We start from the raw sequence: 115343 nt of genomic DNA, 5'->3' as shown, positions 1-115343 counted from the left end.
GCCCACCGCCGAACGCCCCGACAGCCACTCGGTGTAGACGACCTCGCCACCGTCCCGGACCGCCAACTGCACGTTCTCGTGCGTCGCTTCGTACAGGTCCTCCAGATACGGCAGCGCGACCTGCCGCAGCGCGAGCCCGCGCGGGGCGAGCGCGGAGATCTCCCACAGCCGCAGTCCGACGTGGTAGACGCCCGCCTCGTCCCGCTCCAGCGCGCCCCACTCCGTCAGCGCGGCCACCAGCCGGTGCGCGGTGGTGAGGGTGAGACCGGCCCGGCGGCTGATGTCGGTCAGGCACAGTCCTGGGTGCTCGTGGTCGAAGGCCGCGAGCACGGCGAGCAGCCGGTCGGGCGCGGAGCGGGCGTCGCTCATGGCGAGCCGAAGCCCTCCTCGGTCAGCCGCAGCAGCAGCGCGTGCAGCGTCTCGCGCTCGGCCGGAGCGAGCGGGCCGAGCAGCTCGTTCGTCACCCGCAGCCCGGCCTCGTCCGTGTCCCGCAGGAAGGCGCGGCCGTCCTCGGTCAGGACCACGATCCGGCTGCGGCGGTCGTCGGGGGAGGGCCGGCGTTCGGCGAAGCCCTGCTTCTCCAGGTCGTCGACCAGGCCGACGATCGCGCTCGGGTCGTAGCCGAGCCGGGAGCTCAGCTCGCGCTGCAGGGCGCCCTCGGAGGTGGCGAGGAAGCGCAGCACCGCGTAGTGGCGCAGGCGCAGCCCCGACGCCTGGAGGAAGGTGTTGAACAACTGACCGGAGCGCAGGCCCAGGCGGTACAGCAGGTAGCCCGTGTCCGCGTGCAGCCCGCGCATCCACGGCTCGTCCGCGTCGATGGGGTTCGGGGTGACGTGCTGGCGTGCGATGGCGGGCTCCTGGTGCGGCTCGATACGTGCGGGGAGGTCCATCATCTCGCGCTCTTCAGCAATCAACAACTATTGACGTCGACAATTATTGCTCTTAGCTTCGATCTCGAAGCCGCACCACCCGCATCAGCTCGTGAAGGGACCCACCCGTGCCCAGCATCGATCTCACCGGCAAGGTCGCCGTCGTCACCGGAAGCGGCCGGGGCCTCGGCCTCGCCTATGCCCACGCCCTGGCCGCCCACGGCGCCTCCGTGGTGGTCAACGACGTCGACGAGGCGGTCGCCGAGCAGGCCGTGAAGTCCATCACCGAGGCCGGCGGCACGGCGGTCGCCGAGGTCGTACCGGTCGGCACCGCCGAGGCCGCGGACCGGCTGGTCGACCGGGCGGTGACGGAGTTCGGGCGGCTGGACGTGCTGGTCACCAACGCGGGCATCCTGCGCGACAAGGTGCTGTGGAAGATGACCGACGAGGACTTCGACGCGGTCCTCACCACCCACCTCAAGGGCACTTTCACCTGCGCCCGCGCCGCCGCGGTACGGATGCGCGAGCAGGGCGAGGGCGGCAGCCTGATCCTGGTCGGCTCGCCCGCTGGCCAGCGCGGCAACTTCGGCCAGACGAACTACTCGGCCGCCAAGGCGGGCATCGCCGCCTTCGCCCGTACGTGGTCGATGGAGCTGGGCCGCGCGGGCATCACGGTCAACGCGATCGTGCCGGTCGCCGCGACCGCGATGACCGAGACGATCCCCGCCTTCGCCCCCTACGTCGAGGCCATGAGGAACGGCGAGCCGCTGCCCGACTTCCTGCGCAAGGGCGAGGGCTTCGGCACCCCCGAGGACTGCGCGGCCCTTGTCCCCTACCTCGCCTCCGACCAGGCACGCGGGGTGACCGGTCAGGCCATCGGCATCGGCGGCGACAAGGTGGCACTCTGGTCCCATCCGCAGGAGATCAGGACGGCGTACGCCGACGGCGGCTGGACCCCGGGCACCCTCGCCGACGCCTTCCCCACCTCGGTCGGCGCCGAGCTCCAGTCGGTCGGCATCCCGGCGCCCAAGCTCCCGGAGGCGTGATGTCCACCTCGGCCACCTCGGCCTCCTCGGCCCCCTCGATGAACGTCGACGACCTGGTCGCGATCGACGTGCACACCCACGCGGAGGTCTCCTCCAAGGGGCACTCCTCCCTCGACGACGACCTGCACGACGCCTCCTCCGCCTACTTCAAGATCGAGGGAAACCGGAAGCCGACGATCGAGGAGACCGCCGTCCACTACCGCGAGCGCGGGATGGCCGCCGTGATCTTCACGGTCGACGCCGAGTCCGCGACCGGCACCGCGCCCGTCCCGAACGAGGAGGTCGCCGAGGCCGCCGCCGCCAACGCGGACGTCCTGATCCCCTTCGCGTCCATCGACCCGTTCCGGGGCAGGGCGGGCGTCAAGCAGGCCCGGCGGCTGGTCGAGGAGTACGGGGTCAAGGGCTTCAAGTTCCACCCCAGCATCCAGGGCTTCTTCCCCAACGACCGCGCGGTGGCGTACGAGTTGTACGAGGTGATCGAGGAGACGGGCACGATCGCCCTCTTCCACACCGGACAGACGGGCATCGGCGCGGGCGTGCCGGGAGGCGGCGGGATCCGTCTCAAGTACTCCAACCCCCTGCACGTCGACGATGTCGCCGCCGACTTCCCGCACCTCAAGATCATCCTGGCGCACCCGTCCTTCCCCTGGCAGGACGAGGCCCTCGCCGTCGCCACGCACAAGCCGGGCGTGCACATCGATCTGTCCGGCTGGTCGCCGAAGTACTTCCCGCCGCAGCTCGTGCAGTACGCGAACACGCTGCTCAAGGACAAGGTCCTCTTCGGCTCCGACTTCCCCGTCCTCACCCCGGACCGCTGGCTCGCCGACTTCGAGAAGCTGCCGATCAAGGACGAGGTCAGGCCGAAGATCCTCAAGGAGAACGCCGCCCGACTGCTCGGGCTGACCACACCGTAAGGGGCCGGACATGCGCAACGAGGGACTGGGGTCGTGGCCCGCACGCCGGGCCCGCAAGACCCCGCACCGCACCGCCCTGATCCACGGCGCCACCACGCTCACGTACGCGGAGCTGTACGACCGCACCACCCGCCTCGCCCACGCCCTGCGCGCCCGCGGCATCCGGCGCGGCGACCGCGTCGCCTACCTCGGCCCCAACCACCCCTCCTACCTGGAGACGCTGTTCGCTGCCGGCACGCTCGGCGCGGTCTTCGTCCCCCTCAACACCCGCCTGACCGGCCCCGAGATCGCCTACCAACTCGCCGACTCCGGCGCCAAGGCCCTCGTGCACAGTCCCTCGCACACCGGGCTCGTCGCCGGCCTGCCGGGCAGCACCGACGTGCGGATCTACGTCGAAGTCGGCGCCGAATACGAGGAGTTGCTGACGTCGGCCGCGGTCGAGCCGATCGACGAACCGGTCATCCCCGACGACACCTGCGTCATCATGTACACCTCGGGCACGACCGGCCGTCCCAAGGGCGCGATGCTCACCCACGGCAATCTCACCTGGAACGCGGTCAACGTCCTCGTCGACACCGACCTGATCGCCGACGAACGGGCCCTGGTCTCCGCTCCGTTGTTCCACACGGCGGGCCTGAACATGCTGACGCTCCCGGTCCTGCTCAAGGGCGGCACGTGCGTCCTGGTCGAGTCCTTCGATCCCGGACAGACACTCGAACTGATCCAACGGCACCGGATCACCTTCATGTTCGGGGTGCCGACGATGTTCGACCAGGTGGCCAGACACCCGCACTGGCCGGCCGCCGACCTGTCCTCCCTGCGCATCCTGACCTGCGGCGGCTCCCCCGTGTCGACCCAGCTGATCACCGCCTACCAGGAGCGCGGACTGACTTTCCTCCAGGGCTACGGCATGACGGAGGCGTCCCCCGGCACGCTGTTCCTGGACGCCGAACACGCGGTGAGCAAGGCGGGTTCGGCCGGGGTGCCGCACTTCTTCAGCGATGTGCGGGTGGTCCGGCCTGACCTGGTCCCCGTCGACATCGGCGAGACCGGGGAGGTGGTGGTCCGCGGGCCGCACGTCATGCCCGGCTACTGGGGACTGCCCGAGGAGACGGCCGCCTCCTTCACGGACGGCTGGTTCCGCAGCGGCGACGCGGCCCGGGTCGACGAGGACGGATACGTCCATGTCGTCGACCGCATCAAGGACATGATCATCTCCGGCGGAGAGAACATCTACCCGGCCGAGATCGAGGACCTGCTCCTCGGCCACCCCGACATCGTCGAGTGCGCCGTCATCGGCGTGCCGGACGAGAAGTGGGGCGAGGTGCCGCGGGCGGTCGTCGTGCCCAGGGCAGGCGCCTCGCCGGACCCCGACGAGGTCCTCGCCTCCTTGGCCGGGCGCCTGGCCAAGTACAAGATCCCGAAGTCGGTCGTGCTCGCGGACGAACTCCCGCGCACCGCCTCCGGCAAGCTCCTCAAGTCCCGGGTGCGCAAGCGCTTCGGCGACCGGTAACTCCCTCTAAGGAACAGGCTACTCATGAGCATCACCGTCAACGGCCTTGACGAACTCAAGAAGCTCGCCGGCAGCGACCTGGGCACCAGCGAGTGGATCGAGGTCACGCAGGAGCGGATCGACACCTTCGCCGACGCCACGGGCGACCACCAGTGGATCCACGTGGACCCGGAGCGGGCCGCCGAGGGCCCCTTCGGAGCGCCCATCGCGCACGGCTACCTGACCCTCTCCCTCTTCATCCCGCTGTTCACCGAGCTGTTGGACGTCCAGGGCGTCACCACGAAGGTCAACTACGGCCTGAACAAGGTGCGTTTCCCCTCACCGGTGAAGGTCGGCTCCCGCATCCGCCTGGTCGGGAGGCTGGCGTCGGTCGAGGACGTGCCGGGCGGGGTGCAGATCGCGGTCGACGGCACCATGGAGATCGACGGCGGCGGGAAGCCCGCCGCCGTCCTGCAGAGCCTGTCGAGGTTCTACGCCTGATCCCAGCTGTCCTCTACTTGCTCACGTCCTTTACCTGCTCACGTCCACAAAAATCGGGTTGGAGTAGAACCACGTGTCCGCCCACGGGTCGCCGTTGCCGGGCTCGTGCGGGATCGGCCCGTGGGGGTCGACGGAGGCGCCGAGGTAACCGGCCCCGTGCCGGTTGCCGTCGCTCCCGCGCAGTCGGACGTAGAAGGACTCGTCCCCGGCGGTCAGCGGGATGCGAAGGGTGTACGTCCCCTTGCGGCCCGACACGTCCTTCGAGTGCACGACCCTGGTGTCCGGCGCCTTCCAGGTGTCCCGGTCGCTCACCTTGCCGCGCACCGCGCCCCGGATCACGTCGACGTGCGCCAACTCGGGCAGGATTCCCTGCGGGTTGGTCCGGGAGGCGCTCGTCACCGTCACGTACAGCGTGATCCTCTCGCCCCTGCGCACGCGCAGCCGGCCGCCGAGGGTGACACCGCGGCCGGCGTCGCAGTCCCGCTTGACCCGCACCTCGAGCCCGTCGAGAAGATGCCCGTGGTCGAGCCAGACGCGGCCCGCGCGCAGGCCCGCCATCACGGCGGTGTAGCCGTAGCGGGTCACGCCCACGTGGGTGCGGCTGAACTCGCCGGGCCAGAAGTCGCTGCCGGGCTGCGGGGTGTCGGTGTTCACCGGGTCGGGCAGCTTGCCGGTGTTGTCGAAGTTCTGCCCGGCGGGCCAGTCGCCGTTCTTCCAGGTGTCGAAGACCGTGCGGTGGTTGTCGGAGTTGGTGCTGATCGAGAACAGCTCGCCCTCGGCCAGCATCGAGTCCCACAGCCCGCCGACGGTCGCGGTCGCCCAGTCGAAGCCGCCGTAGGTCAGGAAGGCGTCGGCCGGGTAGCCCGCCCAGGACTGCGCGGAGGGCTTGTTCTCGTACTCGCCGCGGATCGAGGTGGCACCGCGCCAGCCGGGGATCGCCGCGCCCTGGGCGCCGGGCGCGCCCTCCATGCCGATCATGATCTCGGGGGCCGCGTCCCGCCAGTTGCGGATCTCGTGCGGGGAGTCGATGCCCAGGCGCAGCGGGTGGTTGGCGAGGACCAGGACGTCGTCGACGTAACCCGAACGGCGTTGCTCGGCCAGCCACTTGACGGCCTTGACGGCGTGCGCCTCGTTGCGGGCGGTGTCGGTCGCGCCGGCCGCGCCCTCGGTGTAGCCCAGCAGCTTGCCGTCGTAGGCCAGCTCGAACTGCGTGAGCAGGTCGACCTCGTGCCGGCCCGGTGCGGCGAACACCGTGCAGTGCTCGGCGGCGGGGATGTACCACTCCAGCCCCTGGAAGATCAGCTGGCGCGGGTTCTGCGCGCGGGCCTTGAGGATCTCCTTGTGCTCCAGCGCGGCGCCGTAGTCGGCGTGCCCGAAGTTGGAGTGCTCGTTGAACACCATCCAGTCCAGGCCGTACTTGGCGGCGGCCTGGGCCTGCTGGGAGAACGTGTACTTCGCGTCGTGGCTGTAGACGGAGTGCACGTGGTGGTCGCCGACCAGGTAGGCCAGGCGCGGGTCGTCGCCGCCGAAGCCCTTCCGGTCGGCGGCGAGGGCGGGCGTCGCGGCCGAGCCGAGGGTGAAAGCGGCGCCGAACAGGCCCGCGCGGCGCAGGAGTTGGCGCCGCGAGACGCCCTGGGCGTCGAGGGCGGCGGGGGAGACGGACGGGTCGGCCCAGGCGGGCAGCTGCTGCTCGGTCATGATCGTGGAAGGTCCTCTTCGAGGGCGTCAGTGGGTCATGAAGGACGTGACGGGCAGCGCCCGCGAGACGATCCGCACATCGCCGAGGCGGCCGTGCAGGATCTGGTCGATCTTGTCGGCGTACGTGTAGCCGCCGAGCAGCCACGGCAGTCCGACGGAGGTGATGCCGACGGCGGCCGTCTTCGGATTGCGGACGACCGGGCAGCCCTCGACGTACAGGGTCGTGTGCCTGCCGTCGTTGACGACGGCGAGGTGCCACCAGGTCTCCAGCGGGGTCTCCTGACCCCAGTTGGTGGCGATGCCCTGCTGGTTGAGCGGGCGCATCGCCCACTGCGGCTCGCGGTCGTTGGACAGCGACAGCGTGGCGAGGGGCTCGTCGGGGTCGTCCGCGGTCTTGCCCGCCGCGCCGCCCGTGCCGGTCCGGCTGACCAGCCCGGACCAGGCGTTGTGGTCGGGGTCCCAGTCGGCCGGCAGCCGGTAGAACGCCTCGATGGTGTAACCGTCCTTGAAGGACGCCGAGTTGAGCGGCGCTTCGGCGACCGTCTTGAGGTACGCCCCCTTCAGCGGGGACTTGAAACCGGTGAACTCCAGGCTGCCGTGGCCGGGTTGGTCGGGGTGGTGCGTCGCCGACCAGCCGAGCGTGCCGCCGCCCACCGAGACCGTGGTGAGGTCGTTGCCGCGACCGGTCAGGTCACGGACCGTGCCGGAGACCGGTCCGTCGAAGCGCCAGTACGCCACCGTGCCCGGGATCAGCATCCGGGAGGCGGCCCGGGCCGGGCGCACCGGCACCGGGTCGAAGCCGGCGAAGCGCTCGGTGAAGTCGATGTCCACGGAGAAACGGTCGCCGTCACCGCTCAGCTCGATCTCCTGCCGCTCCAGCTCGTTGAGGCCCTTCGCGGCCCGGCCGAGGATCCACGGGGAGACCGTCTCGACGTCGATGACGTCGCGGTCCAGGTCGAAGTGGTAGAGGCGGATCATCGCCGCGCCGCCGAAGTAGCGGTTCTGATAGTTCGTCAGGTGCAGGTGGACGTCGTGGCCCGCCGCGTTCTTTCGGACCGCCCGCCCGGCCGGCCAGTAGTGGCCGTTGAGCGTCAGGAAGATCTGGTCGTGGTCCTTGATCAGCTGGTCCCACAGCTGCTGCCCGTACGAGGACAGGGTGTCCTCCTCGACGACCAGCTCGTGTGTGGTGAGCACAACCGGTGTCTTCGGGTGCCGGGCCAGGACGTCCTTCGCCCAGGCGTATCCCTTCGCCGACAGCCGCCAGTCCAGCGCGAGCACCATCCACTCGCGCCCGCCGGCCGTGAAGAGGTGGTACGTGTTGTAGCCGTCGTCGGACGCGCCGCCGAAGGTCTTCTTGTTCTTGAACCGCTTGGGTCCGAAGGTGTTCAGATACGGTGTCGAGCCGCGCTGGTCGTCCGTCGAGGAGTTCACGTCGTGGTTGCCGGCCAGGACGCTGTAGCCCACGCCCCGCCGGTCCAGGATCCCGAACGTCTCGCCGATGGCGTCGAATTCGGCCTCGGCGCCGTTCTGGGTGAGGTCGCCGAGGTGGCTCAGGAAGACGATGTTGTCGTCCTTGCCGTGCTCCAGCAGATAGCGCAGTGAGGCTTCCAGCGGCGCCGGGTGGATGCTCGGTCCGTCGAAGAGGTACTGGGTGTCGGGCATCACGGCGAGGGTGAAGCGCCGGCTGTCCGGGTCGGGCCGCCAACCGCTCTTCCTCTCCGACGCCTCGGCGACGGTCGGCAGCGCGGCCCCGGCCGTGGCGGCGGCGCCGAGCAGCGCGGTGGCGCGCAGGAAGCCGCGTCTGCCGGCTCCGGACGGGAGGGCCTCGCACGGGGTGGCCTCGTCCTGGCTGTGGTCATGCGAAGTACACACGGGTGCTCCGTAAGTGACGTGGGAAAGCCTGGGGTTACAGCACGCGCAGAGTCCAGCTCCAGCGGTGGAGGCCCGGTGCGATGCGGTAGGAGGGGAAGGTGTCCGGGCCGCAGGAGGCGGTGCCCAGACCGCGGTGCGCCGCGTCGATGTGCACCACGCACCCGGCGCGCGGCGCCAGTTGGTCGTGGTGGCCGACGGCGGTCAGGTCGTCGGCGTGGAAGCGGGTGACGGAGACCTGGCGGGGCTCGTCCAGCACGACCGCGAGTCCGGTGGCGTCCGCGCGTCCCATGACGTGCGCGGCCGAGAGCGTGAAGCGGCGCACCCCGTGCCGGCCGCCGCTCTCCTGCGGTCGCAGGTAAGGGGTGAACAACTCGTCGACGGGCACGGAGTGATGGCCGACCGGCGCGCCCGCGCTGCGGTCGGGGTATGACTCCCAGGGCCCCTGCCCGAACCACTCCAGCAGGTCGAGTCCCGCCACCGTCTCGAAGACCGACCCGACCCGGGCCACGTCGTCGAACTCCTCGGGCAGCTCGGCCTCCTCGTCGATCCGGATGCCACCCTCGACCGGGGTGAGCTCCTGCCGGTGCCGAACGACACCGCCCGTGCCGGCGTACTCGGCGAGCACGGTGACGCTCGCGCCGGTCTGCCGTACGGACACCACCTTGCGGACCAGCGAGTCGAGCCCCCAGGTCCGCCAGCGCAGCGCCATCCCGCCCAGCTCGTCGTTGTCGGTGGGCGCCCGCCACAGGGACAGCGTCGGCGCGGCCGTCAGCAGGGGGTGCATCAGCAGGCCTTCACCGTCGACCTCGACGGGCCGGTCCACCATCACGCCCTCGGGCACGACGGGCCCGCGCAGCCGGACCTGCGGTGCGCACACCTCGGTGCCGACCGGCGCCCACGGCAGCTCCTCGGCCGTGGTCACCCGCAGGGTCAGCCAGGCCTCGCCCCCGTCCCGCGGCACCTCGAAGGGCAGCGGCACCACGACCGTCTCGCCGGGCACCAGATCGGGCAGCACGGCGGGCGCGGTGAGCGTAGGCCCGTCGGCCAGGACGAGCTCCCACGTGCCCGCCAGCCAGTCCAGGCCGCGGAAGTGCTGGTGGTTGCCCAGCACGATGCCCTCGTGCCGGTAGCACTCGATCCGCAGCGGGGCCGCGATCTCCCGGTGCTCGAACAGCACGGGCTTGGGGGTGCGGTCGGGGAAGACCACCCCGTCGGCGATGAACGCGCCGTCGTGGATGGTCTCGCCGAAGTCGCCGCCGTACGCCCAGCGGTGACCGGGCGCGGCGACACCGTTGTCGTACAGCCCGGCGCCCGCGCGCCCGGTGGGTCTTCCGTCGCTCACGCGTTGCAGAATTCCGTGGTCCCAGAACTCCCAGATGAACCCGCCCTGAAGACCGGGCGTGGACTCGATGGCGGCCCAATGGTCGGCGAGTGTGCCGTTGCTGTTGCCCATGGCGTGCGAGTACTCGCACTGGATGAGCGGCCGGGTCTGCAGGCCCGACAGCGCGTGCGCGACGCAGTCCTCCAGCGGCGCGTACATGGGACAGGCGATGTCGGAGGCGTCGTCGGTGGCCGCCCAGTCGAGCTTGGCGGCCCCCTCGTACTGCAGGGGCCGCGTCGGGTCGTGCCGGCGCAGCCAGCCCGCCGCCGCGTCGTGGTTCGCGCCGTAGTCCGACTCGTTGCCCAGCGACCAGAGGATGATCGACGGATGGTTCTTGTCGCGCAGCGCCATCCGGGCGACACGGTCCACGAAGGCGTTCAGATAGCGCGGGTCGTCCGCGATCTCGTGCGCGTGGTCGTGCGACTCGATGTCCGCCTCGTCGACGACGTAGAAACCCAGCTCGTCGGCGAGGTCGTAGAGGGACGGGTCGTTCGGGTAGTGCGAGGTGCGGATCGCGTTGAAGCCGAACCGTTTCAGCAGGACGAGGTCCGCGCGCATGTCGTCGTACGACACCGTGCGGCCGGTCAGCGGATGGAAGTCGTGCCGGTTCACGCCCCGGATGTAGACGCGCTCGCCGTTGACCAGCAGGTCCCGCCCGTCGATCGTGACGTCACGGAAACCGATGCGGTGCTGCGAGGTGTCGGCGACCGTTCCGTCGGCGCGGTGCAGCCGGACGGTGAGGCCGTACAGTTCGGGCGTCTCGGCGTTCCAGGTGCGCACCTCGGGCACGACGGCGTCGAGGCGGGCCTCGCCGAGGAAGTCGGAGACGCGGTCGTCCTCGGCGTTGGCGCGGTCGAACTCCACGTTCTGCGCGAGGAGTCGGCCCTCCAGGTCGCCGCTGATCCACCAGCCCTCGGGCAGCGCCCCGGCCGCGTCCCGCACCAGGCAGTCCACCCGCAACTCGCCCTCGAAGGACGCGCGCACGGTCACGTCGGCCAGGTACAGCGGGTCCGTCGCGTACAGCAGCACCGAGCGGGTGATCCCGGCGTGCCACCACTGGTCCTGGTCCTCCAGGTGCGAGGCGTCGGACCACTTCACGACGGTCAGCCGTACGGTGGCCCGCTCGCCGGCGCGCACGACCTCGCTCAGGTCGAACTCGGCGGCCAGGTGGGAGTCCTTGGACACGCCGACGGGCTGCCCGTCCACGTGCACGAGCAGCACGCTCTCGGCGGCGCCGACCTGGAGCACGATCCGGCGTCCGGCCCAGCGGGCGGGCACCTCCACCTCACGCTCGTACACACCCGTCGGGTTGGCCGCGGGAGAGTCCGGCGGGAACGCGGCGAACGGCATCCGGACGTTGGTGTACTGGGGGAGGTCGTCCGTGTCCTGCATGGTCCAGGGGCCCGGCACCCGCGTCGAAGACCAGGTCTCGGTGAGCGAGGCGTCCGGGCTCGGCAGCAGTTGGAAGCGCCAGTCGCCGTCGAGGGAGACCGCCTCGCGGCGGCGGTCGACGGCGTTCATGGGCAACCGCCCCCAGGAGGTCACCTCAGGTGCCTCCCAGGGGCGGAGCGCCAACAGGGGGTCCCTCTCCCTCACTTGATGGCTCCCTTGGCGAGGTCCCCGATGATCTGCCGGGCACCGATCGCGAAGACGATCAGGAGCGGGACGAGTGCGAGCAGGGCTCCGGTCATGACCATTCCGTAGTCCGTGGTGCCGTGGGTGCCGTTGAGCTGGGACAGCGCCACCTGGAGGGTCACGTTGTCCGGGTTGGTGAGGGCGATCAGAGGCCAGGCGTAGTCGTTCCACTGGCCCATGAAGGTGAAGATGCCGAGGAAGGCCAGGCCCGGGCGGACCACGGGGAGGGCCACGTGCCAGTACTGGCGCAGGAAGTTGGCGCCGTCGATGCGCGAGGCGTCGAGGAGTTCGTCGTGGATCGCGGTCTTCATGTACTGGCGCATCCAGAAGATGCCGAACGCGTTGGCGGCGGCCGGCACGATCAGCGCGGTCATCGAGCCGATCCAGCCGAGCTTCGCCATGATCACGAACTGTGGGATCGCGGACAGCTGCGCCGGCACCATGAAGATGACCATCAGCAGCGCGAACAGCACGTTCTTGCCCGGGAAGCGGAACTTGGCGAAGACGAACGCGGCCAGCGAGTCGAAGAACAGGACCAGGAAGGTCACCGACCCCGCCACCAGCAGCGAGTTGAACATCGAGCCGAAGAAGTCGATGTTGTCGAAGAGACTGCGCGCGTTCTGCAGGAAGTGCGAACTCGGCAGCAGCTTGGGCGGGTAGGAGAAGATCTCGGACGTCGTGTGGGTCGACATGATGACGGCCCAGTAGAACGGGAAGGCCGAGAGCAGCAGCCCGACGACCAGGACGGCGTGCAGCGCGATTCCGCGGCTGCGGGTTCCCTTGATGGATGCCATGGCCCGGCCTCCCTAGTCCTCGCCCCGGCGCTGCACAAGGCGCCAGTTGACGATCGAGAAGATGATGACGACGAGGAAGATGCCCCACGCCACGGCGGCGCCGTAGCCGAAGTCGTTGTTGTCGAAGGTCTGCTGGAAGAAGTAGAGGACCATCGTCTGGCCCGAGTGACCCGGACCGCCCGCGAACGTCGAGTCGTTGGACGTGGTCTGCAGCAACACCTGCGGTTCGGAGAAGCTCTGCAGGCCGGTGACCGTCGAGATGATGAGCACGAACAGCAGCACCGGCCGCATCATCGGCAGTGTGATCCGGAAGAAGGTCTGCACGGGTCCCGCGCCGTCCATGCGCGCCGCCTCGTACAGCTCGCTCGGGATGGTCTGCAGGCCGGCGAGGAAGATGATCGCGTTGTAGCCGGTCCACTGCCAGGTCATCAGTGTGGCGATGGCGATCTTGATGCCCCACGGGGTGTTCAGCCAGGCCACCTGGTCAAGGCCGACCGCCTGCAGAAAGGCGTTCACCAGACCGAAGTTGGTGGAGAACACCGAGCCGAAGATGATCGCGATGGCGACCACCGAGGTCACGTTCGGCAGGAAGTACGCGAAGCGGTAGACGTTCTTGAAGCGGACCGCCGAGTTGAGCATCACGGCCGTCACCATCGCCAGGAAGATCATGGGGAAGGTGGCCAGCGCCCAGATGATGATCGTGTTCCCGACCGCGTTCCAGAAGTCGGTGTCGCCCAGCAGGTACTGGTACTGCGAAAGGCCCGCCCACTCCATCGAGCCCAGGCCGTCCCAGCGGTGCAGGGAGACGTAGAGCGAGAAGCCGACCGGGATCAGGCCGAAGCAGAGGAAGAGAAGGTAGAAGGGGGAGATCGCCGCGTACAGGTGCCAGTACTTGCGGAATCCCGTACGGGGGCGGGTCGTTGTCACCGTCTCGACGGTGACCGGGGGCTTGTCCAGGGCGGTGGCCATCAGTAGCTCACCCCCAGGTGCTTCGCGATCCGCCGGCACTTGCTCATGGCGTCACTCCAGGCCTTCTTGGGGTCCTTGCCGAGGACACCGACGTTCTTGATCTCGTCCTTGAGGGGCTGCCCCAGCGCCACGTCGAAGGGGCTGTTGTAGGCGACCGTGATCTTCTGCGCGGCGGGCCCGAAGACGTCCATCGTGACCTGGCCGCCGAAGAACGGGTCCGGCTGACGGAGCGTCTTGAGGTCGTAGGAGGCGGGGGTGGAGGGGAAGAGTCCCGCGTCGGCGAAGCCCTGCGCCTGGTTGGCCGCGTTCAGGATCCACGTGATGATCTGGAACGCCTGCTCGGGCTCGCGGCACTCCTTGGTGATCGACAGGAACGAGCCGCCGTTGTTCGAGGGCCGCACCGGCATCTGGGCCACTCGCCAGCGGCCCTTGGTCTTCGGCACCCCGGTCTTGAGGTCGCTGGTCGCCCAGGACGCGCCCAGCTGACTGGGCAGCTTGCCGTCCTGGACCGCCGACAGCTGGTCCGGCGTACCGCTCACCAGGTCCGAGACGATCTTGCGTTGCTTGGCCTGCACGGCCAGCGCCCAGGCGTCGCGCACGTGTTGCTGGTCGCCGATGAAGTGGCGGTCCTTGTCGACGTACCGCTTGCTGCCCTGCTGCACCACGTTCTCGAAGATCGAGTTGACGTCGGTGACCAGGGACGTGCCCGGGATCCGCTTCCGCAGCTGCTCGCCGGCCGCGAAGAACTTCTCCCAGGTGTTCAACTCCCGCGAGACGTCGTCCGGTTCGTACGGCAGTCCGGCCTTGTCGAAGACGGCGGACTGGTAGTAGTGCGCGACCGGACCGCAGTCGATCGGGAAGCCGACCATCGTGCCGTCGTCGGCGATGCCCTGGTCCCACTTCCAGGCCAGGTACTGGCTCTTGTACTTGTCCGCGCCGAGGGTGCGCAGGTCCACGAACTGGTTCGCGTTGGGCAGGTAGGACGCCATGTCCTCGCCCTTGAGGCCCGCGATGTCGGGGACGTGGGCGTTCCCCGCCATCGTCGTGATGAGCTTGGACCGGTAGTACCCGCCGATCTTGATGGCCTGGAGGTCGACATTGGCGTCGTAGCGGGCCTTGGCGTTCTTCAGGACCGTGTCGCCGAGGCCGCCGTCCCAGTACCACAGGACCATGTTCCGGCCGGTGGAACCGGTCGGAACGGCACAGCCGGACGTCAGGCCGCCGAGCGCCGTGGCGGCCGTACCGGCCAGGCCCGCGCGGAGCAGGCCTCTTCGTGAGAGCCGCACAGCTCCCACCGCCTTTCGGATCTTTTCTTGACGTGCGAACGAGGGGCTTGGGGGGGCGTTGGGGATCAGTGCTGCCGTGCGGTGTCGCGTGGGGGAAAGGGGTCGTGCGGGGCGGGCGGGGTGACGGGGGCGTGGCGCACCGGCGGGCCGACGTCCGCCGGGAGCCGGTCCGTCAGGAAGCCGTAGGCCCGCTTGAGGTCCGGGTCGGTGAGCGAGCGCCACCAGTGGTCGACGCCGTACCAGCCGGGTGCCGCGAGCGCCCCGCCGTGGTGCTGGACGGACAGTCCGGCCGACAGCACGGCGAACCGCAGCCGCTCCGCCAGCGGCCACCCTGCCAGCGAGGCGGTCACGAAGCTCGCACCGAAGACGTCACCGGCGCCCGTCGCGTCGAGGACGTCGACGTCCAGGGCCGGGACCTCCGCGTACTCGCCGGTGTTCTGGTCGACGGCCACCGCTCCGTCGCCGCCCCGTGTGACCACGGCCACCGGGACCAGCTCGGAGAGCGTGCCGAGGGCCGCCACCGCGCTGTCGGTGCGGGTGTAGGCCATCGCCTCGGTCTCGTTGGGGAGGAAGGCGTGGCACAGGGAGAGCTGGTCCAGGAGGTCGGAGGACCACTGCTGGGTGGGGTCCCAGCCGACGTCGGCGTAGATCTGCGTGCCGTTCGCCGCGGCCTTCGCGAGCCAGGCCCGGGGCTCCGCCTCGATGTGCACGAGGGCGGTGCGCGCCTCGGGCGGGTCGCCCATCAGCGCGTCCTGCGAGTACGGCGGTTCCTGGCCGTGGGTGACCAGGGCCCGGTCGTGTCCGTGCGCGAGGGAGACGGTGACGGGGGTGGGCCAGCCGTCCGCGACGCGGGAGAGCGAGAGGTCGATTCCTTCCTGACCTGCGAGGACCTCGTGGCAGTAGGCGCCGTAGAAGTCGTCACCGAAGACCGTGGCCAGCGAGGTGCGCAGGCCGAACCGGGACGCGGCGACCGCGAGATTGGCGATCCCGCCGGGGCCGCAGCCCATGCCGGCCGTCCAGATCTCCTCACCGGGCGTCGGGGGCTTGCCGAGACCGGTCAGGACCAGGTCGTAGAAGAGCAGCCCTGTCAGCAGCACGTCGGGCCGATCGTGGTCCTCGGACACGAAGGCGGTCCTCTCGTCAGAACTCTTCAAATTCGATGCAGGGAATCGTGCGCCCCGCTGCGAGATTGGTCAATAGTCGAGCAGAACTGAGCATAGAAATGATTGAAGATGACGAGTACTGTTCAGCGCGTGCTGGCGGAACGACGACATCAACTCATCCTGCGGGCCCTTCGCTCAGGTGGCCCCGCGGCCGTGACCGACCTCTCCGAGCAGCTGGGCGTGAGCCCGGCCACGATCAGGCGAGACCTGCTCAAGCTGGAGGAGGACGGTCTGCTCACCCGCGTCCACGGCGGCGCCGTGGCCGAGGAGGGCGACCAGCCCTTCGCGGAGGTCGCCGAGGTGCGGGTGGCAGAGAAGGACGCGATAGCGGCGCGCGGCGCGGCCATGGTCAAGGACGGTCAGTCGGTGCTGCTAGACATCGGCACCACCGCCTACCGCCTGGCCCGGCAGCTGCACGGCCGCCGCCTCACCGTGATCACCAGCAACCTGGTGGTCTACGAGGAACTCGCCGACGACGAGGGCATCGAGCTGGTGCTGCTCGGCGGCATGGTCCGCCGCGAGTACCGCTCCCTGGTCGGTTTCCTCACCGAGGACAACCTGCGCCAGCTCCATGCCGACTGGCTCTTCCTCGGCACCAGTGGAGTGCGCCCCGGTGGGCAGGTGATGGACACGACGGTCGTCGAGGTGCCGGTCAAGCGAGCCATGATCCAGGCGAGCGACCGGGTCGTCCTCCTCGCCGACCAGGCGAAGTTCCCGGGCACGGGCATGGCGAAGGTCTGCGGTCCCGAGGACCTGGACGTGGTGGTGACGAACGCGCCGGTCGACACGGCGACCCGCTCCTCCTTCGAGGAGGCGGGCGTCGAGATCGTGCTGGCAGGAAAGGTGCAGGCGTGAAGCTGACGATTCTGGGCGGCGGCGGATTCCGGGTCCCGCTCGTGTACGGGGCGCTGCTGACGGACCATGCCGAGGGCCGGGTCACCCAGGTGGTGCTGCACGACCTGGACGCGGGGCGCCTCTCGGCGGTGACCCGGGTCCTGGCCGAACAGGCCGCGGCCGTGCCGGACGCCCCGGAGGTGACCGCGACGACCGACCTGGACGAGGCGCTGCGCGGCGCCGACTTCGTCTTCTCCGCGATCCGCGTGGGCGGCCTCGAAGGCAGGGCGAACGACGAGCGCGTGGCGCTCGCCGAGGGCGTGCTCGGCCAGGAGACGGTGGGCGCGGGCGGTATCGCCTACGGACTGCGCACCGTCCCGGTCGCCGAGGACATCGCCCGCCGTGTGGCCCGCCTCGCGCCCGACGCCTGGGTCATCAACTTCACCAACCCCGCGGGCCTGGTCACCGAGGCCATGTCCCGCCACCTCGGCGACCGCGTCATCGGCATCTGCGACTCCCCGGTCGGCCTCGGCCGCCGTATCGCCCGCGTCCTCGGCGGCAACCCGAAGGAGGCGTGGATCGACTACGTCGGACTCAACCACCTCGGCTGGGTCCGCGGCCTGAAGATCGCCGGACGCGACGAACTGCCGCGCCTGCTCGCCGACCCCGACCTGCTCGGCTCCTTCGAGGAGGGCAAGCTCTTCGGCGTCGACTGGCTCCAGTCGCTCGGCGCGATCCCGAACGAGTACCTGCACTACTACTACTTCAACCGCGAGGCCGTCCGCTCCTACCAGCAGGTGGAGAAGACCCGCGGCGCCTTCCTGCGCGACCAGCAGGCGAGCTTCTACGACGGGATGCGCGACCCCGGTGCCCGCGCGCTGGCCGCCTGGGAGTCCACGCGCGCCGAGCGCGAGGCGACCTACATGGCCGAGAACCGGGAGACCGCGGGCGCCGGCGAGCGCGATGCCGACGACCTGTCCGGCGGCTACGAGAAAGTCGCCCTGGCGCTGATGCGGGCCATCGCCCGCGACGAGCGCACCACCCTGATCCTCAACGTCCGCAACGCCGGCACCCTCTCCGCCCTGGACGGGGAAGCCGTCATCGAGGTCCCCTGCCTGGTCGACGCCAACGGCGCCCACCCGGTCGCGGTGGACCCGCTGCCCGACCACGCCACCGGCCTGGTCTGCGCGGTGAAGGCGGTCGAGCGCGAGGTGCTCGCCGCCGCCGAGTCCGGGTCCCGCGCCACCGCCGTGAAGGCGTTCGCGCTGCACCCGCTCGTCGACTCGGTCAACGTGGCCCGTCGGCTCGTCGAGGGCTACACCGGGGTCCACCCGGGCCTGGCGTATCTTAAGTAGCCGACCGCCGGAAAGCGCTTTCCGTCCTTCTCCTGGAGACTTCCATGCACGACGAACGCCGCCGGATCGAGGAGCGCGTCGAGCGCCTCCACAACCAGCGCATCAAGCCGGCGATCCACGCCGCCTCCGTCCCCTTCGAGGTCGAGGCCTGGCAGGCGCCGGGCGAGCCGGTGCCCTTCGAGGAGGCGTCGGCCGCCCCGTACGAGCCCTTCGCGATGGACACCCCCTGGGGCCCGCCCTGGGGGACGACCTGGTTCCGGATGCGCGGGCAGGTGCCCGAGGAGTGGGCCGGGAAGCGCGTCGAGTCGGTCATCGACCTCGGCTTCGTCGGCGACTGGCCCGGCAACCAGGCCGAGGCGCTGGTCCATCTGACCGACGGGACACCGCTGAAGGCGGTCAACCCGCTCAACCAGTACGTGGCGATCGCCAACCCGGCGGTCGGCGGCGAGCGGATCGACTATCTCGTCGAGGCCGCCTCCAACCCGGACATCCTCGCCAACGACTTCAGGGAGCCCACCCCGCTCGGCGACGTCCTCACCGCGGGCGACAAGCCGCTCTACACCTTCAAGCGCGCCGACATCGCCGTCCTCGACGAGAACGTCTTCCACCTCGACCTCGACATCCAGGTACTGCGCGAGCTGATGCTGGAGCTGGGCGAGCACGACCCGCGCCGGCACGAGATCATGCACGCCCTGGACCGGGCGATGGACCTGCTCGACCTGGACGACATCGCAGGCTCGGCGGCCGACGTGCGCGAGGCGCTCAAGCCCGTCCTCGCCAAGCCCGCCAACGCCAGCGCGCACATCGTCTCCGGCGTCGGCCACGCGCACATCGACTCGGCCTGGCTGTGGCCGATCCGCGAGACCAAGCGCAAGACCTCCCGCACCTTCTCCAACGTCACCTCGCTGGCCGACGAGTACGAGGACTTCATCTTCGCCTGCTCGCAGGCCCAGCAGTACGAGTGGGTCCGCGACAACTACCCGCAGGTGTGGGCCCGCATCCAGGAGTCCGTCAAGAAGGGCCAGTGGGCGCCGGTCGGCGGCATGTGGGTCGAGGCCGACGGCAACCTGCCGGGCGGCGAGGCGGTGGCCCGCCAACTCATCCACGGCAAGCGGTTCTTCATCGAGCACTTCGGCGTCGAGACCAAGGGCGTCTGGCTGCCCGACTCCTTCGGCTACAACGCGGCCTACCCGCAGCTCGCCAAGCTCGCGGGCAACGACTGGTTCCTCACCCAGAAGATCTCCTGGAACCAGACCAACAAGTTCCCCCACCACACCTTCTGGTGGGAGGGCATCGACGGCACCCGCATCTTCACCCACTTCCCGCCGGTCGACACCTACAACGCCCGCTTCAGCGGCGAGGAGATGTCCCGCGCGGTCCGCAACTACCAGGAGAAGGGCAACGCCACCCGCTCCCTCGCCCCCTTCGGCTGGGGCGACGGCGGTGGCGGCCCGACCCGCGAGATCATGGAGCGCGCCCGCCGGCTGAAGAACCTGGAGGGCTCCGCGAAGGTCGAGATCGAGCACCCCGACGCCTTCTTCGCCAAGGCCCGCGAGGAGTACCCGGACGCGCCCGTCTGGGTCGGCGAGCTCTACCTGGAACTGCACCGCGCCACCTACACCTCGCAGGCCCGCACCAAGCAGGGCAACCGGCGCAGCGAACACAAGCTGCGCGAGGCCGAGTTGTGGGCCACCACGGCCGCCCTGCACGCGCCGGACTACGCCTACCCGTACGAGAAGCTCGACCGTCTGTGGAAGACGGTCCTGCTGCACCAGTTCCACGACATCCTGCCGGGCTCCTCGATCGCGTGGGTGCACCGCGAGGCCGAGGCCGAATACGCGCGTGTCGCCCAGGAGTTGGAGGCGCTGACCGCCGAGGCGGTGGCCGCGCTGGGTGCCGACGGGACCCGGGTGTTCAACGCGGGCCCCTTCGACCGCGCCGAGGTCGTGCGGACGGCCGCGGGTGTCGCCGCGTACGTCGAGGTGCCCGGCAGCGGCAGCGCGCCCCTGACCGACGCCGAGCCCCCGCAGCCGGTGACCGTCACGGGCCGCGTCCTCGACAACGGCCTGATCCGGGTCGAGGTCGCCGAGGACGGCACGCTGTCCTCCGTGCGCGACCTGCGCGCGGGCGGCCGTGAAGTCCTCGCCGAGCAGGGCAACCTGCTGCGTCTGCACACCGACCTCCCGAACTACTGGGACGCCTGGGACGTCGACAAGCACTATAAGAACCGCTACACGGACCTGCTGGACGCCGACTCCGTGGAGATCGCCGACGAGGACCCGCTGCTCGGCTCGATCCGCGTCACGCGCTCCTTCGGCAAGGGCTCGAAGATCACCCAGACGATCACGGTCCGCGCGGGCAGCCCCCGGATCGACTTCGAGACGGACATCGACTGGCACGAGGCCGAGAAGTTCCTCAAGGCCGGCTTCCCCGTCGACATCCGCGCCCCGCACTCCTCCGCGGAGATCGCCTTCGGCCACGTCCAGCGGCCCACGCACACCAACACCAGCTGGGAGGCGGCCCGTTTCGAGGTCTCCGGCCACCGCTGGGTGCACATCGGCGAGCCCGGCTACGGTGTCGCCGTCATCAACGACTCGACCTACGGCCACGACGTCTCCCGTACGGTCCGCGAGGACGGCGGCACGACCACCACGGTCCGCCTCTCCCTGGTTCGTGCCCCGCGCGTCCCCGACCCCGGGGCCGACCAGGGCCGCCACCGCTTCACCTACGCGCTGCTGCCCGGCGCCAGCATCGAGGACGCGGTCGCCGAGGGCTACGCCCTCAACCTCCCGCTGCGCATCGCCGATTCGGCGGGCGCACCGGAACCGGTCGTCTCGGTGACCGGCGAAGGCGTCACCGTCGAGGCGGTCAAGCTCGCCGACGACGAGTCCGGCGATGTCGTGGTACGGCTCTACGAGTCGCGCGGCGGCCGTGCCCAGGGCGTCCTGCGCACCGGCTTCCCGCTCGCGGGCGCCGAGGTGACCGACCTCCTGGAGCGCCCCCTGGAGACCGCGTCCGTCGACGACGGCGGAGTCCTGGTCGGGCTGCGGCCCTTCCAGATCCTCACGCTGCGCCTGAAGCGGGCCGGGGTGAACTGACCTTGGCCATGCAACCCTGGTTCACCGACGCCAAGTTGGGGATCTTCGTGCACTGGGGCATCTATGCCGTCGACGGCGTCCAGGAGTCCTGGTCGTTCTACGACGACATCGTGCCGCACGACCGGTACATGTCCCAGCTGGAGCGCTTCACCGGCGCGAAGTACGACCCGCGCGCCTGGGCGGACCTGTTCGCCCGGGCGGGCGCGAAGTACGCGGTCCTGACGACCCGTCACCATGACGGAGTCGCCCTGTGGGACACGGAGTTCGGCGACCTCAACCTCGGCCGGGACTACCTGACCGGCTACGCCGAGGCCCTGCGCGAGAAGGACCTCAAGGTCGGCTTCTACTACTCCCACTCCGACTGGAACCACCCCGACTACGCCTCCACGCGCAAGCCGGGCCGCCCGCCGGAGCAGGAGGACAACCGCTACTCCGAGGTCGCCGCCGAGGACGAGGACCTGGCGGCCTGGGAACGGTTCCTCGCCTACCGGGACGGCCAGATCCGCGAGTTGGCCTCCCGCTACCGCCCCGACCTGATGTGGTTCGACGGCGAGTGGGACCGCAGCGAGGAGCAGTGGCGGATCCCCGAACTGGCCGCGCTCATACGGTCGTACGCCCCGCACGTCGTCTTCAACGCGCGCATGCTCAGCGAGGGCGACTACGCCACCCCCGAGCAGGGCGCCCCCATCGTGCCGCCGGACGGCCCATGGGAGCTGTGCCTGACGATCAACGACTCGTGGGGGTACCAGCACCACGATCACCACCACAAGTCGCTCGCGCAGCTCGTCCGCTACTTCACCGAGACCATCGGGGGCGGCGGCAACCTGCTGCTCGACGTCGGCCCGATGGAGGACGGCACCATCCCGCAGCCGCAGGTCGAGCGCCTGGAAGGGCTGGGGGAGTGGATCCGCAAACACTCCGAGGCCGTGTACGGGACCGTGCGCGGGCTGCCGGCCGGGCACCACTACGGACCCAGCACGCTGTCCGCCGACGGCCTGACCCTCTACCTCACGCTGTTCGACGCCCCGCGCGCCGAGATCGGGGTACGGGGACTGGCCACGAAGGTCCGCCGGGTGAGCGTGCTCGGCAGCGGCACGGAACTAGCCCATCGGGTGGTCGGCGGCCTGCACGAGGCCGTCGGCGTGCTGTGGATCGACCCGCCCGGCGCGGCGGACCTCGACCCGTACGCCACCGTGCTCGCGGTCGAGCTGGACGGGGAGCTGGAGCTGTACCGGGGAGCCGGGAGGTTCTGACGCTGTACCGGGACGCCGGGCGGGTTCTGATTCTCGCGGCGGTCTGATTCCCATGGAGAATTAAGAGAACGGTAAGTCCCCTGGTCAAGGGCCGCGTTTAGGCTCCGCTGACCAGGGGTGTTCCTTTTCCGGACACCTGGAGTTCGCCTGCCGCGCCTGAGATGCGCCGGTAAGGCGAGAGAAAGGTGTCAGCGTGCGTGAGCCGCGAATGTCCGCGATAGGCAAGGGCCTCAGGCGCCGGGGACGGCTCATGGCCGAGGCGGTGAGCCCGCCGCGCAGAAGCCTGGACGCCATGCCCGCACCTCGCTTGGCCCCGAAGAACCCGGCGGCCGCGAAGAGTTCGGCCACACCGTCGTACACCGCCCCCTGCGCACCGCGCCTGGTCGAGTCACCGGTCTTCGTGCTCTCCTCGGTGCGCTCAGGATCGACGCTGCTACGGGTCCTGCTCAACAGCCACAGCCGGATCCGCGCCCCGCACGAGATGCATCTGCGCACCCTCCACGTCGACTTGAGCCGGACCTTCAGCGCGGACGCGATGCAGGCCCTCCAGCTCGACAAGGACGAGCTGGAGCACATGCTGTGGGACCGGGTGCTGCACCTGGAACTCGCCCGCAGCGGCAAGGACGTCATCGTCGACAAGACCCCGCCCAACACCCTCATCTGGCCGCGCCTGCAGCGATGTTGGCCAAGCGCCCGCTACATCCTGCTGCTGCGGCACCCCGGCGCGGTCGTCGCCTCCCTGACCGACCGCCGCAAGGACCCGGACCACGAGGACATCCGCGCCGAAGTCCTGCGCTACGCCGAGAAGCTGGAGGAGGCCCGGCTGGGCCTCGACGCCGCCCACGTCATCACGTACGAGGAACTCACCGCCGACCCGGAAAAGGTCACGCGCGGGCTGTGCGACCACCTCGGCGTCACGTGGGAACCCGCCATGCTCGACTACGGCAGCAAGGACCACGGGACCTTCCGCCCCCAGCTCGGCGACTGGTCGAGCACCATCAGGTCGGGCCGCATCCAGCCCGCCCGAGCCGCGGACACCACGGCCGAACTGCCGCCCAGGCTCGTGGAGTTGGCGAAGGCGTGGGGGTACCCGGGCTAGCGGGCACCCCCACGCGTCCGATCTTTTTCAAGGACTAGCCGGTGAAGCCGGCCGTGATCGAGGTGAACTGCCAGTTGTTCTGGCTGATGCCGGAGCAGTTGCTCACCACGCCGCCGCCCGGGCACGGCCGGTCGCGGTTGACCGCCCAGAACGCGAGGCGGGCGATGTGGTGACTGTTGGACCAGTCCTTGATCTGGGTCCAGATCGCGGGCGTGGTGTTCTCCTGCTGGTCGGACAGGCCGTTCATGCCGGAGATGCCGATGTGGGAGTACGCGGTGGCGTCGTCCCAGCCGAACGTCGACTTCAGCTTGGTCTTCAGGCCCTCCGCCGCGTTGACGGTGTTGCCGTACATGTCCGAGCCGCCGCCGAAGTCGAACGGCATGATGGTGAAGACGTCGATGTTCGCGCCGAGCGACTGCGCCTGCTCGATGAGCCGGTTGCCGTAGTAGGTCGGCCCTGTCGTCGACGTCCCGAAGGTGACGATGGTCTTCAGGCCGGGGTTGTTGGCCTTGACCGTCTTCAGGGCGGTGAGGATCTTCGCCTGCGTGGCCTCGTTCTCGAACTCGTCGGTGTTCTCGATGTCCATGTCGACGGCCTTGAGCCCGTAGGCGTCGATCACCTTCTGGATCGCTCCCGCCAGCGCGCTCGCGGAGGAGCAGTTGGCGCCGAGCTTGCTGCCCGACCAGCCGCCGAACGACGGGACGATGTCACCGCCCGCCGAGCGGATCTGGTTGATCGCCGTCTGGTCGACGCCGCCGGTCAGCGCCCGTTGGCCGTCCCAGGCGGGGTTGCAGCCGCCGGAGTCGAGGACGAAGGCCATCGTGAACCACTTGACGCCGGTCGCGGCCATCACCGTGGTCGGGCTCGGCGGGTCGCCCCAGCCCTCGAAGAGGTAGGGCGCGGCCTGCTTGAACCCGGTGGGGGTGCCGGTCCCCGCGTCCGTCGTGACGCTCACGGAGTTGGAGGCCGCCGAGGAGTTGCCGGCCGCGTCGCGCGCCCTGACCGTGAACGTGTAGGCGGTGCTGGGCGAGAGCCCGCTGACCGTCGCCGTCGTCCCCGAGACGCTGAGCACCTGGCCGGAGCCGGCGTAGATGTCGTACGCGGTGACACCCACGTTGTCCGTCGAGGCGTTCCACTTCAGCGACACGCTCGACGACGTCTTGCCGGTGGAGCTGAGCGCGCCGGGAGTCGTGGGCGCCTGGGTGTCGTTGCTGCCGCCGGGCCCGTCCAGGCTGATGTCGTCGGCGTAGTAGGTGCCCTGTGCGTACCAGCCGTGCGTGTAGATCGTCGCGCTGGTCTGCGAGGCACCGGTGGTGAAGGAGACGCTCAACTGGCTGTACGCGGACGGGGAGGTGGTCCACGTCGAGGCGCCGCCGTTCACGCCGAGGTAGACGTAGGAGCCGCGGACCCAGCCGGTGAGCGCGTACGTCGTGTTCGGCTGGACCGCGACGGTCTGGCTGCACTGCGCGATGTCGCTCGAACTCACCGCGCCCTGAAGGGCCTTGGTGCCCCCGTGGACGGGGGAGGAGACGACCGAGCCCAGGTTGCCGGTGCAGGTCCAGGGTGAGAGGGCGCCCGACTCGAAGCCGGGGTTGGGGAGGATGTTGGCCGCTTCGGCCGTGGTCGGCAGGGCGACGGCTCCGGCGAGCGCGAGAGCGGCGGTGCCGAGGAGTGCGAGGAGTCGACGTCCGGGACGTCTGAGTGGGTTACGCACGCGATCTCCCTGAAGTAAGGGGGATGTTCGGGAGTGCAGACTCGGGAGTACCGAGCAGAGCGGGGTGCGTCACCCAAGTTGGTATGGACCAATCGCGGTGTCAAGGTACTGCGATGCGATTGGTCCAGACCGGTATGAAGTTGTTCGTCCGGGCCATGATCGGCCGGGCGTGCGGAGCGTGATCTACCGGGCAGGCCCTACGCGGTCGCGCCCGCGTGGCTGCCTGCCGACCGCGGGGCGACCTCGACGGCTTCGGTCGACTCGGCCGGCTGCGCGGGCATCGCCGGCAGGGGCGCCTGCTCGTCCTCGTCCGGCCGCTGGTGCGACACCGACAGCGGGCGCAGCTGGCGCGGTCCGGACACCACCGTGTAGTCCTGGCCGAGGAACGGCGGCACGACCTCGCCCGGGTCCTCGCCGAGCGCCAACTGCACCGCGGCCCAAGGGGCGTTGACCCCGCACAGCGACAGCTGGTGCAGCCCGCCGGCGGGCCGCGTGTTGACGTCCATCAGCACCGGGCGGTCACCGAACATGCGGAACTGGATGTTGGACAGATAGTGCAGCCCGAAGCCCTCCGCGATCCGTCGCGCCGGCTCCAGCCACTGCTCGTGCAGCGTGAACCCGCGCCGCCGACCGTTCTTCGTCCGGCCGATCGCCAGCCGCACCCGGTTGTCGGGACCGGTGAGGCAGTCCACCGACACCTCCGGCTCCTCCAGACGCGGCATCACCAGCCAGTCGACCGGCTCGTCGGTCTCCTTCAGCGCGCCGAGCACCAGATCCAGCGGCACGTACGAGCTCGGGAACCCGGTCAGATGCATCATCGAGAACGGCGTACGCGTGATGACCCGGAAGCCCACCCCGCCCGCACCGGACGCCGGCTTGAAGCAGGCCTTGTGTCCGTCGGCCTCCAACTCCTCGACGGCGGCGAGGAGTTCATCCGCGTTGCGGACGCGGAACCACGACGGCACGGGCACGCCGATCGCCTGCACGGCCTCGTAGGCGATCACCTTGTCGTGGAAGACGGCGACGGCCTCGGGCGGCGGCGCCAGCAGCGCGGTGCCGACCGACTCGAAGTCGGCGCGGTGCGCCACGATCGCCGACTGGTGCAGCCGGGGCACGAAGACATCGATGCCACGACGCTGGCACTGGTCGAGCGCGTACTCGACGTAGGCGGCCGGGGACAGGCCCGCGGGCTCCAGCTCGGCGGTGTCGGCGGCGGCCAGCACGGGAGAGTCCGCGTCCCCGTGCGTCGCATGGATCTCGACGGCGCGATCGCTGGGATTTCGCCGCAGCTGATCCATGAAGAACACGTTCTCCGCGTACGTGCGGTTGAGCCAGACGCGTACGCGAGAGACCATGCAGGCCGCCTTTCGTGGTTCGCGGGCAGGGCAAAGCAGGCCCGTGCCCGGGCAGGGTGGAGGGAGGGTCGCCAAACAACCCCTGCTTGAAGGGAAGTTCCTGGCGGTGGTGTTGGGGCGATCATACGGCTTCGCGGAGGCCGGGCGTGCAACGTACGTGTTACGGATTTTCCGATCATGCCCACCCGGATCAGGAGTGCCGCGCCGGCGACGCGGTCCGCGCCGGACCGCCTTGTCGCGGCGCCGCGAATATGTTGTCGTGGTCCCGACCGGTGTGCGTGGGACGCGCCGGTCGTGCGGAGGGGGCGCGAGGTGACGTCGACGGCCGGTGGTGCCGGACAGCTGCTGGCCATCAGTGACCTGCACATCGGGTACGCCGAGAACCGCGCCCTCGTCGAGGAGATGCGCCCGGACACGGACGACGACTGGCTGCTCGTGGCCGGTGACGTCTCCGAGACCGTGGCCGACATCCGCTGGGCGCTGAAGACCCTGGCGAGCCGCTTTCGCAAGGTGATCTGGGCGCCCGGCAACCACGAGCTGTGGACCCACCCCAAGGACCCCGTCACCCTGCGCGGCACCGCCCGCTACGAGCACCTGGTCACCCTGTGCCGGGAACTGGGCGTGACGACCCCGGAGGACCCGTACCCCGTCTGGGAAGGACCCGGCGGCCCGGTCGTCGTGGCCCCGCTCTTCCTGCTGTACGACTACTCGTTCCTCCCGGCCGGCTGTGTCACCAAGGAGCAGGGGCTCGAGTACGCGTACAAGACGGGCATCGTCTGCAACGACGAGTACCTCCTGCACCCCGACCCGTTCCCGAGCCGCGAGGCCTGGTGCCGGGCGCGGGTCGCCGAGACCGAACGGCGCCTCGCCGAGATCCCGGGCGACCTGCCCACGGTCCTCGTCAACCACTACCCGCTGGACCGGCACCCCACCGACGTCCTGTGGCACCCCGAGTTCGCCATGTGGTGCGGCACCGACCTCACCGCCGACTGGCACCGCCGCTTCCGGGTCACGACGATGGTCTACGGACACCTGCACATCCCGCGCACCACCTGGCACGAGGGCATCCGTTTCGAGGAGGTGTCGGTCGGCTATCCGCGGGAGTGGCGCAAGCGGTCGCAGCCGCCGGGCAGGCTGCGGCGGATTCTGCCGTACGACCCGGGCGCGTCGGACCTGTCGAAGGAGGCCGGGACCCGGTGATCGAGGAACTGCTGCCGCCCGAGGTGGTCGCCGTGGAGGTGTTCGGCGACGACGGGAGCGAGCCCGCCCCGCTGTACCCGGAGGAGGCGGCGGTGGTGGAGCGGGCCGTCGCCAAGCGCCGTCGCGAGTTCGCCCTGGTCCGCGCCTGCGCCCGCCGCGCCATGGAGAAGCTCGGCGTGCCCCCGGCGCCCCTGGTGCCCGGCGAGCGCGGCGCCCCGGGCTGGCCCGCGGGACTGGTCGGCAGCATGACCCACTGCGACGGCTACTGCGCCGCCGCCCTCGTCCGCGCCGGCGACCTCGCCTCCCTCGGCATCGACGCCGAACCCCACGGACCGCTCCCCGAGGGCGTCCTGGACGCCGTGTCCCTGCCCGCGGAGGCGGTCCGGCTGCGCGCGCTGGCCCAGGAGCGCCCCGGCGTCCACTGGGACCGGCTCCTGTTCAGCGCCAAGGAGTCCGTCTACAAGGCGTGGTTCCCCCTCACCGGGCAGTGGCTGGAGTTCACCGAGGCCGACATCGACGTCTTCCTCGACCCCGGCGAACGCCTGCACGGCGGTTTCCGCGCCGAACTGCTCGTCCCGGGGCCGCTCGTCGGCCGACGGCGCGTCAGCCACTTCGAGGGCCGCTGGACCGTCCAGCGGGGCCTGGTGGCGACGGCGATCAGCGTGCCGCACGCCGCGGCCTGACGCGCCGTCGCCCGACGGGGCACCAGTCCCTAGCCGCCCGGGCACCAGCTCTGCAGCAGTCGGAAGAACTCCTCCTCGTTGCCCTGCAATCCGGCGTCCGCCAGCGCCCGTTCCGCCTCCGCGAGGACGGCGGGCGGGACGACGGGTGGTCGGCGGGTCTCGGGCGGGCCGTCGGCGTCGAAGGCGGCTCGCACGGTGTGCAGCAGTCGCATGTAGGCCTGCACGGCGGTGCGCTCGCGGTCGGTCAGAACGGCGGTGGGCATCATCGGGCGGCTCCTTCTGGATCGGCGTCGTCGGTCGCTCGTCCCAAGCTTGCCGTCCACCACTGACAATCGGGTTTCGCCGCCTTCCGGTTCGCCCGCTTAGCCGAGGCGAAACCTCCCCGAAATCCCTTGTGGGAAAGGGGTCCTACGCTGGGAGAAAGAGCTTTCGGCCGTGTTCCGCGCGGCCCCGGAACGGGAGGCGAACACGTGGTCGACGTCCCGCGTCGGCGCCCGGTGCGCGCCGTACGGCTGCGTTCGGTGGGCGACGACGAACTCGAACTGCGCTACCGCGTCGTGCACGGCTACCGGCGCGCCTTCCGCATGGCGGGCGAGGGCCCCGTACTGGTCCTCATCCACGGCATCGGCGACTCCTCGGCGACCTGGACCGAGCTGATCCCCGACCTCGCCCGCACCCACACCGTCATCGCCCCCGACCTGCTCGGCCACGGAGCCTCCGACAAGCCGCGCGCCGACTACTCGGTGGCCGCGTACGCCAACGGGGTGCGGGACCTGCTGACCGCCCTCGGCATCGAGTCGGCGACCCTGGTCGGGCACTCGCTGGGCGGGGGAGTGGCCATGCAGTTCGCCTATCAGTTCCCCGAGCGCACCGAGCGGCTGATCCTGGTCAGCGCCGGAGGCGTGGGGCGCGAGGTCAATCCCCTGCTGCGGCTGGTCTCCCTGCCGGGCGCGCATCTGATGCTGTCGTCCCTGCGGCTGCCGGGGATGCGGCTCCAAGTCGGCCTGACGATACGGCTGATGAAGCTGCTCAATACCGACCTGGGACAGGACGCGGGCGAGTGGCTGACCCTGGTCGACGCGCTGCCGGACGAGACCGCGCGCAACGCCTTCGTACGGACCCTGCGCGCGGTCGTCGACTGGCGCGGGCAGGTCGTCACCATGCTCGACCGGTGCTATCTGACCGAGGGCATGCCGACCATGCTGCTGTGGGGCGACCGGGACAGCGTGGTGCCCGTGCGGCACGCGTACGGGGCGCACGAGGCGATGCCGGGCAGCCGCCTGGAGATCTTCGAGGGCGCCGGGCACTTCCCCTTCCACAGCGATCCCGGGCGATTCGTGTCGCTGGTCGAGGAGTTCACCCGGGCCACGGCTCCGGCCGACTGGAGCCGCGAGCACTGGCGGGAGCTGCTCTGCGACGGACAGCCGGACACGGCGTACGGCCGGGCGGCGGAGGCGGAGCTGCGGGAGGCGAGCGAGCGCAGTGCGACGTGACGGTGAGCGGGGTGCAGCCAGGGTGCGGGGCGCGCGGGTCATGCGCCGCTCGGTAACGCGTCTGGCCGGCAAGGCAGTTGCTCGCGCGGCGCACTGTCACCGCGCGTAGCGTCTCAGCCCTGCGGCCCCAGATACCCCAGCGACGCCCCGATCCGGCCCGCGAGGTGGTTGCGCTGCACCGGGCCGCGCAGCCCCGAACCGGCGAGCCACGTACGGCACTTGCTGGCCAGCAGCAGCCCGAAGGCCTCGGCCTCCTGCTCCTCTGCCTGATCGAAGTGGCTGCGGGCGGCGACCGCGCGCACGGTGGTCAGCAGGTCGGCCCCGTCGTCCAGGAGCCGGGCCGCGACCTTGGCGCCCTCGACGTGGTGGCCGTGGTGGCCCGCCTGCATGTGCCACAGCTCGTGGCCCAGGATCACCAACTGGTGGTCGGGCGCGGTGCGTTCCTCGATGACGACGAGATCCTGGTCGGTCATGTCGAGCCACAGGCCGCTGGCCGTCGCCGTGGGGAAGACGGCCGTACGGTAGTGCACCGGGCGGCCGCGTCGGCGGCTCATCGCGGAGCACAGGGCGCTGTACAGGTCCGCCGGCGGCGCGGGCGCGGGCAGCGTGAGTTCCGCGACCAACTCGCCGCACAGGCGGCGCATCTGCTTGCCGATGCCCACAGTTCTCCCCCGGCTCACGACTCGGGCCGCTTGACGCTCTCCAGGAGCATGTCCAGCCACTCCGCGACCTTGTCACGGTGCTGGTCGGTGGGCAGTTGGGCGGCCCGCCAGGCGATCCCGCGCACCCCGTGGTCCTGCAGCAGCCGCTCCAGCGGGTCCTCGCCGGCGCCGTCCGCCTCCCGCTCGGCGAGCTTCTGCAACAGCTCCTGCTCGGTGCTCTGCAGGGCGCCCGTGAGGGCCTCGGGGTCCTCGGCGGTGAGGAAGCCCGCGTGCACCCGGAAGAAGCGCTGGATGGCGTCGCAGTGCTCCATGGTGGGGCGCCGGTCGCCGTTGATGAGCGCGCCGGCCTGCTGGCGGGACATGCCCGCGCCGTCGGCGATCTCCTGCTGGGTGTACTTGCGGCCGTTGGGCTTCAGGCGGGTGCGGCGCAGCAGGCCCAGGCGCTGGAGGAAGCGGGCCTGGACGTCGGGTTCGCCCGCCGGGCGACCGTTGAGCAGGTCTCTGACCACCGGCTGCGGCACTCCGGACGCGGCGGAGAGGCGGCCGACGTCGAAGACCTCCGTGTGCGCGACGCCGAGGCGGTCGGCGAGCGCGGCGACGCGAGCGACGACGGCCGGCAGCGCAGCGGTCGCCGTGGTGCCCGGACCCTCGAAGCCATCCGTCACCGACAGATCTCCTACGTTTCTCACCGGCTTTTCACAAGCCGTTGCCGTGAACCCGACGGACATTACCCGTAGGTTCGAACTCACATCCAGGTCTCGCCACAACTGTGGCCAATTTAAGCCGTCAACAGGCACGGAATGCCACGATAGTTGACACGGCTCGCGTCGGGACCGCAGGATCAAGGCGCCGCGTGAAGGCCGCATAGGCAAGAGGGGTGACCTCCCGATGGCGTATCAGGCAGGAGGGCAGCGGCCGGCACCGCGGCTCCTCCCCGAGAGTCCCGAGGCCCAGGCGTATCTGCAGGACTACGCCACCCTCGTGGAGGCTGTCCCCTTTCCGTCGGTCGTCGTCGACCACCGCTGGGACGTGGTGGTCTCCAACAGTGCATTCGCGTCACTTTTCCGCGAGATGAGCCCGCATCCGACCGCGATGCCGTGGGACAACCTGCTGCGTTTCGTGCTCTTCCACCCGGACGCGGGCACGGTCCTCGGCGATCACGAGTCCTTGTGGTGCCTGCCGATGCTGGCGCACTTCTCGTCCGTCGTGGAGCGGTGCGCGCACGACCACGGACTTCAGGCCATTCGCCGCGAGATCGCCCAGGACCCGATCATGGAGGCCGCCTTTCGGCAGGGCCTGCCGCACTGGATCCGGGTGGCCGGTGAGGCAGCGCTCGAACAGGACGGTGTCGTGCGGCCCGTGCACCATCCCGATCCGCGCTGGGGCACCACCGAGTGCCGGGTGGTGGACGAGACGCCGCGGACGCTGCGCGAGCTGGGGTACCGGCGGCTGACACTGGTCCTGCGCGAGACCCGCCGTGAGCGGTCCCGGCCGCGCGGCGCCAGGTCCACGGCCGCGCATCTCAGGGTGGTCCCCACCCCCGAGGTCTGACCGGGCACCGTCGGCGTTCAGGTCGCCGACGGCGCCTAGTCGGTGCTCCGGCGCTCAGCGAGCGGTCGTCGTCACCAGGACCAGCGGGATGCCGTGGCACGGAAACAGCCGCACTCCGTCGAGGTCCGCGGGCAGCGACCGCTCCAACACCCCCGCGAAATCAGGGCCCTTGGTCAGTGAGCCGGCGAGATGGGCGGGGTCCGCGGAGGCCGCCACCCGGCCGCGCGCGTTCACCAGGTACGCCGGTCCCGGCAGCCCTCGCAGCAGCGGCAGGGCGGCCGCCTCGAAGTGGCGCAGGTACACGTCCGCCGCGGCCACTCCGACGAACCGGCCCGCCACCTCGACGGGTGCGGAGAGCGTGAGGCTGTACTCGTCCGAGCAGAGGTAGTCGACGTACGGGCCGGCCACCGCCCGCCGGCCGGTGTCGCGGGGCAGCGCGAACCAGTCCCAGTGCGTGTAGTCCGAGTACGCGGAGTGCTGCGGGTCGAGGTCCAACAGAAGGGGTTTCACGTCCCCTTGGGCGCCGGTCTGCCACCACTCCAGCCAGGCCGGCACATCGGTCAGCAGACCCGGGGCGGCGACGAAGCCCACGCCGGAGACCAACTCCTGGCGGGTCAGGCGCAGATGGAGCCCGGGCCGGAGCGCGGCCAGGTCGGCGGTCGCGGGACCGCGGTGCAGAGCGGCCACCCGGTTCAGCAACTCGGCTGCGTCCACGCGGGTTTCGGCCACCGCGTCGAACACCGCCTCCAGCGCGTCGCCCACCCGCGCGGCCACCTGTTCCTCGGCCTGTTCCCCGGCGGACGTGACGAGTGTCGGGGTCGCCGCGCCGACGAGGCCGGGGCTGCTGCTCATGGGGCCCTCCAGCGGACGGGGACCGGCGCGGCGCGGCTACAGGGCGAGGCGTACGGCGATGAGCCGCGCCGTCGACTCCTGCACGCACCGCTCGGCCAGTTCCCTGGCCGAATCGTGGGCCCCATCTTGCACGGCCGAGATTACGGAGCGGTGACGGTCCGCCACCTCTTCACGATATTCGTCGTCGCCGAGCACAAGGCACAGCAGCGCCCCGACCTCCGTCTGCAGCGCGACCTGCTCGCGGGTGAGCCGGGCGGACTGGGCGGCGGCGGCCAGCTCCACATGGAAGCGCCCGTACATCCGGGAACAGGCGGCAGGGTCCGGCGCCTGGCTCAACTCGGTTGCCGTGCGGTGCAGTTGGACGAGGTCGTCGGGTTCCGTGCGGTCCGCGGCGAGGCGGGCCGAGGCGCCCGACAGGGCCGCCCAGTGGTCGCCCAGATCGCGCAGCTCCTCCGGGCTCCAGCCGCGCAGCCGGACCCTGAGGCGCTCCTCGCCCGGGTCCTCGGGCAGCGAGACGAAGGAGCCGCCGCCGCGGCCCCTGCGGGTGGTGACCAGGCCCTGCTGGCGCAGGGCCATGAGGGCCTCGCGCAGGGTCACGGTGGACACGCCGAGCTGCCCGGCCAGCTCGCTCTCGCCGGGCAGCTGCTCCCCGTCGGCGAGCAGGCCGAGCTCGATGGCGTCGCCGAGCCGGCGTACCACCGCGTCCACGCGCGCCCGGTTGTCCACGGGCGCGAAGACGGCTCTGCGGGCGCCGCCGTCGGTCGATTGCTTCACGGCCACCACCTTGTGCGTTGACTCAAGCTTTACCCTAAGGGGGCCTTGAGATTTGAACTATGACTTCATATGTTTCCGTGCAACGTACGAGAGCGCCAGAAAGGTTCCCGCCCATGGAGGGAAGCGCGATCCGGCTGCACGAACTGCGGAAGTCGTTCGGTGAGACGACCGCCGTGGCCGGCATCGACCTGGAGATCCGGGACGGGGAGTTCTTCTCGCTGCTCGGTCCCTCCGGCTCCGGCAAGACCACCGTCCTGCGCATGATCGCCGGGTTCGAGACACCGACCGGCGGCCGGATCGAGCTGGCCGGCCAGGACGTCACCGGGCTCGCGCCCTTCGAGCGGGACGTCCACACCGTCTTCCAGGACTACGCGCTCTTCCCGCACATGACCGTCGAGCAGAACGTCGCCTACGCCCTCAAGGTCCGCGGGGTGCCCAAGGCCGAACGGCTCGTGCGGGCCCGCAAGGCGCTCGCCGAGGTACGCCTCGACGGGTACGGGAAGCGCCGGCCGGGCCAGCTCTCCGGCGGCCAGCGCCAACGCGTCGCCCTCGCCCGCGCGTTGGTCGGCCGGCCCCGCGTACTGCTCCTGGACGAACCGCTCGGCGCCCTCGACCTCAAGCTGCGCGAGCAGATGCAGGTCGAACTCAAAGCGCTGCAGCGCGAGGTCGGCATCACCTTCGTCTTCGTCACCCACGACCAGGAGGAGGCCCTGACGATGAGCGACCGCATCGCCGTCTTCGACCAGGGCCGGCTCGAACAGGTCGGCACCCCCGCCGAGATCTACGAGCGCCCCCTCACCTCGTTCGTCGCGTCCTTCGTCGGCACCTCGAACCTCCTGGTGGGCGAGGCGGCCCAGCGCGTCGTCGGCAAGGCCGGCACCTTCAGCGTCCGGCCCGAGAAGATCCGGATCGTCGAGGAGACCGCCGAGGAGTTCACGGAGGCCGACTCGCCCGAGCACACCACCGCCGTCGGCACCGTCGCCGAGGTCGTCTACCTCGGGGACTCCACCCGCTTCCTGGTCGACCTCGACGCGGGCGGTCGCCTCACCGCCCTCCAGCAGAACCTGGAGACCTCCGCCGAGGACGTCGCCGCCTACCGCGGCACCCGGGTCCGCCTGCGCTGGCAGCGCCGCCACACCGTCCACGTCCCCGACTGATCCTCCGCCCCTCACGTATGGAGAACGTCGTGCGCCACATCCGTACCCTCCACACCGCGGCCGCCGCCGCGCTGCTCCTGGTCGCCGCCACGGCCTGCGGATCCTCCGACTCGGGCACCGGCTCGGCCGGCGGCCTCAACCCCCCTGATGTCAAAGAGCAGTCGAAGCTCGGCAAGACCGAGGGACAGGTCAACCTGATCGCCTGGGCCGGCTATGTCGAGGACGGCTCCAACGATCCCAAGGTCGACTGGGTCAGCGACTTCGAGAAGCAGACCGGCTGCCAGGTCAACTCCAAGGTCGCCGCCAGCTCCGACGAGATGGTCAAGCTCATGAAGACCGGTGAGTACGACGCCGTCTCGGCCTCCGGCGACGCCTCCCTGCGCCTCATAGCCTCCGGCGACGCGGCGCCCGTCAACACCAAGCTCGTGCCCAACTACGCGGACGTCTTCGCCGGGTTGAAGGACGGGAACTGGAACTCCGTCGACGGGCAGATGTACGGCATCCCGCACGGCCGCGGGGCCAACCTGCTGATGTACAACACCGAGAAGGTGACGCCCGCGCCGACGTCCTGGGCGGCCGTCTTCGACGACGCGTCCACGTACAAGGGCCATGTCACCGCGTACGACTCGCCGATCTACATCGCCGACGCGGCCCTGTATCTCAAGGCCACCCAGCCGGAGTTGAAGATCAAGGACCCCTACGCGCTCGACCAGAAGCAGTTCGACGCCGCGGTGGCGCTGCTCAAGACGCAGAACTCCAGCATCGGCGAGTACTGGGCCGACTACCTGAAGGAGATCTCCGCCTTCAAGAGCGGTGACTCCGTCGTCGGCACCACCTGGCAGGTCATCGCCAACCTGGCGTCCGACGAAGGCGCCAAGGTCAAGGCCTTCGTGCCGAAGGAGGGTTCGACCGGCTGGTCCGACACCTGGATGGTCTCGGCGAAGGCCAAGCACCCCAACTGCGCCTACAAGTGGCTGGACTGGATCATCTCGCCGAAGGTCAACGCGCAGGTCGCCGAGTACTTCGGCGAGGCCCCCGCCAACTCCAAGGCCTGCGACCTGACCAGCGACAAGAACTTCTGCACGACCTACCACGCGGCCGACGAGACCTACTGGAAGAACATCGCGTTCTGGAACACGCCCATCGAGCAGTGCCTGGACGGCCGCACGGACGTCAAGTGCGTGCCGTACGCCAAGTGGGTCCAGGCCTGGACCGAGATCAAGGGCTGACCCATGACCGTAGAGGCGCAGACCGCCGGGCGGGGGACCGTCCGGCGGCTCGCCGGGGCGCTGCACCGGCGCCCCCGGCTCCGGCTGGGGTTGCTGCTGAGCGCCCCGCTGCTGTGGCTGGCCGTGCTCTATCTCGGCTCGCTCGCCGTGCTGTTCGTCTCCGCGTTCTGGACGACGAACTCCTTCACCTCCGAGGTGGTGAAGGTCTGGTCGACCGACAACTTCCACGCGCTGTTCACGACGCCGGTGTACCGCCAGGTGATCCTGCGCAGCGTCGGCGTCGCGCTCGCGGTGACCGTGCTGTGCGCGGTGATCGCCTTCCCGCTCGCCTTCTACACCGCGCGGGTGGCACGGCCGAAGTGGCGGCCACTGCTCGTGGTCGCCATCCTCACACCGCTGTGGGCGAGTTACCTGGTGAAGGTGTACGCGTGGCGGCTGATCCTGTCCGAGGGCGGGCTCGCCGACTGGATGCTGAAACCGTTCGGGCTGAGCGGTCCCGGGTACGGCCTGCCGGCCACCGTGCTGACCCTGACCTACCTCTGGCTGCCGTACATGGTGCTGCCGATCCACACCGCGCTGGTCCAGCTGCCCGCCAACCTCCTCGACGCGTCCGCCGACCTGGGCGCCCGGGCCGGGCGGACCTTCCGGTCGGTCGTGCTGCCGATGGTGCTGCCGTCCGTGGCCGCCGGGTCGATCTTCACGTTCTCGCTCAGCCTTGGCGACTACATCACCGTGCAGATCGTCGGCGGCAAGACCCAGCTGATCGGCAACCTCGTCTACTCCAACATCGAACTCAACCTGCCCATGGCCGCCACCCTCGCCACGGTCCCCGTCGCCGTCATCGTGCTGTACCTGCTCGCGATGCGCCGCACGGGCGCGCTGAGCAGCCTGTAGAGGAGCCCGTCGTGCAACTCTCCCGTTCCGCGCGGATCGCGCTGCGCGTCGCCGCCGGGCTGGGCTTCGCGGTGATCTACGTGCCGCTGCTGCTCGTCCTCGTCAACTCCCTGAATCCGGACCGCAGCGCGAGCTGGCCGCCGCCCGGGCTCACCCTGCACTGGTGGTCGGTGGCCAAGGACAACTCCGGTGCGCGGGAGGCCCTTTGGGTCTCGGTGAAGGCGGGCCTGGGCGCCACCGCGATCGCGCTCGTCCTCGGCACGCTGATCGCCTTCGCCGTCTGTCGGTACCGCTTCTTCGGCCGGGGCGCCCTGTCCTTCGTGGTCGTCCTGCCGATCGCGCTGCCCGGCATCGTCACGGGCATCGCCCTCAACTCGGCTTTCAGTACGGTACTTGAGCCGCTGGGCGTCGGCCTCGGCCTGTTCACAGTGGTCGTCGGGCACGCCACCTTCTGCATCGTCGTCGTCTTCAACAACGTCGTCGCCCGGCTGCGCCGCACCTCAGGGACGTACGAGGAGGCCGCGATGGATCTGGGCGCCGACACCTTCCGCGCCTTCGTCGACGTCACCTTCCCGCTAGTGCGCTCGGCGCTGTTCGCGGGCGGACTGCTCGCCTTCGCGCTCTCCTTCGACGAGATCGTGGTGACCACCTTCACGGCGGGACCGGGCGTCCAGACCCTGCCGCTCTGGATCTTCGACAACATGACCCGGCCCCAGCAGGCACCGGTCGTGAACGTCGTGGCGGCCGTCCTAGTACTGTTCTCGGTGATCCCGATCTACGTCGCCCAGCGGATGTCCGCGGACACGGCGACGAGCAGCCGGGTCTGAGAATCCGAGCTCTACGCAAGCCGTTTGCGCTTCTTGCGCTATTCTTGCGTGCATGACGCGACGACTTGCCGAGGTAGCGAAGAAGGTCGGGGTCTCCGAGGCCACGGTCAGCCGGGTGCTCAACGGCAAGCCGGGGGTCTCCGAGCCGACACGGCAGGCGGTGCTCAGCGCCCTGGACGTACTGGGCTACGAGCGGCCCACCCAACTGCGCGGCGAGCGCGCGCGGCTGGTCGGTCTGGTCCTGCCCGAGCTGCAGAACCCGATCTTCCCCGCCTTCGCGGAAGTGATCGGCGGAGCGCTGGCCCAGGCCGGGCTGACCCCGGTGCTGTGCACCCAGACCAAGGGCGGCGTCTCCGAGGCCGACTACGTGGACCTGCTCCTTCAGCAGCAGGTCTCCGGCGTCGTCTTCGCCGGCGGGCTGTACGCCCAGGCGGACGCGCCGCACCATCATTACCGCCGCCTTGCCGAGCGCAACATTCCGGTTGTGCTGGTCAACGCGTCCATCGACGACCTCGGGTTCCCGGGTGTCTCCTGTGACGACGCGGTGGCCGTGGAGCAGGCGTGGCGCCACCTCGCCTCGCTCGGGCACGAGCGGATCGGCCTGGTCCTGGGGCCGGACGACCACATGCCGTCGGCGCGCAAGCTGACCGCGGCGCGGGCCCTGGGCGAGCTGCCCGACGAGCACATCGCCCGCGCCATGTTCTCCATCGAGGGCGGCCACGCGGCGGCCACCCGGCTCATCGACCGCGGCGTCACCGGTTTCATCTGTGCCAGCGACCCGCTTGCGCTCGGCGTCATCCGGGCCGCCCGCCGCAAGGGCCTCGACGTGCCGGGGCGGATCTCCGTCGTCGGCTACGACGACTCCGCGCTGATGAACTGCACCGAGCCGCCCCTCACCACCGTGCGCCAGCCCATCGAGGCGATGGGGCGAGCGGCGGTCGAGCTGCTGAACGCGCAGGTCGGTGGCAGCGCCGTACCGGCCGACGAACTGCTCTTCGAGCCGGAGCTGGTGGTCCGGGGCTCGACCGCGCAAGCGCCGCGGGACTGATTTCCGCCGGAGCTGTCGGTCAGTGACGATGCACAGTCAATCGGAGATCCATCACATCCAATCCTCTGTCAAATAATTACGGATTCTGCGCGACATCTTGCGGACAGCTGTCGGCGGTGCTTGAGTGTGCGGCGCCCACCGCTCCTGCCACGAGGGGTCCACCGATGAGAATCACCGGGTTCCGCCGTACCTTCGCCGCACTCAGTGTCTGTTCGCTTGCCCTGGCCGCCTCCGCCTGCGGGTCGGGCGACGACGACTCGGCGAGCGGCAAGACCCGCATCACGGTCAACTGCATGCCGCCCAAGAGCGCCAAGGTCGACCGCTCGTTCTTCCAGCAGGACATCGCGTCCTTCGAGAAGAAGAACCCCACCATCGACGTCGTCGCGCACGACGCCTTCCCCTGCCAGGACCCCAAGACGTTCGACGCCAAGCTCGCCGGCGGGCAGATGGAGGACGTCTTCTACACGTACTTCACCGACGCCAAGCACGTGGTCGACGTCCGCCAGGCCGCCGATCTCACGCCGTACGTCAAGGAGTTGAAGAGCTACGACACCATCCAGAAGCAGCTGCGCGACATCTACACCGTGGACGGCAAGATCTACGGCATCCCGCGCACCGGCTACTCGATGGGTCTGATCTACAACCGCGCGCTCTTCGAGAAGGCCGGCCTCGACCCCGACACGCCCCCGACCACCTGGGAAGAGGTGCGCGCCGACGCGAAGAAGATCGCCGCGCTCGGCAACGGCACCGTCGGCTACGCCGACTACAGCGCCCAGAACCAAGGCGGTTGGCACTTCACCGCCGAGATGTACTCCCAGGGCGGCGACGTCGTCACCGCCGACGGCAAGAAGGCCAGCATCGACACCCCGCAGGGTCACGCGGTCCTGCAGAACCTGCACGACATGCGGTGGACCGACAACTCGATGGGCAGCAAGCAGCTCCTGGTCATCAACGACGTCCAGCAGATGATGGGTTCGGGCAAGCTCGGCATGTACCTCTCCGCCCCGGACAACATCCCGATCCTGGTCAAGGAGAAGGGCGGGAACTACAAGGACCTCGCGCTTGCTCCCATGCCCGGCGGCCAGGGCACGCTCATCGGCGGCGACGGCTACATGTTCAACAAGAACGACTCGCCCGCCCAGATCCGCGCCGGCCTCAAGTGGCTCGACTCCATGTTCCTCACCCCCGGAGACGGCTTCCTCGGCGACTACGCCCGCGCCAAGCAGAACAACGCCCCGGTCGGCCTGCCCGAGCCGCGCCTGTTCACCGGCGCCGCCGACGCCAAGGACCAGGAGGTCAAGAAGGCCAACGCCAACGTCCCGGTGGAGAACTACCAGGCCTTCCTGAACGGCAACCAGTCGCTCCAGATGAAGATCGAGCCGCCCAACGCCCAGCAGATCTACTCCGTCCTGGACGGGGCCGTCTCCGCCGTCCTCACCAAGAAGGACGCCGACATCGACAAGCTCCTCAAGGACGCCTCCGGCAAGATCGACAGCATCCTGGCCCGGGGCTGACCGACATGCCCAAGACCACCGCAGCGCGCCGACCCGTCGAGACGGTCGCCGTGCGCCCGGTGCAGGCGCCGCCTCCGGCAGGGGACCGGAGGCGGCGCCGTCTCGCCGACCAGGCGCGCGCCTACGCCTTCCTCGTCGGCGGTCTGATCTGCTTCGCGCTGTTCTCCTGGTACCCGGCGATCCGCGCCGTCGTGATCTCCTTCCAGAAGTACACGCCGGGCTCGTCGCCCGAGTGGGTCGGCACCGACAACTTCACCCGCGTCTGGCACGATCCCGAGTTCACCGCCGCCTGGCGCAACACGCTCACCTTCACCCTGCTCGCCCTGCTCATCGGCTTCGCGATCCCGTTCGTGATGGCCCTGGTCCTCAACGAACTGCGGCACGCCAAGGCCTTCTTCAGGGTCGTGGTCTACCTACCGGTGATGATCCCGCCGGTGGTCAGCGCACTGCTGTGGAAGTGGTTCTACGATCCCGGGGCCGGCCTCGCCAACGAGGCGCTGCGCTTCCTGCACCTGCCCACCTCGAACTGGTCCAACGGCGCCGACACGGCCCTCATCTCCCTGGTCATCGTGGCCACTTGGGCCAACATGGGCGGCACCGTCCTGATCTACCTGGCCGCCCTCCAGTCCATCCCGGGTGAGCTGTACGAGGCGGCCGAGCTGGACGGCGCGAACATCCTCCAGCGCATCCGCTATGTGACGATTCCTCAGACCCGGTTCGTCATCCTCATGCTGATGCTCCTTCAGATCATCGCCACCATGCAGGTCTTCACCGAGCCGTTCGTCATCACGGGGGGCGGCCCGGAGAACGCCACGGTCACCGTCCTGTACCTCATCTACAAGTACGCCTTCCTCTACAACGACTTCGGCGGCGCCTGCGCGCTGAGCGTCATGCTCCTGGTGCTGCTGGGCGCCTTCTCCGCCGTATACCTGCGCCTGACCCGATCCGGGGAGGACTTCGCGTGAGCACCCGCACCCTGGTCTCCCCGGCGGCGCTGGCCCGGCCGCGCGGCAGGGCCGTCTACTGGACCGTCTTCAGCGGCGTCGTCCTCCTCTTCGCGCTGGCCTTCCTCTTCCCGGTCTACTGGATGGTGACCGGCGCGATGAAGTCGCCGGACGAGGTCACCCAGACCCCGCCGACGCTGATCCCCAAGCACTGGCACATCAGCGGCTACACCGACGCCTGGGACCTGATGCAGCTGCCCCAGCATCTGTGGAACACGGTGGTCCAGGCGGCCGGCGCCTGGTTCTTCCAGCTGGTGCTGTGCACGGCGGCCGCCTACGCCCTGTCCAAGCTGAAGCCGGCGTTCGGCAAGCTGATCCTGGGTGGCATCCTGGCCACGCTGATGGTCCCGGCGCAGGCGCTGGTCGTACCGAAGTACCTGACCGTCGCGGATCTGCCGCTGATCCACACCAGTCTGCTCAACGACCCGCTCGGCATCTGGCTGCCGGCCGTCGCCAACGCCTTCAACCTCTACCTGCTCAAGCGGTTCTTCGACCAGATCCCGCGTGACGTGCTGGAGGCCGCCGAGATCGACGGCGCGGGCAAGCTGCGCATCCTGTGGTCGATCGTGCTGCCGATGTCACGGCCGGTTCTGGGCGTGGTCTCCATCTTCGCCCTGGTCGCCGTCTGGCAGGACTTCCTCTGGCCGCTGATGGTCTTCTCCGACACCGACAAACAGCCGATCAGCGTGGCGCTCGTCCAGTTGTCGCAGAACATCCAGCTGACCGTACTCATCGCGGCGATGGTGATCGCCAGCGTCCCGATGGTCGCGATGTTCCTGATCTTCCAGCGGCACATCATCGCCGGAATCAGCACGGGCAGCACGAAGGGCTGACACCGACCGCCCTCCGACCCGAGACAGAAAGGCAGGCACAGTGGGACAGCCCAGCCATGCCCAGAAGCAGCCGCAGCACCAGGACTGGTGGCGCTCCGCCGTCATCTACCAGGTCTACGTCCGCAGCTTCGCCGACGGCGACGCGGACGGCACAGGCGACCTCGCCGGCGTCCGCGCCAAGCTGCCGTACCTCGCCCAACTCGGTGTGGACGCCCTGTGGTTCAACCCCTGGTACCTGTCCCCACTCAAGGACGGCGGCTACGACGTAGCCGACTACCGCGCGATCGACCCGGCCTTCGGCACCCTCGCCGAGGCGGAGAAGCTGATCTCGGAGGCCCGGGAGCTGGGCATCCGCACCATCGTCGACATCGTGCCCAACCACGTCTCCGACCAGCACCCCTGGTTCCGGGCCGCGCTCGCCGCGGGACCCGGCAGCCCCGAGCGCGAGCTGTTCCACTTCCGGCCCGGGCGCGGGGAGCACGGCGAACTCCCGCCCAACGACTGGCCGTCGCAGTTCGTCGGCTCCACCGAGCCGGTGTGGACCCGGCTGCCCGACGGCGACTGGTACCTCCACCTGTTCACGCCCGAACAGCCCGACCTCAACTGGGCCCATCCGGCCGTCCGCCAGGAGCACGAGGACATCCTGCGCTTCTGGTTCGAGCGAGGCGTCGCGGGCGTCCGCATCGACTCCGCCGCCCTGCTCGCCAAGGACCCGGAACTGCCCGACTGGGTCGAGGGCCGCGACCCCAACCCCTTCGTCGACCGCGACGAACTCCACGACATCTACCGCGCCTGGCGCGCGGTCGCCGACGAGTTCGGCGGCGTGTTCGTCGGCGAGGTGTGGCTCCCCGACGCCGAGCGCTTCGCCCGCTACCTGCGCCCCGACGAGCTGCACACCGCCTTCAACTTCTCGTTCCTGTCCTGCCCTTGGGACGCCGAGCGGCTGCGCACCTCGATCGACACCACGCTCGCCGAGCACGCTCCGGTGGGCGCGCCCGCCACCTGGGTGCTGTGCAACCACGACGTCACCCGGACCGTCACCCGCTACGGCCGCGCGGACACCGGCTTCGACTTCGCGGCCAAGGCCTTCGGCACCCCGACCGACCTCGTCCTCGGCACCCGGCGCGCCCGCGCGGCCGCCCTGCTCTCGCTCGCGCTGCCGGGCGCGGTCTACGTCTACCAGGGCGAGGAACTGGGCCTGCCCGAGGCGGACATCCCGCGCGACCGCATCGAGGACCCGATGTACTTCCGCTCCGGCGGCACGGATCCGGGCCGCGACGGCTGCCGGGTCCCACTGCCCTGGAACGCCGACGCGCCCTATGCGGGCTTCGGTTCCCAGCAGGAACCCTGGCTGCCGCAGCCCGCCGGCTGGGCCTCGTACGCGGCCGATCTCCAGGCGGCCGACCCCGCCTCGATGCTCTCCCTCTACCGCGAGGCCATCAGGCTCCGGCCGCTTCTCGGCGACGGTCCGCTCGGCTGGCTGCCCGCGCCCGACGGCGTCCTGGCCTTCACCCGAGGGGCCGGCGTGCTGTGCGTGGTGAACCTCGCCGACGCGCCCGCCGGTCTGCCCGCCCACACCGAACTGCTCCTCGCCAGCGGCCCGTTGGACGCGGACGGCCGACTGCCGAGGGACACCGCGGCCTGGCTGCGCACCTGACCCCGCGGTCAGGCCGCGCGCACCTCGCCATCCCCTCACCCCCGCCTCACCATCCCCCTCACCCCCACCTCGCTATCCCCCTTACCCCCACCTCGCTATCCCCCTTACCCCCACCACGAAGGGACCAGCAATGCACAGAACTGTCAGGGGCATGCCAGCAATCATGGTGGTGGCCCTCTCCGCCGGACTCCTCACCGCGATCGCTCCCACCGCCGCCCACGCGGCCTCCGGCGCGAGCCTGCCCTTCACTTCGGTGGAGGCCGAGTCCGCGACCACCACCGGTACGAGGATCGGCCCCGACTACACCCAGGGCACGCTCGCCTCCGAGGCCTCGGGGCGACAGGCCGTACGGATCACCTCCGGCCAGCGCGTCGAGTTCACCGTGCCGAGCGCCGCCAACGCCGTGAACGTCTCCTACAGCGTCCCGGACGGGCAGTCGGGCACTCTCGACGTCTACGTCAACGGGACCAAGCTCGCCAAGACGCTCCCGGTGACGTCCAAGTACTCGTACGTCGACACCGGGTGGATCGCAGGCGCCAAGACCCACCACTTCTTCGACAACGCCCGGCTGCTGCTGGGGCGGAACGTGCAGGCGGGCGACAAGGTCGCCTTCCAGTCGACGGGCACCCAAGTCACCGTCGACGTGGCCGACTTCGAGCAGGTGGCCGCGGCCGCCGGTCAGCCCGCCGGCTCGGTCTCCGTCACCTCCAAGGGTGCCGACCCCAGCGGCAACGGCGACTCCACCCAGGCCTTCCGGGACGCGATCGCCTCCGCCCAGGGGGGAGTCGTGTGGATCCCGCCGGGCGACTACAGGCTGACGTCCTCGCTCAGCGGCGTCCAGAACGTCACCCTCCAGGGCGCCGGCAGCTGGTACTCCGTCGTGCACTCCTCCCGGTTCATCGACCAGTCCGGCTCCTCGGGCAACGTCCGCATCCGCGACTTCGCGGTCCTCGGCGAGGTCACCGAGCGCGTCGACTCCAACCCGGACAACTTCGTCAACGGCACGCTGGGGCCGAACAGTTCGGTCTCCGGCATGTGGATCCAGCACCTCAAGGTCGGCTTCTGGCTGATGGGCAACAACGACAACCTGGTCGTCGAGAACAACCGCATCCTCGACACCACCGCCGACGGCCTCAACCTCAACGGCAACGCCCACGGGGTCCGCGTCCGCAACAACTTCCTGCGCAACCAGGGCGACGACTCCCTCGCCATGTGGTCGCTGAACGGGGCGGACAGCAACAGCAGCTTCGAGAACAACACCATCTCGCAGCCCAACCTCGCCAACGGCATCGCGATCTACGGCGGCACCGACATCGCGGTGCGGGGCAACCTGATCTCCGACACCAACGCGCTGGGCAGCGGTATCGCGATCTCCAACCAGAAGTTCCTCGACCCCTTCTCGCCGCTGGCCGGCACCATCACCGTCGACGGCAACACGCTCGTCCGCGCGGGAGCCGTCAACCCCAACTGGGGCCACCCGATGGGCGCCCTGCGCGTCGACTCCTACGACAGCGCCATCAACGCCACCGTCAACATCACCAACACGACCATCACCGACAGCCCCTACAGCGCCTTCGAGTTCGTCTCCGGCGGCGGCCAGGGCTACCCGGTCAGGAACGTCAACGTGACCGGCGCGACCGTCCGGAACACCGGCACGGTCGTCGTCCAGGCCGAGGCCCAGGGCGCGGCCACCTTCCGGAACGTGACCGCCACCTCGGTCGGCGCGGCGGGCATCTACAACTGCCCCTACCCGGCGAACTCCGGCACCTTCGCCCTCACCGACGGCGGCGGCAACTCCGGCTGGAGCAGCACCTGGTCGAACTGCTCGGTCTGGCCGCAGCCCGGCCAGGGCAACCCCGACCCGGGCACCGGCGGCAACCTCGCCCAGGGCCGCCCGGCCTCCGCCACCGGCTCGCAGGGCGGTTTCGTGCCCGGCAACGCCGTGGACGGGAACGCGAACACCTACTGGGAGTCCACCAACAACGCCTTCCCGCAAGCGCTGACGGTCGACCTGGGCGCGACCAAGAACGTGCGCCGACTGGTGCTGAAGCTGCCGCCGTCCTCGGCGTGGGGCGCCCGCACCCAGACCATCACCGTGCAGGGCGGCACCGACGCCGGGACCGCCTCGACCGTCGTCGGCGCCACCGGCTACCGCTTCGACCCGGCCACCGGCAACACGGTCACCATCGCGCTGCCCAGCACCACCAACCTGCGGTATCTGCGGCTGTCCGTCAGCGCCAACACCGGCTGGCCGGCCGCGCAGTTCAGTGAAGTGGAGGCGTACTCGACTTCGTGACCGGGTCCGACTTCGTGACCGAAACCGACTTCGGGACCGCGTCCTGAGGTGTCCCGCGCTTCGCCGCCTGGATCTGCTCGTAGACATGGGTCCGCAACTCGGCGAAGCGCGGGGCCACGCGTGTGTGCAACTGGTCGCGCTCGTCGGGCAGATCGATCTTCAGCTGCTCCTGCACGACAGTCGGTGAGGCGGAGAGCACGATCACGCGCTCGCCCAGGTACACGGCCTCGTCGATGTCGTGGGTGACGAACAGGATCGTGATCCCGCGCTCGCGCCACAGCCCCCTTACGAGGTCCTCCAGATCGGCCCGCGTCTGCGCGTCGACCGCCGCGAAGGGCTCGTCCATCAGCAGGACCTGGGGCTCGTAGGCCAACGCCCGTGCGATGGCGACCCGTTGCTGCATGCCGCCCGACAGCTGCCACGGGTACGCGCCGGCGGCGTCCGTGAGACCGACCGACTCCAGCGCGTCCGCGACCAGTTCCTTGCGCCGCGTCTTAGTCAAGTTTTTCTGTTTCAGGGGGAGTTCGACGTTCTGGCCGACGCGCATCCACGGGAAGAGGCTGCGGCCGTACTCCTGGAAGACGAACGCCATCCCCGGTGGCGGGCCGCTCACCGGCCTGCCGGACAGCAGCACCTGGCCGCCCGTCGGGGTGAGCAGTCCGCCCATGCACTTCAGCAGGGTCGTCTTGCCGCAGCCCGACGGGCCCACCAGACAGACGAGTTCGCCGGCCGACACCGTGAAGGTGAGGTCGCGCACGGCTTCCACCCGGCGCCCTGACCCCTCGTAGACCTTGTGCAGGCCGCGTACGTCAAGCGCGTGCATGGACCGCCCCTTCACGATGTTCACTCAGGACCGCCGGGTGGAGGCGCGCAGACCGTGGTACCAGCCGAGCACCCGGCGCTCGACCAGCTGGAAGACGACGGAGAGCAGGAAGCCGAGCAGGCCCAGGACGAGGATCCCGGTCCACATGTCGGGGATGGCGAAGCTGCGTTGGAACTGGACGACGGTGAAGCCGATGCCGTTGCTGGCCGCGAACATCTCGCTGATGACCATCAGGATGATGCCGATCGACAGTGCCTGGCGCAGGCCCGCGAAGATCTGCGGGCTCGCGGACGGAAGGATCAAGTGGCGCAGGCGGGCTGGGCCCTTGACGCCGTAGGAGCGGGCCGTCTCCAGCATCACCGAGTCGACCGCGCGGACGCCCTCGACCGTGTTGAGCAGGATCGGCCAGACGCAGCCGCTCGCGATCACCACGACCTTCATCGTGTCGCCGATGCCCGCGAACAGCATGATGACCGGGATCAACACCGGTGGCGGCACCGCCCGCAGGAACTCCAGGACCGGCTCGCACACCGCCCGCACCCTGCGGTAGGAGCCGATGACCGTGCCGAGCGCCATGCCGACGACGGCCGCCGTGGCATAGCCCGCCAGGAGGCGCAGGACGCTCGGTACGACGTCCGTGCGCAGCCGGTCGGCGGTCCAGACGTCCGGGAAGGTTTTCAGGATCGTGCGCAGCGGGGGCCAGAAGGGGTCGGTGTTGCCGTCCGACGCGGCCCACCACAGGGCGACCAGCACCACGGGCAGCGCGAGCACGAACAGCAGCCGCAGCAGCAGGCGTCCGATCACACCGCCGCCCCGCGCCCGGCCACGCACGGCGCCCTTCACACCGCCACCTCCCCGCGCACCGACTGGTGCCAGGCCAGCGCCCGCCGTTCCACGGTACGCGCGCCGACGTTGATGAGCAGCCCCAGCACTCCGGTGACCACGATCAGCGCGTACATCTCCGGCACCGCCTGCGAGGTCTGCGCGACGGCGATCTCCTGGCCCAACCCCGGTGCGCCGATGACGAGTTCGGCGGTGATGGCGAGGATCAGCGCCACCGCGGCGGCGAGCCGCACCCCGGTCATGACGTACGGCAGCGCAGTCGGCCACAGCACATGGCGCACCCGCGCCCAGGTGCCCAGACCGTACGAGCGTGCCGTCTCCTCGGCGACCGGGTCCACGTCCTGGACGCCGTACAGCGTCTGGACGAGCACCTGCCAGAAGGAGGCGTACACGACCAGGATGAGCACCGACTTGAGTTCTGCGCCGTACAGCAGGACGGCCAGCGGGATGAGCGCGACCGACGGGATCGGGCGCAGGAACTCGATCGTCGAGGCGGTCGCCTCGCGCAGGTAGGGCACGATCGAGATCGTCACGCCCACGACGACACCCGCGCAGACCGCGACGGCCAGGCCCACCGCCCAGCCGGTGAGGGTGTCGCCGAGCGCCGACCAGAACCCGTCGGTGGTGACCTCGTCCCACAGGGCCGCGGCGATGCGGCTGGTCGGCGGGAAGTAGGCCTCCTTGACGAGACCGAGCCGCGGCACCGCCTCGCCCAGGGCGAGGAAGGCCGCGAGCCCGGCCGCACCGAGTGCGGTGTTCGATCCCTTCACGGCAGCAGCTTGTTCAGGTCCGGGGCGTTCTTGAAGAGGCCGTCGTCGTCGCTCAGCTTCTCCAGCGCCTCGATCGACGAACGGTTCGCCTCGGCAGGCCACTTGGGCAGGGTCACCGCGGCCAGCACGTCCGCCGGGGTCTTCGTGTAGGTGGTGACGATCTGGCGGACCTCGTCCGGGTGCGCGTCGGCGTAGGCGAGGGACTCGGCGGTCGCGTCCTCGAACTTCTTCACGATGTCCGGGTTCTTCTGCGCGTACTGCGTGGACGTGAAGTACATGGCGACCGTGAGGTTCGGGGCCACGTCGACCAGCGGGGAGGTGATCTCGGTGGCGCCCTGGCTCTTCATGGTGGCGAGCGCCGGTTCCACCGCGGTCGCCGCGTCGATCTGGCCCTTGTCGAGTGCGGCCGGCATCTGGTCGAAGGCGAGCTCGACGAACTTCACCTTGTCCGGGTCGCCGCCCGCCTTGCGCACCGACTGACGCGTCGCGGTCTCGTTGATGTTCTTCAGCGTGTTGACGGCGACCTTCTTGCCCTCGAGGTCCTTCGCCGACTTGATGCTGCTGCCCTTCTTCACGACGATCGCGCCGAAGTCCTTGCCTTCGACGCCTGTTGAGGCGACGCCGTTCGCGATGGCCTCGACGGGCACGTTGTTGGACTGGGCGATCATCAGCGAGGTCATGTTGGAGAACCCGAACTGGAACTGACCGCTCGTCACCCCGGGCACGATGGCCGCGCCGCCCTGGGCGAGCGTCATCGAGAGCTTCAGGCCCTGCTTGCTGAAGAAGCCCTGCTTCTGGCCGAGGTAGAGCGGGGCGACGTCGACGATGGGGATGATCCCCACCTTGACGGTGGTGATGCCGCCGGACGACGAGCCCTTGTCCGACGACGAGTTGGAGTCGTCGGACGAGCCACAGGCGGTCGCGACGAGCAGGAAGGCACCGGTGGTGAGACCGGCGATCAGACGGCGCATGGCTCCTCCTGTGCAGACAACAACGGTGCAACGGTGTTCCGACAGGTCGTGCGCAAGGCGCACAGTAGTGCGCGACGTCGCACAGCCGGAAGGTAGAAGGCGCAGGGGATCGGGTCAATGGGTTCGCCAACAACATTGTTGACACTTTTGGAGGCGGCAATGCCAGCTGATGCCCGTGCGTCACATTTCGTGAGGTCCTTCGAGCGCGGTCTCGCCGTGATCCGCGCCTTCGACCAGGAGCATCCCGTCCGCACCCTGAGCGAGGTCGCCGACACCTGCGAGCTGACCCGAGCGGCCAGCCGCCGGCTGCTGCTGACCCTGGTCGACCTGGGATACGTCCATCAGGACGGGCGCCTGTTCCGCCTCACCCCGCGCGTCCTCGAACTCGGGTACTCCTACCTCTCCAGCGTCACCCTGCCGCAGATCGCCGAGCCCCATCTGGAGCAACTCGTCGCCCAAGTGCGGGAGTCGTCGTCACTGTGCGTCCTCGACGGCGACGACATCGTCTACGTGGTCCGGGTGCCGACCCGCCGCATCATGGCCGCCACGATCACCGTCGGCACCCGCTTCCCGGCCCATGTCACGTCGGTGGGCCGGGTCGTCCTCGCCCACCTTCCGGACGAGGAGGTCGACGCCCGGCTCGCCCGCGTGGAACTGCGCCCGCTGACCGACCGGACCATCGTCTCGCCACGGGCCCTGCGGGCGGAGCTGCGCCGGGTGCGCCGACAGGGATACGCCATAGTGGACCAGGAGTTGGAGGAGGGGTTGCGGTCGGTCGCCGCCCCGGTGCGGGACCGGGACGGCGAGGTGGTCGCGGCCGTCAACCTCGCGGTGCCCGCGGGCCGCACCTCCGTCGAGTCGATCCGGCGCGACCTGCTGCCGCACCTGTTCGCGACGGTCGACCGGATCGACGCCGACCTCGCGGTCACAGGTCCAGCACGAGCCGCTTCCCCCGGCACCGGGACACACAGATCATCATCGTCTCGCCGCCCGCCCGCTCCTCCTCGGTGAGCACCGAGTCCCGGTGGTCCGGGACGCCGTCGAGCACATCGGTCTCGCAGGTGCCGCAGGTCCCCTCGGTGCAGGAGAACAGCACCTCGACCCCGGCGGCGCGGACGGCGTCGAGCACGGAGACGTCCGCAGCGACGGTGACGGTACGCCCGCTCTGCGCGAGCTCGACCTCGAACTCGCCGTTCCCGCCCTGCTGTTGGACCTTCGGCTGGAACCGCTCAACGCGCAGCACCGGTGCCGGACACCGCTCCTCGACCGCGTCGAGCAGTGGGCCGGGACCGCAGCAGTAGACGAGGGTGCCCTCGGGCAGGTCGTCCAGCACGGCGTCGAGGTCCAGCAGCCCGGTCTCGTCCTGCGGGGCGACGGTGACCCGGTCCCCGTACCGCGCCAACTCCTCGGTGAACGCGATGGATTGACGCGTCCGGCCGCCGTACAGCAGCGTCCACCGCGCGCCCGTCGCCTCGGCCGCGGCCAGCATCGGCAGGATGGGGGTGATCCCGATGCCGCCCGCGATGAACCGGTAACCAGGCGCGGGCTCCAGCCGGAAGTGGTTCCGGGGTCCCCGTACCCGCACCTTGTCGCCGACGCCCAACTGCTGGTGGACGAAGGCGGATCCACCCCGGCCGTCCGGTTCCCGCAGTACCGCGATCCGCCACTCGGAGCGGTCCCCGGGATCCCCGCACAGCGAGAACTGCCGCTCCAGCTCCGGCCCGAGCAGGACGTCCAGATGCGCGCCCGGTTCCCAGGCGGGGAGTTCGTCGCCGAGGGGGTGCCGAAGAGTGAGGGCGACGACCCCCGTCGCGGCCGACACCCTTGCGCTCACGACCAGTTCGGCCTCGTACAGGCTCATGCGCCGTGCTCCCGGGGACGGTGTCCTTCAGGGTGGCCGAGCATCCACTCCCACATCTCCACCGGATCCTGGGCGGTGTGCTCGGCGCCGCAGTGACACGTGCCGTGCAGGACGTCCGTGCCCGGCAGCCAGTCGATGCGGTAGACCTCCCCGGTGGGGCTGCCGCTCACAGCACCTTCTCCACGGGCTTGTCGCCCTCCTCGACCAACCGGGCGAGGATGCGGCGGGCGGCCAGCCCGCCGGTGTCGATGTTGATGCTGAGCTCCTGGTAACCCGACCGCTCCGAACCGAGCGTCTTCTGCAGGAGGTTGAGCGCGTCGACGTCCTGCATCACGACGGTGTGGTTGTTGCCCCGCAGGAACTCGGTCACCTCGGCGTCGTCGGTCGCCCAGTCGCGCGAGACGGCCCAGAAGTCGTAGACGTGACCGTCGGCGGAGGGCGTGATGGCATACGTGATCTCGGTGTGGAAGCCGCCCGGGTCACTGCCGTCGGCCTCCGGCAGCACGCCGACCGGCGCGATCCGGCTGTGCAGCAGATACAGGCACGGCGCGTGGTACTCGATGTCCTGCCAACGGGTGATCCGCCCTTTGATCCCCGTCGACTTGGCGTAGAACGGCGGGCATTCGGCGTCGTCCATGTGCCGGCTGACCCGTACGATCCCGGCCCCCTCGTCGACCTCCGTCGTGATCGGCGTCTCGGCGACCTCGGGCGTGCCGATGTAACCGCCGTGCAGATAGGTCTCGTGGGAGAGATCGAGCAGGTTGTCGACGAGCAGCCCGTAGTCGGCGTCGATCGGTTCCATGCCGGAGACGGTGACCCAGCCGGGGGAGTCGAGGTGCCGGGCGCGCGGGATGGTCTCGGGGTCGGCGAGGGCCGGGTCGCCGATCCACACCCAGATCAGGGCGTCCAGCTCGACGACCGGGTAGGAGGCGACGCGGGCGGTGCGGGGTACGCGTTTCTGTCCGGGCACGTACACGCAGGTCCCGGTCGTGTCGTACGTGAACCCGTGGTACCCGCAGACGATCCGGTCACCGTCGAGCCCGCTCTCGGACAGGGGGTAACGGCGATGCACACAGCGGTCGTGCAGAACGACCGGCGTCCCCTCGTCCTCGGTGCGGTACAGGACGAGGGGCTCACCGAGGATGGTCCGGCCGAGCAACTCCCGGCCGATCTCGTGGCTGTAGGCGGCGACGTACCACTGGTTGCGGGCGAAGGCGGTGGTGTGCGTCATGGCGATCCCGTCCCTGAGAGCGGGGCCGCTCTGCCCCGCGTGCCGTGGTTGGGACCAGAGTCGTGACGCCCGCGACAGCTCGGCAAGACGGCTTCCGTCAGGCGGAAGGAGCGAGGGAAGAGCGACGGGAGGACTGGCGGAAGGAGAGCGGACCGGGCCCGGTCCGGCGCCGTGCAACCCCGGTGAAAACCCTGTGGAAGCGGTGTCGGGGCCGCCGTTTATGCTGCTCCGGACGATCACGCGGGACCAGGGGAGGGCGCGGCATGTTGGGGAAGCTGTTCGGGAGAGGTGCGGAGAGACCCGCGGAGGTTCCGCACGCCCTTTCCGTGCCGCGCCGGCAGAAGAACGGGGTGTATCCGCTGCGCGCGCTCGGGGACACGCGGGTGCTCGAACTGGTGGAGGCGGCCGACGCGGGGGAGTGGGAGGCGGTCAAGGCCGCGCTGGTTCCGTTCGATCTCGGTCGCGACCACCAGGTGTTGGGTGAGCTCGCCGAACTGGACGGAGTGCAGGACTGGATCGGGCGGGCCGTCGAGGAGGACAAGGAGCACCGGGCTACCGCCCTGCTCATATCCGGGACGCGCCACATCAGTTGGGGCTGGGAGGCGCGTACCGCCGACCGTGCCGTGAACGTCACGCAGGAGCAGTGGCGGATCTTCCACGAGCGGCTCCACATCGCCGAGGAACAGCTGCTGGAGGCCGCCGAGTTGCGGCCCGAGTGGATCACACCGTGGCGCCGCCTGCTGACCTCCGGCCGGGGCATGTCGCTGGGCCACGCCGTCAACGAGACCCGGCGCGACGCCGCCCTGCGCCGCGACCCGCTGGACCTGGAGACCCACATCGAGTGGATCTCGTACCTCCAGCCCCGCTGGAGCGGAGAGCCGGGCCAGGCCCTCGCGTTCGCCCGTGAGGCGTTCGCCCGCGCCCCCGAGGGGCACCGTCTCGGCTGTGTGATCGCCATGGCCCACATCGAGGACTGGGTGGAGTCGGACGACAAGAGCTGCCTCGAAACCCCGGAGATCCAGGACGAGTTGCTGGAGGCGGCCGAGCGCAGCATCCTCCACCCCGCCTACGAGCGGTTTCCGGGCTGGCAGGAGGACTTCAACACCTTCGCCATGGCGATGTCCCTGGCCTCCTCGCGCAGCGCGCTGTCCCGCATCTTCGATCAGCTCGAAGGCGCGTACACACCCTGGCCGTGGAAGTACATGGCGCAGCCGGAAAAGATGTACGCCCGCGCCCGGCGCAGCGCCTGATTCCGCCGACCGTCCGCCGCTCGTCGCTCACCTCACACCGGACTGCCCGATGACACTGCACGACACCCCTTCGAGCCAGGCCGGCGCCGACCGCACCTTCCAGGTGGATCTGCGCGGCCTCGTCGACCTCCTCTCCCATCACCTCTACTCCAGCCCCCGCGTCTACCTGCGGGAGCTGATGCAGAACGCGGTCGACGCCCTGACCGCCCGGCACCGCCTCGAACCCGGCGCACCCGCCGACGCGTTCGGCATCCGCCTGTACGCCGACGGCTCCGTCGTACGCGTCGAGGACGACGGCGTCGGTCTCACCGAGGCCGACGTGCACACCTTCCTCGCCACGATCGGCCGCAGCAGCAAGCGCGCGGAGAAGATCGCCGAGCAACGCGGCGACTTCATCGGGCAGTTCGGCATCGGACTGCTCTCCTGCTTCCTGGTCGCCGACGAGATCCACGTCCTGAGCCGGTCCGCCGCCACGCCCGAGGCGCCCGCCGTGGAGTGGCGAGGACGCGGCGACGGCAGCTACACCGTCCGCGCCCTGCCCGCCTCCGCCCGCCCCAGGCCCGGCACCACCGTCACCCTGACCCCGCGCGCCGACGCGGGCGAGTGGACCCGCCCGGCCCAAGTGCACGCGCTCGCCCGGCACTTCGGGTCCCTGCTGCGCCACCCGGTGACCTTCGACGACGGCAAGGGCGGCCCGGGCGGCACCGGCGCGTCCGTCAACCCCGAGCCGGCGCCCTGGGCACGCACGTACCCCACGCCGGGAGCCCGCGCGCGTGCGCTGGCCGCGTTCGGCGAGGAAGCCCTCGGGTTCACGCCCTTGGACACCATCGAGCTGGACCTGCCGGCCGTGGGCCTGAAGGGCATCGCGTGCATCCTGCCCGAGGCGGTGCCGGCCGGTCGCCGCCACGGCCACCGCGTGCACGTCAAGGGCATGCTGCTGTCCGAGCAGGCCGAGGAGATCCTGCCCGAGTGGGCCTTCTTCGTCCGCTGCGTCGTCGACGCCGAGAGCCTGCGCCCGACCGCCTCCCGCGAGTCCCTGTACGAGGACGACACCCTCGCCGCCGTCCGCGACGCCCTCGCCGAGCGGCTGCGCGCGTGGATCGCCCGCGCCGCCGCCAGCGACCCCGACCTGCTCGGCCGCTTCCTCCAGGCCCACCACCTGGCGGTGAAGTCCCTCGCCGTGCACGACGACGAGATTCTGCGGATGCTGCTGCCCTGGCTGCCGTTCGAGACCACCGACGGGCACTGCACCCTCGACGAGTTCGCGCGCACCCACCGCACCGTGCTGGTGACCTCCAGCGTGGAGGAGTTCCGGCAGGTCGCGGCCATCGCCTCGGCCGCGGGGCTCGGCGTCGTCAACGGCGGCTACACCTACGACCGTGAACTGGTCCACCGGCTGCCCGAGATCAGGCCCGAGGTCAGCGTCGCGGACCTCGACCCGGCGACCCTCACCGCCCACCTCGACCCCGTCGACCGGGAGACGGAACTGGCCGCCGCGGCCTACCTCGCCCAGGCCCGTGACGCCCTCGCCGTCTTCGACTGCGACGTCGCGCTGCGCACCTTCCACCCCGCCTCCGCGCCCGCCCTCCTGGTCGACAGCCGCGAGGCCCGGCACGAGCGCACCCGCTCCCAGCTCGCCCGCGAGTCGGAGGGCGGCCTGTGGGGCGACATCCTCGGCGCCCTGCGTCAGGAGGCGCCGCGCGCCCAGCTGATCCTCAACCAGCTCAACCCCCTGGTGCGCACCGCCGTCTCCATCGACGAGCCCGAGCTGGCCCGCACCAGCGCCGAAGCCCTCTACGGGCAGGCCGCGATGCTCTCCCGGCGCCCGCTGCGGCCCGCCGAGTCGAGCCTCATCAACCGCTCCTTCCTCGACCTTCTCGCCCACGCCCTCCGCAAGGACAGCTGACGATGCCGACCGCACCCCACCCCCAGAACACGGACGAGCTGTTCCAGGCGCTGCAGGAGAACGACCGGCGCCCCTACGGCCGCACCCGCACCGTCACTGCCGAGGAACTCGTCGACGTCGCCGAGCAGTTGGCGGAGCCCGTACCGCTCGTCCACGCGCTGCTCGAACTCCAGGAGGCGTACACCTACGGCTCCGAACCCCGGAAGTCGCCCGTCGTCTTCGCCCGGCTGCTCACCCTCTTCGACGAACAGCCCGACGTCTTCGACGAGCGCCTGCGCCACATGCTCTTCTGGCGGTTCAAGTGGGTGGCCACCGCGCTGCTCGCCCTGCCCGAGATACCGCTGGCCAGCCTGCGCCAGTGGCTGACGGAGATGCGCGACCGGTACGAGAAGGCCGGCCTCGACCTCCAGCCCTACTACGGCCAGGCGTACCACCTCGCCGTCCACACCGGTGAGGACACCGACCTCGCCTACGAACTGTGGGCGGGCCGAAGCCGCGTCCGGCTCAGCGACTGCGAGGCCTGCGAGACCTGCGCGCGGGCCCTGCACCACCTCACGGCGGGCGACGACGAACGGGCGCTCGACGCCTGGGAGCCCGTCCTGGCCGGGAAGGAGTCCTGCCAGGAGGAACCGGCCCGCTCCGTCTCGTACGCGCTGCTGCCCCTGCTGCGCACCGGCCGCAGCGACCGGGCCCGCGAGCTGCACCTGGTCGGTTACCGCGGCTGCCGCCGCAACCCCTCGATGTCCCAGGAGGTCGGCCGGCACCTGGAGTTCTGCGCGCTGACCGGCAACGAGGCGCGCGGACTGGAGCTGCTCGCCGAGAACCGGAACCTGTTCGAGGACGTCGACTCGCCGCTGGACCTGCTCGGCTTCCTCACCGGCGTCGAGGTCCTCCTCCAGCGCGTCGAGTTCCTCGGTCACGGCGAACTGCCCGCCGCCGGGTACGCGGGCCGCAGTTGGACGGTGGCCGGCCTGCGCGCCGAGGTGCGTGACCGCGCGGACGACCTGGCCGCCCGCTTCGACGCCCGCAACGGAACGACCGCCCACACCGACCGCCGCGGGGCCCGCCTCGACCGCGCCCCGCTCCTGGACGCGCTCGACCTGACCCTGCGCACCCGCAGCCTCGACGACGTGGCCACGGCCGTGCCCACCACCGCGCCCGCTCCGCGCACGGACGCCGGCCTCCCCGACTCCCTGCCCGAACTCATCATCCGGGCAAGGACATTGGACCAGCAGGGGCACCCCGACGCGACGGCCTGCTGGGCACGCCTGCGCACGCTCGTGGCCGCCCGGGACTACACCCACCCCGACGATCCGGCCGTGGGTCCGCTCGAACGGCTGCGCGCGGATCTGCTGGCCGACGAGGCGAACCGGGCCGGCGAGAGGGACGAGTACGCCGACGCCGCCGCGCTCCACGAGGAGGCCGCGGCCCTGTACGAAGACGCCGGGGAGCCGGGCGAGGCGGCGTTCTCCCGCGCCTGCGCGCTGCTCGCCCTCGCCGAGATCCCGGCGGACGAGACCGACGCCCATGCCGGGGCCTCCGGCGGTGTCGCGGCGCGGGGTGCCGACGGTGCGGATGTGGAGGCTGCGGGCGGTGGCGGGGCCAAGGGCGCGGACGACGTCGAGGTGAAGACCGCGGTCGAGACCCGTGCCGATGCCGAGGCGCAGGCCGCCGGGGGCGTTGCGGCGGAGGTTGCCGACGGTGGCGCCGTGGAGGCTGCGGGCGGTGGCGGTGGCGAGGCCGAGGGCGCGGATGGCGCCGATGCGAGGACCGCGGACGGGACCCACGCCGGTGCCGAGGCGCAGGCCCTTGCCGTCGCCGAGGCCAAGGTCGCCGCGCTGACCGCCGCGTACGTCTCTCTCGTCCGTCTTCACGAGGACACGCCCGGACTCGCTCCGTACCAGGAGGCCCGGCTGCTGCGGATGCGGGCGACCGCGCTCGGTCTGCGGCTGCAGGCCTCCGGGAGCGAGGAGCATGCCGCGTCGGTCCTCGCCGAGGTGGACCGGCTGGAGGCCTTCGCCACCGAGCACGACGTCGTCACGCAGATCTCCGGCGCCGTGCTGATGCGGGCCAGCTCGTACGCCCTCTCCGGTGATCTGCCCGCCGCGATCACCGAGATCGACGCTCTCCTCGACCGGCTGAAGGCGCATGGCCCCGCCTGGCACCTGCCCCGGACGCTCGGCCTGCGCGGCCGGCTCCAGCTCGGTCTCCGGGACGCGCGGACCGCGTACGACAACCTCACCGAAGGCCTGCGGCTGGCCGCCGAGTGGCCGGCCGACGCCGTCGACATCCCCCGCCTCCAGAGCGATCTGGCCGAGGCCGCCATGCGCCTGGGCCGCCCCGACGAGGCGCTGCGGCACCTGACGCGCTCGGCGGAGGTGGCCCTGCGCCGCGGCAGCCGGACGGAGGCGTACTGCACCTACAGCAACGCGGCCCAACTCACCCTCGACCTGGGCCGCATCGAGGACTGCATCGCCCTGCTCGACTCCCTGCTGGCCGAACCTGTCGTCACCGACGGGGAGTTGGACGACCGGCTCGTCGCCCAGCTGCGTCTGACCCGAGCCCGCGCACTGCGCGCGGGGGAGGACCTCAAGGCCGCCACCGCGGAGTACGTCACCCTGGCGGCCGCGTCGGCGGACTGGGACGACGACCCGGGCAGCCACGCCATGATCGCCGCGGAGACCGCCGTACTCCTCGGCGAGTCCGGCGAGTTCGACCGGGCCCGCGAGGTCGCGGACCAGGCACTCGCCGCCCACGCCAAGGCCCCGCGCTACGAGCAGCTCAGCAGTTGTCTGCGGGAACTCGGCCGCCTCCAGGCCCAGCAGCAGGGCCCCGACGGACTGGCCGACGCGCTCCGCTTCCTCGACGACGCGGGCCGGGTCGCCGACGAGGCGCGCGCCGCCGAGTACCACCACCACGGCCGGTCCCTGGACTCCGCCCTCGCGTACGAGCACGGGCGGGTCAACGCCTACGCGGGCGAGTACGAGGACGCATTGGTCGCCCTGGACAAGGCACTCTCGCTGATCGGCGAGCCGGGACCGGACGACGAACGCGCCGGCGAGTGGGCCGAGTGCGTCCGCCTCTCGGGCGCCGTGGAGGGCCTCTACCTGGAACGTCCGGCCCCCGCGCTCACCCGCCTCGACGCGGCCGTCGCCCGCCTGACGGCCCTGGGCCACACCGAACTGACCGAGGAACTGGTCGCGTTGGCGGCCCGGTTGCGGGACGAGGAGTGAGCCGGCGGGAGTGACGCGGCCGGAGTGACGTGGTGAGGGTCGGCCCGGCGAGGGCCGACCCGGCGACGGGCAACCGCGGCGGGCGGTCCGATCAGTCGATGAAGTCCGCGACCAGGGCGGCGAACTCGTCCGGCGTGGCCAGCCGGACGCCGAGCGTCTCCGCCTTGGTGCGCTTGGACCCCGCGCCCTCTCCGGCGACCACCAGGGTGGTCTTCTTGGAGACGCTGGAGGAGGAGCGGCCACCGGCGCGTTCGACGAGTTCGTTCATCTGGTTGCGGCTCAGCTTCTCCAGCGGGCCGGTCATCGCGCCGGTGACCACGACCGTCATCCCGGCCAACGGTCCACCCGCGGGCTCGGCGGTCTCCGCCTGCCCCGCGGAGCCGGCGCCCTCGGAGTCGGAGCCGGCGTCGGTCTCCGCGTCCTCCGCGGCCGGGGGAGTGGCGCCGGGCTCCGTCATGTTCACCCCGGCAGCCGCCAACTTGTCGATGAGCGGCGCGAGTTCGGCGACCTCGGCGACGATGGAGGGCGCCTTCTCCGTGCCGATGCCGTCGACCCGCTGCATCGCCTCGGCGTCGGCCGCGCGGATGTGGTCCATCGTGGCGAAGTAGCGGGCGATCCGGCGGGACATGGAGCGGCCGGTGCCGCGGATCCCGAGCGCGCACAGCACCCGCGACAGCGGCTGCGCCTTGGCCGCGGCGATCCCCGCGAGCAGGTTGTCGGTGCTCGTCTCGCCCATCCGCTCCAGGTCCAGGAGTTGCTCGCGGGTGAGGGCGAACAGGTCGGCGAGGTCGGTCACCAGGCCCGCGTCGACGAGCTGCACGACCCGGGTGTGGCCGAGGCCCTCGATGTCGAGCTGGTCGCGGCCGGCGGCGTAGGAGAGGGCCGCCACCAGGTGGCAGTTGCGCCCGTTCTCACAGCGCCAGCGCTGCTCGCTCGTGTCGATGCCGGCCCCACAGCGCGGGCACACCTCGGGGAAGGCGATGGGCTGTTCGTCGCCGGTGCGCAGATGGGCGACGGGGGCCTCGATGCGGGGGATGACGTCGCCGGCCCGGTGGACCATGACGTGGTCGCCCAGACGCAGATCGCGGCGGGTGATGTCGGCCGGGTTGTGGAGGGTGGCGTAGGTGATCGTGGCGCCGTCGATCTCGACCGGTTCGAGGACGGCGCGCGGGGCGATGATGCCGGTGCGGCCCACGTTCCACTCCACCTCCAGCAGGCGGGTGATCTTCTCGACGGCGGGCAGCTTGTAGGCGATCGCCCAGCGCGGGGCGCGGGTGCCGGAACCGGCCGTCCGCTGGTCGTCGGCGAGGTCGGCCTTGATGACGATCCCGTCGATCCCGAACGGCAGCTCGGCCCGCAGGGCGGCGATCTCACGCACCCGGTCCAGCACCTGCTCGACCGTGTCTGCGGTGGTGCCGGGCACGGCGGTGGTCGCCGTGGTGTTCACCCCGTACGCGGCGGCCCTCGTCATCAGCTCGCTGTGCGCGAGGTCGCCCAGCCGGCCGGCGAGGTCCGCCCCCGTGCCGGGCAGGGGCAGCAGGCCGTAGCCGAAGAACGTCATCGGCACGGTGTAGGTGCGCTCCCTCGCCCGCAGGGTGCCCGCGGACGCGCCGCGCGGGTTGGCGAACGGCTGTCCGCCGTGCGCGGTGCGCACCTCGTTGGCGTGCTCGAACTGGGCGGTGGTCATGAGGACCTCACCGCGGACCTCGACCGTGACCGGCTCGGCCAGCTCGACGGGCAGCCCCTCGATGGTGCCGATCGCGTGCGAGACGTCCTCCCCGGCCGTCCCGTCCCCCCGGGTGATCAGCTGTCTGAGTCGGCCGTCGGTGTAACGGGCCGCGACGGCGAGGCCGTCCAGCTTCGGCTCGACGCTGAAACGCTCCACGTCGTGGCCGATCCGCCGGGCCAGGGAGGCGGTCCAGGCGGTGAACTCCTCCGCCGAGAACACGTTGTCCAGGCTCAGCATCGCCACCGTGTGGGGGACATCGCCCTCCACGGCCCCACCGGCCACCTTCCCGGTGGGTGAATCGGGCACCACCTGGTCCGGATGGTCGGCCTCCCACGCGGCGATGCCGCGCACCAGCCGGTCGTAGGCGTCGTCGTCCAGCACGGACGTGTCGCCCGCGTAGTAGGCGGCCGAAGCCTTCACCGCGTCCTCGACCGCCTGCGCGTAGGCGGCGGCATCCACGATCACTGCAACTGGTGTCGTCATGCCTCCATCCTGCCCGCCACCACTGACAACGCCCTCGGAGCGAGTCCACGTCACCTCGGCTGTTACTCACTTTCGGGTGACGGCTCTCGGCGAGCCAGGGTGGCGTGGTGTGGCGAAAGAGGGGGTGCGGCCAACTCCCGCACGGAAGTTGATCGTCAACCTCGCGCATACACGACATACATGGACAGTGCAGTCGAGAGTTACGAAACCATGGTCAACGGGCAAAAGCATCCCCGTTTCCCACCCGTGTCCCGCACTCGGTGGACAGAGTGTGGGTGTGAGGCCGACCGGCCGCACAAGCACACCGCACCGAATCTCTCGGGGACAGTGATGACCGCTGCCCGCGAGAGGGTGCCCGCACTATGCAGGGGGACTCTGTGTCCGATTCCGCTTCTGTCACCGCCCGCCGTCTCGCCGCCGCCGCTCTGGCCGCCGGCGCCCTGGTATCCGTGGTGACGTTGCCGGCGTCCGCGGCCGACCACGCCCGACCGCACGGGCCGAGGGTGGAGATCTCGGCCCTCCAGTACGACTCCCCGGGACGCGAGGACCGCTCCAGCCGTTCGCTGAACAACGAGTGGGTGGACCTGACCAACACCACCCGCGACGCGGTCAACCTGGACGGCTGGACCCTCAAGGACGACCACGGCCGTACGTACACGTTCCACCACTACCGCCTGGCCCCCCGCGCCACGGTCCGCGTCCACTCCGGTGAGGGCCGCGACACCCGCAGGGACCTCTTCCAGGACCGTCGCAACTACGTGTGGGACAACGACCGCGGCACCGTGACCCTGCGCAACGACCGCAACCGCTTCGTCGACGACTTCTCCTGGGGCCGGCACCACGGTGGCGGTCACCACGGCGGCGGCCACCAGGGTGGCGGTCACGAGGGCGGCGGTCACCAGGGCGGCGGTCACGAGGGCGGCGGCCACCAGGGTGGCGGTCACGAGGGCGGCGGTCACGGCGGTGGCCACGACGGCGCCGGCCGCGACATGCGCCGCTGACACCGCGTACCGATCGGGGGGTTGATCGAGTAGCCCGTAACGGGCGATGAACAGACGGCGCGTCGGGCCTCCGGGTCCGGCGCGCCGTTCGTGTTGCGCGGTGCGCGCAGGTTCGTGGGGCGTCAGCTCCGTGCCGCGGCCCGCAGGATCAGCCTGCTGATCACTTCCGGGTGCGACACGAGCGACAGGTGACCCGCGTCGACCTCGATGGTGGTGGCGCCCATGCGCCGGGCCATGAAGCGCTCCAGGCCGGGATCGATGGTGCGGTCGTTCTTCGAGACCGCGTACCAGGACGGCCGCTGGTGCCAGGCGGCGACGCTCGTGGTGGGAGCGGCGGTGGAGAGCGGGCCTTGGGCGGCGTAGAGCGTCAGGGCCTCCTTGCGGGGCACGCCGTTCGCGAAGTCCCGTAGGAAAGCGGCTCGGTCGATGAACTTGAAGCCGCCCGAGGTGATGATCCCGGCGTTCACCGGAGGGGTGGGGAACGTCGCGGCGAGCGCGGCGTAGTCCTCGCCGGCCTCGGGGGCGCGGGCGGCCACATAGACGAGGCCGGTGACCTTCGGGTCGAGTCCGGCCTGGGAGATGACGGTGCCGCCGTAGGAGTGGGCGACCAGGACGGTGGGTCCGTCCACCCGGGTCAGGGCGAAGTTCGTGGCGGCGACGTCGTCGGCGAGCGAGGTCAGGGGGTTCTGCACCGCGATGACGTTCAGTCCCGCCGCCTGGAGCAGCGGGATCACCTTCGCCCAGGAGGAGCCGTCCGCGTAGGCGCCGTGGACGAGGACGACATTGCGCGCGGGCTCGGTGTCGCGGGTCGTCGTACGGGCTGTCGTCGCGCGGGCCGTCGTGGCCCCGGCGAGCGTGGCCGCCGCGGCTCCCGCGCTCACTGTGGAGAACTGACGTCGATCGAGCACCATCGTTACCGTCCTTCGTCGATCTTCCCTTATGGGGGAATTTATCCGAGAAGCTGACCCGTGTCGGAACCGCCCCTGGGGTAACCGGCGATGCACGCCGGCCGTGGCGAACTTGACGTACCTTCGGCCGGTGTTCAGCAGGGCCGGCGCCACACCCCGAGGTCGAGCTTCTTGCTCATGGACGACAGTTTCAGCTTCCGCGACTCGGCGCAGAACGTGCTGTTGGGCACCTCGTACTCGACGTGGAAGACCGCCTTGTCCGCCGCGGTGAACGGGCGGAGCCGTCCGCACTCGTCGTACTGCGCGCACTCCTCGTTGACCGCGAAGTCGAAGTGGCTGAGGAGTTGGGGGATCTGCGGGAGGTCGTTCTTGAGGCCGACGGCCAGGCCGCGGGCGTGGGCGATGTCCGCGATCATGCGGTTGTACGCGAGTTGGTCGGCGGCGGTCAGCGGGAAACCCGTCTTGTTGGCGTAGCCCTCCACCAAGTCCGGTTCCACGGCGTCGAATCCCTTGTCGCGGCACATGTCGAAACGCTGTTCCATGATCGGCCGCAGTACGTCGAGGCGCCGGATGTCCAGCCAGCGCTCGCCCGCCCAGCCGTTGCCGGCCCCGAGCACCGACTCGGGGAACTCGCCTTTGTCCGGGCGGTAGTTCTCCCAGGCGCCGACGTTGATGTAGCAGATGACCTTGCGGCCGGCGTGGTGCAGCCGGGTCACGTCCGCCGCCGTGTTCTCGAAGCCGTCGATGTCGTAGACGGGCACGTCGACGGACGGGGTGACCTCGCCGTCGAGCTGCCACTGCCAGGCGACGCCGGGGGTGGGCTGCCAGCGCTTCGGCGCGGCGGACGACGCGGTGGCGGACGGGGAAGGCCGCTCGGTCGTCGCGGGGCCGGTGGAGCGGTAAGGGGCGCTCGACGTCGTACGGCCGCCCCCGTCGGCCCGGTCGTCGTCCCCCGCTCCCGAACACGCGCTCAGGGCCAGGGCCGCCGTCAGTAATCCGCCCGCCAGGGCGGTACGCCTCATCACTCCGTCTCCTTCAGTGCGGGTGTCAACTGCGCCCAGGGGTTGGGAAGTTCACCCGTCACCGGCCCGGCCACGCCCGCGCCGCGGTCGCGCGCGGTGCGCACGGCGAGGGGCACCAGCGCCTCGGGCACACCGTAGACGAGGTGACAGAACCGCTCGGGCGGATGCCGGGAGGTCCATGACGGACGGCTGAACGTCGAGACATACGTCGACCAGTGGCCCTCGAAGGTCACGACGAGGTCGGCGAGCCGGGCGTACCCGGGCGCCGGGTGGATGCCGGGGTTGAGGACAACCGGCGCGGCGCCGAGCTTGCGCAGGGACCTCACCAGGCGTCTGCAGGCGGGCAGTTCGTCCGGCGAGGCGGGCACCTGGTCGAGGAAGCAGCCGTCGGTCCCGTACCACTCGCGGTACCTGCGGAGGTCGTCCGTCATCTCGGCCGGGCTGCGCGCGCCGTAGTCGGTGTCGACGTACGCCAGCAGCCGGGCACCGGCCGCGCGCAGTGCCCCCGCCGCCGCGGTGAACGCGGGGTCGGGCGCCGGTCCCGGTCCGTTCGCCGGGTTGATCACGACCGCGTAGGTGCCGGCCGCCGCCCCGATCAGGCGGTGCCAGGCGCCGGGATCCTCGGCGGGATGGACGTAGAGCGGAATGAGCAGGCTCACGGTGCCCGGTCGCCTTCCGGCTCCGCCGTCGCGGTCCACAGTTCGGTGAGTGAGTCGTCGAGGGGGTACGAAGGCCGCCAGCCGAGGGCCTCTTCGGCGGCCGTGATGTCGGAACACTGCCACGAGACCTCCCCCGACCGCGCGGAGCCGCCGCCATTCTCCTGGATCCGCCCGCGGAAGCCGGAAACGCGGGCCAGTGTGTGCACCAAGTCCCGTACGGGAGTGGCCTGTCCGCCGCCGATGTTGAGGATGCCCGGCAGGGTGCGCGGGGCGGACACCGCGAGCGCCGCGGCCCGTGCCACGTCGCGCGCGTCGACGAAGTCGCGGTACGCCGACAGGTCGCCGAGCCGGATCACGGCTGCGGGATCCGGACCCGCCTCGCGCAGCAGACCGGCGACCCGGCCGGGCAGTCCGGCCGCCGGGGCGCCCGCGCCGACGGGGTTGCCCACCCGCAGCACCACCGCGTCGAGCCCGGAGGTGGTGACCGCGACCGTGCCGGCCAGCTTGGTGGCGCCGTACACGGCGACCGGGCGGGTGGCCGCCGACTCGGTCACCTTCACGTCCGGTTCGCCGGGGCCGTACTCGGCGGCCGAGCCCAGGTGGATCAGCCGGGCCGTCGGCGCCGCCTTGCGCAGCGCCGCGCAAAGGACCGCGGGGCCGCGGGAGTTGACCTCGGCGAGGGTCACGGCGTCGCCCCCGGTCGTACCCGCGCAGTTGATCACGGCGTCGGGTGCCGCGTCGGACAGAGCCCGTGCCAGGTCGTCCGCGCGGGCGGTGGCGAGGTCGATGCCGAACTCCGCGGCGGGGGAGCGGCCGCCGCCGAGCACCCGGACACCCGTGAGGGTGCGCAGGTGCCCGGCGACATGGCCGCCCAGATAGCCGGTGAAGCCCAGGACGAGAATGCGCATGGGAAGGTCAGGCTCCCTTGAGCAACAGTGACTTGCGGGAGGTGAACTCGGCGTTGGCCCGGTCGTAGTCGTCCGGGCGTCCGATGTCCAGCCAGTACCCCTCGAAGTCATAGGCGTGCGGCGGGTTCCGGGTCTTCAGCAGGTCGAGGACCAACTCGTCGAAGCCCAGCGGCAGTCCGGCGGTGTAGCCGGCGAGCGTGGACCGGGACAGCCCGTACACGCCCATGGAGACGCGGTAGTCCATGCTCGGCTTCTCGGTGAAGGCGACCACCCGGCCGTCGTCGGTGGTCAGCACCCCGAAGTCGATGTGCACCTTGCGGGAGTACGTCGCGATGGTCAACGACGCCTCTGATTCGCGGTGTTGGCGCAGGACGTCCGCGTAGTCGAGGTCGGTCAGGATGTCGCCGTTCATGACGAGGAACTTCTCGGGCAGGCGGTCGAGCATGGTGAGCAGCGGGCCCATGGTGCCCAGCGGGCTGTCCTCGGTGGCGTAGTCGATGTTCATGCCCCACTGGCTGCCGTCGCCCACATAGGCGCGGATGATCTCGCCCAGGTGGCCGATCGCGATGGTGCAGCGGGTGAATCCCGCCACGGCGAGCTGGCGCAGCACGATCTCCAGTATCGCGTGCTGGTCTCCGATCGGCACGAGCGGCTTGGGCAGCGCGGTGGTGTAGGGCCGCAGCCGGACGCCCTTGCCTCCGGCCAGGATCACTGCGTGCATGGGACTCCTCCTTCTGGACGTACCGGTCGGGTCAGATGTTGTAGATGCCGGTCTTGTACCGGGCGAGGTTGGCCGGGTCGCGGAAGAACTCCACGGTTCCCGCGAGGCCTTCCTCCAGGGAGTGCGCGGGCCGCCAGCCGGTCGCGGCGGTCAGCCGGCTCGCGTCGGCGACCAGCCGCATCACCTCGGAGTTGGCCGGCCGGATGCGCGCGGTGTCCTCGCGCACGTCGAGGTCGGTGTCCATCACCTTGCCGATCAGCGCGACGAGGTCGCCGATGGAGATCTCCCCGCCGGTACCGGCGTTGAAGGTGCGGCCCACGACCTGCTCGGCGGGCGCGGTGCCGACTGTGAGGAACGCCTGCGCGGTGTCCTTGACGTAGGTGAAGTCACGGGTGGGGCGCAGGTCCCCGAGGGTGATCGTCCGTTCCCCCGCGGCGACTTGGCCGATGACGGTCGGGATGACCGCCCGCATCGACTGGCGCGGCCCGAAGGTGTTGAACGGGCGCAGGGTCACCACCGGGGTGTCGAAGCTGGCGTGGTAGCTGTCCGCCAGCCGGTCCCCGCCCGCCTTCGAAGCGGCGTAGGGGGACTGGGTGTTGATGGGGTGGTCCTCGGTGATCGGCACGGTCCGGGCGGTGCCGTAGGTCTCGCTGGTGGAGGTGTGCACCAGCCGGGGCGTGCCCAGGGCGCGGACCGCCTCCAGCACGTTGAGGGTGCCGGTGACGTTGGTGTCCACGTAGCTGTGGGGTGCCTGGTAGGAGTAGGGGATCGCGATCAGCGCGGCCAGGTGGTAGGCGGTGTCGGCGCCGTCGAGGAGACCGCGGACGGAGCCGGGGTCGCGGACGTCGCCGAGGACGATGTCGACCTGATCGAGGACGTCGGGGTGGAGGGTCTCCAGCCAGCCGTAGGAGGAGAAGGAGTTGTACTGCGCCATGGCCCTCACCCGGTGCCCGGAGGCGACCAGCGCCTCGGTGAGGTGGGAGCCGATGAAACCCTCGGCTCCGGTGACGGCGGCGAGTGGTGCGGTGGTCAACTCGTGCTTCCTTCCGGTCGGTTGTGCTTCCTGTGGGGGGTGTCGCGATAAGGGGGTGGTGCGCGTCGGGACGGGGGCCGGGTACCGGCGGTCAGGCGTGCGGAGCGGGGCGCCCCAGCAGGCGCAGCACACACGCCGTGAGGCACAGGGCTGCGACGCCGCAACAGAGGGACAGCGCTTCGACGACGGGGAGCGAGTCCATGAGAGTGAGCGCGCCCGCCGCCGCGGCGGCGACGAGGCACACCCCGGCCGGCGGCCAGGCCGCCCCGAACGCCTGGAGCAGCAGGGCCGTCCACAGTGCCGCCGCGAGCAGCAGCAGCGGGGCCGGGTCGGAGTGGGTGAGAAGAGCCGCCGGGAGCAGGGGCAGCAGATAGGCGCACAGGCAGAGGACGAGGATGCCCGCCGAGCGCAGCCGGAAGGCGGCCGGTGTGGCGGTCGCCCGCAGCGCGGCCACCGACAGCCCGCGGTAGCGGTACAGCAGCCACTCCGCGGGCCCCATGCTCACGGTCAGCACGATCACCGCGTACGGCTGGTTCCGTCCGGTCAGCAGGACCAGCGACCCGGCGGCCAGTCCGAACAGGCCGTAGGGCAGTGAACGGCGCAGGGAGAGACGGGAGTTGCCCGGCGCAGAGGTGGTGGCGAGGGCGGTGCGCAGGGCCCAGGCGGCCGCGGCCACCGCGCCGAGCAGGGACAGCAGCGGCAGCCCGGCCCGCAGTGGATTCCCCGGCTCCCACCACGGCAGCACCGCCGCGCCGGCGATCATCGGTGTGAGCGCGGCCAGCAGCAGTCGTTCCCCGCCGAGGACCAACAGCACACCGGCCGCCGCCAGATACACCGACTGTGCCCCGGCGGCCAGGGCCGCAGGGCCGGAGCCGGTGACCAGCGAGCCCGCCGCCGTGGCGACGACGGCCCCCAGCGGGGCGCCCTTGACGAGGGTGCGAGCCGCCTCCCGTCGCCCCGCGGTCATGCGCAGGAAGGCCCGGTGGCCCAGCGCCTGCCCCCAGGCCCAGGAGATCAGCCCGGCCACGACCAGCACCGAGACCGAGCGCTCGGCGTGCCACAGCGGACCGGTGAGCAGGTAGGCGAGCCCCGGCAGCGCGAACAGGGCCCCGCGCAGGGCGCAGCGCACATGGTCCGGACGCCAGGGGTCGGCCGCGCGCGCCGGCTCCGGGAAGGTGCGCGGCACCCGTTCGTAGAGGGCGCCGGCCAGGGAGAACAGGCTCGGATGGCCGTACCGCTCCTTGATGATCTCGGCGCTCATGCCCTCCGACTCCAGCAGCGCGGCGACCTCGTAGGCGTGCACGGCCGGTCCTATGCGGTCGGCCAGCTCGGCGGCGAGTTCGTCGACCGCTGCGTGGTCCGCGCCCCAGTGCGGCCGGCGCAGTGCCAGGGTGCGGTCGTCGCCGAGCAGCCGCCCGAGGCGCGAGCGGTCCTCGGCCAGCCGCAGGGAGAGCGTGTCCCCTGCCGAGCCGTCCGGTTCGAGCGCCATGGGCCCGCTCATCCGGCCATGCTCCCGGTCCTCGACGACACCGGGCCGCCCTCGCCCGCGTCGGCGAGTTCCCCGGCGGTCTCCGGCGTCCACATGCGGCCCAGTGCCGACAGCTCCAGATAGATCGAGCGGAAGGTGTCGACGGTCTGACGCAGCGTGAACTGCTCGATGACCCGCAGCCGGGCCGCCTCGCCCATCGTGCGACGGCGCTCGCGGTCGGCCAGCAACTCCAGGGCCGCGGCTGCCATCCGCGCCGGGTCGCGGGGCGGTACGACCAGACCGGTGTCCCCGACGGCCTCGCGCACCCCGCCGACGTCGGTGGAGACGGTGGCCCGTCCGCACGACATGGCCTCTATCAGGGTGAACGGGAAGCCCTCGCTGATGCTGGAGAGCATCACGACGTTCCCGGCCGCGTAGGCGTCCTTGATGTCCTCGACCCGGCCCTCGAACGTGACCGCGTCGGCGTGCCCCAACTCGGCGGCCAGCGCCTCGCACCGCTCCCGGTAGGCCTCGCCGCCGCGCGGGGTGCCGCCGAACAACCGCAGGGCGGCGTCCGGGAGTTGACCCCGGACGAGCGCGAAGGCACGGATCAGGGTCTCCAGGTCCTTGATCGGGTCGACCCGGCCGGCCCAGCTCAGGGTGGGCCGCTCCGGCTCGGGACCGGCCATCGGGAAGGCGCCCGGGTCGACGCCGTTGTAGACGGTGCGGATGGACCCGGGGTCCGCGCCGCCCTGTTCCTCCCACAGCCGGTTGTAGCGGTTGCCCGGGGTGATCAGTGCCGCCCGCCGGTAGGTCTCCTCGGCCAGCAGCCGGAAGAAGCCCAGCACCACGGCCTTCACGGGCCAGCGGTAGGGGGCGGTGCGATAGCCGAGGTAGCGCTCGCGCAGATAGACGCCGTGCTCGGTCAACAGCAGGGGTACACCGTGCCGTTCGAGCGCGGCGAGTCCCGGCAGCGCGGCCACCCCGCCGCTGACCGCGTGCGCCACCCCGTCCTCGGGCAGCGGCGCGGACAGCGGCCGCAGCGCGTGCTCCAGCAGGGTGGTCGCGGTGATCGCGTCGTGCAGGCTCGGCCGGGCCTCCCGTACGGCGAGGCCCGGGCGGTTCCACACCGCCGTCAGCACACCGATCGCCCGGTCGCCGCGCAGGAACGGGCTCAGCGTGCCGTCCGCCGCCGCCCGCGCCATCGTGTACAGCGCGTCGGCGAAGCCGTGTTCGGCCCGGGGGTCGAGCAGGGCCGTCAGGAACTGCTCGTAGGCGTGGGCGAGTTGATTGCGGCTGCGGCCGCGCGGCAGGCGGCCCTCGGGTGCGGGACCCCACATCGGGACCGAGACGACGCGCGAGACGTGGTCCGGGATGTCCCACACCAGGGGTTCGCGTCCGGTGCCGGTCACGGCGACGACCTCGAAGTCGAGGTCGGGCATGCCGGTGACGAGTTGGTCGCACCAGACACTCACCCCGCCGTGACTGTGCGGGTAGGTGCCTTCGGTGAGCAGGGTGACGCGCGTTGAGCCGGAGCGGCGCGCGCCGTCGTGAACGTACATGGATGGGCTCCACGGCCGAGGTCGGTGGCGGTCGTTCCGGTCCCGGCCGCGATGGGCGGCCGGGACCGTGGGGCGTGCCGCGCTCAGTTCTCCGGGACGTAGGGGACCGGCGCGGTCACACCGGCGGGCACCCTGGTCGGGGGAGTGGTGGAGCTGGTCGCCGGGTCCGCCGCGTCGGCGGTCGCGGTGAGGGAGGGGGTGGCGGAGGGCAGGTCGAGGCTGAGCGGCTGTCCCGTCGAGGTGGTCCAGCCGGAGACCTCGCCCGCGTACGCGGAGCCGAACGCCGTACCGCCCTGCGTGGTGCCGGTGGGCAGCGTCGCGCTCACGGGCACGCCGTTCGGCGCCTGGACGGTCACCGTGTCGCCGATGCGGTAGGCGGTGACCTGACCGGCGTCGACGGCCGCGTCCCGGGCGGCACGTCGCTGCAACTCGGTGCCGATGTCCTTCATCCGCAGGTTCACCACCGGGGTGTCGTCCGCGAACAGCGCGTGGTAGCCGTCCAGGACGCCGTCGAGCACCGGGTAGGCGATCCGGTCCTCGGTCAGGTTCGACTGATGGATGAAATGCGGCTTGGGGTCGCCCGAGAGCACGTGCCCAAGCGCGGTCCTGGTCTCCAGCGGCACGATGTAGTCGGTGTAACCGGTGGAGGTGGACAGCGGCGCGGCCAGACAGGTCGAGGTCGCCGGGTTGTCCTCGCAGATGCCGCTGCCGCCCTGGGCCCGGCTGGTGTAGATCCAGTTGTACTCGTCGACCTGCTCGGCGGTCCGCCCCGCGTTGTAGAAGAGGTTCATCGGGTAGCGCGCGACCGTCGTCGCGGGACCGACCTGACGCTGCACCGGGTCACGGGAGTTGTCGGAGGCGAGCCACTTCACGCCGTTGGCGGTCAGCGCGGGTGCCAGGTTGGGGTTGTCCACCGGCTGCTGCGGCATGATCCGCAGACCCGAGTGCTCGCCGGTCACCAACTCCTGGGTGTCCAGCGGGAGTCCGACCGACTGGCCCCAGGCGCGGTTGGTCGCGATCTCGTCGGAGATCGCGTTCCGGCTGACCCACTGGGTGCTGCCGTCGGCGTTGGTGGCGCACTTCCACGGCACCACGGTGACGTTCTGCACGCAGCCCAGGAAGGGGTGCGAGTAGGTGTGGTTGACCCAGCGGAAGCTGTCGCGGTCGGTGACGAACTCGTCGGCGAGCGCGTCGACGCCGTCGTTGTCCTCGCGCTGGTTCACACTGCCGACGCCGTTGTACACCATGTCGAGGGTGATGCCGTGGGCGGTCTGCCAGTCGGCCGCGTGGTCGACGTCGGCCGCGGTCATCCGGATCGGGTTCTCCACGCCCTGGCCGGGCGGGCAGTCGATGTCGCCCGGCGTGCAGTTGAGGGTGGAGTCCCAGCGGTCGTCGGCGGCGAAGACGTCGTCCACGTGGACCGCGAAGTAGCTGCGGGAGGCGCCGAGATGCACCCCTCCGGTCATCCACTCCACGATGCCGCGGGCCAGCAGGCGGAACTGCTCCTGGTACTGGTTGTAGACGAAGGTGACGACCAGCTCCCGCCGCCCGTCGTGCCGGTACTCGCCCACCAGCGAACCCCGCGTCGTCCCGCCGGGGATCGGGGCGTCGACGTAGGACGTGAAGTCCGCGCCCGCCACGGGCGTCGACAGATAGGCGTAACTCTCGCCCACGGTGGGGGAGTTGTCCTCGAAGGGCACGGGCCCGTCCAGGTAGCCGAACGGTCCGGCCGCGCCTGCGGTGGTGACCTGCGCGGAGACACCGTCCAGGCTGCCCGAGTAACCGCCGTTGACCGGGTAGTCGAGCCCGGCCTCCGGACGCGCGTAGGTGTAGGCGTCGACCTGCGGGATCGCGTAGGTCTGCTCGTAGGCGGCCAGCGCCGTCATCTCGGCCGAACCGGCCGCGAACGGGTTGTCGTTGGGCAGGACCACGGCCTGGAACCTGGCGCGCGGAACGCCGTCCACCGTGTCCGCGAGGAAGTCCGCGTCGATCACGGGTCTCGCGGAGTCCTGCAGGTCTATCTCGGTGTACGGCGTTCCCTCGGTGTCCAGTTCGGCCGCGATCGCGTCGGTGGACGGGCCTCCGTCGCTCACGATCAGGACCCGCAGATCGACGCGGGGCGTGACCGCGTCGGCGTGGGCCGTGGCCGCCGGCAGGGCGAACGAGGCTATGAGGGCGCCCACGGTGAGCGCGGTCGTGCGTATGGTCCGCTTCATGCGGTGTTGTTCCCTCCCCGGGCAGGGGACGCCACTTGCTCCCGCCGGAGCGGACGCACCCCTGTGCGCGACGCCACGCCCCCCTCAGACGCCAGTCGTCACACATCAGTCGCGTCACATAGTGGTGCCCCTGTGTAGCTTTTATGGTCATGCCGCGAAACGTGACGGAAAAGTGAGGCGTCCATTCAGTCGTGGGGACGCCCGAACAGGCGCCCACGGGACAGGAGTCCGGAGGCCGCCGAAGTGTGTCGAGGCCCCTGTCCGCTGGCCCGGGAATCGATCACCGGCGCGGAACGGCTCACTCCGCGGCTCGGTCGACCGGTCGACCAGGCCGCGCCGCGTCTTTCCGATCCAGTCCGGATTTGGACCACCCGGGTCTCGCGATACGGACGGCGGCCGGCCGCCGCGGGCCGGCCGCCGTGCGGGCTCGTCGGGTGTACGGGGCCGTCAGGCGCAGAGCACTCGGATCTCGGGCGTGTAGGCCGGGCCGCCGCTGATGTTCGTGCTGTCGCTGAACTCGATGTAGTAGTACGAGTAGAAGCCGATGTTGCCGTTGCAGCCGGAGTCGGCGGCGATCCGCAGCGTCAGGGTCACCGTACGGCTCTGACCGGGCGGGATGGTCGCGCCGTAGTTGGTGCCGAGGTTCGCGGGGCCGGTGCCCGAGCACGGGGTGGAGCCGGTGGCCGTGGCCAGCGTGCACCCGGTGAAGCTGTACTTCAGGTCGGGGCGCTGGGTGGTCAGCCACGTCGGGTCGATCGTCTGGTGGACGAACCAGATGTCGTAGGTGTGGTTGTTGGTGAGCGTCATCGACAGGTTCACCGTGCCGCCGGGCGTGGTCGTCGCGCTGTCGGTGGCGAACGTGACGTCGGCCTGGGCCGCCGGGGCCGCGCTCGCGCTGGGGGTCAGGCCGAACACGGCGAGGGCGAGGGCGAGTACGGCGGTGCGACCGAGGCGTCTCAGCAGTGTGGATCTCATGGCTGGGGAGGCTAGGCAGAGGCTCCGCAACCCGTCTGCCCCGTGCAGCACAGCGGACGCTCAGGTCGGCCGGAAGCGCGTGTCTTGTGAAGGCGGTGCACACGCGTCGGCATGTGGTGCTTCGCGGTCGGCCGAGTTCGGACCTGCCCGGCGGTGGCCGGGCGTGATTGGCGAATATCCCACTGTTGTCCCCATGGGACGTTCTTTGCCGACACACCTCGCGTACCGCCGAGTTTCACATCGGCGACACCCGACCCTTCCCTGACGTTCGGCGCCCTTGCAAAACTCGCAGCGCGCGGAAGCCGTCATGTTCCGGCACAGCGCACCGGCACGTCGCACCGTCAAGAGGAGAGGCAGTCCCCCATGCCCGAAGTCAACCGGCGCAGATTCCTCCAACTCGCGGGCGCCACCACGGCCTTCACCGCGCTCTCCAGCAGCATCGAGCGCGCGGCCGCACTGCCCGCGAACCACCGCACGGGGTCGATCGAGGACGTGGAGCACATCGTCGTCCTGATGCAGGAGAACCGCTCCTTCGACCACTACTTCGGCTCGCTCAGGGGCGTCCGAGGCTTCGGTGACCCGCGCCCGGTGACCTGGCCGAACGGCACGTCCGTGTGGCACCAGAAGGACGCCGCCGGCAAGGAGATCCTGCCCTTCCACCCCGACGCCGACGACCTGGGCCTCGCCTTCGTCCAGGACCTCCCGCACGGCTGGAACGACGGTCACGCCGCCTTCAACGGCGGCAAGTACGACAAGTGGGTGCCGTCCAAGAGCTCCACGACGATGGCGTACCTGAACCGCGGCGACATCCCCTTCCACTACGCGCTCGCCGACTCCTTCACCATCTGCGACGCCTACCACTGCTCGTTCATCGGCTCGACGGACCCCAACCGCTACTACATGTGGACGGGTTACACGGGCAACGACGGCAAGGGCGGCGGCCCGGTCCTGGGCAACGACGAGGTGGGCTACAGCTGGACCACCTACCCCGAGCGCCTGGAGCGGGCCGGCGTCTCCTGGAAGATCTACCAGGACGTCGGCGACGGCCTCGACGCCGCCGGCGGCTGGGGCTGGATCAACGACGCCTACCGCGGCAACTACGGCGACAACTCGCTGCTGTACTTCGACAATTACCGCAACGCCAAGCCCGGCGACCCGCTGTACGACAAGGCACGCACCGGCACCGACGCCACCAAGGGTGAGGGCTTCTTCGACCAGCTGAAGGCCGACGTCAAGGGCGGCAAGCTGCCGAAGATCTCCTGGATCGTCGCCCCCGAGGCCTTCACCGAGCACCCCAACTGGCCCGCCAACTACGGCGCCTGGTACGTCTCGCAGGTGCTGGACGCGCTCACCGCCGACCCCAAGGTGTGGGGCAAGACCGCGCTGTTCATCACCTACGACGAGAACGACGGCTTCTTCGACCACCTGGTCCCGCCGTTCCCGGCCGGCTCCGCCGCGCAGGGCAAGTCGACGATCGACCCCGCCCTCGACCTGTTCGCCGGCGACAGCGGCCACCCGGCCGGCCCCTACGGACTCGGCCAGCGCGTGCCGATGCTGGTCGTCTCGCCCTGGAGCAAGGGCGGCTTCGTCTGCTCCGAGACGCTCGACCACACCTCGATCATCCGGTTCATGGAGCGCCGCTTCGGTGTCCACGAGCCCAACATCTCGCCCTGGCGGCGGGCCGTCTGCGGTGACCTGACCGCGGCCTTCGACTTCTCGGACAAGGACACCGAACCGGTCGCCCTGCCCGACACCGACGGCTACGAGCCGCCGGACAGGGTCCGCCACCCGGACTATGTGCCGACCCCGCCGGCCAAGGGCGTCCTGCCCAAGCAGGAGCACGGTCTGCGCCCGGCCCGTCCGCTCAAGTACGCCCCGCGCGTGGACGGTTCGGTGGATGCGGCGGCCGGCAAGTTCACGGTGAGCTTCGCCTCCGGCGCCAAGGCCGGTGCCGCCTTCCTGGTCACCTCCGGCAACCGCACCGACGGCCCCTGGAGCTACACCACCGAGGCCGGCAAGACCGTCTCCGACACCTGGAACTCGGCGTACTCGAACGGCTCCTACGACCTCACCGTGCACGGCCCCAACGGCTTCCTGCGCACCTTCAAGGGGGCGAACAAGACCGCGGGACCCGAGGTCACCGCCCGGCACACCGGCGACGACGTCGAGCTGACCTTCACCAACAAGGGCTCCCGCACGGCCAAGTTGAAGCTGTCCGGCGGCTACGGCTGCCGCCCGCGGACGTTCAGCGTGCGCCCCGGTACCACCGTGCACCACACCGTCGACCTCGCGGCGAGCAAGCGGTGGTACGACCTGACGGTCACGTCCGAGTCGGACGCGGCGTTCCTGCGGCGCTTCGCCGGACACGTCGAGAACGGCCGGCCCGGTGTGAGCGACCCGGCGATCATCACGAGGTGAGAGGGGCGCGGGGTACTGTGCGCCGGTGACCACTGACTCGAACGGCCCGGACGATTCGCGGACACCGGCCGCCCCGCAGGTGCCCCAGCAGGCCGGGGTCGCGCCCAGCGACCCCGGCGGCGCGCTCTTCACGGAGCCGGTCCTGGTGGTCGGCCTGAAGGCCGAACGGATCGAGCAGGCCGGGCAGAGCGAACAGGCCGAGCAGGCCAACGAGTACAAGGTCATGGATCAGCACGGCACCGGGATCGGTTCGGTCACCGAGGGCGTGCAGAGCACGCTGAAGACGGCGCTCCGCTTCCGCTCCGGCCTCGACCGGTTCCTCAACCACCGGCTGGAGATCCGGGACGCCGAAGGACGGCCGCGGTTGCTGCTGTCCCGGCCCGCGAAGCTCCTCAGGCCGCGGGTCACCGTGACGCGTCCGGACGGGACGCCCGTCGGCGAGATCGCCCAGCAGGAGGATGTCCAGGGGATCGACTTCGCGATCTTCACGCCCGACTACCAGCTGATCGGCGCGATCAGGGCGGAGAACCGGCAGGACTGGAACTTCTCCGTCGTCGACGAGTACGACCGCGAGGTCGCCCGGATCACCAAGCCCTGGGAGGGCCTGGCCCGGACGGCGTTCACGACCGCGGACCACTACGCCCTGCGGCTCCACCAGCAGCTGCCCGAACCCCTGCTGAGCCTCGTCGTCGCGGCGGCACTCACCGTGGACACGGCCCTGAAGCCGGACGACAGCGCCTCCGCCTGACGCTTTCGCCGTACGGCGGCCCCAGTCGACGAGGGCAGGCGCCGTACGGCGATCAGAGCGAGGTCAGATGCCCCGGCTCCGGCTGGCGGGGCACCAACGCCGGTTCCTGGGACGCCGTTTCGGGCTTCAGAGCCAGGACGGCGGCCACGGGGTGCTCGTCGTCGACGGTCGGCACCGGATAGGCGTCCGCATACCTGTCCGCGGCGACCGCGTCGGGCGTCGCCCGGGTGAGCAGCACGACACCCCAGGACGCGAGGCCCGCGCCCGCGAGAGCCAGCAGCACACCGGCCGCCCCGCCCTGCAGCCGCTCGCCCAGCAGCGCGAGCCCGATCGCCGCGGCGGCCACCGGATTGGCCAGCGTCACCACGGCCAGCGGTGCGCCGAGGCCACCCCGGTAGGCGGTCTGCGACAGCAGCAGGCCGCCCGTCGCGAAGGCCGCGACCAGCAGCGCCACCCCGATGACCTGCCAGCTGAGCAGCGGACCCGAACGGTCCGTCGCGGCCACCGTCACGGTCTGGGTGAGCGCCGAGGCGACACCGGAGGCGAATCCGGACGCGCTCGCGTGCCGCAGTCCCGGCCGGGCGCCAGGCCACGCCAGCATTCCGATGAGCGTCGCCGTGACACCCGCGACCCCCACCGCCTCGGGCACGCTCAGCACCGTCTCCGGCGCCTGCCCGGACGCGGTCACGAGGATCGCGGACAGACCGAGCAGCGTGAGGGCCGTACCCCGCCACTCCACGGAACTGACCTTGCGGCCGGCGATCCGTGCCCCCATCGACACCGCGGCGACGAGCGTGAGCGCGCCGAGCGGCTGGACCACGGTCAGGGGACCGTACTTGAGGGCGACCACGTGCAGCAGCGCGGCGGACGCGTTGAGCAGGACCGACCACCACCAGGCGGTCGAGCCCAGCAGGCGCAGCAGGCCCGAGCCGGGGTGGCGGGAGGCCAGCCGCTCCTGGGCGACCGCGGCGGCCGCGTAGGCGACGGCGGAGAAGAGGGACAGGACGACGGCGACGGCGGTGGCGCTCATCGGCCCGCTCCGACCAGGACGTTCTCGTCGGTCGACGAGGTCTGTGATCCGGCCGATCCTTCGGCCGGTACGAGCTTCTTCGTGCCCTCCGTGCCGCGGCCGGCGGTCGTCGCCGTGCGCTGCGGCCGGTGGATCAGGGCGAGCGCGGCACCGAGCATGGCGGTCGCCACGATCGCGTCGAGCCAGTAGTGGTTCGCGGTCCCCACGATCACCAGCAGCGTCACCAGCGGGTGCAGGAGCCACAGCCAGCGCCATCGTGTGCGGGTGGCGGCGATCAGGCCGACGGCCACCATCAGGGCCCAGCCGAAGTGCAGCGAGGGCATCGCGGCGAACTGGTTCGAGAGGTGGTCGGAGGAGGGCGGGCCGTAGACCGAGGGCCCGTACACGCGCGCGGTGTCGACGAGGCCGGTGGCGGCCAGCATCCGCGGCGGCGCCAGCGGGAACACGAAGGGGAGCACCAGGGCGGCCGAGGTGAGCGTGGCCAGGACCCGGCGGGCCCACACGTAGTGCGCGGGGCGCCGCAGGTAGAGCCAGATCAGGAAGGCCGCGGTGGCCGGGAAGTGCACGGTCGCGTAGTAGGTGTTCGCGATCTGGGCGAGGTCGTCGCCGTGCAGCAGCAGGGACTGCACCGAGCCCTCGCCGGGGAGATGGAGCGTCCGTTCCAGGTCCCACACGCGGGTCGCGTTGTGGAGGGCCTCGCCGGTGTGGCCCGTGGCCAGTTGTCGGCCGAACTTGTAGACGAGGAAGAGTCCTGCGACGAGCAGGAGCTCACGGACGACCGGAGGCCGCGCTATCGCGTCGGTCTCCCCTTCTGCAGGCTCGGTGCGGGCATTCATCCCCCGGCCCTTTCGCTGGTGCGTGTGGTGGTGCGGTAGGAGACTCCGGCCGAGGCCGGAACTCATCGATACGTCGCCGTACCGATACGCCAGTGTACCGATACGAATGTGTACCGGTACACTGGCGTATCGATAGATGTTCTTCACACCAAGAAAGTGCTGCACACTGGAATAACCGGCCCCCGGACGGGGGACCGCGAGACCGGAGCGAGGAGAAGAGTCGATGACGTCGCAGGCCGCGGACGAACCGGAAACGGTCGCCGCTTCGCGCCGCTCCAAGATCACGCGGGAGCGTGAGCAGGAGTTCTTCGACGCCGTGCTCGAACAGGTCCGCGAATGCGGGTACGACTCCGTGACCATGGAGGGCGTCGCCGCGAGCACGCGCTGCAGCAAGTCGACGCTCTACCGCCAGTGGCGGACCAAGCCCCAGTTCGTGGCGGCGGCGCTGCGCTCGGGCCGCAAGGTGCGCTTCGACGGCATCGACACCGGCTCGCTCGCCGAGGACCTGCGCCAGGTCGCGCGGGCCGCCGCGCAGTGGGGGCACAAGGACACCAAGCTCCTCGCGGCGCTCGGCCACGCCATCACCCAGGACCCGGAGCTTCAGCAGGCCCTGCGCGAGGCGCTCGTCGACCCCGAGATCTGCGCGATGCAGGGCATCCTGCGGCGCGGTGTGGAGCGGGGTGAGATCCCCGCCGACCATCCGGCGCTGCCGTACGTGCCGGCGCAGATGTTCGGTGTGATGCGCGCCCGGCCCGTCCTGGAGGGCGAGGACGCCGACTCCGAGTATCTCGTCCGATTCGTGGAGGCCGCCGTGCTGCCGACGCTCGGCCTCACCTGAGAATCAGGTCGCCGTCCATGGGATGACTGGACGGTGGCCTGCTCGCGCCGCACCGTGGGGACGGGGGCGGCGCGTCACCCCGGCCGGGCGGGGCCTCTCTTGAGCGGAGGGGGCCCTGCCCGGCCGATCCATGTCCGGGGCGGTTCAGACGGTCTGGCCGTCGCCGCTGCCGGTGGACACCTCGATGCCCTTGGTGATGTCGTCGATGACGCTCTGCTTCTCGCCGACGTCGACGCCGAAGCGGATCACGACGATCAGCTTCGGGTTGGCGGGCGCCGGGAAGGCGAGCGACTCGACATAGCCGTCGGCGCCCTTGCTGGTGACCGCCTTCCAGCGGACCAGGTAGCCCTTCTGGCCTGCCACCGTGACGGCCTTGGAGGCCAGCACGTCGTGCGAGGTGATCGAGCCGTAGGTCTTGCCGCCGTAGGACTCGTTCGCGTTCGGCGAGATGTCGGCCTTGGCGACCGCCTCGGCCGTGGTGCCCGCGGTGCCCAGGGCCTGGGCGGGTGCGGAGTAGGCGCCGCCCTTGGTGCAGGACTGCGAGGTGTCGCCGGGGCACTTGTAGGAGTCGTTGGACGTCACCTGCGCGCCCACCGAGATCTGCTGGCCGAACCAGTCCTTCGGGATCGGGATGCTGATCCCGCTGATCGAGTCGGTCACCGAGCCGCTCTCGATCCTCGGCGCCTCGGACTGGCTCGGACCGGGCGTGGGAGTGCCCCCTCCGGAACCTCCGGAGCCCCCTGAACCGCCGTTGCCGCCGAACGGACCGCCCTGACCGCCACCCCCGTTCTGTCCGCCGGCGGTGCCCGGCGGCTGCTGCGCGGTACCGCCGCCGGAGTCGCCGTTGTCGGTCAGCGCCCACACGCCCACACCGATCGCGGCGAGCACCGCCACGGCGACCGCGACGGCTATGCCCGTGCGCAACCCGCGCCGCGGGGCCGCCGGCGGCTGACCGGGATACGCGGGATAGGCCGGATAACCGGGATGCACCGGATACCCCTCGGCCGTCGGCGCCTGCGCCGCGGGACCCCAGTCGGCGGCCGAGCCCGCGGGGCGGGTCCGGTCCGTCCATGCCTTGCCGTCCCACCAGCGCTCGGCGGCGGGACCCTCACTTGTCTGCCCGGGATCGGGATACCACCCGGGAGGAGTCACCTGCGTCATGTCCCCACCGTATGAGGCCTCAGTGAAAGCGGGATGAGAGGACCCCGCCTTCCGGACACGAAGACGGTCCAGGACCTCGGGACACGGCCTCCGCAACATGTTCGGCCCCGGCTTCGGTCATCCCCTCAGGCCACCACCAACCGGACCGGTGCCCGGGCCCCCGCGGCCGGCGGTCGCCACCCCTCCCGGCCCGGTGTGATCGACCCCAGCACGCTCGCGTGGCGTGCCCCGGTGCTCGCCGGGTCGGTGCCGGGCAGGCCGTGTGCGGTCAGGAAGCCGAGTACGGCGAAGGCGTACGCCTCTTTCGCGTCCGAGGGGAGGCCCAGTTCGTCGGAGGTGCGCACCGGCACTCCGGGCAGCCGCCGGGCCAGCATCTCCATGAGCGTCGGGTTGCGGATGCCGCCGCCCGAGCCGATGACCTCGGTGCCGGCCACGAGGCGCACGGCGTCCGCGATCGTCTCGGCCGTCAGGCGGGTGAGGGTGGCGATCACGTCCTCGGCCCGCAGCGTCCCGAACCCGGACAGGGCGTCGCGGAGGTACCCGAGGTGGAACAGCTCCTTGCCCGTCGTCTTCGGCGCGGGCAGTCCGTAGTACGGCTCCGCCAGCAGCCGGCGCAGCAGCGGCTCGTGCACCCTGCCGCGCGCGGCCACCGCCCCGTCGACGTCGTACGCGAACCGTCCGCCGCTGAACCCGCTGGCCGCCGCGTCGATCAGCGCGCACCCGGGACCCGTGTCGAAGGCGGTGCCGTCGGGTGCGGTGAGGTTGGCGATGCCGCCGATGTTGAGCGCGACGGGCGTGCCGGGGCGTCCGCGCAGCCACAGCAGGTCGAACAGGCTGACCAGGGGCGCGCCCTGACCGCCCGCGGCGATGTCCCGGGGCCGGAAGTCGGCGACCACCGGCAGCCCGGTCGCCTCGGCGATCCAGGCCGGCTGCCCGAGCTGGAGGGTGCCGTGGACGGTGGCGTCCTCGACCCAGTGGAAGACGGTCTGCCCGTGCGACGCGACCAACTCGGCGCCTCTGTCGCACAGTTCGCGGTCCGCCCGGACGGCCGCCGCCGCGAAGGCCTGCCCGATCCGCGTGTCGAGGCGGCAGACCTCGGCAAGCGAGCAGGTGCCCGGCGGCAGGGCGGTCGCGAGTGCCTCCCGCAGTTCCTCGCCGTACGGCTCGCTCACCATCCCGAGCGGCTTCAGTACGAGGCTGTCGTCGGCGAGGCTCAGCTCGGCCGCCGCCGCGTCGATGGCGTCGTAGGACGTGCCCGACATCAGGCCGATCACCCGCATCCGCTCAACTCGCCTTTCTCTCCGCCGTGTTTCTCTTCCGCATCTCTCTTCGGCTTCCCGGCCAGTGCCAGCACGCTCACCGCGCAGGTCGCCGCCGCGTAGTACCCAGGAATGTCGACGTTCCCCGTCCGCTCGACGGTTTCCGTGATGATGAGCCCGGCGCAGCCCGAGAACACGGCATTCGACAGGGCGTAGGCGAGTCCCAGGCCCGTATGGCGCACGGTCGTCGGGAAGAGTTCGGCGAGCATCGCGGGACCCGGCCCGGCCATCAGCCCCACCACCGCGCCCGCGCCGAACAGTGCCGCCCCCTTCGCCGCGTACGAAGTCGCCTGGTCCTGAAGGAGGTTGAGCAGCGGCAGTGCGAGGACCACCACGAGCAGCGCGCCCGTCAGCATCACCGCCCGCCGTCCGATCCGGTCGCTGAGCGCGCCCGCCGGCAGGATCGTGGCCGCGAACCCCACGTTGGCCAACGCGGTGGTGAGCAACGCCTGCTGGAAGGAGGCGTCGAGCGTGCTCTGCAGATACGAGGGCAGCACGACGAGGAACGTGTATCCGGCCGCCGCCCAGCCCATGACCCGCCCTGCCCCCAGCGCGATCGCGCCCGCCACCTCACGCGGCGGCGGTCGCACGGCCGCCGCCTCCCGGACGCACGCGGGCGTCTCGTCCAGCCGCAGCCTGAGCCCGAGCGCCGCGAGCCCCATCGGCAGCGTCAGCAGGAACGGCAACCGCCAGCCCCAGCCGTACAGTTGATCCTCGGTCAGCAGAACACCGAGCCCAGCCGCCCCACCCGCACCGGCCAGCAGCCCCAGTGCCACCGTGAACGACTGCCACGCCCCGTACAGCCCACGCCGGCCCGGCGGCGCGGACTCGGTCAGCACCGCCACCGCACCCCCGAACTCCCCGCCCGCGGACAGCCCTTGGACCACCCGCAGGGCGGTCAGCAGCCACGGCGCCACAGCGCCCGCGGTCGCGTACGTGGGCAGCGCGCCGATCAGCGTGGTCGCGCCCGTCATCAGCACGATCACCAGGATCAGCACCGGACGGCGGCCCATCCGGTCGCCCAGCCGCCCGAACACGGCCGCGCCGACCGGCCGGAAGAAGAACGCCAGCGCGAACGACGCGTACGTCCGCACCAGCGCCTCCGCTTCCCCGCCGCCCGCCGGCGTGAAGAAGCGCGCCGCGATGACGGTCGCGAGGTATCCGTAGACCCCGAACTCGTACCACTCGACGAAGTTGCCCACCGACCCCGCCGCCAGCGCCCGTAGCGCAGCCGGGCCCTTCGCCGTGGGTCGTTGTCCGAAAATCACCGTCATTTGAACGCCTTTGACTGTCCGTCAGTTCAACACAGGCAGGTCACCGGGCCGGCGCGTCGACCGCGCGAACCCGCCGTCACCCGTCACGGCAACAGCTGCCCGGACCCGCCTCCACTTCGGCATTCGTACGGCTACGCTCAAGGGCTGTACGTCGTTCGGGCGACTTGGGGAGGTAGCGGGATGACGGAGGTAGGGCCCATGGAGGCCGCCTCGGACCCCCTCTGGGAGCGCGAGGAGGAAGTCGCCGCCGTCGAGCGCGCGCTCGACACCCTCCAGTCCGACAAGTCGAGTGCCGGCAGCCTCCTGGTGATCCGCGGCGAGGCGGGCATCGGCAAGACCGCCCTGCTCGCGGAGACCCGCCGCATCGCCGAGCGCCGCGGCTGCACCGTATGGGCGGCCCGCGGCGGCGAGACCCTGCGGTCCGTCCCCTTCAACGTCGTACGGCAACTGCTGCAGCCCGCGCTGCTGTCGCTGATGCCGGAGGAGGCCCGCGAGTACCTCGGAGACTGGTTCGACATCGCGGGACCGGCTCTCGGCATCGCCGAGCCGGGCGAGCGCCGGGCCGACCCGCAGGGCGTGTGCGACGGCCTGGTCGCCGCGGTGCGCCGGCTGGCCCGGCGCGAGTGGCCCCTCGTGCTGCTCGTCGACGACGCCCACTGGGCCGACCAGGAGACCCTGCGCTGGCTCGCCGCCTTCGCCGAGCGCCTCGACGACCTCTCCGTCCTGCTCGTCGTGGCCCACCGCCCCGGCGAGGTCAGCGGCGAGAGCGCCCGCCACCTCGACACGGTCGCCGCCGCGGGCCGCCCCCTCGACGATCTCAGCGCCCTGACCCCGGCGGCCACCGCCGGACTCACGCGTGCCACCCTGGGCCCGCACGCGGACGCCCCGTTCTGCCGCGAGGTCTGGGCCGTCACCGGCGGCAACCCCTACGAGACCGTCGAACTCCTCGCCAAGGTGCAGGACAGCGACCTGGAACCGACCGAGGGGGCCGCCGCCGAACTGCGCGCCCTCAACCGCTCCGCCCGCGGCGGCGGCCTGGTCGCCCGCCTGGAGGAACTCGGCATCGACGCCACCCGGTTCGCCTGGGCGGCCGCCATCCTCGGCACCGGCATCTCCGTCGGCCTGGTCGCCCGGCTCGCCACCCTGGAGTACGAGAACGCCTCGCGCTGCGCCGACCTCCTGCGCTCCGCCCGCATCCTGACCGAACCCGACCCGGCGAGCCACCAAGTCGGCGACGGCGACCTGGAGTTCGTCCACCCGCTGATCGCCACGGCCGTCTACAACTCCATCCCCGACGCCCTGTGCACCGCCATGCACGGCATCGCCGCCAAGGTCGTCACCGACTACGGGTTCGGCGCCGCCATGGCCTCGCGCCACCTTCTCCAGGTGCACCCGGACAGCGACGAGGAACTCGTCGAGCAACTGCGCGAGGCCGCCCGCGAGCATCTCGCCGTCGGCGCCCCCGACGCGGCCCGCCGCTGCCTGGAACGCGCCCTGGTGGAACCGCCCGTCGCCACGGTCCACGCCTCCGTGCTCTACGAACTCGGCTGCGCCACCCTGCTCACCGCACCCGCCCGGACCATCGCGCATCTGCAGACGGCCCTCGCGATGCCCGGCCTCGACAGCGACACCCGGGTGGAGGCCGTCTACCGCCTCTCCCAAGCACTGCTCCACAACGACCAGTTGGACGAGGCCGTCCGCACGGTCGAGGCGGAGACCGCCCGGCACGAGGACGGTCCCGCCCGACTGCGGCTGCAGGCGGTGCACTTCATGTGGGAGGGCATCCACGCCGGCGAGACCAGCTCACCCGGGCGCTCCGAGCGGCTCGCCGAACTCGCCGCGACCTGCACCGGCCGCGACAACTCCGAGCGCGCCCTGCTCATCCTGCGCGGCTTCGACGCCATGACCCACGGCGAGAACGCGGAGGAGGTCGTCGAACTGTGCGACCGCGCCCTCGTCAACGGCCGCCTCGCACCCGGCCTCGGCTGGACCGACACCGAGTGGGGCATCGAACTGCTGATGATGCTCGCCGGCTCCTACGCCTACAGCGACCGCCTCGACCGCGCCGAGTCCCTCTACAACGAGGCCCTGCGCGCCTACGAGTCGGCCGGCTGGAGCGGCGGCCACCTCTCCCTGGCCCACGCCTACGTCGGCCTCGGACACCGCAGGCGCGGCCGGCTGCGGGAGGCCGAGTCGTCCCTGCGCGAGTCGCTGCGGCTCGCCGAACGCGTCGGCCGCGGACTGCCCCTGTACTGGTCGGCGACCTGCAACCTGGTCGACGTACTGCTCGCCCGCGGCCATGTCGACGAGGCCTGGTCGATCGCCGAGCAGTACGGCTTCGCACCGCCCTACCCGTCCACCATCGTGCTGCCCGACCCGCGCTCGGTGCGCGGCCGGCTGCTGCTCGCCGTCGGCCGCACCAAGGACGCGATCAACGAACTGGAGCAGGCGGAGAAGGCCGCGACCGCTCGTGGCCACCACAACCCGGTGCTCGTGCCCTGGGCCGTCGACCTCGCGCCCGCGCTCGCCACCGAAGACCCGGTCCGCGCCGCCCGGTTGGTCAGCGACGTCCGCCGCCGCGCCGAGCGCTTCGGCACCGACACGGCCATCGGCGAGGCCCTGCGCTGCGCCGCCGCACTGGAGACCGGACAGCGCGCGGTACGCCTGGCCGCCCAGGCCGTCGCCTATCTGGAGGCGTCGCCCTGCCAGTACGAACACGCGGCGGCCAGGGTCGAGTACGGCATCGCCGCCCGCTCGGTCGCCGAGCTCAACCGGGGCCTCACGCTCGCGCGTTCGTGCGGCGCCGACGGACTGGCGGCGAAGGCACGGGAGGTGCTGGACACGGGCCGCGGACTGCGCTGAGCGCCGGGCTCGGGCCGATCCGGCTCAGAGCGCCAGCAGTTGATCGGTCACCGCCGACAGCCGCTTGCGCACTGCGGGGTCGTACGTCTCCTCGTGCGCCCGCGCCGGCCGGGTGCCGTCGAAATAGCCGCCCGTGCCCGACTCCCGGGTCGCCAGGGCCAGCACCCCGGGCGCCCCGTCGGCCACGGTGCTCCAGGGCGTCACTCCGCCCTCGCGGACCATCGCCGTGTCCATGAAGGTCGCCGGGTGCAGCACGTTCACCGAGACACCCGTGCCGGCCAGCTCCTCGGCGAGCGTGAAGGTGTACGCGGCCAGCGCGAACTTGCTGCGGCAGTACGCCGCGAAGCCGCCGTAGCCGCGCGTGAACTCGGGGTCGTCGGGGTCGAGGGGCTCCTGCCCCGCCGAGCCGACGTTGACGATCCTGGCCGGCGCGTCGGCGCGCAGCACGGGCAGCAGAGCGCGGGTGAGCGCGACCGGCGCCAAGTAGTTCACGGCGAGCCGGAGTTCATGGCCGTCGACGCTCAGCTCCCGGCCGCCGTCGGGTGCGCCGCCGCCCACGCCGGCGTTGTTGATCAGCACGTTCAGCTCGGGATGCGCGGCGGCGACCTGCTCGCCCAGCTCGCGCACCTGGGCCAGCGAGGCCAGATCGGCGACGAACCCCTCGGCGTCGCCCTCGGTGCGCAATTCCTCGACCAACAGCTCGGTGCGCCCCCGGTCGCGGCCGTGGGCGAGGACGAGGTGTCCGCCGCGGACCAGCTCGAAGGCGAGGTAGCGGCCGAGACCGGAGGTGGCACCGGTGATCAGAAGGGTGGACATGGCACCACAGTAGGCACGCGGCGGGACCCCGTGCGAGGTACTGCTGGAGCTACGACCACCAGGGACACCCTCACCCTCGTCAGTCGTCCTCCTCCGCCAGCACCCGCTGCGCGGTCGCGAACGCCGAGTTCGCCGCCGGGACCCCGCAGTACACGGCCGTCTGGAGCAGCACGGCCCCGATCTCCTCGGGGGTGAGCCCGTTGCGCCGGGCCGCCCGCACATGCATGGCCAGCTCGTCGTAGTGCCCGTGCGCGACCAGCGCGGTCAGCGTGATCATGCTGCGCTCGCGGCGGGTCAGCGTCGGGTCGGTCCAGATCTCGCCCCACGCGTAGCGCGAGATGAAGTCCTGGAAGCGGGCGGTGAACGGCGTCTGCCGGGCCTGCGCGCGGTCCACGTGCGCGTCCCCGAGCACCTCGCGCCGCACTTCCATGCCCCGCTTTGCGCCGCCGTCGAGATGCGCCCGCAGCGCGGTGAGGACGGCCTCGGGGCACTGCGCGGGCGCCAGGTGCGATGCCCCCGGCAGCTCCACCAGCGCGGCGCCCGGCACCGCGTCCGCGATCTCCCGCAGGTGCGCGGGCGGGGTCGCGGGATCGTCGCGCCCGGCGAGCGCCAGGGTCCGCGCGGAGATCTCGCCGAGCCGGTCGCGTACATCGAAGGCGGCCAGCGCGTCACAGCAGGCGGCATAGCCCTCGGGGTCGGCGTCCGCGTGGTCCCGGACGAGCCGCGGCACGGTGAAGTCACCTGAGAACCAACGGGCATCGGCGCTCTCCACGAGCCACGCCAGCCCCTCCCGCCGGACCCGCGCGGCCCGCTCCTCCCACGGCTTGGCGCCGTTGAAGTGGGCCGAGGAGCAGATCACCGCCAGCGACTCGACCCGCTCGGGATGGTCCACGGCCAGCTGCAGCCCGACCGCACCGCCCAACGACACCCCCGCGTACGCGAACCGCTCGATGCCCAGCGAGTCGGCGAGCGCGAGCACCAGGTCGGCAAGATCACCGACGGTCGCGCCGGGACCGATCAGTTCGGCCGCCGACCCGCCGTGCCCCGGCAGGTCCCAGCGCACCACGCGATGGGTGACCGACAGCTCGGGCGCGACCTTGTCCCACAGGGCGTACGACGTGCCCAGCGAGGGCCCGAGAAGCAGCGGGGGAGCGGAAGCGGGCCCCTCGGCACGGTGGTTGAGCAGCAGATCGGTCAACGTCGCTCCAGGGAACGGTCGGTGAGGGCTCCGGCGGAGCCGGTGTAGCGAGCGGGGTCGGTGAGCGCGTCGAGGTCGACGTCCTTCAACTCGGGCTCCGCCGCCAGGAGTTCGGCGAGCGAGCGCCCCTCGCTGTACGTCCGTCCGGCGACCTCTGTGAGCAGGGCCTTGGCGCGGGACCGGCCGAGCACGGGGGCCAGCTCGGCGGAGAGCCGTTCCGAGACGATCAACCCGTGGGTCAGATCGAGGTGTTCGCGCATGGCCACCGCGTCGACCCGCAGCCCCTCGGTCAGTTCGGCGGCGTCCCGCGCGGCCCCGCCGACCAGTCGGAGCAGGTCGCGCAGCGGCTCCCACTCGGCGTGCCAGGCCCCGGCGGGCCGCTCGTCCTCAGCCACCAGCGACCCGTACAGGGTCGCGGCGAGCTGCGGCGCCCGCCGGGCAGCGGCGGCGATCAGCGTGGACCGTACGGGATTGGCCTTGTGCGGCATGGCCGAGGAACCGCCACCGCTGCCCTCCGTGACCTCGGCGAGCTCCGTCCGGGCGAGCGTGAGCACGTCCGCCGCCGTCTTGCCCAACGCCCCGGCGGTGAAGGCCAGACACCCGGCGAGATCGGCGATCGGCGTGCGGAGGGTGTGCCAGGGGAGGAGGGGTTCGCGCAAGCCGAGTTCGCGGGCGAAGGCCGCCACCAGGGCCGGCGGGTCCTGGCTGCCGTACGCCGCGAAGGCGGCCAACGTCCCGGCCGAGCCGCCGAGTTGGGCGGGCAGCCCGGCGCGTACCGTCTCCGTCCGGTCCCGTGCGTCCAGGGTCAGGGACCGCCAGCCGGCCGCCTTCAGCCCGAATGTCGTCGGGACGGCGTGCTGGGTGAGGGTGCGGCCCGGCATCGGGGTGTCCCGGTGGTCTGCCGCGAGCCGGGCCAGGGCACTTTCCGTGCGGCCGAGGTCGGCCAGGACCAGGTCCAGCGTGCGTGCCGCGACCAGCATCGTCGCGGTGTCCAGGATGTCCTGACTGGTCGCGCCCCGGTGGACGTACGGCCCGTACTCGTCGCCGACCGCCTTCGTCAGGTCCGCGACCAGCGGGATGACCGGGTTGCCGCCGGCCCGGGCGCGCTCGGCGAGGGAGCGCACGTCGAAGCGGGCGGCGTCGGCCGCGTCCGTCACCGCCTCGGCCGCCTCGGGCGGGGCGAGCCCCAGCCCGGCCTGGGCCCTGGTCAGGGCGGCCTCGGCGTCGAGCAGCGCCTGAAGATAGGCGGTGTCGGCGGTCGCCGAGGCGGCCGGGGCGCCTGCCCACCCGGGGGCGAGCAGACCGGTGTCGGGATCGACAGGTGTCACTGGAACTCCAGGAAGACCGTTTCGCCTTCGCCCTGAAGGCGGATGTCGAAACGGTATGTGCCATCGCCCTGTTCGGCGGCGATCAGCGTGTCGCGTCGCTCGTCCGGCAGGCGGGACAGCAGCGGGTCGGCGGCCAGCACGGCCTCGTCGCCCGGCAGATAGATCCGGGTGTACAGGTGCGTCAGCAGCCCGCGCGCGAACACGCACACGCTGATGTACGGCGCGCTCCGCCCACGAGCCCCCGGTCGCAGGGTCCGCGCGTACCAGTGACCGTCGGCGTCCGTCTGGATCCGCCCCCAGCCGGTGAACTCCACGCCGTTGCGGCCCAGATAGCCGCCTGTCGCCGCGTCGCGCCGGATCGAGCCGTTGGCGGTCGGCACGTTCCCGTCGGGGTCGGCGCCCCACAGCTCCACGAGCGCGTCCGGCAGCGCAGTGCCCTCGCCGTCGTGGACGTGTCCCTGGATCGTGATCGTGTCGGGGTGGCCGACGGGCGCGATGTCGCCGCCGCCGGGGAAGGGCAGCGCGTAGCCGTAGAAGGGGCCGACCGTGTGCGAGGGGGTGGGCAGGACGGAGTCCGGACGGCTGGTGTCGATCTTCGTCATGGCGGGTCAGCGTCCTTCTTCGATCCAGGTGGCGTGCGGGCCGTCCAGCACGATGTCCCAGTGGTAGCCCATCGAGAACTCCGGCACCGACAGGCTGTGGTCGTACGTGGCGACCAGCCGCTGACGTGCCGCGTCGTCGGTGACCGACTGGATGATCGGGTCGTAGGGGAAGAGCGGGTCGCTGGGGAAGTACATCTGCGTCACCAGCCGCTGCGTGAACGCCGTGCCGAACATCGAGAAGTGGATGTGCGCCGGGCGCCAGGCGTTGACGTGGTTGCGCCAGGGGTAGGGGCCCGGCTGGATCGTGGTGAAGCGGTACGCGCCGTCGGCGTCGGAGATCGTGCGGCCGACGCCGGTGAAGTTCGGGTCCAGCGGGGCGTCGTGCTGCTCGCGCTGGTGCGCGTAGCGGCCCGCCGAGTTGGCCTGCCAGATCTCGATCAGCTGGCCCCGGACGGGCCGCCCTTCGCGGTCCAGGAGCCGCCCGGACACCGTGATCCGTTCGCCGATCGGCTCGCCCCTGTGGTGTCGGGTGAGGTCGTTGTCGATCTCGGTTATGTCGCGGTCGCCGAAGGCGGGGGAGTGCAGCTCCACCAGCTCCGGGTCCTGGCTGACGTCGATGGCGACCGGCGGCTGCTTCGGGTGGCGCAGCACGGAGGAGCGGTACGGCGCGTAGTCACGGCGCGGGTGGTGCTCGACGGGGGCGCCGTCGGCGACGCGCTTCTCGTAGGCGGCGTGCTCGGCCGCGATCTCCTGGTCGATGTCCTGCTGGGTGAGAGTCATGGGGGTTCCCTGGTGTTCCTGTTACTGGCGTTCGAGGACGAGGGCCAGTCCCTGACCCACGCCGATGCAGAGGGTGGCGACACCGACTCCCGTGCCCTTGCGGGCGAGTTGGTGGGCGACGGTACCGGCGAGCCGGGCACCGGAGGCGCCGAGCGGGTGGCCCAGCGCGATGGCGCCGCCCTGCGGGTTGAGGATCGCGGGGTCGAACTCGGGCCATTCGGCGACGCATCCGAGCACCTGGGCGGCGAAGGCCTCGTTGAGTTCGAGGACTGACAGGTCGTCAAATCCCTTGCCGGCCTTGGTCAGTGCGCGCCGCACCGCCTCGACGGGGGCGAGGCCGAAGTACTGCGGGTCGATCGCGGAGACTCCGGTCGCCGAGACCCGGGCGAGCGGCTCGCGACCGGTCGCCTTGAGCCCCTCCTCGTCCACCAGCAGCAGGGCCGCGGCACCGTCGTTGAGCGGCGAGGCGTTGCCCGCCGTGACCGTGCCGCCCTCGGCGCGGAAGGACGGCTTGAGCCTGGCCATCGCCGCCAGGGAGGCGTCGGCCCGTACGGACTCGTCGGCGGCGAAGGAGACCGGGTCGCCCTTGCGCTGCGGGACCGGGACGGGCGCGATCTCGCCGTCGAAGAGGCCCTCGGCCTGGGCCTTGGCCGCCTTCAGGTGACTGGCGAGCGCGAACTCATCCTGCTGCTCGCGGCTGATCTTGTGCTTGTCGGCGATGAGTTCGGCGGACTCGCCCAGCGGGATGGTCCACTCCGGGTTCATCCTCGGGTTGACCATGCGCCAGCCCAGGGTGGTCGAGTACAGCTCGGTGTGGCCGGCGGGGAAGGGGCGCTCCGACTTGGGCAGCACGTACGGCGCGCGGGTCATCGACTCGACGCCACCCGCCACGACGATGGAGGCGTCGCCCACCGCGATGGCGCGGGCGGCCTGGATGACGGCTTCGAGGCCGGAGGCGCACAGGCGGCTGACGGTCACGCCGGGTACGGAGGTGGGGAGGCCGGCGAGCAGGCCTGCCATGCGGCCGACGTTGCGGTTCTCCTCGCCGGCGCCGTTGGCGTTGCCGAAGTAGACGTCCTCGATGCGGGCCGGGTCCAGGTCGGGCGTACGGCCGAGGAGTTCACGGATGGCGTGGGCGGCGAGGTCGTCCGGGCGGACGCTCGCGAGGCCGCCGCTGTAACGGCCGATCGGGGTGCGGACCGCGTCGACGATGTAAACCGAGTTCACAGCAGAACCTCCGGGACGGTCAGTTTCGCGTCGGTCTTGGCGATGACCTCGTCCACACTCACACCGGGTGCGGTCTCGACGAGGACCAGGCCGTCCTCGGTCACGTCGATCACGCCCAGGTCGGTGATGACTCGGTTCACACATGCTTTGCCTGTGAGCGGCAGCGCGCACTCCGTGAGGATCTTCGGGCTGCCGTCCTTCGCGGTGTGGGTCATGACGACGATGACGTAGCGGGCGCCGTGCACGAGGTCCATCGCCCCGCCGATCCCCGTGATCAGTTTCCCGGGAATGGCCCAGTTGGCCAGGTCGCCGGCGGCCGACACCTGCATGGCGCCGAGCACGGCCACGTCGATGTGCCCGCCCCGGATCATCGAGAAGGACAGCGCCGAGTCGAAGAAGGAGGCGCCGGGCAGGACCGTGACGGTCTCCTTGCCGGCGTTGATCAGATCCGGGTCGACCTGGTCCTCGGCCGGGTAGGGGCCGGTGCCCAGGATGCCGTTCTCGGACTCCAGGACCACCTCGACGCCGGGCGGGAGATAGTTCGGGATCAGGGTCGGCAGGCCGATGCCGAGATTGACGTACTGCCCGTCCCGCAGTTCGCGCGCCGCACGGGCCGCCATCTGTTCGCGTGTCCAGGCCATCAGCTGCTCACCGTCCGCTGCTCGATCCGCTTGTCGGCGGCCTGCTCGGGGGTGAGCGCCACCACCCGCTGCACGAAGATCCCCGGCAGGTGCACCGCGTCCGGGTCGATCTCGCCGGGCTCGACCAGCTCCTCGACCTCGGCGATCGTGATCCGCCCGGCCATCGCGGCGAGGGGGTTGAAGTTGCGTGTGGACTTGTTGAAGACCAGGTTGCCGTGCCGGTCGCCCTTCGCCGCCCGCACGAGCGCGAAGTCGGTGCGGATGCCCCGTTCCAGCACGTACTCGGTGCCGTCGAAGTCCCGCACCTCCTTCGGCGGCGAGGCGAGCGCGACGCCGCCCTCACCGTCGTAGCGCCAGGGCAGTCCGCCCTCGGCGATCTGGGTGCCGACGCCCGCCGGGGTGTAGAACGCCGGGATCCCGGCGCCGCCCGCCCGCAGCCGTTCGGCCAGCGTGCCCTGGGGGATCAGCTCCACCTCCAGCTCGCCGGCCAGGTACTGGCGCGCGAACTCCTTGTTGGCGCCGATGTACGAGCCCGTCACCCGGGCGATCCGGCCGGCCGCGAGGAGGACCGCGAGGCCCGACTCCATCGCGCCGCAGTTGTTGGAGACCACGCCGAGACCGGTGACCTCGCGCTCGTACAGGGCCTGGATGAGCACGTTCGGCACACCGCTCAGGCCGAAGCCGCCGACCGCGAGCGTCGCGCCGTCCGGCACATCGGCCACCGCCTCGGAGGCTGTGGGGACCACCTTGTCCATCCGCGAAGCTCCATCTCGTCCGGAGTTCATCAGGGCACTGAGCGATACAGTGAAGTTTCCTTCACGCTGCCACTGGTCGGGGTTGGCGTCAAGAGCTGCGAGAAGTGCCGGCCAGTAAGAGGTACAGCCAGGAGACACCTGCGGAAACCGCAGGTATCGTCAGTGCACGGACGAATTCGACCTCGGGGGCGCACATGGCCGCGCTGGACCTCACCACCCACCCCGGGCATCTGGCCCGGCGACTGCAGCAGGCGCACTACCTGCTGTGGAACACGATGGTCTCGGAGGAGATCACCTCGCCGCAGTTCGCGGTCCTCAACGCGCTCGTCGAGGAGCCGGGCCTGGACCAGCGCACGGTGGGGGAGCGGGTGGGTCTCGACCGGTCCACGATCGCCGAGGTGGTCAGCCGGCTCGGCCGGCGCGGGCTGCTCGACAAGGTGCGCGACCCGCAGGACGGCCGCCGCTTCCTGCTCCGCCTCACCGGCGAGGGCGAGCGCACCCACCGCAAGCTGAGTGTGCGCACGGCCCGGATGAACCGCGTCTTCCTGTCACCTCTCTCCGCCGCCGAACAGACGGTCTTCTGCGACCTCATCCAGCGGGTCGCCGACGCGGCCGAGGGGCTCCGCAACCCGGCGGAACCCCTCGTGACGCAGCGCTGAGCGCCGGGAGCTAGCCCCTCGCCCGTCAGGACGCCTTCGCGAACACCACCCACACCTGCCCCTTGGCGAAGTTCACCGGCGAGCCGTCCTTCGTCGTGAACTCCGTGCCGTCCTCGGCCTTCTCGCGCTTCCAGTCGACGTCGTAGGCCCGTCCGTCGCGCAGCACCCGGGCCGTGCCGGAGCCCACCGTCTCGGTGTACGGCGTGTTGTTGCCGAGGACGTCGTGGAAACGGGACTGGCGCACCTTCACGTACTGCACGACGACCGTCGCCGGTGCCACCCGCTTGCCGTCGGTCGTCACCGTCGGCGTCCCGTCCATCGAGACCAGCCAACGGTCGCTCTTCGCGGACCAGTTGAAGGTGAAGGAGGCGGACGGGAAGCGGACGGTCCGCGAGGTCTCCTTCGTACCGCCGGAGGGCGCCGCGCCGAAGGTGAAGCCGTTCGTCAGCGCGTCGGCGCCCGGAGCGGAGTGCATCAGCTTGGAGGGGTGCAGATAGAGGTTGTGCGGGGCGGCCTTGTCGCTGCCCCGGTAGTAGGCGTCGGACGCGTCCTCGGGCGGCACCGCGCGCAGCGGCGCCTTGTCGATCAACGGGAGCAGCTTGTGCTGCGCTCCGGAGAAGGCGAGCGTCGGGTCGTCGTACTGGCGCAGCAGCTCCAGATCGGACTCCCGCGCGCTGCGCACCGGCCCGATCGACTTCGGCAGCCGGGTCGCGTACACCGCCATCAGTCTGCTCAGCCCGCCCTCGACCTGCTCCGCGTAGACGACGTCCGCGGCGCGCAGTCCGGTCTGCGGGCGGGCGGCGCGAACGTTGTCGATCTTCACGGCGAGGACGGGACCCGCGCTCTTGTCGGGGTTCTCGTCGGCGCTCCTGCTGGGGGTCGGGACCGGCGTCCGCAGCTGTCCGCGACCGTCGTCCACCGGGTTGTGCGTTCCCGTGCAGCCGGCCGCGAGCGCTGCCGTCATCGTGGCGGCCAGCACCGCCACCGTCGTCGAGGCGCGTCGTGTGCGCGCCGTGCGTCCCTTGCCCACCGTGGCACCACATCCTGTGTCATCGATTGTGCGCTTATAAGTTCATAGCTGCGCATACCCCTTCGATCACGATTGCGCGCGTCGAATGGGCCGATCGGCTGCAGAGCGTCGTCCTTGACGGTTGCCCGGAGCCCGGTGACCGGCCGTGATCGGCTCGAAAATCCTGAGCCGATCGGTCACGGTCCGGGCAGGATGCCCCCTGTGCACCATGTCCTGTGCGGGCTCGCCGCCAACGTGGCCCTGCCGTCCGAGCTGGTCGACCGGCTGATCGCGGTCGCCGACGACGACATCGCCGTGGACCTCGCCGGGCGGGCGGACCTCAGCCGTGATCAGGCGGTCGCGTTGGCCTCGCGCGTCGAGGGGAGCGGGGTGCGGCTCGCCTACGAGGGCCGCCTGACCGCCGCCGACGTGGATCCCGCGGCACAGCCGCTCACCGCCCTCGCCCTGCTCGACGAGGGCGCCGGCAACCCGGAGTGGGCGCGCCTCCTCGCCGCGGATCCGGATCCGCGGCGCCGGGAGAAGCTGGCCGCCTGCCCCGGTCTCCCGGCCGACGTGGTGGAGGCGCTCGCCGCCGACCCGGATGTACGCGTGGTCGCGGAACTCGCGGTGTGGACCACGGCGGAAGTGACCGCCAGGCTCGCGGGACATCCGCATGCCGAGGTCCGACGCGCGGTGGCGGCCAACGAAGCGACGCCCCCGGCGGTACTGGCGGCGCTCGTCACCGGCGAAGGGCTGCCGCCCGCTCCGCGATGCCTGGTCTGCGACCGCGAGGCGACGCCGTTCGTGCACGACGCGCACTGCCCGTGTCCCCACTGCGATCTGCCGACCGGCGCCTCCTGCGACGGTTCCCACGAGTCCGCTCTGCACGACCTGTGGGCGGCGGCACTGCGGAACCCGGCGACGCCCGCCGGAGCCGTCGTCGGCTTCGCGGACCACCCCTCGATGATCCTGCGCTGGGCGCTCGCCGCCCGCTCCGACCTGCCTCCAGAGGTGTACCGGCAACTGGCCGCGGACCCCACTCCTGGCGTCCGGGCCGGTCTCGCCGGGAATCCCGCGATCGACGACGACCTGATCCGCACCCTGGCCGACGACCGCGGCCACGACGTGCGGCGCAGCCTCGCGCACAACGAGCGCGTACCGCTCGACGTGCTCGTCCACCTGGCGGGTGTCACCAGGATCGGCCCCACCCTGCTGCCGCGGATCGCCGCCGCGTCGCCCGCCGAGGTTCGGGAGTTGGCCCGGTCGTCGAACCCGGCCGCGCGCATGCTCGTGGCCCAACGGCGCGATCTGCGGCCGGAGTTCCGTGATGCGCTGGCCGCCGACCCCGACGCGAAAGTGGTCAAGGCCATCGCTCCGCACCCGGGCCTCACCGAGGCACAGTTGCGTGCCATGGTCGACCGGCACGGAGTCCGGGTCCTTGCCAAGGTGGCGACCAACCCGGACGCGAGTCCGGCGCTGCTGGAGGACCTGACCCGGCACGAACCACCGGTGCGGAAGGCGTTCCGCGAGATCGCACGGCACCGGAACGCGACGGCCCGGACTCTGTTCGCCTGCCTGGCGGACGGAGACGCGAGACCCATGGCCGCGGGCCATCCGGCACTCCCCGCGGCGGTCGTCGTGGAACTGCTCGCCGACGCCGACTGGCGGGTGGTGGAAGCGGCGGCCGCCAACCCGTCGCTGCCGCTCGCCGTGATGTCGGATCTCGTGCCCCGGCTGTGAGCACGCGGCCCCCCACATGGACGCCGGTCACCGGGCCGCACGTACGTGCTGAGCCTGCCGACAAGTACTCCTGCGCGGTGTTCAGAGTTGGGTCTGCCCGCCGTTCACCTCGTAGACGGAGCCGGTGACGAAGGCGGCTTCGTCCGAGAGCAGGAAGCTGACCACCGCTGCGACCTCGTCGACGTGGCCCACGCGGCCCATCGCGGTCTTCGCGGCGATGGACGCGCGGACCTCGGGCGGGAGGGCTTGTGCCGACGGTGCGTCGATCGGGCCGGGGGCGACGGCGTTGACGCGGATGCCGCGTTGCGCGTACTCGACGGCGGCGGAGCGGGTGAGTCCGACGATGCCGTGTTTGGAGGCCGCGTACGCGGCCCGCCCGGCGTGCGCCATCACTCCGGCGGTGGAGGCCATGTTGAGGACGGCCCCGCCGCCGGCTCGGAGCATGTGGGCGATCTCGGCCTTCATGCTGTGGAAGACGCCGGTCAGGTTGATGGCGACGACGTCGTTCCAGTCGTCGAGAGCGATGTCGTGGACCTCTACCAGGCCGGGCGTGACGCCGGCGTTGTTGAAGGCGAGGTCGAGGGCCCCGTAGGTCGCTACGGTGAACGCGACGAGCCGCTCGGTGTCGTCGTACGAGCGGACGTCCGCGGCGAACGCGGATGCGAGGTGTCCGGCGGCGCGGAGTTCCGCGGCGACGCGTTCGGCGGCCCCCGCGTCACGGTCGGCGACGACGATACGCGCGCCGTCCGCGGCGAGACGTGCGGCAGCCGCCGCTCCGAGGCCGGATCCGGCGCCGGTGACGAGGCCGACCTTGCCGGTCTTGTCGCGCTTGACGTGCGTGTCGTGCGTGTCGTGCGAGCCGGTGATCATGCGACGGCCTCCTGTCCGGCGGGTTGGAGCAGGGTGAAGACGGCGCCCGCGGGGTCGAGGAAGACCGCGATCGTGCCGATTCCGACCGGCGTGGGCGGCATGAGCCGGGTGCCGTCGTGCGCGGCGGCGATCTTCGCGGCGGTCTCGATGTCGTCGACGGCGAAGTAGACGTCCCAGTACGCGGGGGTCTCGGCGGGCATGGCCGGTGGCCGGGGCAGGAGCCCGGAGAAGGGTCTGCCGAGGGTCCGCCACTCGCGGCGGCCGAGGGGACCGCTCGCCTCCGTCAGCTCCCATCCGAAGGCCTCGCGGTAGAACGCCGCAGACGTCTCGACGTCGTCGGTGATCAGCTCGCCCCAGGCCGGGGTGCCGTGCGCGGGCCGCTCGCGACGCGGTGCGGCGGGCGCGCGGAGTGCGAACCGTGTTCCGTTGGGGTCGCTCACGACCGCGGTTGCGGCGGAGCCGCCGACCGCCGGGGGCAGGAGCGCGCCGTCGGCCTCGGAGACGGCGGTCAGCGCGGTGTCGAGGTCGTCGACGTCGAAGTGGATCAGCCAGCCGGCGGTCCCGTCGGCCGCGGTGAGGCCGGAGATGTCGGCAACCGGCGTGCCCGCGACGGATGCGATGAGCCGACCGCTGCCCTCCGTCACGGCCCAGCCCAGCACGGCCCGGTAGAAGGAAGCGACGGTGCGAGGATCGGCCGAGGCGAGGCTTGCCCAACTGGGGCCGACAGCGGTTCGGTACGCGTCGTCGGTTCGGCCGTTCACAGGCTCTGCCCGCCGGAGACCTCGATGCGCTGCGCGGTGACCCACCGGTTCGCGTCCGAGAGAAGCGCCGTCACCGCGCCCGCGATGTCGTCGGGCTCGCCCACGCGACCCAGCGCGACCTGCGAGGTGAGGTAGGCGCGGACCTGCTCGTCGTGCATCATGCCGCCGCCGAAGTCGGTCGCGGTCGCTCCGGGCGCGACGGTGTTGACCCGGATGCCGCGGCTGCCGAGCTCCTTGGCCTGGTAGCGGGTGAGGACCTCGATGGCGCCCTTCACAGCCCCGTAGACGGAATGCCCCGGGGCGGTGAAACGGGTCAGTCCGCTGGAGACGTTCACGATCGCGCCGCCGTCGGCGAGCGTCGGCAGCAGGGTCTGCGTCAGGAAGAACACGCCCTTGAGGTGTACGTCCACCAGGTCGTCGAAGTCCTTCTCGGTCGTCTCGGCGAACGGGCGGTCAGGTCGTTACCGGCGTTGTTGACGAGGAAGTCGAACGTCGTCCTGGCCCAGCGCGTCCGCAGTTCGGCGTCGAGCCGCGCGGCGAAGTCCGCGAAGGCGCTCACGACGCCGACGTCGAGCCGCAGCGCGACGGCGGAACGACCCACGTCCCTTACGGCGGAGACCACTTCCTCGGCCTCGGCCCGGTTGCTTCGATAGCTCACGACCACGTCGACACCCGCCCTGGCGAGGTGCAGGGCGTACGCGCGCCCGAGGCCCCGGTTGGCTCCGGTGATGACGGCGATCTTCTGGGCACTCACGACGACTCCTTGGGGACTGCTCGCTGGTTACTGCTCACTGGTCACTGATTGCTTTCCATTGGTCATTGGCCATGGGTCGCTCGCTGCTCGCGAGGAGTTCGACGTACTCCCGTTGACCCCGATGACCAGTTGACGCGCGATCGGGGAAGTCATCCAGTGCCTGCTGATCCACTGTCCGCCGATCCCAGGCTGAGCCCTCAGCCTGGGATCGGCGGACAGTGGATAGCCGTGTCCGCGTGCGGCACAGTGTCGATATGGATCAGAGCGGCCTGGCGACCTTTCTCCGTAGGCGTCGAGAGGCGCTGCAACCCGACGACGTCGGCTTTCCTCCAGGACAGCGCCGACGGACGCCCGGGCTGCGACGCGAGGAGGTGGCCGCGCTGTGCGGGATGTCGACGGACTACTACAGCCGTCTCGAACGCGGCCGCGGACCACAGCCCTCGGAGCAGATGATCACAGCGATGGCCCGCGGGCTCCGGCTCACCCTCGACGAACGCGACCATCTCTTCGTCCTCGCCGGCCACAACGCACCGGCCCGCGCCGCACGAGACGATCACGTCGACGCCGGGATGATGCGCATCATCGACCGCCTCGGTGACACCCCCGCCCAGGTCGTCACCGGCACCGGCGAGACCATCGTCCAGACCCCGATGGCAGTGGCCCTGCTCGGCGACGAGACCCGTTTCACCGGGCTCGCGCGCAGTCTCATCTACCGATGGTTCACCGATCCGAACGAACGTACGATCTATGTGCCGGACGATCATCCGACGCACAGCCGCGTGTACGTCGCCCATCTCCGCGCGGTGGCCTCCCGCGAGGGCCGCGGCTCGCACGCCGCCGCGCTCGCCGGCCGGCTGGGCGCGGAAAGCTCCGAGTTCGCGGAACTGTGGGCCCAGCACGAAGTCGGTGTCTCACACACCGCCCGCAAGCGGATCCTGCACCCGGAGGTCGGGATGATCTCCCTGCACTGCCAGACACTCCTCGACCCCGACCAGGGTCATTTGCTGCTGGTGTTCACGGCGACCCCGGGCACGGAGGACCACGACAAGCTCCGCCTGCTCTCGGTCATCGGCAGCCAGCGGCTCGGGGCGTCCACCACGACGGCCTCCGACTGAGGCCATGCTCCCCAGCCCGCCGTCGAGCGCGGAGCGGCAGGTCGAGGGGGCTGTGCGCCCGACCGTGATCGCCTCAGTCCTGCGGCCCGAAGATCTCCGCGAGGTCGTACCCCACCGGCTCCTCCAACTGCGCGTACGTGCAGCTCTCGGGCGTGCGGTCCGGGCGCCAGCGGCGGAAGCGGGCCGTGTGGCGGAAGCGGGCGCCGTTCTCCATGTGGTCGTAGGCCACCTCGGCCACCCACTCGGGGCGCAGCGGCACCCAGGAGAGGTCCTTCTTGCCGGACCAGCGGCTGGGGGCGCCGGGCAGCCGAGCCGTCTCGTGTGCCGCCTCCTGCGCCCAGGCGGCCCACGGGTGACCCCTGACGTCCTCCATCCGCAGCGGCTCCAGCTCGTCGATCAGCTCGGCGCGCCGCTTCATCGGGAACGCGGCCGACACCCCCACGTGCTGCAGGGTGCCCTGGTCGTCGTAGAGGCCGAGCAGCAGCGAGCCCACGATCGGGCCGCTCTTGTGCAGGCGGTAGCCCGCGACGACGACGTCCGCGGTGCGCTCGTGCTTGATCTTGAACATGGCGCGCTCGTCCTGGAGATAGCGCAGGGTGAGCGGCTTGGCGATCACGCCGTCCAGGCCCGCTCCCTCGTACTGCTCGAACCACTGCCGCGCCACCTCGATGTCGGTGGTCGCCGGCGCCACGTGCACGGGCGGCGACACCCCCGCCAGGGCCATGGTGAGCAGCGCCCGCCGGTCCGCGAGCGGCACGTCGAGCAGCGACTCGTCCGCCAGGGCCAGCAGGTCGAAGGCCACGAAGGACGCCGGGGTCCGCTCGGCGAGGGTGCGCACCCGGGAGTCCGCCGGGTGGATCCGCTCGGTGAGCGCGTCGAAGTCGAGCCGCCCCTCCCGGGCGATGACGATCTCCCCGTCCAGCACGCACCGCGGCGGCAACCGCTCCGCGAGCGCCGCCACCAGCTCGGGGAAGTACCTGGTCAGCGGCTTGCCCGTACGACTCCCGATCTCGACGTCGTCCCCGTCCCGGAACACGATCGCCCGGAATCCGTCCCACTTCGCCTCGTACTGCATGTCGGGCGGGATCCTCGCCACCGACTTGGCGAGCATCGGCTTCACGGGTGGCATCACCGGCAGGTCCATGGCTCCGATTCTGCGCGCATACGACGGATTCTGCGCGCATACGACGGCTGCCGCCCGGTGTGCGTGGGACCCGAGGTGCGCCTACCGTGGCCGCATGGCCGAAGCGGTGGAACTGGAAGCGGGCGGCCGGACCGTCCGGCTGTCCAGCCCGAGCAAGATCTTCTTTCCCGAGCGCGGATTCACCAAGCTGGACCTGGCGAAGTACTACATCGCCGTCGGCCCCGGGATCCTGCGCGCCCTGCGCGACCGCCCCACCACTCTCGAGCGCTATCCCGACGGCGTGAGCGGCGAGAACTTCTTCCAGAAGCGCGCGCCCAAGAACATGCCCGACTGGATCCCGACCGCCCACATCACCTTCCCCAGCGGTCGCAGCGCCGACGAGATGTGCCCGACCGAGGAGGCCGCCGTGCTGTGGGCCGCCCAGTACGGCACGCTCACCTTCCACCCCTGGCCGGTCCGCCGCGACGACGTCGACCACCCGGACGAACTCCGCATCGACCTCGACCCGCAGCCCGGCACCGACTTCGACGACGCCGTCCGCGCCGCCCACGAACTGCGCGCCGTCCTTGACGAGTTCGGCGGTCTGAAGGGCTTCCCCAAGACCTCCGGCGGACGCGGTCTGCACGTCTTCGTGCCGATCGAGCCCAACTGGACCTTCACCGAGGTCCGGCGCGCCGCCATCGCCGTCGGCCGGGAGCTGGAGCGCCGGATGCCGGACCACGTGACCATCAAGTGGTGGAAGGAGGAGCGCGGTGAGCGCATCTTCGTCGACTACAACCAGACCGCGCGCGACCGCACCATCGCCTCCGCCTATTCCGTACGGCCCCGCCCGCACGCCCCCGTGTCCGCGCCCCTGACCTGGGACGAGGTGGGCACCGCGCATCCCCAGGACTTCGACCTCGCCACCATGCCCGCGCGTTTCGCCGAACTCGGCGACGTGCACGCGGACATGGACGACCACCGCTTCTCCCTCGAAGCCCTCCTCGAACTGGCCCGCCGCGACGAACACGACCACGGGCTCGGCGACCTGCCCTACCCGCCGGAGTATCCGAAGATGCCGGGCGAGCCGAAGCGGGTGCAGCCGAGCCGGGCGAGGAAAGAGGCGCCGCCGGCCGAGTAGTCCCGGCCGGGGCGCCTCCCACTGATGCTGCTGCTGTGACTCCGGTGTACCTACAGCTCCTTGATCCGGATGTCCCGGTAGGAGACAACGTCACTGACGCTGTGCACCTGGAGCCCAACGTAGCCGGACGCGAACCGCCGACCGTCCGTGCCCGGGTCGTCCGAACGCGCCGGGAAGAAGTCCTGGCCGCCGATGTTGTCGAACTCGTTGATCAGGACGCCGTTGCGGTAGACCGAGTAGTGCTGGTCGACCACGCGGATCTCGTAGTCGTTCCAGGTGCCCTTCTGGGTGACGCCGGCACCGGCGAGGCCCACCCGGTCGAAGCCGTAGATCGAGCCCGTCTTGTACATGTCGCCGTCGGGCCGGTCGAACACCTGCACCTCGTGCCCGTACTTGATGGCGGCCCACTCGGGCCGGGACTCCTCCGGGTGGTTGTGGACCCACGGGAACCGCACGAACACACCGGAGTTGGCGTTGCCCGTGCCCGGCGCGTCGTCACGCCACTGGAGCTTCAGCGAGAAGTCACCGTACTTGCGCTGCGGATACCAGAGCATGCCGAGGCCGTCGGACGTGGTGCCGCTGGTGATCGACCCGTCGGAGTTCAGACCGAACGAACCGCCGCCGACCTGCTCCCACTTGGCGAGGGAGCCCGCCGTGCCGTCGAAGATCGTCCGGTAGCCCTCGGTCTGTCCGGGCTTGCCGATCCCGGACTCCTGGGCGGCCTCCGTGATCGTGTCGTACTCGCGCTCGTCGACGACCCCTTCCCTGAACAGCTTGTCGAGGACCGTCTTCACGTGCTTGAGGAACAGCGCGTGGGACGTCCACTCCTTCTCGTCCTCGATCAACTCGTTGATCCGGCACCGGTTGTTGGTGACCCGGTTGGGGACGCCGGAGTCGACCGTGCCGACGATGACCGTCAACCGCTCGTCGAACTCGGGGCAGTTGGGCGCGGGGACCCCGCCGCCTGCCACCACCGTGAAGCTCACGGACCGTGACTGAGAGGTGTTGCCCGCCTTGTCGGTCGCCCGGTACGCGACCGTGTGCGTGCCGGCCCGGTCGACCACCACGGGCCCGCCGTACGCCAGATAGGGCCCGGCGTCGAGCGAGTACTCGATGCCCGCGACCCCCGAGCCGCCCTCGTCGGCCGCACTCACGGTCACCTTGGCGTTGCCCACGTACGCCCCGTCGGAGTTCCGCGTCCCGCCGACGGTCACGCCCGTCACCGGCGGGGTCGTGTCCCGCGCGGGCGGCGCGACCACGGTGAACGTGACGCTCTTGTCCGCCGCCGCGTTGCCCGCCTTGTCGGTGGCCCGGTAGCGCACGGTGTGCGTGCCGAGCTGATGCACCATCACAGGACCCGAATACGGCGTCCAGGCACCGGAGTTCACCGCGTACTCGATCGTGTTGACGCCGGACCCGGTGTCGGAGGCGGTGACGGTGACCGTCGCCATGTCGAGGTAGTTCCCCTCGGGGTTCTTCTCCCCGCTGACCGTCGCCGAGGTCTCCGGCGGGGTCGTGTCGTCCGTCGGCGGCGCGACGACCGTGAACGCGACGCTCTTCTCGGCGGCCACGTTGCCCGCCTTGTCCGAGGCCCGGTAGCGGACCTTGTGATCACCGACCTGGTCGACCACGACCGGGGTGGTGTACGGCAGCCAGGCGCCGTCGTCACCCACGGCGTACTCGACCCGGTCCACGCCCGAACCGCCCGGGTCGCTCGCGGCGATCGCCACGCTCGCCGAACCGACGTACTGGCCCTGCGAGTTGCGCGTCCCGGCCACGTCGACCGAGGTCTCGGGCGCGGTGGTGTCCTCGCCGGTGCCCTCGGTCACCACCAGGATGCCCTGCATCTGCCCGTGGCCCGGGATCGTGCAGTGGTAGAAGTAGCGGCCCGGAGTGAGCGTGACCTCCGTGGTGTGCCGGCCGCCCTGCGCGTCGTTCGGGTTGGCGAGGATGTTCAGCTCGACGTCGGAGTTGAACTCCGGGTCCGAGGTCGCGAACGTCAACGTGTGCGGCATTCCCATGGTGTTGCCGGTCCCCACGCTGTTCTCGAAGACGATCGTCGCCGTCCCCGCGACCGCCGTCGTGGGCGCCGAGACGTACTTGGTGATGTCGTCGCCCGCGGTCCAGGTGAGCGTCTGGGCCGCGGCCGCCTGTGCCGGACGGTCGGGCTGGGCGCCCGCCGTCGTCTGCAGGCCCAGCATCATCAGGACGCCGGCCAACAGGGCCGCCCAGACTCTTCGTCGCCGTAGAAGGTGTCGCATCACTGCCCTCCCCTCACCAGTTGGTTCGCGGCCGGTGTCGGTCCGCCGCCCGTGTAAGTGACCTTCCACAGCGCCGACTTGGCGTCGGAGGTGAAGAAGCCGCGCCCGTAGTCGAGGACGTACAACGCCCCGTCCGGACCGAACTTCCAGTCCATGAGGTTCTTGATGCCGTCGTTGCCGATCGGGATGATCTTCTTCAGGGACTCCGAGTGCACGGGCAGACCGCCGTCGCCTTGCGTCTTCGGGTCGGTGAGCACGGCGTTGCGCGGCTGGTCGGCGTCGTAGAAGTCACCGACGAACCACTTGCCGTCCCAGTACGAGGGCCACTTGGTCGCGCTCGTGCTCGCCGCGTCGTAGCGGTAGACCGGGCCGTTCATGGCCGCCTGGCCGCCGCCCTTGAGCCACGGCAGCAGGTACGTGGCCTCCTCCTGCTTGTAGGAGGGAATGCCGTTCGCGTCGCGCGGGTAGTCCGGCGCGCCGCCCTGGGGCGAGTACCAGATGTTGTTTCCGGTGACCGGCGGGATGTTGACCAGCCCGTTGTTGTTCGGCGACTCGTTCTTCGGGTGGGCGCAGTCGTACCAGCCCAGCGGCTTCGTCGGATCCGGCAGATTGCGGTCCCGGTAGGGCTGCTTGTTGCCCATGCAGTACGGCCAACCCCGGTTGCTCGCCTTGGTGATGACGGCGAACGTGTCGTACTTGGCCGGACCCCACGTGGTCGACGGCGCACCCGCGTCCGGGCCGACCCAGCCCGCGTAGAGCGTGTCGGTCTGCTGGTCGACGAAGATGCGCGCCGGGTTGCGGACGCCCATCACGTAGATCTCGCCGCGCGTCTTGCCGCCGCCCTCGTCGGTCTCCCGGCCGGTGAACAGGTTGCCCGCTGGCAGGGTGTACGTCCCGTCGGACTCCGGGTGGATGCGCAGGATCTTGCCGTTGAGGTTGTTGGTGTTGCCGGCGGTGCGGCGCGCGTCGGCGAAGGACACGCCCTTGTAGTTCGGCGCCGGGTTGTTGCCGGAGTAACCATCGCTGAAACCACTGGAGTTGTTGTCCCCGGTCGCGATGTACAGGTTGCCCTTGGAGTCCCAGGCCATCCCGCCGCCCGCGTGGCAGCAACTGTGCACCTGCACCGGCCACTTGAGCAGCACCTTCTCGCTGCCCGGGTCCAGCTTGTTCGTGGCGAGGTCGAGGGTGAAGCGGGAGACCCGCCGCTCGGCGATCTGCGTGTCGCGGTTGAGCTGCGAGTGGGGCGTGTAGTGCAGGTACACCCACCCGTTCTGCTCGAAGCGCGGGTCGAGCGCGATGCCGAGCAGGCCTTCCTCGACCTTGACCAGCTCGTCACCGCCGCCCTTGTTGCCGAAAATCGTCAACTCGCCCGCGAGTGTGACCTTCTTGGTCCTCGGGTCGTAGACATGGATCTGGCCCTTGCCCTTTCCGACATCGGGGTTGTTCCAGTCGGTGATCACGGGCTGGGAGGAGTCGGCGCCGCCCCGGCCGATGTAGAGCACGCGTCCGTCGGGCGCGGTGACCAGGCCGTGCGGCTCGCCGATCTGGTCGTTCTGGCCGGGCTGGTTGGCCTGGGTCAGGCGCTCCGCCTTGTAGTTGGCGTTGATCGTCGCCTTGCAGTCGGCCCGCGCCAGCCGGGTGGTCCACAGCAGCGCGCCGCGCAGATGGGCGCGGAAGTCCGTCTCGTCGTACGACGACACCGTGCCGCCCATGGCCGTGTAGAAGGAGCGTCCGCCGTCGTAGTCACGGCACCAACTGACCGGGTGGTCCGCGCCGTTGGCACTCGCGCCCGGCGCATACGTCGACTCGCGCACCCGTGCCACGGTGTGCACGTCTCCGGACGGGTTCTTCACCCAGTTGGGCCACTGGTCCGGCCGTTTCCACTGCAACGGCAGACCCTTGGTCGCCGGGTGCTGCCGGTCGCCGACCTCGACCACGGCGCGTTGCACGGCCGTTGGACTGGAGACGGCAGGGCGCGCGCCGACCAGACCGGTGAACCAGTCCGAGTACGGCTCCGCGCGGGCCGCGTCATGGACGCCGACGAAACCGCCGCCCGCCTCCATGTAGGCCTCCAGGCCCGCCTCCTGCTCCGGATCGAGGACGTCACCGCCCCCGGTCAGGAACACGATCGCGTTGTAACTGCCCAGCCTGGCCTCGTCGGTGAAGACCGACGCGTCGTCCGAGGCCTCGGTCTCGAAGCGCTGCTCGGCGGGTCCGGTGAGGCCGATCTGCTCGATCGCCCCGATCCCGGCGTTCACGACGGGGGACTCGTCCCCGGCCGCCGCGGAGCCGTAGAAGACCAGCACCCGCACACTCGGGCCGCCCGGGGGCGACTTGACGGACATCGTTGTCGGGGACGGTTCCGGGGCCGGCCGCGCGCTCGCGACGGGTCCCGACAGCAGTCCGGCGGTGACGACCCCGGCGGTCACGGTGGCCGCCCAGGCCCGTCTTCTGACGCCTCTTGTGCTCAACCCTCGTAAGTGCATGGGCACCTCCTCGGTCACAGCGGCAACGCCAAGGAAGCTAGACGCCTTTGCGCGGCCCGCCAATACCTATGACCGGGATCCCACGAACTTTGTCCTGAGTGTGGAAAAACGGCGGAAGGGCCGCTACCGTCTCACAGGTTCATCACAGGTACACCTCCGCAAATTCCTTACCAGGGTGGGGAGTTCCGCATGGACAGACGCGGGTTCAACAGACGGGTGCTGCTCGGCGGCGCGGCCGTCGCGACATCGTTGTCCCTCGCGCCGGAGGCCGTGAGCGCCGCCGCTCCGGCGAGGACCGCCCCGGGCGGGGGAGAGGTCAAACGCATCAAGCTGTACGCCGAGCGCCTTGCCGGCGGGCAGATGGGCTACGGCCTGGAGAAGGGCAGGGCGTCGATCCCCGGGCCGCTCATCGAACTCAACGAGGGCGACACCCTGCACATCGAGTTCGAGAACACCATGGACGTGGCCGCGAGCCTGCACGTGCACGGCCTGGACTACGAAATCTCCAGCGACGGCACCAAGTTGAACCGCAGCGACGTCGAACCCGGCGGCACCCGCACCTACACCTGGCGCACCCACGCGCCGGGCCGCCGCGCGGACGGCACCTGGCGGGCGGGCAGCGCCGGTTACTGGCACTACCACGACCACGTCGTCGGCACCGAGCACGGCACCGGCGGCATCCGCAACGGCCTCTACGGCCCGGTGATCGTGCGCCGCAAGGGAGATGTCCTGCCGGACCGGACGTACACGATCGTCTTCAACGACATGAGCATCAACAACCGACCGGCGCACTCCGGGCCCGACTTCGAGGCCACCGTCGGCGACCGGGTCGAGTTCGTGATGATCACGCACGGCGAGTACTACCACACGTTCCACATGCACGGGCATCGCTGGGCGGACAACCGCACGGGCCTGCTGACCGGCCCGGACGACCCCAGCCAGGTCGTCGACAACAAGATCGTCGGCCCGGCGGACTCCTTCGGCTTCCAGGTGGTCGCGGGGGAGGGCGTCGGGGCGGGCGCGTGGATGTACCACTGCCATGTCCAGAGCCACTCCGACATGGGGATGGTGGGGCTGTTCCTGGTGAAGAAGGCGGACGGCACGATTCCCGGCTACGAGCCGCACGACCCCCATGATCCGCACGCGGCGCACGCGCACTGACGGATCATGGGCGGGTGACTCTTGTACTGACGCGAACCGATCTGGAAGCCGTCCTGGAGGTCGGGGACTGCCTCGACGCGCTGCGGGCCGGTTTTCGGGCGCCCGCGCAGGCGGTCGTGGGGCAGCGGGTGCGGACGGACCTGCCGTTCCCGGGCACGGCCACCGCGCTGATCCCGGGGCTGCTGCCCGGCATCGAGGCCTACACCGTGAAGGTCAACGCCAAGTTCCCGGGCGCGCGGCCCGCTCTGCGCGGGGTGATCTGCCTGTACGCCGGAGCCGACGGCGAACTCCTCGCCCTGCTCGACTCGGCGACGATCACGGCCTGGCGGACGGGACTCGCGGCCGCCCTGGGCACGGACCTCCTCGCCGGTCCTGGCGGCTCGGTGGGCGTGATCGGCGCGGGCGCGCAGGCCGAGTTGATGCTCCGCGGGCTGCGCGCCCTGGGACGGCCGTACCCGGACCTCGTCGTCCACGACACGGACGACGAGCGCGCCGCCGCCTTCGCCGCGCGCCACGGAGGCCGGGCGGTCGGCTCGGCGCCGGAGGCCGCTGCGCTCGCCGACACGCTGCTGCTGGCCACCTGGTCCAGGGAGCCGTTGCTCCGGCTCGCGGACTCCCGCGCCGGTCAGCACTTCACCAGTCTCGGCGCGGACGAGCCCGGCAAACAGGAGCTCGCCGCCGACCTGCTTCACAATGCCCTGCTCGTCGTCGACGACCGTGAACTCGCCGCCGACATGGGCGCGTTGGCGGCGGCCGGCCTTACGGCGACGGCCGCCGACGCGACACTCGGCGAGGTGCTGCGCGGCGAGCGCCCCGGGCGGACGAGCGACGAACAGCGGTCCGTGTACGCGCCGGTGGGGCTGCCGTGGCAGGACTTGGCGCTGGCTTGGGTGGCGTACGAGAGGGCGGTGCGGGACGGGGTGGGACGGCGGGTGGATCTGCTGGCGTGAGGGGCGGGGTGTGTGAGCGCGCATCAGCCGACGCCGATGTCGAGGAGCAACCATTCGGTGAACGGCTTCGGTTGGACGTAGAGACGGGAGCCGCGGCAGATCACGCGGCGGCGGCCGAGGGCGGTGCCGTCCGGGTGCGTCAGCCGGGTCTCCGTCCCGGGTGCGACGCCGGTCTCGGTGAGCGTGCCCGTGACCAGCCGGTCGCGGGCGTCCCTGACACCGCCGAAGAACGCGACGCGCTCGCCGTGCACGACGACACCGTGTGCGAATCCGACGGGCGTCTTCCGCACCCGCGTCACTCGGTCGGCCCGGACCTCCAGGAGCGGGAAGCCGGTGTACGGGTACACCCAGGCCGCCCGCCGGTCGACGTTGAGGGCGTAGCAGTCGACGATGCTGCCGGCACCGGCCGTCGGCTGATACGCCCACAGCGGTGATCCCGTGCTGCTCCAGCGGCGCACGCCCGCCTCGCTGAGCCGGTCGCCCAGGACACCTTCGTCGAAGTGGCCGATCCAGAGGTCGCCGGACTCGTCGGCCAGGAGGTGCTCGATGCCGTCGCCGACCCGGAAGTGCCAGGACGGTCGCCCCAGGGCGTCGAAGACCTGCACCTGGTCGTCGCCCGCCCTGCTGCGGATGTCCGCGAGCACGAAGCCGCCGTCCGGCAGGGCGTCGATCAACGGATGGCGTGGGCGTACCGCGCTGAGCTGCGTCTCGTGGGCGCGTCCTTCCTCGACGGTGACGGCCACCGCGTCGTAGGGACCGTCCGGCTGGGCCGAGTCGCGCAGCAGCCAGTGCGCGCGCCCGAAGGCGTCGACCGTGCTGTGCAGGAGGGTTCGGTCGTGGTACGCGCGGGGAAGGCGGGCGTACCTGGTCAGGCGATCAGCGGCCATGGGCCTTTCGCATCGTCATCCGGTGATCCTCGGCTCGTCCCGGCCGCCCGCGCAACCCGTTTTCCCCCGATCCAAGAGCGCTCCCTCGCCGTGTCCCACCGGGAGATATCCTGATCCGCAACCACCGAGGAGGCCCCGAAGTGAGCGACACCGCACCACGCCCCACGCTGGAGGCAGTGGCCGCGCGGGCCGGGGTCTCGCGGGCCACCGCGTCCCGGGTCGTGAACGGTGGGGACGGGGTCACGGAGCCGCTCGTCGAGCGGGTGCGCAAGGCCGTCGACGAGCTCGGGTACGTGCCGAACCAGGCCGCGCGCAGCCTCGTGACCCGGCGCCATGACGCCGTCGCCGTGGTCATCGCCGAGCCGGAGACCCGGGTTTTCGCCGACCCCTTCTTCGCCCTGCAACTTCGGGGTATCAGCAAGGAGTTGACCGCCCACGACAACCAGCTCGTGCTGCTGCTCGTCGAGGGCCGCGACGACCACGCGCGCGTGGGCCGGTATCTGGCCGGCGGCCATGTCGACGGCGCCCTCGTCTTCTCGCTGCACCTCGACGACCCACTGCCCGGGCTGATCCAGCACGCCGGAGTGCCGACCGTGTTCGGCGGCCGGCCCGGCTGGAGCGACGGCAAGGGCGGCCCGCTGTACGTCGACTGCGACAACCGCGACGGCGCCCGCAAGGCCGTAACCCATCTCGTCGGTCTCGGCCGCAGCCGCATCGCGCACATCACCGGCCCGCTGGACCAGACGTCCGCCGCGGACCGGCTCGACGGCTTCCGGGACGTCAGGACCGATGCCGACCCGCGGCTGATCGTCGAGAGCGACTTCACCCCGGCCGGCGGTGAGAGTGCGATGCGGGAACTGCTCGACCGCCGTCCCGACCTGGACGCCGTGTTCGCCGCCAACGACCTCACGGCCGCCGGCGCCATGCGGGTGCTGCGCGAGCGCGGGCGGCGGGTGCCGGAGGATGTCGCCGTGATCGGTTTCGACGACGTGGGGCCGGTGGCCGAGCAGACCGACCCGCCGCTCACGACCGTCCGCCAGGACATCGAGGACATGGGCCGCTTGATGGCCCGGCTGCTGCTGCGCCGACTCGACCACCGCGACGGCGACGACACGGCCGGGAGCCTCAGGGCGGTCGGGGCCACGGGGACCGTCGAGATCTCGGAGGGCGCGCCGTCCGGCGTGGTCCTGCCGACGACACTGGTACGGCGCGCCTCCGCGTAGGCCTGCTCCCTCGGCTCAGCTCCTCGGCCGGCTCCGGCTCCGGCTCCGGCTCCGGCTCGTTCCGCCGCTCAGCCCTGCTGCTGTGCGTTCTTGATCACCGCGAAGCGGGCACCGTACGGGTCGGCGAGCTTGGCGACGCGGCCGACGCCCTCGATGTCCGTGGCGGGGACGCGGATCTCGCCGCCCAGCTCCCGCGCCTTGGCGACCACGGCGTCCACGTCCTCGACCTCGATGTAGGGCAGCCAGTAGGCCGTGTCCTCGGTGGGGTCGTCGGCCAGTGGGACGAGGCCGCCGAACATGGCGTCCTCATCGGCCCCGGCCGGGTTGACGGTCGTGTACGTGCCACCCGGGAAGTTCACCGCGGCCGTCTCCAGGCCGAGCGTCTCGTGGTAGAACCACGCGGCCGCGGCGATGTCCGGGGTGTAGAGCTCGACCCAGGACAGCGAACCGGGCTCGTTCGCCACGTCGACGCCCTTGAGCCTGCCCGGCTGCCAGATGCCGAACGGCACGCTCGCCTTGTCCGCGAGGATCGCCATGTGGCCCTCGCCCATGACGTCCATCGGCGGCATGAGCACGCTGCCGTGCGACTGCTCGGCCGCTTTCGCGGTGGCCTCGGCGTCCGCGCTCTGGAAGTACACGGTCCAGGAGGGCGGGCCCTGGTCCGGTGTCGTCTGCATACCGCCGGCCACGGTCTTTCCGTCCAGCTGGAAGAAGCCGTAGCCGCCGGCCTCGGGTCCCGCCGACTGGAACCGCCAGCCGAAGACACCGCCGTAGAAGGAGATGGCGCCGTCGATGTCGGAGGTGCCGACGTCGATCCAGTTCGGTGCGCCGTTGACGAAACGGGTGGTGAGCATGCGCCCTCCTCGGAAGGGTCCCGTTCTCTGCTCTGCCGAGTCTCGCACCGCCCACTGACAATCGCCGCCGTACCGGCGTGAAGGACGCGTATGGACCTGGCGTACCGACGCCGACTCCGTGGATTTCACATCCCGTCGCATCGCGCCGCGCGCCGCCGTGCGCCGTTGTGTGCGGTGGGTCACCATCAGGTGGCCGGAGGCCTCGGGGCATGGCGTTGATCCCGCGTTGATCGAACGTTTTTCGCCGTCCGGCACGCTCTCGTCATGCACATCGACACCATGACCCCGGCCGACCCCGGCTGGCAGGCCCAGGCGCTCTGCGCGCAGACCGGGGCGGAGTTCTTCTTCCCCGAGCCGGGCAGCTCGGTACGTGAGGCGAAGCGCATCTGCGGCATGTGCGAGATGCGCACCGCCTGTCTCGACTACGCCCTGGCGAACGACGAGCGCTTCGGTGTCTGGGGCGGCCTGTCGGAGAAGGAACGACTGGAACTCAGGCGGAACCGCACCTGACGCACGCCCCGTCTGACCGCACCCGACGTACGCCCTGCCCGGCCGCGGACGACGACGCGGCCGGCACGGGCGTTCCCGTACCGGCCGCGTGCACGCGTGCGTGCCGTCAGCCCGCGGCGCGCGCCGCCATGCGGGCCTTGCGGTTGGCGAGCTTCTCGTCGAACTTGGCGGCCTCCGCGTCCAGGCCGCCCATGAACATGCCGAGTTCGTTCTGCGCCTGCTGCCCCTCGGGGCTCAGGCCGTCGATGTCCATGACCTTCAGGTAGCGCAGCACCGGCTGGATCACATCGTCGTGGTGGATGCGCAGGTTGTAGACCTCGCCGATCGCCATCTGCGCGGCGGACCGCTCGAAGCCGGGCATCCCGTGACCGGGCATCCGGAAGTTCACCACGACGTCCCGCACGGCCTGCATGGTCAGGTCGGGGGCGAGGTCGAAGGCGGCCTTCAGGAGGTTGCGGTAGAAGACCATGTGGAGGTTCTCGTCGGTCGCGATGCGGGCCAGCATGCGGTCGCAGACCGGGTCGCCGGACTGGTGGCCGGTGTTGCGGTGCGAGACGCGGGTGGCCAGCTCCTGGAAGGCGACATAGGCGACCGAGTGCAGCATCGAGTGCCGGTTGTCCGACTCGAAGCCCTCGCTCATGTGCGCCATGCGCAGCGCTTCCAGCTTGTCCGGGTCCACCGCGCGCGAGGCGAGCAGGTAGTCGCGCATCACGATGCCGTGGCGGCCCTCCTCGGCCGTCCAGCGGTGCACCCAGGTGCCCCAGGCGCCGTCGCGGCCGAAGAGCGAGGCGATCTCGTGGTGGTAGCTGGGGAGGTTGTCCTCGGTCAGCAGGTTCACGACCAGCGCGATGCGGCCGATCTCGGTGACCTTCGACTGCTCCTTGTCCCAGGCCTCGCCGTCCTCGAAGAGACCGGGGAAGTTACGCCCGTCCGTCCACGGCACGTACTCGTGCGGCATCCAGTCCTTGGTGACGCTCAGGTGCCGGTTGAGTTCCTTCTCGACCACTTCCTCCAGCGCGTACAGCAGTCGGGCGTCGGTCCAGACGGAAGGGCTGCCGAGGTGCGGGGAGGTGATCGTCACGGGAACTCCAGGGGGACGGGCAACAAAGACGGAACAGAGCGGAACGGAACAGAGCGGAACGGAACCGGGTGGGTCCGGCGAGCGGTGCCGGAACCTACGGCATCGTAGGCTACGTATCCGTAGGTTACGTTGCCGTAGGTTAAGAGGGGTGTAAAGAGCCCTGATCAGGCCCTGTTCCCCGGTCTTTCGGGGGCATGTCAGAAAGGTCCAGGACCCGCAGGTCCCAGGGCCGTACGGGTGAAGCGATCACCCATCAGGCGTACAGGTCGCGGAGCCGGACCGAGAGGCATGTCACACAGCCTTCGAGCTTCTCGAACTCACTGATGTCCACCAGCACCGGCTGGTGACCGAGGTCGGCGAACAGCTCCGCCGTCTTCGGCGCGCTCGCCGCCATCAGCAGCTTGTCGCCGCCCAGGAGCACCACATGGGCGCCCGACTCCTCGGGGACCGACAGGAAGCGGGGGAACAGGGACGGGCGGTCCACCAGCGGGATGTGCCCGACGACCGTCCCGTCGGGCAGCGCGGTGACCGCCGACTTCAGGTGCAGCACCTTGCTCACCGGCACGGCCACGACCCGCGCCCCGAGCGGTTCGAAGGCGGCCCGCAGCTGCTGGACGCCGACCGCGTTGGTCCGGCCGCCGCGGCCGACGTAGATCGTGTCCCCGACCTTCAGGACGTCGCCGCCGTCCAGCGTGCCCGGGTCCCAGATCCAGTTGACCGAGCAGCCCAGGCGGGCCACAGCCTCCTCGACCCCGAGGGTCTCCTCGCGCCGGGACTCGGCGCCGGAGCGGGCGATCAGCGCGACGTTCTTGTACATGACGACGGTGTCCTCGACGAACACCGAGTCGGGACAGTCGTCGGCCGGGTCCACCTCCAAGGTGTCCCAGCCGTGCGCGCGCAGCGTCTCCCCGTACGCCTCCCACTGCTCCAGCGCGAGGTCGGCATCGATCTTCTCCCGCTCGATGTGCGTCACCAGGCCTTCGGCGAGGCGCGGGCTCGGGCGGCGGACGAGGGCCTTCTTGCTCGGCACAACAGGACTTCCTCACGGCGGACGGCGGACCGGGCCCGTGGTGCGGGCCCGGTCCGGCCATCATGCAGGGCCCTCAGGCGGGTAGAAAACCCCCCTTGCCATGCTGTGCCCCTCCTGCAACGCGCTCATCCGACCTCCTCCGGCTCCGTCTCGCGCAGCTCTCCGTCCAGCAGCAGCCAGCGCGTGATGCCGATCGACTCCAGGAACGGCAGGTCGTGGGAGGCCACGATCAGCGCGCCTTCGTACGACTCCAGCGCGGTGGTGAGCTGCCGCACGCTCGCCATGTCGAGGTTGTTGGTCGGCTCGTCGAGCATGAGCAG

The 115343-nt window shown here is 70.9% G+C and carries 98 protein-coding genes and 1 pseudogene (2 of these 99 cut by a window edge); 40 read left to right on the top strand and 59 right to left on the bottom strand.

Features of this window, described 5'->3' with window-relative positions; genetic code table 11:
• A protein-coding gene (locus ACIQI8_RS05690; protein WP_402345257.1) for an IclR family transcriptional regulator crosses the window boundary here: on the bottom strand, positions 1-369 show its beginning. Its footprint begins 393 nt before the window's first position; 369 of the gene's 762 nt are visible here — the first part of the coding sequence; its start codon is at positions 367-369; its stop codon lies off the left edge, out of view.
• Positions 366-797 carry a MarR family winged helix-turn-helix transcriptional regulator gene (locus ACIQI8_RS05685; RefSeq protein WP_402346705.1) on the bottom strand — a complete coding sequence of 144 codons (432 nt, stop codon included), beginning with the start codon at positions 795-797 and terminating at the stop codon, positions 366-368. The genes ACIQI8_RS05690 and ACIQI8_RS05685 overlap by 4 nt, the downstream gene beginning before the upstream one ends.
• A gap of 200 nt (positions 798-997) precedes the next feature.
• Between ACIQI8_RS05685 and ACIQI8_RS05680 the strand changes: the two genes are divergently transcribed.
• From ACIQI8_RS05680 to ACIQI8_RS05665, 4 genes are read left to right on the top strand one after another with little or no spacing between them, the layout of a single operon-like run.
• Positions 998-1915 (top strand): SDR family NAD(P)-dependent oxidoreductase, encoded by a 918-nt coding sequence (locus ACIQI8_RS05680; RefSeq protein WP_402345255.1) that lies wholly within the window; start codon positions 998-1000, stop codon positions 1913-1915.
• 38 nt (positions 1916-1953) lie between these two features.
• Positions 1954-2829 (top strand): amidohydrolase family protein, encoded by an 876-nt coding sequence (locus ACIQI8_RS05675; protein ID WP_402346703.1) that lies wholly within the window; start codon positions 1954-1956, stop codon positions 2827-2829.
• 10 nt (positions 2830-2839) lie between these two features.
• Positions 2840-4342, top strand: coding sequence for an o-succinylbenzoate--CoA ligase (menE, locus tag ACIQI8_RS05670; RefSeq protein WP_402345253.1), 1503 nt, complete (start codon positions 2840-2842; stop codon positions 4340-4342).
• Between the two features lie 24 nt (positions 4343-4366).
• The gene (locus tag ACIQI8_RS05665) at positions 4367-4822 is read left to right on the top strand and encodes a MaoC family dehydratase (protein ID WP_402345251.1); all 456 of its coding nucleotides are present in this window, start codon (positions 4367-4369) and stop codon (positions 4820-4822) included.
• A 30-nt stretch (positions 4823-4852) separates the two neighbouring features.
• On the opposite strand, the gene ACIQI8_RS05660 is transcribed toward ACIQI8_RS05665, so the two are convergent.
• The 7 genes from ACIQI8_RS05660 to ACIQI8_RS05630 all read right to left on the bottom strand — a co-directional run bounded on the left by ACIQI8_RS05660 (position 4853) and on the right by ACIQI8_RS05630 (position 15581).
• Positions 4853-6520, bottom strand: coding sequence for a PHP domain-containing protein (locus ACIQI8_RS05660; protein WP_402345250.1), 1668 nt, complete (start codon positions 6518-6520; stop codon positions 4853-4855).
• Between the two features lie 27 nt (positions 6521-6547).
• A complete protein-coding gene (locus ACIQI8_RS05655) occupies positions 6548-8392 on the bottom strand; it encodes a LamG-like jellyroll fold domain-containing protein (RefSeq protein ID WP_402345249.1) in 1845 nt (614 codons plus the stop codon).
• A gap of 34 nt (positions 8393-8426) precedes the next feature.
• On the bottom strand, positions 8427-11369 hold the full coding sequence (locus ACIQI8_RS05650) for a glycoside hydrolase family 2 TIM barrel-domain containing protein (protein WP_402345247.1): 2943 nt from the start codon (positions 11367-11369) through the stop codon (positions 8427-8429).
• A complete protein-coding gene (locus ACIQI8_RS05645) occupies positions 11366-12202 on the bottom strand; it encodes a carbohydrate ABC transporter permease (RefSeq protein ID WP_402345245.1) in 837 nt (278 codons plus the stop codon). Before ACIQI8_RS05645 ends, ACIQI8_RS05650 begins: the two co-directional genes overlap by 4 nt.
• Positions 12203-12214: 12 nt before the next feature.
• On the bottom strand, positions 12215-13171 hold the full coding sequence (locus ACIQI8_RS05640) for a carbohydrate ABC transporter permease (RefSeq protein ID WP_402345243.1): 957 nt from the start codon (positions 13169-13171) through the stop codon (positions 12215-12217).
• Positions 13171-14457 (bottom strand): ABC transporter substrate-binding protein, encoded by a 1287-nt coding sequence (locus ACIQI8_RS05635; RefSeq protein ID WP_402345241.1) that lies wholly within the window; start codon positions 14455-14457, stop codon positions 13171-13173. Before ACIQI8_RS05635 ends, ACIQI8_RS05640 begins: the two co-directional genes overlap by 1 nt.
• A gap of 65 nt (positions 14458-14522) precedes the next feature.
• Positions 14523-15581: a carbohydrate kinase family protein gene (locus tag ACIQI8_RS05630; protein WP_402345239.1), complete on the bottom strand. Its 1059-nt coding sequence runs from the start codon at positions 15579-15581 to the stop codon at positions 14523-14525.
• Between the two features lie 129 nt (positions 15582-15710).
• Between ACIQI8_RS05630 and ACIQI8_RS05625 the strand changes: the two genes are divergently transcribed.
• The 5 genes from ACIQI8_RS05625 to ACIQI8_RS05605 all read left to right on the top strand — a co-directional run bounded on the left by ACIQI8_RS05625 (position 15711) and on the right by ACIQI8_RS05605 (position 23259).
• Positions 15711-16475, top strand: coding sequence for a DeoR/GlpR family DNA-binding transcription regulator (locus ACIQI8_RS05625; RefSeq protein WP_402346701.1), 765 nt, complete (start codon positions 15711-15713; stop codon positions 16473-16475).
• A complete protein-coding gene (locus ACIQI8_RS05620) occupies positions 16472-17809 on the top strand; it encodes a 6-phospho-beta-glucosidase (RefSeq protein WP_402345237.1) in 1338 nt (445 codons plus the stop codon). The genes ACIQI8_RS05625 and ACIQI8_RS05620 overlap by 4 nt, the downstream gene beginning before the upstream one ends.
• Positions 17810-17853: 44 nt before the next feature.
• Positions 17854-20907: an alpha-mannosidase gene (locus ACIQI8_RS05615; protein WP_402345235.1), complete on the top strand. Its 3054-nt coding sequence runs from the start codon at positions 17854-17856 to the stop codon at positions 20905-20907.
• Positions 20908-20909: 2 nt separating this feature from the next.
• Positions 20910-22160 carry an alpha-L-fucosidase gene (locus tag ACIQI8_RS05610; RefSeq protein ID WP_402345233.1) on the top strand — a complete coding sequence of 417 codons (1251 nt, stop codon included), beginning with the start codon at positions 20910-20912 and terminating at the stop codon, positions 22158-22160.
• A gap of 193 nt (positions 22161-22353) precedes the next feature.
• A complete protein-coding gene (locus ACIQI8_RS05605; protein ID WP_402345231.1) occupies positions 22354-23259 on the top strand; it encodes a sulfotransferase family protein in 906 nt (301 codons plus the stop codon).
• Positions 23260-23293: 34 nt separating this feature from the next.
• Here ACIQI8_RS05605 and ACIQI8_RS05600 read toward each other — a convergent pair whose 3' ends face one another.
• Together ACIQI8_RS05600 and ACIQI8_RS05595 are read right to left on the bottom strand one after the other, a co-directional pair.
• Entirely contained in the window at positions 23294-24973 is a 1680-nt protein-coding gene (locus ACIQI8_RS05600; protein ID WP_402345229.1) for a carbohydrate binding domain-containing protein, read from the bottom strand.
• Positions 24974-25170: 197 nt separating this feature from the next.
• Positions 25171-26328: an ATP-grasp domain-containing protein gene (locus ACIQI8_RS05595; protein WP_402345227.1), complete on the bottom strand. Its 1158-nt coding sequence runs from the start codon at positions 26326-26328 to the stop codon at positions 25171-25173.
• A gap of 312 nt (positions 26329-26640) precedes the next feature.
• On the opposite strand from ACIQI8_RS05595, the gene ACIQI8_RS05590 reads away from it, so the two are divergent.
• On the top strand, positions 26641-27528 hold the full coding sequence (locus ACIQI8_RS05590; protein WP_402345225.1) for a metallophosphoesterase family protein: 888 nt from the start codon (positions 26641-26643) through the stop codon (positions 27526-27528).
• A complete protein-coding gene (locus ACIQI8_RS05585) occupies positions 27525-28211 on the top strand; it encodes a 4'-phosphopantetheinyl transferase (protein WP_402345223.1) in 687 nt (228 codons plus the stop codon). The genes ACIQI8_RS05590 and ACIQI8_RS05585 overlap by 4 nt, the downstream gene beginning before the upstream one ends.
• A 29-nt stretch (positions 28212-28240) precedes the next feature.
• Here ACIQI8_RS05585 and ACIQI8_RS05580 read toward each other — a convergent pair whose 3' ends face one another.
• Complete coding sequence (locus tag ACIQI8_RS05580; protein WP_402346699.1) at positions 28241-28474, bottom strand: hypothetical protein; 234 nt, start codon at positions 28472-28474, stop codon at positions 28241-28243.
• A gap of 207 nt (positions 28475-28681) precedes the next feature.
• On the opposite strand from ACIQI8_RS05580, the gene ACIQI8_RS05575 reads away from it, so the two are divergent.
• A complete protein-coding gene (locus ACIQI8_RS05575) occupies positions 28682-29704 on the top strand; it encodes an alpha/beta fold hydrolase (RefSeq protein ID WP_402345221.1) in 1023 nt (340 codons plus the stop codon).
• Positions 29705-29817: 113 nt separating this feature from the next.
• Here ACIQI8_RS05575 and ACIQI8_RS05570 read toward each other — a convergent pair whose 3' ends face one another.
• Together ACIQI8_RS05570 and ACIQI8_RS05565 are read right to left on the bottom strand one after the other, a co-directional pair.
• Entirely contained in the window at positions 29818-30348 is a 531-nt protein-coding gene (locus tag ACIQI8_RS05570) for a toxin-antitoxin system, toxin component (RefSeq protein WP_402346697.1), read from the bottom strand.
• 32 nt (positions 30349-30380) lie between these two features.
• Positions 30381-31031, bottom strand: coding sequence for a helix-turn-helix domain-containing protein (locus ACIQI8_RS05565; RefSeq protein ID WP_402345219.1), 651 nt, complete (start codon positions 31029-31031; stop codon positions 30381-30383).
• A 223-nt stretch (positions 31032-31254) separates the two neighbouring features.
• On the opposite strand from ACIQI8_RS05565, the gene ACIQI8_RS05560 reads away from it, so the two are divergent.
• Positions 31255-31917, top strand: coding sequence for a hypothetical protein (locus ACIQI8_RS05560; protein ID WP_402345217.1), 663 nt, complete (start codon positions 31255-31257; stop codon positions 31915-31917).
• Between the two features lie 54 nt (positions 31918-31971).
• On the opposite strand, the gene ACIQI8_RS05555 is transcribed toward ACIQI8_RS05560, so the two are convergent.
• Positions 31972-32769 (bottom strand): cache domain-containing protein, encoded by a 798-nt coding sequence (locus tag ACIQI8_RS05555; protein ID WP_402345215.1) that lies wholly within the window; start codon positions 32767-32769, stop codon positions 31972-31974.
• 36 nt (positions 32770-32805) lie between these two features.
• Positions 32806-33552 carry a FadR/GntR family transcriptional regulator gene (locus tag ACIQI8_RS05550; protein WP_402345213.1) on the bottom strand — a complete coding sequence of 249 codons (747 nt, stop codon included), beginning with the start codon at positions 33550-33552 and terminating at the stop codon, positions 32806-32808.
• 104 nt (positions 33553-33656) lie between these two features.
• Between ACIQI8_RS05550 and ACIQI8_RS05545 the strand changes: the two genes are divergently transcribed.
• From ACIQI8_RS05545 to ACIQI8_RS05500, 10 genes are all read left to right on the top strand, one after another.
• Complete coding sequence (locus tag ACIQI8_RS05545) at positions 33657-34700, top strand: ABC transporter ATP-binding protein (RefSeq protein WP_402345211.1); 1044 nt, start codon at positions 33657-33659, stop codon at positions 34698-34700.
• 17 nt (positions 34701-34717) lie between these two features.
• Positions 34718-35929 carry an ABC transporter substrate-binding protein gene (locus tag ACIQI8_RS05540; RefSeq protein ID WP_402345209.1) on the top strand — a complete coding sequence of 404 codons (1212 nt, stop codon included), beginning with the start codon at positions 34718-34720 and terminating at the stop codon, positions 35927-35929.
• A 3-nt stretch (positions 35930-35932) separates the two neighbouring features.
• Positions 35933-36823: an ABC transporter permease gene (locus ACIQI8_RS05535; protein ID WP_402345207.1), complete on the top strand. Its 891-nt coding sequence runs from the start codon at positions 35933-35935 to the stop codon at positions 36821-36823.
• 11 nt (positions 36824-36834) lie between these two features.
• The gene (locus ACIQI8_RS05530) at positions 36835-37650 is read left to right on the top strand and encodes an ABC transporter permease (protein WP_402345205.1); all 816 of its coding nucleotides are present in this window, start codon (positions 36835-36837) and stop codon (positions 37648-37650) included.
• 52 nt (positions 37651-37702) lie between these two features.
• Entirely contained in the window at positions 37703-38698 is a 996-nt protein-coding gene (locus ACIQI8_RS05525) for a LacI family DNA-binding transcriptional regulator (RefSeq protein ID WP_401712510.1), read from the top strand.
• A 164-nt stretch (positions 38699-38862) separates the two neighbouring features.
• Positions 38863-40212, top strand: a complete 1350-nt coding sequence (locus tag ACIQI8_RS05520) for an ABC transporter substrate-binding protein (RefSeq protein WP_402345203.1) — start codon at positions 38863-38865, stop codon at positions 40210-40212.
• A 5-nt stretch (positions 40213-40217) separates the two neighbouring features.
• Positions 40218-41177 (top strand): carbohydrate ABC transporter permease, encoded by a 960-nt coding sequence (locus ACIQI8_RS05515; protein ID WP_402345201.1) that lies wholly within the window; start codon positions 40218-40220, stop codon positions 41175-41177.
• Positions 41174-42049 (top strand): carbohydrate ABC transporter permease, encoded by an 876-nt coding sequence (locus ACIQI8_RS05510; RefSeq protein WP_402345199.1) that lies wholly within the window; start codon positions 41174-41176, stop codon positions 42047-42049. The genes ACIQI8_RS05515 and ACIQI8_RS05510 overlap by 4 nt, the downstream gene beginning before the upstream one ends.
• A gap of 40 nt (positions 42050-42089) precedes the next feature.
• Positions 42090-43706, top strand: a complete 1617-nt coding sequence (locus tag ACIQI8_RS05505) for a glycoside hydrolase family 13 protein (RefSeq protein ID WP_402345197.1) — start codon at positions 42090-42092, stop codon at positions 43704-43706.
• Positions 43707-43857: 151 nt separating this feature from the next.
• Positions 43858-46002 (top strand): discoidin domain-containing protein, encoded by a 2145-nt coding sequence (locus tag ACIQI8_RS05500; protein ID WP_402345195.1) that lies wholly within the window; start codon positions 43858-43860, stop codon positions 46000-46002.
• Here ACIQI8_RS05500 and ACIQI8_RS05495 read toward each other — a convergent pair.
• The 4 genes from ACIQI8_RS05495 to ACIQI8_RS05480 are packed head-to-tail and all read right to left on the bottom strand — an operon-like array spanning position 45971 to position 49409.
• Positions 45971-46825: an ABC transporter ATP-binding protein gene (locus tag ACIQI8_RS05495; RefSeq protein ID WP_402345193.1), complete on the bottom strand. Its 855-nt coding sequence runs from the start codon at positions 46823-46825 to the stop codon at positions 45971-45973. The two genes, ACIQI8_RS05500 and ACIQI8_RS05495, sit on opposite strands and share 32 nt — an antisense overlap.
• Before the next feature lie 24 nt (positions 46826-46849).
• Positions 46850-47626 (bottom strand): ABC transporter permease, encoded by a 777-nt coding sequence (locus tag ACIQI8_RS05490; RefSeq protein WP_402346695.1) that lies wholly within the window; start codon positions 47624-47626, stop codon positions 46850-46852.
• A 38-nt stretch (positions 47627-47664) separates the two neighbouring features.
• The gene (locus tag ACIQI8_RS05485; RefSeq protein ID WP_402345191.1) at positions 47665-48438 is read right to left on the bottom strand and encodes an ABC transporter permease; all 774 of its coding nucleotides are present in this window, start codon (positions 48436-48438) and stop codon (positions 47665-47667) included.
• Entirely contained in the window at positions 48435-49409 is a 975-nt protein-coding gene (locus tag ACIQI8_RS05480; protein ID WP_402345188.1) for an ABC transporter substrate-binding protein, read from the bottom strand. Before ACIQI8_RS05480 ends, ACIQI8_RS05485 begins: the two co-directional genes overlap by 4 nt.
• Positions 49410-49568: 159 nt before the next feature.
• Here ACIQI8_RS05480 and ACIQI8_RS05475 point away from each other — a divergent pair, with 159 nt between their 5' ends.
• On the top strand, positions 49569-50420 hold the full coding sequence (locus tag ACIQI8_RS05475; RefSeq protein WP_402345186.1) for an IclR family transcriptional regulator C-terminal domain-containing protein: 852 nt from the start codon (positions 49569-49571) through the stop codon (positions 50418-50420).
• On the opposite strand, the gene ACIQI8_RS05470 is transcribed toward ACIQI8_RS05475, so the two are convergent.
• The 3 genes from ACIQI8_RS05470 to ACIQI8_RS05460 are packed head-to-tail and all read right to left on the bottom strand — an operon-like array spanning position 50335 to position 52501.
• Complete coding sequence (locus ACIQI8_RS05470; protein WP_402345184.1) at positions 50335-51270, bottom strand: PDR/VanB family oxidoreductase; 936 nt, start codon at positions 51268-51270, stop codon at positions 50335-50337. The genes ACIQI8_RS05475 and ACIQI8_RS05470 overlap by 86 nt on opposite strands.
• Entirely contained in the window at positions 51267-51440 is a 174-nt protein-coding gene (locus tag ACIQI8_RS05465) for a hypothetical protein (RefSeq protein WP_402345183.1), read from the bottom strand. The genes ACIQI8_RS05470 and ACIQI8_RS05465 overlap by 4 nt, the downstream gene beginning before the upstream one ends.
• Positions 51437-52501 carry a Rieske 2Fe-2S domain-containing protein gene (locus ACIQI8_RS05460; RefSeq protein WP_402345181.1) on the bottom strand — a complete coding sequence of 355 codons (1065 nt, stop codon included), beginning with the start codon at positions 52499-52501 and terminating at the stop codon, positions 51437-51439. Before ACIQI8_RS05460 ends, ACIQI8_RS05465 begins: the two co-directional genes overlap by 4 nt.
• A 263-nt stretch (positions 52502-52764) precedes the next feature.
• Here ACIQI8_RS05460 and ACIQI8_RS05455 point away from each other — a divergent pair, with 263 nt between their 5' ends.
• Genes ACIQI8_RS05455 through ACIQI8_RS05445 form a run of 3 tightly spaced genes read left to right on the top strand, consistent with a single transcriptional unit; the run spans position 52765 to position 58890 of the window.
• Positions 52765-53751: a hypothetical protein gene (locus ACIQI8_RS05455; protein WP_402345179.1), complete on the top strand. Its 987-nt coding sequence runs from the start codon at positions 52765-52767 to the stop codon at positions 53749-53751.
• A 49-nt stretch (positions 53752-53800) separates the two neighbouring features.
• Positions 53801-55657 carry an HSP90 family protein gene (locus ACIQI8_RS05450; protein WP_402345177.1) on the top strand — a complete coding sequence of 619 codons (1857 nt, stop codon included), beginning with the start codon at positions 53801-53803 and terminating at the stop codon, positions 55655-55657.
• Positions 55658-55659: 2 nt separating this feature from the next.
• Entirely contained in the window at positions 55660-58890 is a 3231-nt protein-coding gene (locus ACIQI8_RS05445) for a hypothetical protein (RefSeq protein ID WP_402345175.1), read from the top strand.
• A gap of 91 nt (positions 58891-58981) precedes the next feature.
• On the opposite strand, the gene ligA is transcribed toward ACIQI8_RS05445, so the two are convergent.
• Entirely contained in the window at positions 58982-61102 is a 2121-nt protein-coding gene (gene ligA, locus ACIQI8_RS05440) for an NAD-dependent DNA ligase LigA (RefSeq protein WP_402345173.1), read from the bottom strand.
• Between the two features lie 377 nt (positions 61103-61479).
• Here ligA and ACIQI8_RS05435 point away from each other — a divergent pair, with 377 nt between their 5' ends.
• Positions 61480-62103, top strand: a complete 624-nt coding sequence (locus ACIQI8_RS05435; RefSeq protein WP_402345171.1) for a lamin tail domain-containing protein — start codon at positions 61480-61482, stop codon at positions 62101-62103.
• A gap of 122 nt (positions 62104-62225) precedes the next feature.
• Here the strand turns inward: ACIQI8_RS05435 and ACIQI8_RS05430 are convergent, their stop codons facing one another.
• The 10 genes from ACIQI8_RS05430 to ACIQI8_RS05385 form a co-directional block, all read right to left on the bottom strand.
• Entirely contained in the window at positions 62226-63014 is a 789-nt protein-coding gene (locus ACIQI8_RS05430; RefSeq protein WP_402345169.1) for an alpha/beta fold hydrolase, read from the bottom strand.
• A gap of 131 nt (positions 63015-63145) precedes the next feature.
• Positions 63146-64033, bottom strand: coding sequence for an endo alpha-1,4 polygalactosaminidase (locus ACIQI8_RS05425; protein WP_402345167.1), 888 nt, complete (start codon positions 64031-64033; stop codon positions 63146-63148).
• Positions 64033-64692, bottom strand: coding sequence for a spherulation-specific family 4 protein (locus tag ACIQI8_RS05420; RefSeq protein WP_402345165.1), 660 nt, complete (start codon positions 64690-64692; stop codon positions 64033-64035). Before ACIQI8_RS05420 ends, ACIQI8_RS05425 begins: the two co-directional genes overlap by 1 nt.
• Positions 64689-65600, bottom strand: coding sequence for an NAD-dependent epimerase/dehydratase family protein (locus ACIQI8_RS05415; protein ID WP_402345164.1), 912 nt, complete (start codon positions 65598-65600; stop codon positions 64689-64691). The genes ACIQI8_RS05420 and ACIQI8_RS05415 overlap by 4 nt, the downstream gene beginning before the upstream one ends.
• 7 nt (positions 65601-65607) lie before the next feature.
• Positions 65608-66321: an NDP-sugar synthase gene (locus ACIQI8_RS05410; protein ID WP_402345162.1), complete on the bottom strand. Its 714-nt coding sequence runs from the start codon at positions 66319-66321 to the stop codon at positions 65608-65610.
• A gap of 31 nt (positions 66322-66352) precedes the next feature.
• Positions 66353-67354 carry a GDP-mannose 4,6-dehydratase gene (locus ACIQI8_RS05405; protein WP_402345160.1) on the bottom strand — a complete coding sequence of 334 codons (1002 nt, stop codon included), beginning with the start codon at positions 67352-67354 and terminating at the stop codon, positions 66353-66355.
• A 91-nt stretch (positions 67355-67445) separates the two neighbouring features.
• Complete coding sequence (locus tag ACIQI8_RS05400; protein WP_402345158.1) at positions 67446-68855, bottom strand: hypothetical protein; 1410 nt, start codon at positions 68853-68855, stop codon at positions 67446-67448.
• Positions 68852-70384, bottom strand: a complete 1533-nt coding sequence (gene pelF / locus ACIQI8_RS05395) for a GT4 family glycosyltransferase PelF (protein ID WP_402345156.1) — start codon at positions 70382-70384, stop codon at positions 68852-68854. The genes ACIQI8_RS05400 and pelF overlap by 4 nt, the downstream gene beginning before the upstream one ends.
• Before the next feature lie 83 nt (positions 70385-70467).
• Complete coding sequence (locus tag ACIQI8_RS05390) at positions 70468-72600, bottom strand: hypothetical protein (RefSeq protein WP_402345154.1); 2133 nt, start codon at positions 72598-72600, stop codon at positions 70468-70470.
• 447 nt (positions 72601-73047) lie between these two features.
• A complete protein-coding gene (locus tag ACIQI8_RS05385; RefSeq protein ID WP_402345152.1) occupies positions 73048-73575 on the bottom strand; it encodes a hypothetical protein in 528 nt (175 codons plus the stop codon).
• Between the two features lie 363 nt (positions 73576-73938).
• Here ACIQI8_RS05385 and ACIQI8_RS05380 point away from each other — a divergent pair, with 363 nt between their 5' ends.
• Positions 73939-75993, top strand: a complete 2055-nt coding sequence (locus ACIQI8_RS05380; protein ID WP_402345151.1) for a phosphocholine-specific phospholipase C — start codon at positions 73939-73941, stop codon at positions 75991-75993.
• 25 nt (positions 75994-76018) lie between these two features.
• Positions 76019-76741: a phospholipid scramblase-related protein gene (locus tag ACIQI8_RS05375; RefSeq protein WP_402345150.1), complete on the top strand. Its 723-nt coding sequence runs from the start codon at positions 76019-76021 to the stop codon at positions 76739-76741.
• Positions 76742-76793: 52 nt separating this feature from the next.
• Here the strand turns inward: ACIQI8_RS05375 and ACIQI8_RS05370 are convergent, their stop codons facing one another.
• Positions 76794-77771, bottom strand: a complete 978-nt coding sequence (locus ACIQI8_RS05370; protein WP_402345148.1) for a hypothetical protein — start codon at positions 77769-77771, stop codon at positions 76794-76796.
• Positions 77768-78607 carry a phosphatase PAP2 family protein gene (locus ACIQI8_RS05365; RefSeq protein ID WP_402345146.1) on the bottom strand — a complete coding sequence of 280 codons (840 nt, stop codon included), beginning with the start codon at positions 78605-78607 and terminating at the stop codon, positions 77768-77770. Before ACIQI8_RS05365 ends, ACIQI8_RS05370 begins: the two co-directional genes overlap by 4 nt.
• A 223-nt stretch (positions 78608-78830) precedes the next feature.
• Here ACIQI8_RS05365 and ACIQI8_RS05360 point away from each other — a divergent pair, with 223 nt between their 5' ends.
• Positions 78831-79445: a TetR/AcrR family transcriptional regulator C-terminal ligand-binding domain-containing protein gene (locus ACIQI8_RS05360; RefSeq protein ID WP_402345143.1), complete on the top strand. Its 615-nt coding sequence runs from the start codon at positions 78831-78833 to the stop codon at positions 79443-79445.
• 144 nt (positions 79446-79589) lie between these two features.
• Here ACIQI8_RS05360 and ACIQI8_RS05355 read toward each other — a convergent pair whose 3' ends face one another.
• The 3 genes from ACIQI8_RS05355 to ACIQI8_RS05345 all read right to left on the bottom strand — a co-directional run bounded on the left by ACIQI8_RS05355 (position 79590) and on the right by ACIQI8_RS05345 (position 83199).
• Entirely contained in the window at positions 79590-80606 is a 1017-nt protein-coding gene (locus ACIQI8_RS05355) for a DUF2510 domain-containing protein (RefSeq protein ID WP_402345141.1), read from the bottom strand.
• Between the two features lie 125 nt (positions 80607-80731).
• Entirely contained in the window at positions 80732-81886 is a 1155-nt protein-coding gene (locus ACIQI8_RS05350; RefSeq protein WP_402345139.1) for an anhydro-N-acetylmuramic acid kinase, read from the bottom strand.
• Entirely contained in the window at positions 81877-83199 is a 1323-nt protein-coding gene (locus ACIQI8_RS05345; protein WP_402345137.1) for an MFS transporter, read from the bottom strand. The genes ACIQI8_RS05350 and ACIQI8_RS05345 overlap by 10 nt, the downstream gene beginning before the upstream one ends.
• Positions 83200-83379: 180 nt before the next feature.
• Between ACIQI8_RS05345 and ACIQI8_RS05340 the strand changes: the two genes are divergently transcribed.
• A complete protein-coding gene (locus ACIQI8_RS05340) occupies positions 83380-86061 on the top strand; it encodes an ATP-binding protein (protein ID WP_402345135.1) in 2682 nt (893 codons plus the stop codon).
• Between the two features lie 24 nt (positions 86062-86085).
• On the opposite strand, the gene ACIQI8_RS05335 is transcribed toward ACIQI8_RS05340, so the two are convergent.
• The 8 genes from ACIQI8_RS05335 to ACIQI8_RS05300 form a co-directional block, all read right to left on the bottom strand.
• Entirely contained in the window at positions 86086-86877 is a 792-nt protein-coding gene (locus tag ACIQI8_RS05335) for an SDR family NAD(P)-dependent oxidoreductase (RefSeq protein WP_402345133.1), read from the bottom strand.
• 79 nt (positions 86878-86956) lie between these two features.
• Complete coding sequence (gene pcaD, locus ACIQI8_RS05330; protein ID WP_402345131.1) at positions 86957-88075, bottom strand: 3-oxoadipate enol-lactonase; 1119 nt, start codon at positions 88073-88075, stop codon at positions 86957-86959.
• Positions 88072-89403 carry a 3-carboxy-cis,cis-muconate cycloisomerase gene (gene pcaB, locus ACIQI8_RS05325; RefSeq protein ID WP_402345129.1) on the bottom strand — a complete coding sequence of 444 codons (1332 nt, stop codon included), beginning with the start codon at positions 89401-89403 and terminating at the stop codon, positions 88072-88074. Before pcaB ends, pcaD begins: the two co-directional genes overlap by 4 nt.
• Entirely contained in the window at positions 89400-90005 is a 606-nt protein-coding gene (gene pcaG, locus ACIQI8_RS05320) for a protocatechuate 3,4-dioxygenase subunit alpha (RefSeq protein ID WP_402345127.1), read from the bottom strand. The genes pcaB and pcaG overlap by 4 nt, the downstream gene beginning before the upstream one ends.
• A 6-nt stretch (positions 90006-90011) precedes the next feature.
• Positions 90012-90785, bottom strand: a complete 774-nt coding sequence (gene pcaH, locus ACIQI8_RS05315) for a protocatechuate 3,4-dioxygenase subunit beta (RefSeq protein ID WP_402345125.1) — start codon at positions 90783-90785, stop codon at positions 90012-90014.
• Positions 90786-90806: 21 nt separating this feature from the next.
• Entirely contained in the window at positions 90807-92012 is a 1206-nt protein-coding gene (locus tag ACIQI8_RS05310) for a thiolase family protein (protein ID WP_402345123.1), read from the bottom strand.
• Positions 92009-92653, bottom strand: a complete 645-nt coding sequence (locus tag ACIQI8_RS05305; protein ID WP_402345121.1) for a CoA transferase subunit B — start codon at positions 92651-92653, stop codon at positions 92009-92011. The genes ACIQI8_RS05310 and ACIQI8_RS05305 overlap by 4 nt, the downstream gene beginning before the upstream one ends.
• The gene (locus ACIQI8_RS05300) at positions 92653-93408 is read right to left on the bottom strand and encodes a CoA transferase subunit A (RefSeq protein ID WP_402345119.1); all 756 of its coding nucleotides are present in this window, start codon (positions 93406-93408) and stop codon (positions 92653-92655) included. Before ACIQI8_RS05300 ends, ACIQI8_RS05305 begins: the two co-directional genes overlap by 1 nt.
• A 194-nt stretch (positions 93409-93602) precedes the next feature.
• Here ACIQI8_RS05300 and ACIQI8_RS05295 point away from each other — a divergent pair, with 194 nt between their 5' ends.
• Positions 93603-94067, top strand: a complete 465-nt coding sequence (locus ACIQI8_RS05295) for a MarR family winged helix-turn-helix transcriptional regulator (RefSeq protein ID WP_402345117.1) — start codon at positions 93603-93605, stop codon at positions 94065-94067.
• A 25-nt stretch (positions 94068-94092) separates the two neighbouring features.
• Here the strand turns inward: ACIQI8_RS05295 and ACIQI8_RS05290 are convergent, their stop codons facing one another.
• Positions 94093-95031, bottom strand: a complete 939-nt coding sequence (locus ACIQI8_RS05290) for a DUF3048 domain-containing protein (protein WP_402346694.1) — start codon at positions 95029-95031, stop codon at positions 94093-94095.
• Between the two features lie 267 nt (positions 95032-95298).
• Here ACIQI8_RS05290 and ACIQI8_RS05285 point away from each other — a divergent pair, with 267 nt between their 5' ends.
• Positions 95299-96816, top strand: a complete 1518-nt coding sequence (locus tag ACIQI8_RS05285) for a hypothetical protein (protein WP_402346692.1) — start codon at positions 95299-95301, stop codon at positions 96814-96816.
• Between the two features lie 81 nt (positions 96817-96897).
• On the opposite strand, the gene ACIQI8_RS05280 is transcribed toward ACIQI8_RS05285, so the two are convergent.
• The 3 genes and pseudogenes from ACIQI8_RS05280 to ACIQI8_RS05270 form a co-directional block, all read right to left on the bottom strand.
• The gene (locus ACIQI8_RS05280) at positions 96898-97686 is read right to left on the bottom strand and encodes an SDR family NAD(P)-dependent oxidoreductase (protein ID WP_402345114.1); all 789 of its coding nucleotides are present in this window, start codon (positions 97684-97686) and stop codon (positions 96898-96900) included.
• Positions 97683-98447, bottom strand: coding sequence for a VOC family protein (locus ACIQI8_RS05275; RefSeq protein ID WP_402345112.1), 765 nt, complete (start codon positions 98445-98447; stop codon positions 97683-97685). Before ACIQI8_RS05275 ends, ACIQI8_RS05280 begins: the two co-directional genes overlap by 4 nt.
• Positions 98444-99201: pseudogene (locus ACIQI8_RS05270) on the bottom strand (SDR family NAD(P)-dependent oxidoreductase). The gene ACIQI8_RS05275 and the pseudogene ACIQI8_RS05270 overlap by 4 nt, the downstream one beginning before the upstream one ends.
• Before the next feature lie 254 nt (positions 99202-99455).
• Here ACIQI8_RS05270 and ACIQI8_RS05265 point away from each other — a divergent pair.
• The gene (locus ACIQI8_RS05265) at positions 99456-100316 is read left to right on the top strand and encodes a helix-turn-helix transcriptional regulator (protein WP_402345110.1); all 861 of its coding nucleotides are present in this window, start codon (positions 99456-99458) and stop codon (positions 100314-100316) included.
• 73 nt (positions 100317-100389) lie between these two features.
• Here the strand turns inward: ACIQI8_RS05265 and ACIQI8_RS05260 are convergent, their stop codons facing one another.
• Positions 100390-101460, bottom strand: coding sequence for an ATP-dependent DNA ligase (locus ACIQI8_RS05260; RefSeq protein ID WP_402345108.1), 1071 nt, complete (start codon positions 101458-101460; stop codon positions 100390-100392).
• Between the two features lie 94 nt (positions 101461-101554).
• Between ACIQI8_RS05260 and ligD the strand changes: the two genes are divergently transcribed.
• Positions 101555-102580, top strand: a complete 1026-nt coding sequence (gene ligD / locus ACIQI8_RS05255) for a non-homologous end-joining DNA ligase (protein ID WP_402345106.1) — start codon at positions 101555-101557, stop codon at positions 102578-102580.
• Positions 102581-102630: 50 nt separating this feature from the next.
• Here ligD and ACIQI8_RS05250 read toward each other — a convergent pair whose 3' ends face one another.
• A complete protein-coding gene (locus tag ACIQI8_RS05250; RefSeq protein ID WP_402345104.1) occupies positions 102631-104841 on the bottom strand; it encodes an OmpL47-type beta-barrel domain-containing protein in 2211 nt (736 codons plus the stop codon).
• Positions 104841-107327 (bottom strand): ThuA domain-containing protein, encoded by a 2487-nt coding sequence (locus ACIQI8_RS05245; protein WP_402345102.1) that lies wholly within the window; start codon positions 107325-107327, stop codon positions 104841-104843. The genes ACIQI8_RS05250 and ACIQI8_RS05245 overlap by 1 nt, the downstream gene beginning before the upstream one ends.
• A 189-nt stretch (positions 107328-107516) precedes the next feature.
• Between ACIQI8_RS05245 and ACIQI8_RS05240 the strand changes: the two genes are divergently transcribed.
• Together ACIQI8_RS05240 and ACIQI8_RS05235 are read left to right on the top strand one after the other, a co-directional pair.
• The gene (locus tag ACIQI8_RS05240; protein ID WP_402345100.1) at positions 107517-108488 is read left to right on the top strand and encodes a multicopper oxidase domain-containing protein; all 972 of its coding nucleotides are present in this window, start codon (positions 107517-107519) and stop codon (positions 108486-108488) included.
• Positions 108489-108502: 14 nt separating this feature from the next.
• Complete coding sequence (locus ACIQI8_RS05235; RefSeq protein ID WP_402345098.1) at positions 108503-109438, top strand: ornithine cyclodeaminase family protein; 936 nt, start codon at positions 108503-108505, stop codon at positions 109436-109438.
• Between the two features lie 23 nt (positions 109439-109461).
• On the opposite strand, the gene ACIQI8_RS05230 is transcribed toward ACIQI8_RS05235, so the two are convergent.
• Positions 109462-110325, bottom strand: coding sequence for a hypothetical protein (locus tag ACIQI8_RS05230; RefSeq protein ID WP_402345096.1), 864 nt, complete (start codon positions 110323-110325; stop codon positions 109462-109464).
• 140 nt (positions 110326-110465) lie between these two features.
• On the opposite strand from ACIQI8_RS05230, the gene ACIQI8_RS05225 reads away from it, so the two are divergent.
• Positions 110466-111548, top strand: coding sequence for a LacI family DNA-binding transcriptional regulator (locus tag ACIQI8_RS05225; protein ID WP_402345094.1), 1083 nt, complete (start codon positions 110466-110468; stop codon positions 111546-111548).
• A gap of 68 nt (positions 111549-111616) precedes the next feature.
• Here ACIQI8_RS05225 and ACIQI8_RS05220 read toward each other — a convergent pair whose 3' ends face one another.
• Entirely contained in the window at positions 111617-112402 is a 786-nt protein-coding gene (locus ACIQI8_RS05220) for a VOC family protein (protein ID WP_402345092.1), read from the bottom strand.
• 264 nt (positions 112403-112666) lie between these two features.
• Here ACIQI8_RS05220 and ACIQI8_RS05215 point away from each other — a divergent pair, with 264 nt between their 5' ends.
• Positions 112667-112912, top strand: coding sequence for a WhiB family transcriptional regulator (locus ACIQI8_RS05215; protein ID WP_124001983.1), 246 nt, complete (start codon positions 112667-112669; stop codon positions 112910-112912).
• Between the two features lie 106 nt (positions 112913-113018).
• On the opposite strand, the gene ACIQI8_RS05210 is transcribed toward ACIQI8_RS05215, so the two are convergent.
• The 3 genes from ACIQI8_RS05210 to ACIQI8_RS05200 all read right to left on the bottom strand — a co-directional run.
• A complete protein-coding gene (locus tag ACIQI8_RS05210) occupies positions 113019-113993 on the bottom strand; it encodes an acyl-ACP desaturase (RefSeq protein WP_402345089.1) in 975 nt (324 codons plus the stop codon).
• Positions 113994-114246: 253 nt separating this feature from the next.
• The gene (gene ddaH, locus ACIQI8_RS05205; RefSeq protein WP_402345088.1) at positions 114247-115023 is read right to left on the bottom strand and encodes a dimethylargininase; all 777 of its coding nucleotides are present in this window, start codon (positions 115021-115023) and stop codon (positions 114247-114249) included.
• Between the two features lie 125 nt (positions 115024-115148).
• A protein-coding gene (locus tag ACIQI8_RS05200) for an ABC-F family ATP-binding cassette domain-containing protein (protein ID WP_402345086.1) crosses the window boundary here: on the bottom strand, positions 115149-115343 show its 3' portion. The gene runs 1425 nt beyond the window's last position; 195 of the gene's 1620 nt are visible here — the last part of the coding sequence; its start codon lies off the right edge, out of view; the stop codon is at positions 115149-115151.

This window comes from Streptomyces sp. NPDC092369 (assembly GCF_044755245.1).
GTDB lineage: Bacteria > Actinomycetota > Actinomycetes > Streptomycetales > Streptomycetaceae > Streptomyces.
The sequence above is the reverse complement of the archived record's forward strand: the minus strand, read 5'-3'. Positions and strand labels throughout refer to the sequence as shown.

Bases quoted from the DNA above. Each gene is read 5' to 3' on its own strand.
- ACIQI8_RS05685 (WP_402346705.1), bottom strand. From the start codon at position 797: ATGCGCGGGCTGCACGCGGACACGGGCTACCTGCTGTACCGCCTGGGC.
- ACIQI8_RS05675 (WP_402346703.1), top strand. From the start codon at position 1,954: ATGAACGTCGACGACCTGGTCGCGATCGACGTGCACACCCACGCGGAG.
- menE (WP_402345253.1), top strand. From the start codon at position 2,840: ATGCGCAACGAGGGACTGGGGTCGTGGCCCGCACGCCGGGCCCGCAAG.
- ACIQI8_RS05665 (WP_402345251.1), top strand. From the start codon at position 4,367: ATGAGCATCACCGTCAACGGCCTTGACGAACTCAAGAAGCTCGCCGGC.
- ACIQI8_RS05660 (WP_402345250.1), bottom strand. From the start codon at position 6,520: ATGACCGAGCAGCAGCTGCCCGCCTGGGCCGACCCGTCCGTCTCCCCC.
- ACIQI8_RS05645 (WP_402345245.1), bottom strand. From the start codon at position 12,202: ATGGCATCCATCAAGGGAACCCGCAGCCGCGGAATCGCGCTGCACGCC.
- ACIQI8_RS05640 (WP_402345243.1), bottom strand. From the start codon at position 13,171: ATGGCCACCGCCCTGGACAAGCCCCCGGTCACCGTCGAGACGGTGACA.
- ACIQI8_RS05615 (WP_402345235.1), top strand. From the start codon at position 17,854: ATGCACGACGAACGCCGCCGGATCGAGGAGCGCGTCGAGCGCCTCCAC.
- ACIQI8_RS05595 (WP_402345227.1), bottom strand. From the start codon at position 26,328: ATGGTCTCTCGCGTACGCGTCTGGCTCAACCGCACGTACGCGGAGAAC.
- ACIQI8_RS05580 (WP_402346699.1), bottom strand. From the start codon at position 28,474: ATGCCCACCGCCGTTCTGACCGACCGCGAGCGCACCGCCGTGCAGGCC.
- ACIQI8_RS05570 (WP_402346697.1), bottom strand. From the start codon at position 30,348: ATGCGCCGCCTGTGCGGCGAGTTGGTCGCGGAACTCACGCTGCCCGCG.
- ACIQI8_RS05560 (WP_402345217.1), top strand. From the start codon at position 31,255: ATGGCGTATCAGGCAGGAGGGCAGCGGCCGGCACCGCGGCTCCTCCCC.
- ACIQI8_RS05555 (WP_402345215.1), bottom strand. From the start codon at position 32,769: ATGAGCAGCAGCCCCGGCCTCGTCGGCGCGGCGACCCCGACACTCGTC.
- ACIQI8_RS05545 (WP_402345211.1), top strand. From the start codon at position 33,657: ATGGAGGGAAGCGCGATCCGGCTGCACGAACTGCGGAAGTCGTTCGGT.
- ACIQI8_RS05540 (WP_402345209.1), top strand. From the start codon at position 34,718: ATGGAGAACGTCGTGCGCCACATCCGTACCCTCCACACCGCGGCCGCC.
- ACIQI8_RS05535 (WP_402345207.1), top strand. From the start codon at position 35,933: ATGACCGTAGAGGCGCAGACCGCCGGGCGGGGGACCGTCCGGCGGCTC.
- ACIQI8_RS05525 (WP_401712510.1), top strand. From the start codon at position 37,703: ATGACGCGACGACTTGCCGAGGTAGCGAAGAAGGTCGGGGTCTCCGAG.
- ACIQI8_RS05520 (WP_402345203.1), top strand. From the start codon at position 38,863: ATGAGAATCACCGGGTTCCGCCGTACCTTCGCCGCACTCAGTGTCTGT.
- ACIQI8_RS05515 (WP_402345201.1), top strand. From the start codon at position 40,218: ATGCCCAAGACCACCGCAGCGCGCCGACCCGTCGAGACGGTCGCCGTG.
- ACIQI8_RS05500 (WP_402345195.1), top strand. From the start codon at position 43,858: ATGCCAGCAATCATGGTGGTGGCCCTCTCCGCCGGACTCCTCACCGCG.
- ACIQI8_RS05495 (WP_402345193.1), bottom strand. From the start codon at position 46,825: ATGCACGCGCTTGACGTACGCGGCCTGCACAAGGTCTACGAGGGGTCA.
- ACIQI8_RS05480 (WP_402345188.1), bottom strand. From the start codon at position 49,409: ATGCGCCGTCTGATCGCCGGTCTCACCACCGGTGCCTTCCTGCTCGTC.
- ACIQI8_RS05475 (WP_402345186.1), top strand. From the start codon at position 49,569: ATGCCAGCTGATGCCCGTGCGTCACATTTCGTGAGGTCCTTCGAGCGC.
- ACIQI8_RS05470 (WP_402345184.1), bottom strand. From the start codon at position 51,270: ATGAGCCTGTACGAGGCCGAACTGGTCGTGAGCGCAAGGGTGTCGGCC.
- ACIQI8_RS05460 (WP_402345181.1), bottom strand. From the start codon at position 52,501: ATGACGCACACCACCGCCTTCGCCCGCAACCAGTGGTACGTCGCCGCC.
- ACIQI8_RS05455 (WP_402345179.1), top strand. From the start codon at position 52,765: ATGTTGGGGAAGCTGTTCGGGAGAGGTGCGGAGAGACCCGCGGAGGTT.
- ACIQI8_RS05450 (WP_402345177.1), top strand. From the start codon at position 53,801: ATGACACTGCACGACACCCCTTCGAGCCAGGCCGGCGCCGACCGCACC.
- ACIQI8_RS05445 (WP_402345175.1), top strand. From the start codon at position 55,660: ATGCCGACCGCACCCCACCCCCAGAACACGGACGAGCTGTTCCAGGCG.
- ligA (WP_402345173.1), bottom strand. From the start codon at position 61,102: ATGACGACACCAGTTGCAGTGATCGTGGATGCCGCCGCCTACGCGCAG.
- ACIQI8_RS05430 (WP_402345169.1), bottom strand. From the start codon at position 63,014: ATGGTGCTCGATCGACGTCAGTTCTCCACAGTGAGCGCGGGAGCCGCG.
- ACIQI8_RS05425 (WP_402345167.1), bottom strand. From the start codon at position 64,033: ATGAGGCGTACCGCCCTGGCGGGCGGATTACTGACGGCGGCCCTGGCC.
- ACIQI8_RS05415 (WP_402345164.1), bottom strand. From the start codon at position 65,600: ATGCGCATTCTCGTCCTGGGCTTCACCGGCTATCTGGGCGGCCATGTC.
- ACIQI8_RS05410 (WP_402345162.1), bottom strand. From the start codon at position 66,321: ATGCACGCAGTGATCCTGGCCGGAGGCAAGGGCGTCCGGCTGCGGCCC.
- ACIQI8_RS05400 (WP_402345158.1), bottom strand. From the start codon at position 68,855: ATGAGCGGGCCCATGGCGCTCGAACCGGACGGCTCGGCAGGGGACACG.
- pelF (WP_402345156.1), bottom strand. From the start codon at position 70,384: ATGTACGTTCACGACGGCGCGCGCCGCTCCGGCTCAACGCGCGTCACC.
- ACIQI8_RS05390 (WP_402345154.1), bottom strand. From the start codon at position 72,600: ATGAAGCGGACCATACGCACGACCGCGCTCACCGTGGGCGCCCTCATA.
- ACIQI8_RS05385 (WP_402345152.1), bottom strand. From the start codon at position 73,575: ATGAGATCCACACTGCTGAGACGCCTCGGTCGCACCGCCGTACTCGCC.
- ACIQI8_RS05380 (WP_402345151.1), top strand. From the start codon at position 73,939: ATGCCCGAAGTCAACCGGCGCAGATTCCTCCAACTCGCGGGCGCCACC.
- ACIQI8_RS05370 (WP_402345148.1), bottom strand. From the start codon at position 77,771: ATGAGCGCCACCGCCGTCGCCGTCGTCCTGTCCCTCTTCTCCGCCGTC.
- ACIQI8_RS05365 (WP_402345146.1), bottom strand. From the start codon at position 78,607: ATGAATGCCCGCACCGAGCCTGCAGAAGGGGAGACCGACGCGATAGCG.
- ACIQI8_RS05360 (WP_402345143.1), top strand. From the start codon at position 78,831: ATGACGTCGCAGGCCGCGGACGAACCGGAAACGGTCGCCGCTTCGCGC.
- ACIQI8_RS05355 (WP_402345141.1), bottom strand. From the start codon at position 80,606: ATGACGCAGGTGACTCCTCCCGGGTGGTATCCCGATCCCGGGCAGACA.
- ACIQI8_RS05350 (WP_402345139.1), bottom strand. From the start codon at position 81,886: ATGCGGGTGATCGGCCTGATGTCGGGCACGTCCTACGACGCCATCGAC.
- ACIQI8_RS05345 (WP_402345137.1), bottom strand. From the start codon at position 83,199: ATGACGGTGATTTTCGGACAACGACCCACGGCGAAGGGCCCGGCTGCG.
- ACIQI8_RS05340 (WP_402345135.1), top strand. From the start codon at position 83,380: ATGACGGAGGTAGGGCCCATGGAGGCCGCCTCGGACCCCCTCTGGGAG.
- ACIQI8_RS05335 (WP_402345133.1), bottom strand. From the start codon at position 86,877: ATGTCCACCCTTCTGATCACCGGTGCCACCTCCGGTCTCGGCCGCTAC.
- pcaG (WP_402345127.1), bottom strand. From the start codon at position 90,005: ATGACGAAGATCGACACCAGCCGTCCGGACTCCGTCCTGCCCACCCCC.
- pcaH (WP_402345125.1), bottom strand. From the start codon at position 90,785: ATGACTCTCACCCAGCAGGACATCGACCAGGAGATCGCGGCCGAGCAC.
- ACIQI8_RS05305 (WP_402345121.1), bottom strand. From the start codon at position 92,653: ATGGCCTGGACACGCGAACAGATGGCGGCCCGTGCGGCGCGCGAACTG.
- ACIQI8_RS05300 (WP_402345119.1), bottom strand. From the start codon at position 93,408: ATGGACAAGGTGGTCCCCACAGCCTCCGAGGCGGTGGCCGATGTGCCG.
- ACIQI8_RS05295 (WP_402345117.1), top strand. From the start codon at position 93,603: ATGGCCGCGCTGGACCTCACCACCCACCCCGGGCATCTGGCCCGGCGA.
- ACIQI8_RS05290 (WP_402346694.1), bottom strand. From the start codon at position 95,031: ATGACGGCAGCGCTCGCGGCCGGCTGCACGGGAACGCACAACCCGGTG.
- ACIQI8_RS05280 (WP_402345114.1), bottom strand. From the start codon at position 97,686: ATGATCACCGGCTCGCACGACACGCACGACACGCACGTCAAGCGCGAC.
- ACIQI8_RS05265 (WP_402345110.1), top strand. From the start codon at position 99,456: ATGGATCAGAGCGGCCTGGCGACCTTTCTCCGTAGGCGTCGAGAGGCG.
- ACIQI8_RS05260 (WP_402345108.1), bottom strand. From the start codon at position 101,460: ATGGACCTGCCGGTGATGCCACCCGTGAAGCCGATGCTCGCCAAGTCG.
- ligD (WP_402345106.1), top strand. From the start codon at position 101,555: ATGGCCGAAGCGGTGGAACTGGAAGCGGGCGGCCGGACCGTCCGGCTG.
- ACIQI8_RS05250 (WP_402345104.1), bottom strand. From the start codon at position 104,841: ATGCGACACCTTCTACGGCGACGAAGAGTCTGGGCGGCCCTGTTGGCC.
- ACIQI8_RS05245 (WP_402345102.1), bottom strand. From the start codon at position 107,327: ATGCACTTACGAGGGTTGAGCACAAGAGGCGTCAGAAGACGGGCCTGG.
- ACIQI8_RS05240 (WP_402345100.1), top strand. From the start codon at position 107,517: ATGGACAGACGCGGGTTCAACAGACGGGTGCTGCTCGGCGGCGCGGCC.
- ACIQI8_RS05230 (WP_402345096.1), bottom strand. From the start codon at position 110,325: ATGGCCGCTGATCGCCTGACCAGGTACGCCCGCCTTCCCCGCGCGTAC.
- ACIQI8_RS05220 (WP_402345092.1), bottom strand. From the start codon at position 112,402: ATGCTCACCACCCGTTTCGTCAACGGCGCACCGAACTGGATCGACGTC.
- ACIQI8_RS05215 (WP_124001983.1), top strand. From the start codon at position 112,667: ATGCACATCGACACCATGACCCCGGCCGACCCCGGCTGGCAGGCCCAG.